General features: G+C 48.9%; 95 protein-coding genes and 3 pseudogenes (2 of these 98 cut by a window edge). 31 read left to right on the plus strand and 67 right to left on the minus strand.

Going from position 1 to position 115,343, the window contains the following annotated elements:
• Positions 1-542, minus strand: partial view of a histidine phosphatase family protein gene (locus ACJJI7_RS00645; RefSeq protein WP_371840131.1) — the 5' portion only. Its footprint begins 136 nt before the window's first position; the window shows 542 of its 678 coding nt (coding positions 1-542); it begins with the start codon at positions 540-542; its stop codon lies beyond the left edge, outside the window.
• Positions 543-650: 108 nt separating this feature from the next.
• Here ACJJI7_RS00645 and ACJJI7_RS00650 point away from each other — a divergent pair, with 108 nt between their 5' ends.
• Both ACJJI7_RS00650 and ACJJI7_RS00655 read left to right on the plus strand, forming a co-directional pair.
• A complete protein-coding gene (locus ACJJI7_RS00650; protein ID WP_444901152.1) occupies positions 651-1,544 on the plus strand; it encodes a LysR family transcriptional regulator in 894 nt (297 codons plus the stop codon).
• Positions 1,545-1,756: 212 nt separating this feature from the next.
• Positions 1,757-3,793: an oxidoreductase gene (locus ACJJI7_RS00655; protein ID WP_444901151.1), complete on the plus strand. Its 2,037-nt coding sequence runs from the start codon at positions 1,757-1,759 to the stop codon at positions 3,791-3,793.
• Positions 3,794-3,946: 153 nt separating this feature from the next.
• Here ACJJI7_RS00655 and ACJJI7_RS00660 read toward each other — a convergent pair whose 3' ends face one another.
• Together ACJJI7_RS00660 and ACJJI7_RS00665 are read right to left on the minus strand one after the other, a co-directional pair.
• Complete coding sequence (locus ACJJI7_RS00660) at positions 3,947-5,218, minus strand: MDR family MFS transporter (RefSeq protein ID WP_444901150.1); 1,272 nt, start codon at positions 5,216-5,218, stop codon at positions 3,947-3,949.
• A gap of 440 nt (positions 5,219-5,658) precedes the next feature.
• On the minus strand, positions 5,659-5,796 hold the full coding sequence (locus tag ACJJI7_RS00665; RefSeq protein WP_157533297.1) for a hypothetical protein: 138 nt from the start codon (positions 5,794-5,796) through the stop codon (positions 5,659-5,661).
• Here ACJJI7_RS00665 and ACJJI7_RS00670 point away from each other — a divergent pair.
• Positions 5,795-10,582: a CapA family protein gene (locus ACJJI7_RS00670; protein WP_444901149.1), complete on the plus strand. Its 4,788-nt coding sequence runs from the start codon at positions 5,795-5,797 to the stop codon at positions 10,580-10,582. The two genes, ACJJI7_RS00665 and ACJJI7_RS00670, sit on opposite strands and share 2 nt — an antisense overlap.
• Before the next feature lie 8 nt (positions 10,583-10,590).
• Here ACJJI7_RS00670 and ACJJI7_RS00675 read toward each other — a convergent pair whose 3' ends face one another.
• From ACJJI7_RS00675 to ACJJI7_RS00700, 6 genes are all read right to left on the minus strand, one after another.
• Positions 10,591-11,280 carry a TIGR02466 family protein gene (locus ACJJI7_RS00675; protein WP_020411378.1) on the minus strand — a complete coding sequence of 230 codons (690 nt, stop codon included), beginning with the start codon at positions 11,278-11,280 and terminating at the stop codon, positions 10,591-10,593.
• A 59-nt stretch (positions 11,281-11,339) separates the two neighbouring features.
• The gene (locus tag ACJJI7_RS00680; RefSeq protein WP_444901148.1) at positions 11,340-12,257 is read right to left on the minus strand and encodes a transglutaminase-like domain-containing protein; all 918 of its coding nucleotides are present in this window, start codon (positions 12,255-12,257) and stop codon (positions 11,340-11,342) included.
• 11 nt (positions 12,258-12,268) lie between these two features.
• Positions 12,269-13,489 (minus strand): beta-barrel domain-containing protein, encoded by a 1,221-nt coding sequence (locus ACJJI7_RS00685; RefSeq protein ID WP_444901147.1) that lies wholly within the window; start codon positions 13,487-13,489, stop codon positions 12,269-12,271.
• 52 nt (positions 13,490-13,541) lie between these two features.
• Complete coding sequence (locus tag ACJJI7_RS00690; RefSeq protein ID WP_444901146.1) at positions 13,542-15,743, minus strand: type I secretion system permease/ATPase; 2,202 nt, start codon at positions 15,741-15,743, stop codon at positions 13,542-13,544.
• The gene (locus tag ACJJI7_RS00695; protein WP_444901145.1) at positions 15,740-17,167 is read right to left on the minus strand and encodes a TolC family outer membrane protein; all 1,428 of its coding nucleotides are present in this window, start codon (positions 17,165-17,167) and stop codon (positions 15,740-15,742) included. Before ACJJI7_RS00695 ends, ACJJI7_RS00690 begins: the two co-directional genes overlap by 4 nt.
• Before the next feature lie 152 nt (positions 17,168-17,319).
• A complete protein-coding gene (locus ACJJI7_RS00700) occupies positions 17,320-20,013 on the minus strand; it encodes a BapA/Bap/LapF family prefix-like domain-containing protein (protein ID WP_444901144.1) in 2,694 nt (897 codons plus the stop codon).
• A 272-nt stretch (positions 20,014-20,285) separates the two neighbouring features.
• Between ACJJI7_RS00700 and ACJJI7_RS00705 the strand changes: the two genes are divergently transcribed.
• Together ACJJI7_RS00705 and ACJJI7_RS00710 are read left to right on the plus strand one after the other, a co-directional pair.
• Complete coding sequence (locus tag ACJJI7_RS00705) at positions 20,286-21,857, plus strand: carboxylesterase/lipase family protein (protein ID WP_020411080.1); 1,572 nt, start codon at positions 20,286-20,288, stop codon at positions 21,855-21,857.
• 11 nt (positions 21,858-21,868) lie between these two features.
• Entirely contained in the window at positions 21,869-22,417 is a 549-nt protein-coding gene (locus tag ACJJI7_RS00710) for a histidine phosphatase family protein (RefSeq protein ID WP_020411081.1), read from the plus strand.
• 337 nt (positions 22,418-22,754) lie between these two features.
• Here ACJJI7_RS00710 and ACJJI7_RS00715 read toward each other — a convergent pair whose 3' ends face one another.
• The 10 genes and pseudogenes from ACJJI7_RS00715 to ACJJI7_RS00760 all read right to left on the minus strand — a co-directional run bounded on the left by ACJJI7_RS00715 (position 22,755) and on the right by ACJJI7_RS00760 (position 29,879).
• Complete coding sequence (locus tag ACJJI7_RS00715; protein ID WP_282952743.1) at positions 22,755-23,687, minus strand: hypothetical protein; 933 nt, start codon at positions 23,685-23,687, stop codon at positions 22,755-22,757.
• 523 nt (positions 23,688-24,210) lie between these two features.
• Entirely contained in the window at positions 24,211-24,567 is a 357-nt protein-coding gene (locus ACJJI7_RS00720) for a hypothetical protein (RefSeq protein ID WP_020411084.1), read from the minus strand.
• Positions 24,568-24,765: 198 nt separating this feature from the next.
• Complete coding sequence (locus ACJJI7_RS00725; RefSeq protein ID WP_282952742.1) at positions 24,766-25,548, minus strand: glutathione S-transferase family protein; 783 nt, start codon at positions 25,546-25,548, stop codon at positions 24,766-24,768.
• A gap of 167 nt (positions 25,549-25,715) precedes the next feature.
• A pseudogene (locus ACJJI7_RS00730) lies at positions 25,716-26,901 on the minus strand (IS3 family transposase).
• A 95-nt stretch (positions 26,902-26,996) separates the two neighbouring features.
• Entirely contained in the window at positions 26,997-27,839 is an 843-nt protein-coding gene (locus ACJJI7_RS00735; protein ID WP_475717127.1) for an IS3 family transposase, read from the minus strand.
• Between the two features lie 41 nt (positions 27,840-27,880).
• On the minus strand, positions 27,881-28,189 hold the full coding sequence (locus tag ACJJI7_RS00740; protein ID WP_282952741.1) for a transposase: 309 nt from the start codon (positions 28,187-28,189) through the stop codon (positions 27,881-27,883).
• Positions 28,190-28,286: 97 nt separating this feature from the next.
• A complete protein-coding gene (locus ACJJI7_RS00745) occupies positions 28,287-28,703 on the minus strand; it encodes a DUF6896 domain-containing protein (protein ID WP_282952740.1) in 417 nt (138 codons plus the stop codon).
• Positions 28,704-28,807: 104 nt separating this feature from the next.
• Positions 28,808-29,098: a hypothetical protein gene (locus ACJJI7_RS00750; protein WP_282952739.1), complete on the minus strand. Its 291-nt coding sequence runs from the start codon at positions 29,096-29,098 to the stop codon at positions 28,808-28,810.
• A gap of 95 nt (positions 29,099-29,193) precedes the next feature.
• On the minus strand, positions 29,194-29,547 hold the full coding sequence (locus ACJJI7_RS00755) for a hypothetical protein (RefSeq protein ID WP_282952738.1): 354 nt from the start codon (positions 29,545-29,547) through the stop codon (positions 29,194-29,196).
• A 77-nt stretch (positions 29,548-29,624) separates the two neighbouring features.
• Positions 29,625-29,879, minus strand: coding sequence for a hypothetical protein (locus ACJJI7_RS00760; protein ID WP_282952737.1), 255 nt, complete (start codon positions 29,877-29,879; stop codon positions 29,625-29,627).
• Positions 29,880-30,193: 314 nt separating this feature from the next.
• On the opposite strand from ACJJI7_RS00760, the pseudogene ACJJI7_RS00765 reads away from it, so the two are divergent.
• Positions 30,194-31,136: pseudogene (locus ACJJI7_RS00765) on the plus strand (IS110 family RNA-guided transposase).
• Between the two features lie 28 nt (positions 31,137-31,164).
• Here ACJJI7_RS00765 and ACJJI7_RS00770 read toward each other — a convergent pair.
• From ACJJI7_RS00770 to ACJJI7_RS00785, 4 genes are all read right to left on the minus strand, one after another.
• Positions 31,165-31,473 carry an immunity 53 family protein gene (locus tag ACJJI7_RS00770; RefSeq protein ID WP_282952736.1) on the minus strand — a complete coding sequence of 103 codons (309 nt, stop codon included), beginning with the start codon at positions 31,471-31,473 and terminating at the stop codon, positions 31,165-31,167.
• 70 nt (positions 31,474-31,543) lie between these two features.
• Positions 31,544-31,936, minus strand: coding sequence for a hypothetical protein (locus ACJJI7_RS00775; RefSeq protein WP_282952735.1), 393 nt, complete (start codon positions 31,934-31,936; stop codon positions 31,544-31,546).
• A 58-nt stretch (positions 31,937-31,994) separates the two neighbouring features.
• Positions 31,995-32,384 (minus strand): DUF6678 family protein, encoded by a 390-nt coding sequence (locus ACJJI7_RS00780; RefSeq protein WP_282952734.1) that lies wholly within the window; start codon positions 32,382-32,384, stop codon positions 31,995-31,997.
• Between the two features lie 113 nt (positions 32,385-32,497).
• Entirely contained in the window at positions 32,498-32,800 is a 303-nt protein-coding gene (locus ACJJI7_RS00785) for a hypothetical protein (protein ID WP_282952733.1), read from the minus strand.
• 696 nt (positions 32,801-33,496) lie between these two features.
• On the opposite strand from ACJJI7_RS00785, the pseudogene ACJJI7_RS00790 reads away from it, so the two are divergent.
• Positions 33,497-34,438 (plus strand): annotated as a pseudogene (locus ACJJI7_RS00790) (IS110 family RNA-guided transposase).
• A gap of 370 nt (positions 34,439-34,808) precedes the next feature.
• On the opposite strand, the gene ACJJI7_RS00795 reads toward ACJJI7_RS00790, so the two are convergent.
• The 3 genes from ACJJI7_RS00795 to ACJJI7_RS00805 all read right to left on the minus strand — a co-directional run bounded on the left by ACJJI7_RS00795 (position 34,809) and on the right by ACJJI7_RS00805 (position 36,503).
• Complete coding sequence (locus tag ACJJI7_RS00795) at positions 34,809-35,231, minus strand: Rap1a/Tai family immunity protein (RefSeq protein WP_282952731.1); 423 nt, start codon at positions 35,229-35,231, stop codon at positions 34,809-34,811.
• A gap of 349 nt (positions 35,232-35,580) precedes the next feature.
• The gene (locus ACJJI7_RS00800; protein ID WP_282952730.1) at positions 35,581-36,012 is read right to left on the minus strand and encodes a hypothetical protein; all 432 of its coding nucleotides are present in this window, start codon (positions 36,010-36,012) and stop codon (positions 35,581-35,583) included.
• A gap of 200 nt (positions 36,013-36,212) precedes the next feature.
• Entirely contained in the window at positions 36,213-36,503 is a 291-nt protein-coding gene (locus ACJJI7_RS00805) for a hypothetical protein (protein ID WP_444901143.1), read from the minus strand.
• A gap of 321 nt (positions 36,504-36,824) precedes the next feature.
• Between ACJJI7_RS00805 and ACJJI7_RS00810 the strand changes: the two genes are divergently transcribed.
• Complete coding sequence (locus ACJJI7_RS00810; protein ID WP_444901142.1) at positions 36,825-37,598, plus strand: integron integrase; 774 nt, start codon at positions 36,825-36,827, stop codon at positions 37,596-37,598.
• Positions 37,599-37,610: 12 nt separating this feature from the next.
• Positions 37,611-37,868 (plus strand): tyrosine-type recombinase/integrase, encoded by a 258-nt coding sequence (locus ACJJI7_RS00815; RefSeq protein WP_282952727.1) that lies wholly within the window; start codon positions 37,611-37,613, stop codon positions 37,866-37,868.
• Between the two features lie 99 nt (positions 37,869-37,967).
• Here ACJJI7_RS00815 and aroC read toward each other — a convergent pair whose 3' ends face one another.
• Both aroC and prmB read right to left on the minus strand, forming a co-directional pair.
• Positions 37,968-39,044 (minus strand): chorismate synthase, encoded by a 1,077-nt coding sequence (gene aroC, locus ACJJI7_RS00820; protein WP_020412736.1) that lies wholly within the window; start codon positions 39,042-39,044, stop codon positions 37,968-37,970.
• A gap of 175 nt (positions 39,045-39,219) precedes the next feature.
• Positions 39,220-40,143, minus strand: coding sequence for a 50S ribosomal protein L3 N(5)-glutamine methyltransferase (gene prmB, locus ACJJI7_RS00825; RefSeq protein ID WP_282952725.1), 924 nt, complete (start codon positions 40,141-40,143; stop codon positions 39,220-39,222).
• Positions 40,144-40,453: 310 nt separating this feature from the next.
• On the opposite strand from prmB, the gene folE reads away from it, so the two are divergent.
• Positions 40,454-40,996, plus strand: a complete 543-nt coding sequence (gene folE / locus ACJJI7_RS00830) for a GTP cyclohydrolase I FolE (protein ID WP_020412734.1) — start codon at positions 40,454-40,456, stop codon at positions 40,994-40,996.
• Between the two features lie 65 nt (positions 40,997-41,061).
• Complete coding sequence (locus ACJJI7_RS00835; RefSeq protein ID WP_020412733.1) at positions 41,062-41,406, plus strand: 5-carboxymethyl-2-hydroxymuconate Delta-isomerase; 345 nt, start codon at positions 41,062-41,064, stop codon at positions 41,404-41,406.
• Positions 41,407-41,410: 4 nt separating this feature from the next.
• Here the strand turns inward: ACJJI7_RS00835 and ACJJI7_RS00840 are convergent, their stop codons facing one another.
• From ACJJI7_RS00840 to ACJJI7_RS00870, 7 genes are all read right to left on the minus strand, one after another.
• Positions 41,411-42,280: an alpha/beta fold hydrolase gene (locus tag ACJJI7_RS00840; RefSeq protein ID WP_353376081.1), complete on the minus strand. Its 870-nt coding sequence runs from the start codon at positions 42,278-42,280 to the stop codon at positions 41,411-41,413.
• 133 nt (positions 42,281-42,413) lie between these two features.
• Positions 42,414-42,866 (minus strand): phosphohistidine phosphatase SixA, encoded by a 453-nt coding sequence (sixA, locus tag ACJJI7_RS00845; protein ID WP_020412731.1) that lies wholly within the window; start codon positions 42,864-42,866, stop codon positions 42,414-42,416.
• Positions 42,867-42,898: 32 nt separating this feature from the next.
• Positions 42,899-43,429 carry a DUF4389 domain-containing protein gene (locus tag ACJJI7_RS00850; RefSeq protein WP_282952721.1) on the minus strand — a complete coding sequence of 177 codons (531 nt, stop codon included), beginning with the start codon at positions 43,427-43,429 and terminating at the stop codon, positions 42,899-42,901.
• 12 nt (positions 43,430-43,441) lie between these two features.
• On the minus strand, positions 43,442-44,473 hold the full coding sequence (locus ACJJI7_RS00855; RefSeq protein WP_444901141.1) for an NAD(P)H-dependent glycerol-3-phosphate dehydrogenase: 1,032 nt from the start codon (positions 44,471-44,473) through the stop codon (positions 43,442-43,444).
• Positions 44,474-44,730: 257 nt separating this feature from the next.
• Entirely contained in the window at positions 44,731-46,650 is a 1,920-nt protein-coding gene (htpG, locus tag ACJJI7_RS00860) for a molecular chaperone HtpG (RefSeq protein WP_020412728.1), read from the minus strand.
• A 99-nt stretch (positions 46,651-46,749) separates the two neighbouring features.
• Positions 46,750-47,952, minus strand: coding sequence for a serine hydrolase domain-containing protein (locus tag ACJJI7_RS00865; protein WP_020412727.1), 1,203 nt, complete (start codon positions 47,950-47,952; stop codon positions 46,750-46,752).
• A gap of 240 nt (positions 47,953-48,192) precedes the next feature.
• Positions 48,193-48,795, minus strand: a complete 603-nt coding sequence (locus ACJJI7_RS00870) for a peroxiredoxin (protein WP_020412726.1) — start codon at positions 48,793-48,795, stop codon at positions 48,193-48,195.
• Between the two features lie 332 nt (positions 48,796-49,127).
• Between ACJJI7_RS00870 and ACJJI7_RS00875 the strand changes: the two genes are divergently transcribed.
• Complete coding sequence (locus tag ACJJI7_RS00875) at positions 49,128-49,340, plus strand: bacterioferritin-associated ferredoxin (RefSeq protein WP_020412725.1); 213 nt, start codon at positions 49,128-49,130, stop codon at positions 49,338-49,340.
• A gap of 68 nt (positions 49,341-49,408) precedes the next feature.
• Here ACJJI7_RS00875 and ACJJI7_RS00880 read toward each other — a convergent pair whose 3' ends face one another.
• From ACJJI7_RS00880 to ACJJI7_RS00895, 4 genes are all read right to left on the minus strand, one after another.
• Positions 49,409-50,935, minus strand: coding sequence for a sensor histidine kinase (locus tag ACJJI7_RS00880; protein WP_282952719.1), 1,527 nt, complete (start codon positions 50,933-50,935; stop codon positions 49,409-49,411).
• Positions 50,916-51,623, minus strand: coding sequence for a response regulator transcription factor (locus ACJJI7_RS00885; RefSeq protein WP_282952718.1), 708 nt, complete (start codon positions 51,621-51,623; stop codon positions 50,916-50,918). The genes ACJJI7_RS00880 and ACJJI7_RS00885 overlap by 20 nt, the downstream gene beginning before the upstream one ends.
• A 99-nt stretch (positions 51,624-51,722) precedes the next feature.
• Positions 51,723-52,457 carry a spondin domain-containing protein gene (locus ACJJI7_RS00890; RefSeq protein ID WP_282952717.1) on the minus strand — a complete coding sequence of 245 codons (735 nt, stop codon included), beginning with the start codon at positions 52,455-52,457 and terminating at the stop codon, positions 51,723-51,725.
• A 23-nt stretch (positions 52,458-52,480) separates the two neighbouring features.
• Entirely contained in the window at positions 52,481-53,176 is a 696-nt protein-coding gene (locus ACJJI7_RS00895; RefSeq protein ID WP_020412721.1) for a spondin domain-containing protein, read from the minus strand.
• 1,143 nt (positions 53,177-54,319) lie between these two features.
• Here ACJJI7_RS00895 and bfr point away from each other — a divergent pair.
• Positions 54,320-54,811, plus strand: coding sequence for a bacterioferritin (gene bfr, locus ACJJI7_RS00900; RefSeq protein WP_020412720.1), 492 nt, complete (start codon positions 54,320-54,322; stop codon positions 54,809-54,811).
• Positions 54,812-54,919: 108 nt separating this feature from the next.
• Here bfr and grxD read toward each other — a convergent pair whose 3' ends face one another.
• Positions 54,920-55,252, minus strand: a complete 333-nt coding sequence (gene grxD / locus ACJJI7_RS00905; RefSeq protein ID WP_026305012.1) for a Grx4 family monothiol glutaredoxin — start codon at positions 55,250-55,252, stop codon at positions 54,920-54,922.
• Positions 55,253-55,568: 316 nt separating this feature from the next.
• Between grxD and ACJJI7_RS00910 the strand changes: the two genes are divergently transcribed.
• The 4 genes from ACJJI7_RS00910 to ACJJI7_RS00925 all read left to right on the plus strand — a co-directional run bounded on the left by ACJJI7_RS00910 (position 55,569) and on the right by ACJJI7_RS00925 (position 63,213).
• The gene (locus ACJJI7_RS00910) at positions 55,569-56,753 is read left to right on the plus strand and encodes an aspartate aminotransferase family protein (protein WP_020412718.1); all 1,185 of its coding nucleotides are present in this window, start codon (positions 55,569-55,571) and stop codon (positions 56,751-56,753) included.
• Positions 56,754-56,777: 24 nt separating this feature from the next.
• Positions 56,778-57,692 (plus strand): ornithine carbamoyltransferase, encoded by a 915-nt coding sequence (gene argF / locus ACJJI7_RS00915; RefSeq protein WP_020412717.1) that lies wholly within the window; start codon positions 56,778-56,780, stop codon positions 57,690-57,692.
• A gap of 853 nt (positions 57,693-58,545) precedes the next feature.
• Positions 58,546-61,482, plus strand: coding sequence for a ribonucleoside-diphosphate reductase subunit alpha (locus ACJJI7_RS00920; RefSeq protein WP_020412716.1), 2,937 nt, complete (start codon positions 58,546-58,548; stop codon positions 61,480-61,482).
• 465 nt (positions 61,483-61,947) lie between these two features.
• The gene (locus ACJJI7_RS00925) at positions 61,948-63,213 is read left to right on the plus strand and encodes a ribonucleotide-diphosphate reductase subunit beta (RefSeq protein WP_020412714.1); all 1,266 of its coding nucleotides are present in this window, start codon (positions 61,948-61,950) and stop codon (positions 63,211-63,213) included.
• Positions 63,214-63,369: 156 nt separating this feature from the next.
• On the opposite strand, the gene ACJJI7_RS00930 is transcribed toward ACJJI7_RS00925, so the two are convergent.
• The 3 genes from ACJJI7_RS00930 to ACJJI7_RS00940 are packed head-to-tail and all read right to left on the minus strand — an operon-like array spanning position 63,370 to position 65,880.
• Positions 63,370-64,116 carry a LytR/AlgR family response regulator transcription factor gene (locus tag ACJJI7_RS00930; RefSeq protein WP_282952715.1) on the minus strand — a complete coding sequence of 249 codons (747 nt, stop codon included), beginning with the start codon at positions 64,114-64,116 and terminating at the stop codon, positions 63,370-63,372.
• Between the two features lie 12 nt (positions 64,117-64,128).
• A complete protein-coding gene (locus ACJJI7_RS00935) occupies positions 64,129-65,142 on the minus strand; it encodes a sensor histidine kinase (protein WP_444901140.1) in 1,014 nt (337 codons plus the stop codon).
• Between the two features lie 21 nt (positions 65,143-65,163).
• Complete coding sequence (locus tag ACJJI7_RS00940; RefSeq protein ID WP_020412711.1) at positions 65,164-65,880, minus strand: hypothetical protein; 717 nt, start codon at positions 65,878-65,880, stop codon at positions 65,164-65,166.
• Between the two features lie 437 nt (positions 65,881-66,317).
• Here ACJJI7_RS00940 and ACJJI7_RS00945 point away from each other — a divergent pair, with 437 nt between their 5' ends.
• Positions 66,318-66,704 (plus strand): DUF2750 domain-containing protein, encoded by a 387-nt coding sequence (locus ACJJI7_RS00945; RefSeq protein WP_020412710.1) that lies wholly within the window; start codon positions 66,318-66,320, stop codon positions 66,702-66,704.
• Between the two features lie 684 nt (positions 66,705-67,388).
• On the opposite strand, the gene ACJJI7_RS00950 is transcribed toward ACJJI7_RS00945, so the two are convergent.
• Entirely contained in the window at positions 67,389-67,919 is a 531-nt protein-coding gene (locus ACJJI7_RS00950) for a redoxin domain-containing protein (RefSeq protein ID WP_020412708.1), read from the minus strand.
• A gap of 72 nt (positions 67,920-67,991) precedes the next feature.
• Here ACJJI7_RS00950 and ACJJI7_RS00955 point away from each other — a divergent pair, with 72 nt between their 5' ends.
• Positions 67,992-68,906 carry an alpha/beta hydrolase gene (locus ACJJI7_RS00955; RefSeq protein WP_444901139.1) on the plus strand — a complete coding sequence of 305 codons (915 nt, stop codon included), beginning with the start codon at positions 67,992-67,994 and terminating at the stop codon, positions 68,904-68,906.
• A gap of 85 nt (positions 68,907-68,991) precedes the next feature.
• On the opposite strand, the gene ACJJI7_RS00960 is transcribed toward ACJJI7_RS00955, so the two are convergent.
• Both ACJJI7_RS00960 and ACJJI7_RS00965 read right to left on the minus strand, forming a co-directional pair.
• Positions 68,992-70,209 carry a hypothetical protein gene (locus ACJJI7_RS00960; RefSeq protein ID WP_444901138.1) on the minus strand — a complete coding sequence of 406 codons (1,218 nt, stop codon included), beginning with the start codon at positions 70,207-70,209 and terminating at the stop codon, positions 68,992-68,994.
• A gap of 421 nt (positions 70,210-70,630) precedes the next feature.
• Positions 70,631-72,820 carry a hypothetical protein gene (locus ACJJI7_RS00965; protein ID WP_444901137.1) on the minus strand — a complete coding sequence of 730 codons (2,190 nt, stop codon included), beginning with the start codon at positions 72,818-72,820 and terminating at the stop codon, positions 70,631-70,633.
• A 494-nt stretch (positions 72,821-73,314) separates the two neighbouring features.
• Between ACJJI7_RS00965 and ACJJI7_RS00970 the strand changes: the two genes are divergently transcribed.
• On the plus strand, positions 73,315-74,082 hold the full coding sequence (locus ACJJI7_RS00970; RefSeq protein WP_020412704.1) for an SIMPL domain-containing protein: 768 nt from the start codon (positions 73,315-73,317) through the stop codon (positions 74,080-74,082).
• Positions 74,083-74,167: 85 nt separating this feature from the next.
• Here the strand turns inward: ACJJI7_RS00970 and ACJJI7_RS00975 are convergent, their stop codons facing one another.
• Positions 74,168-74,836 carry a DNA-3-methyladenine glycosylase I gene (locus ACJJI7_RS00975; RefSeq protein WP_444901136.1) on the minus strand — a complete coding sequence of 223 codons (669 nt, stop codon included), beginning with the start codon at positions 74,834-74,836 and terminating at the stop codon, positions 74,168-74,170.
• Between the two features lie 226 nt (positions 74,837-75,062).
• On the opposite strand from ACJJI7_RS00975, the gene ACJJI7_RS00980 reads away from it, so the two are divergent.
• The gene (locus tag ACJJI7_RS00980) at positions 75,063-76,520 is read left to right on the plus strand and encodes an amidohydrolase (RefSeq protein ID WP_444901135.1); all 1,458 of its coding nucleotides are present in this window, start codon (positions 75,063-75,065) and stop codon (positions 76,518-76,520) included.
• Between the two features lie 134 nt (positions 76,521-76,654).
• On the opposite strand, the gene ACJJI7_RS00985 is transcribed toward ACJJI7_RS00980, so the two are convergent.
• The gene (locus ACJJI7_RS00985) at positions 76,655-78,838 is read right to left on the minus strand and encodes a S9 family peptidase (RefSeq protein ID WP_353376072.1); all 2,184 of its coding nucleotides are present in this window, start codon (positions 78,836-78,838) and stop codon (positions 76,655-76,657) included.
• 79 nt (positions 78,839-78,917) lie between these two features.
• Positions 78,918-80,294 carry an SLC13 family permease gene (locus ACJJI7_RS00990; protein ID WP_444901134.1) on the minus strand — a complete coding sequence of 459 codons (1,377 nt, stop codon included), beginning with the start codon at positions 80,292-80,294 and terminating at the stop codon, positions 78,918-78,920.
• Between the two features lie 452 nt (positions 80,295-80,746).
• On the opposite strand from ACJJI7_RS00990, the gene ACJJI7_RS00995 reads away from it, so the two are divergent.
• From ACJJI7_RS00995 to ACJJI7_RS01005, 3 genes are all read left to right on the plus strand, one after another.
• Positions 80,747-81,421, plus strand: a complete 675-nt coding sequence (locus ACJJI7_RS00995) for an outer membrane beta-barrel protein (protein WP_444901133.1) — start codon at positions 80,747-80,749, stop codon at positions 81,419-81,421.
• Between the two features lie 186 nt (positions 81,422-81,607).
• Positions 81,608-82,207: an SLATT domain-containing protein gene (locus ACJJI7_RS01000; protein ID WP_020412698.1), complete on the plus strand. Its 600-nt coding sequence runs from the start codon at positions 81,608-81,610 to the stop codon at positions 82,205-82,207.
• Positions 82,208-82,248: 41 nt separating this feature from the next.
• Positions 82,249-82,767, plus strand: a complete 519-nt coding sequence (locus ACJJI7_RS01005; RefSeq protein ID WP_353376070.1) for a TrmH family RNA methyltransferase — start codon at positions 82,249-82,251, stop codon at positions 82,765-82,767.
• Positions 82,768-82,848: 81 nt separating this feature from the next.
• On the opposite strand, the gene ACJJI7_RS01010 is transcribed toward ACJJI7_RS01005, so the two are convergent.
• From ACJJI7_RS01010 to purL, 3 genes are all read right to left on the minus strand, one after another.
• Positions 82,849-83,730: an aldo/keto reductase gene (locus ACJJI7_RS01010; protein WP_020412696.1), complete on the minus strand. Its 882-nt coding sequence runs from the start codon at positions 83,728-83,730 to the stop codon at positions 82,849-82,851.
• Between the two features lie 205 nt (positions 83,731-83,935).
• A complete protein-coding gene (locus ACJJI7_RS01015; RefSeq protein ID WP_020412695.1) occupies positions 83,936-84,259 on the minus strand; it encodes a TfoX/Sxy family protein in 324 nt (107 codons plus the stop codon).
• Between the two features lie 394 nt (positions 84,260-84,653).
• A complete protein-coding gene (gene purL / locus ACJJI7_RS01020; protein ID WP_444901132.1) occupies positions 84,654-88,520 on the minus strand; it encodes a phosphoribosylformylglycinamidine synthase in 3,867 nt (1,288 codons plus the stop codon).
• A 413-nt stretch (positions 88,521-88,933) separates the two neighbouring features.
• On the opposite strand from purL, the gene mltF reads away from it, so the two are divergent.
• Positions 88,934-90,412 (plus strand): membrane-bound lytic murein transglycosylase MltF, encoded by a 1,479-nt coding sequence (gene mltF / locus ACJJI7_RS01025; RefSeq protein ID WP_020412693.1) that lies wholly within the window; start codon positions 88,934-88,936, stop codon positions 90,410-90,412.
• On the opposite strand, the gene ACJJI7_RS01030 is transcribed toward mltF, so the two are convergent.
• From ACJJI7_RS01030 to mtnP, 6 genes are read right to left on the minus strand one after another with little or no spacing between them, the layout of a single operon-like run.
• Positions 90,409-91,053 (minus strand): TIGR04282 family arsenosugar biosynthesis glycosyltransferase, encoded by a 645-nt coding sequence (locus ACJJI7_RS01030; protein ID WP_444901131.1) that lies wholly within the window; start codon positions 91,051-91,053, stop codon positions 90,409-90,411. The two genes, mltF and ACJJI7_RS01030, sit on opposite strands and share 4 nt — an antisense overlap.
• On the minus strand, positions 91,046-91,720 hold the full coding sequence (locus ACJJI7_RS01035) for a TIGR04283 family arsenosugar biosynthesis glycosyltransferase (RefSeq protein WP_020412691.1): 675 nt from the start codon (positions 91,718-91,720) through the stop codon (positions 91,046-91,048). Before ACJJI7_RS01035 ends, ACJJI7_RS01030 begins: the two co-directional genes overlap by 8 nt.
• Positions 91,720-93,195: a dihydrolipoyl dehydrogenase family protein gene (locus ACJJI7_RS01040; protein WP_444901130.1), complete on the minus strand. Its 1,476-nt coding sequence runs from the start codon at positions 93,193-93,195 to the stop codon at positions 91,720-91,722. Before ACJJI7_RS01040 ends, ACJJI7_RS01035 begins: the two co-directional genes overlap by 1 nt.
• 9 nt (positions 93,196-93,204) lie before the next feature.
• Positions 93,205-93,888 (minus strand): TVP38/TMEM64 family protein, encoded by a 684-nt coding sequence (locus tag ACJJI7_RS01045; protein ID WP_020412689.1) that lies wholly within the window; start codon positions 93,886-93,888, stop codon positions 93,205-93,207.
• Between the two features lie 36 nt (positions 93,889-93,924).
• Complete coding sequence (gene arsS, locus ACJJI7_RS01050; protein WP_444901129.1) at positions 93,925-94,872, minus strand: arsenosugar biosynthesis radical SAM (seleno)protein ArsS; 948 nt, start codon at positions 94,870-94,872, stop codon at positions 93,925-93,927.
• Between the two features lie 5 nt (positions 94,873-94,877).
• Positions 94,878-95,777: an S-methyl-5'-thioadenosine phosphorylase gene (mtnP, locus tag ACJJI7_RS01055; RefSeq protein WP_444901128.1), complete on the minus strand. Its 900-nt coding sequence runs from the start codon at positions 95,775-95,777 to the stop codon at positions 94,878-94,880.
• 244 nt (positions 95,778-96,021) lie between these two features.
• Here mtnP and ACJJI7_RS01060 point away from each other — a divergent pair, with 244 nt between their 5' ends.
• Positions 96,022-96,588, plus strand: coding sequence for a DUF2239 family protein (locus ACJJI7_RS01060; RefSeq protein ID WP_282952695.1), 567 nt, complete (start codon positions 96,022-96,024; stop codon positions 96,586-96,588).
• 96 nt (positions 96,589-96,684) lie between these two features.
• On the plus strand, positions 96,685-97,989 hold the full coding sequence (locus tag ACJJI7_RS01065; protein WP_475717106.1) for an MATE family efflux transporter: 1,305 nt from the start codon (positions 96,685-96,687) through the stop codon (positions 97,987-97,989).
• 109 nt (positions 97,990-98,098) lie between these two features.
• Here the strand turns inward: ACJJI7_RS01065 and sucD are convergent, their stop codons facing one another.
• The 9 genes from sucD to sdhC all read right to left on the minus strand — a co-directional run bounded on the left by sucD (position 98,099) and on the right by sdhC (position 109,331).
• Positions 98,099-98,971, minus strand: coding sequence for a succinate--CoA ligase subunit alpha (gene sucD / locus ACJJI7_RS01070; RefSeq protein ID WP_226645469.1), 873 nt, complete (start codon positions 98,969-98,971; stop codon positions 98,099-98,101).
• 2 nt (positions 98,972-98,973) lie between these two features.
• Positions 98,974-100,140: an ADP-forming succinate--CoA ligase subunit beta gene (gene sucC / locus ACJJI7_RS01075; RefSeq protein WP_282952692.1), complete on the minus strand. Its 1,167-nt coding sequence runs from the start codon at positions 100,138-100,140 to the stop codon at positions 98,974-98,976.
• 163 nt (positions 100,141-100,303) lie between these two features.
• A complete protein-coding gene (lpdA, locus tag ACJJI7_RS01080) occupies positions 100,304-101,746 on the minus strand; it encodes a dihydrolipoyl dehydrogenase (RefSeq protein WP_353376065.1) in 1,443 nt (480 codons plus the stop codon).
• Between the two features lie 65 nt (positions 101,747-101,811).
• Positions 101,812-103,005: a 2-oxoglutarate dehydrogenase complex dihydrolipoyllysine-residue succinyltransferase gene (gene odhB, locus ACJJI7_RS01085; protein ID WP_282952690.1), complete on the minus strand. Its 1,194-nt coding sequence runs from the start codon at positions 103,003-103,005 to the stop codon at positions 101,812-101,814.
• 46 nt (positions 103,006-103,051) lie between these two features.
• A complete protein-coding gene (locus ACJJI7_RS01090; RefSeq protein ID WP_020412680.1) occupies positions 103,052-105,886 on the minus strand; it encodes a 2-oxoglutarate dehydrogenase E1 component in 2,835 nt (944 codons plus the stop codon).
• A gap of 208 nt (positions 105,887-106,094) precedes the next feature.
• The gene (locus ACJJI7_RS01095; RefSeq protein ID WP_020412679.1) at positions 106,095-106,799 is read right to left on the minus strand and encodes a succinate dehydrogenase iron-sulfur subunit; all 705 of its coding nucleotides are present in this window, start codon (positions 106,797-106,799) and stop codon (positions 106,095-106,097) included.
• A 19-nt stretch (positions 106,800-106,818) separates the two neighbouring features.
• On the minus strand, positions 106,819-108,591 hold the full coding sequence (gene sdhA, locus ACJJI7_RS01100; protein ID WP_282952689.1) for a succinate dehydrogenase flavoprotein subunit: 1,773 nt from the start codon (positions 108,589-108,591) through the stop codon (positions 106,819-106,821).
• Positions 108,592-108,594: 3 nt separating this feature from the next.
• The gene (gene sdhD / locus ACJJI7_RS01105; RefSeq protein ID WP_026305008.1) at positions 108,595-108,963 is read right to left on the minus strand and encodes a succinate dehydrogenase, hydrophobic membrane anchor protein; all 369 of its coding nucleotides are present in this window, start codon (positions 108,961-108,963) and stop codon (positions 108,595-108,597) included.
• Positions 108,957-109,331, minus strand: coding sequence for a succinate dehydrogenase, cytochrome b556 subunit (gene sdhC / locus ACJJI7_RS01110; protein ID WP_020412676.1), 375 nt, complete (start codon positions 109,329-109,331; stop codon positions 108,957-108,959). The genes sdhD and sdhC overlap by 7 nt, the downstream gene beginning before the upstream one ends.
• A gap of 437 nt (positions 109,332-109,768) precedes the next feature.
• Here sdhC and gltA point away from each other — a divergent pair, with 437 nt between their 5' ends.
• From gltA to ACJJI7_RS01130, 4 genes are all read left to right on the plus strand, one after another.
• Entirely contained in the window at positions 109,769-111,058 is a 1,290-nt protein-coding gene (gltA, locus tag ACJJI7_RS01115) for a citrate synthase (RefSeq protein ID WP_020412675.1), read from the plus strand.
• 308 nt (positions 111,059-111,366) lie between these two features.
• Positions 111,367-111,903 carry a hemerythrin domain-containing protein gene (locus tag ACJJI7_RS01120; RefSeq protein ID WP_282952687.1) on the plus strand — a complete coding sequence of 179 codons (537 nt, stop codon included), beginning with the start codon at positions 111,367-111,369 and terminating at the stop codon, positions 111,901-111,903.
• Positions 111,904-112,441: 538 nt separating this feature from the next.
• Positions 112,442-114,472, plus strand: coding sequence for an FAD-dependent oxidoreductase (locus tag ACJJI7_RS01125; protein ID WP_444901126.1), 2,031 nt, complete (start codon positions 112,442-112,444; stop codon positions 114,470-114,472).
• A protein-coding gene (locus tag ACJJI7_RS01130; RefSeq protein ID WP_282952684.1) for a cytochrome c3 family protein crosses the window boundary here: on the plus strand, positions 114,473-115,343 show its 5' portion. It continues 482 nt past the right edge of the window; 871 of the gene's 1,353 nt are visible here — the first part of the coding sequence; its start codon is at positions 114,473-114,475; the stop codon falls past the right edge of the window.

Here is a 115,343-nt window from a genome sequence, read left to right on the forward strand (position 1 = left end):
TTGATCACCGACTCGGGAGGACCTCCCAATACCTGCCGCACCATCATGGCAATAGCCCCACCGGAACTGACTACCAGGGTTTTACTGCCTTTGGGGGTATCGCTGATGAAATTCAAAACTTCACGAATGCGATTTTCGAATGCCTGCCAACTCTCTGCAGGAGCAATTTCCCCTGCGGACCAGGCGAGCATGCCCTGCATCAAAAAACGGTAAAAATCGGCACGGGGTGCGTTGGGGCCGGGGGTAGCTGCGGAATTTTTTTCACTGTAAAGACGCGCCACCTCATGGAAATTAAATTCATCCAACTGGGAAACTACCGTCAAGTGGCTGTCTAAATCGATGCCAAGACCTTCGCAAATGCCCACGGTGGTCTGCCGGTGGCGGCGCAGGCTGCCACATAAAATCCGGTCAAATTTCTGGCCAGTCTTCCGCCAGTATTCTCCCAGCCAGCGGGATTGCTGCCAGCCAACATCGGAGAGATTGTCGTAATCATCGGCGCCGAAGGACGCCTGTCCATGGCGCACCACAATTGATTCGGCCACAGCGAGTTCCTCTTTTTATGGAGCTCCAACCCTAGCCCTCTCGTTTGAATCATCAAAGTTTATTATGCGAATATGTGATCATTCACAATGGTTATGAATGGGGCACTTATGCAGCTGCAAAAAATGGATATGAACCTGTTCCTGGTTCTGGAGGCCATTTATAGCGCGGGCAACCTCACCCGTGCGGCTGAACAGTTGCATATCACCCAACCTGCGGTGAGTAATGCTTTGGCACGACTGCGCCGTACCCTGGACGACCCACTATTTATTCGCGGCCCATCCGGCATGACTCCCACCCCCCTTACGGAATCCATTATGCCCAGGGTGCAGCAGGCCCTTTCCCTGCTTGGTACCAGCCTGAATGAACACCGCCAGTTCAACCCCGCCCTGGCACGCAAAACATTGCGACTATCTATGAACGATATGGCAGAAACCCTGTTGCTACCGCCCCTCTTGGAACGCCTGGAAAAAGAGGCGCCGGGTGTAACAGTAGAGTCATTCCACGTGCCCAGGGATCAGCTGGCAAAAGAACTGGCCGCCAATACGTTGGATTTCGCCCTGGATATTCCTCTGGCAACAGCACCCCAGCTGCAGCAACAGCGCCTGCACCAAGACCGCTATCTCTGTATGTTGCGCAATGGGCACCCCTTGGCCGTGGAGTCAAGCCTGACACTGGATCAATATCTACAGCTGGAACATATCCATGTCTCCAGTAGGCGCACGGGTCCTGGGTTGGCAGATATAGCTCTGAACAAACTGGGGCGGCGACGCAATATCAAACTTCGAGTACAGCACTACCGAGTGGCGCCTTTGGTAGTGTTACGTACCGACTTGGCTCTAACAGTACCGGCGAGTCTGGCCAGTCAATATTCTGCCCGTCTATTCGAGCTGCCATTCCAAATACCCCTGATGGACTGGCACCTGTTGTGGCATAAAAATCTACACGAAGATCCCGCCAATCGCTGGCTGCGAGAGCAGCTTCTCGCAGTTTTGGCTGTGTAAATAAACAGATGAAAATCCCCTTAAAAACAGACATTTCCGCCAAATGAGAATGGGACGCAAATAGTTTAATAAAACGTCAGGAATTGATCACTGAATTCGACCGGAAAGGTCACTGTTTCACGTTAAAGGCTCTTGTTATCCTGCTGGGCAACGATATGCACTTTTTTGCATATATACATGAACCCCAAAGGTTACAAGAAGAGAATTTTGCCATGTCCCAAGCCTACCCTAATATGCTTGCCCCCCTGGACCTGGGCTTCACCACCCTAAAAAACCGGGTGCTGATGGGCTCCATGCACACCAACCTGGAAGAACACCCCGGTGGCTTTACCCGTTTGGCGGCATTCTACGCTGAGCGCGCCCGCGGTGGCGTTGGCCTTATTGTAACGGGGGGTATCGCGCCCAACGAAGAGAGTGGCGTATTTAAGGGTGCCTCTAAAATGAACACCCCGGAAGAGGCGCAACAGCACCGGGAAGTGACCGAGGCCGTTCACGCCGAAGACGGCAAAATCTGTATGCAGATCCTGCATACAGGCCGCTACGCTTACAACGAAAACCTGATTGCTCCCTCCCCCATCCAGGCTCCGATCAACCCTTTCACTCCGCGCGAGCTGACCAGTGAGGAAATTGAAGGCCAGATCGACGATTACGTACGCTGCGCCACCCTGGCCCGCGAAGCCGGCTACGACGGCGTGGAGATCATGGGCTCCGAGGGTTACTTCATTAACCAGTTCATCGTAAAGCGCACCAACAAGCGTACCGATGAGTGGGGCGGCAGCTTCGAGAACCGTATCCGCCTGCCGATCGAAGTGGTTCGCCGTGTGCGCGAGGCTGTTGGCGAAGACTTTATTATTATCTACCGCCTGTCCATGCTGGACCTGGTGGAAGACGGCAGTGACTTCGACGAAGTAGTGGCCCTGGGCCAGGCTATCGAAAAAGCCGGCGCCACGATTATCAATACCGGTATCGGCTGGCACGAAGCGCGTGTTCCCACTATCGCCACCAATGTACCCCGCGCCGCATTTACCGATATTACTGCCAAGGTGAAACAGCACCTATCTATCCCGGTAGTTGCCAGTAACCGTATCAATGTACCGGAAGTGGCCGAAGAAGTTCTGGCCTCCGGACAGGCCGATATGATCTCCATGGCGCGCCCATTCCTGGCAGATTCCGATTTCGTCAACAAGGCTGCAGAGGGCCGCGCCGATGAAATCAACACCTGCATTGGCTGTAACCAGGCCTGCCTGGATCACACCTTCCAGCTGAAGCTCACCTCCTGCCTGGTCAACCCACGCGCTTGTCATGAGACTGAGCTGAACTACCTGCCTGCCGAAAACGTGAAAAAAGTTGCTGTTATCGGTGCCGGCCCCGCCGGTTTGGCTGCCTCCACTGTTGCCGCCGAGCGCGGACACCAGGTAACCCTGTTTGAAGGCAGCGACAAAGTCGGTGGCCAGTTTAATATCGCCAAGCAGATTCCCGGCAAGGCAGAATTCCAGGAGACCCTGCGCTACTTCAAACGCCGCTTGGAAGTGACTGGCGTTGAGGTCAAGCTCAACACTATCGCTACCGAAGAAGACCTGCAGTCTTTTGATGAAGTGATTATCGCCACCGGCATCGAACCACGCACTCCACCGATCCCAGGTATTGAGAGCGACAAGGTGCTGGGATATTTGGATGTACTGAAGCACAAAAAACCAGTCGGCGAAAAAGTGGCCATTATTGGCGCGGGTGGTATCGGTTTCGACGTGGCGGAATACCTGACTCACGACGGGCCCCACTCCACTGAAGAGGAAGTAGTTGCCAGCGATAAAGAAGAGTTCTTTAGTGAATGGGGTGTGGATATTGAGCTGGAACAGCGCTCTGGCCTGAAACCCCGCGAAGCAGTAAGCACTCCGCGCCAGGTTTACCTGCTGCAACGCAAAACTACCAAAGTGGGTGCGGGCCTGGGTAAAACCACTGGCTGGATTCACCGTGGAAGCCTGCAACACCGCAAGGTAGAGATGATTGCCGGTGCTCTTTACGACAAAATTGACGATAAAGGACTGCATGTTCGCATAGGTGAAGAAGAGCGACTGCTGGAAGTGGATAACATTATTATCTGCGCCGGCCAGGAACCCGCTCGCAAACTCTATGAAGCGTTACAGGAGCGCGGTGTGAAGACCCACCTGATCGGTGGGGCCGACGAAGCCGCAGAACTCGATGCCAAACGCGCTATTGACCAGGGCTCACGCCTCGCAGCAGAGATCTAAAAAATTCCCCGGCAATATTCTTGTCGGGGAATTTCTCTATCAAATCAGAACGGGAAACTCCATCTGCTTATTATTGGATTTCCCGTTTTTTATGCCTCACAGATACCTTTCTATTTATATATCCGAAAAACGTTTTATTTAGGGTGCCTTTTACTATCCAGTGGCTTTGGCACTTTCACCTGAAGAGATTGTCAGCTCTTCCCGTTCCGGCCAGTGTGGGCGGGAGAGGTAGGCTGTTGTGCGATAAAGCACGAATACTACACCGCAAAGCGCGAGCAACATCCAATAAAGCGTCGGTCCACCCCACCACTCTAAAACCACCCCTCCAGCCAGTGGGGCCAAGGCCCAACCGAGAGCGTAAAAGGAAGAGGCCCCAAAATAGGTACCGCGTAAATGCTCAGGCGCCAACCGGTCTATCTGTACACTCATGGTTGGAAAGAGAATCGCTTCAGCCAAACTGAGGACAAAGGTCGCCCCCATCCAGCCCCAAAACCAGTGCACCGGATTGAGGGCAAACCACATTTGTGCCGCGGCTAATATCACCAGCCCGATCATAATTCGCCCATTAATATCCAGCTTGCGCATCAACTGCATAAGTGGAAACTGCAATAATACGATGGTCATTGCGTTCACAAAAATCATGCTGGATATCAGCTCAACCAATCGCGGAGCCTCTGCCCGTGTCAGATATTGCACCAGACTGGAATCCATATGGGCATAGATAAACATCGTGAGGATATTGGCAACAATCACAACCATAAACACCTGATCCCTGCGCAATATCGACAGGGTACTGCCTAAATCGACAGAGCCATCACCATTGCTCTTTGCGAGCTGTCCCGTCTCTGTTTTTGCAAATCCCCAAATAAACGCCAGTGCCAGGAGCAAATAACTGAGAGAAGTTAAGCCAAAGGTGGACTGCTGCGCACTGAGCCCCGCCCATACACCAACAATAGGCCCTAATGCGGCTCCCGCATTAATAAGGAAATAACGCAGCTGCAGGGCCAACTCACGACTTGCCTGGTTATCCATTAAGTCACCAATCAAGGCGCTTGCTGGCGGCTCCCAAACAGCACGACCGATTGAACAAAGGGTCATTGCCAGAATAAATCCCGGTAATGTCTGGGTTACTGCCAACAGGGCAAAAGAACATAAGTTAATTGCAGAACCCAGTAACAGAATATTTCTACGCCCATAACGGTCAGATAGTGCACCCACATAAAAGCCCAGCAAAGCCGCACCAACTGCTGAAGCACTGAGAATTAAACCTATTTCCGCTGCCCCCAACTCAAACTTATTAAAGAGAAGAATGGCCAGAAAAGGCCAAACCATAAAGTAAGTGCCACGGCTAAAAAAACTGCCTATTAATATTATCCAGACCAGAGGAGGAAAACTCCTGAGGTTCTGCCACCAATTCCAACGCATTACCTAATACTCCACATCAATTTCTTCCTTGTTCTCAAATAGCCCTTTCAGGCTCTTTGAACTCCGCGCCAAACAGCAAGACCTAAGCAAAAATCAGGGAAAACAGCCTTTCTCACAGGCCTAATGCCCATGTATCGCCTTTAAAGTCGACAGGGTAATCAACCGCGAGGGCCAATATCTTATTAGTCGGTTAATAATTTTCTGACAAAAAACCCGAAAGGATCGCCTTTCGGGTTTTAGGGATTGGCAAGCGTATAACCTGCAAAATCATTCAACCTGGATATTAACCCTCCTAAATAGCCTGAGGGTTAATTATGAGAACCTTCGGCACTTTGCGTGCCTTCCATTCTTCAGCGCGGTATCCCCAATACTATCCAAGTTAATTAGTTTTGAAAACCCAATTTTCTTTGTTCATAAAAAATTTATCTGGGAACAACTTATCATTCGATATTTCTCCCATTACCGGCAGGATCTGTACGTAAGTCTATACTCCAGCAGGAAAGTCCTCCCGTAGTTATCACAGAAATAAAAACCGTAATTTCTGCCAACTCGGAATCCAGAGAGAACAATAGCGACATGTCCCTATCCAGCATGCTGATGCAGGCGCGCCCCTTGGTAGAGCGGGCACTGCGTGAGGTCAGTCCACCCTATACGCTTTTTTTTTCAATTAGTGATGCCAAGCATCGTGCTGAAGTACGACATTCTCATGCAAAAGATTTTCCAAGTGCTTGGCAGGAGCTCGCTCAAAATACCCGTAGGGCTGCACAACAGTCAAAAATGGAGCCCTGCTGGCTGCGAATAGATTGGGTGACCCGCAGGAGTACGATGACTCTGGCCGGTTTGCATGAACTTCTACAGGACACCAAGCGCTCCTACTTCCGCTACGGTCTCGCACTGGATGTCAATTGCAAAATTGCTTTCCTCGAACAGGAACTCAATGGAAACGCCATGCTCTATGGCGGCAACAAAATCGACCACGCATTCCTCAACGAAAAGAATTTCCTCTCCTACTATAAAAAACGTTTTCCTCAGCAGGGCGACCTGAATCTATCTGAAGAGCGCAGTGTCGTGCTTCTCTCTACTGAAGGGCTGTTCTGCGAAAAAGATCAGGAACCTGTGTACTTATACGAAGCGGGATTAAATGCCGGGCGACGGATTATCGACAAACTGGGCGACGAGCAGGTAACAAAGCTTATTAGAAGCGGCAGTCATTACCTGGCCGACCAGGTAAAACCCAATGGGCTTTTCCATTATGGATGGCATGCCTGCTTCGACAGGGAGATCAACACCTACAATAACCTGCGCCACGCGAGCAGTACTTATGCAATGATCGAGGCTTGGGAGGTCACCAAAGAGCCATCCCTGATAGCAGCCATTCAACGTTCACTCAAATTACTCACCGATAAATTAATTAAACCAATAGCGCTCAGTGACGGGCAGGTGGGTGCATTCCTGGTTGAGCCGAATAACGAAATCAAGCTTGGTGGCAATGCAGTAAGCCTACTGTCCCTCGTAAAATACTCAGAGGTGGTACAAACCCAAGAATATGCTGAGCTCATGGAACAACTCGCGGTGGGTATTGCATTTATGCAAAACCCCGAAAATGGCCAATTTTGTCATGTTCTTGAATATCCCAGTCTCAAAATAAAGGACCAGCATCGGGTTATCTACTACGACGGGGAAGCCGCGTTTGGTTTAATGCGCCTATATGACTGGAGCAAGGACGAGCGCTGGCTGGCTGTAGTGGAAAAAGCATTTGACTACTTTATCGTATCCGGCCATTGGAGAGCCCATGATCACTGGCTGAGCTACTGTGTCAATGAACTTACCATTTATAGGCCAAAAGAGAAGTACTACCAGTTTGGCATCCGTAACTTTACCAACTACCTGGATTTTGTCGAAAACCGGATTACGACCTTTCCAACCCTTCTTGAGTTAATGATGGCCGCCGAAAAAATGATTGTGCGGCTGGGGCAACAGAGTGAATTCCAGTACTTACTGGACCAGGTTGACCTGGAGCACTTTTACCGAGCGTTACATAAACGAGCGGCTTACTTACTCAACGGTCATTTCTGGCCTGAATTTGCCATGTTCTTCAAGAACCCAGAAAAAATCCTGGGTAGCTTCTTCATCCGACATCACGCTTTCAGGATAAGAATTGATGATGTTGAACACTATTTATCTGGATTCGTTGCATACCGCAAATTCCTTATCGCCCAAAATGCTTCTGAGCAGCCTATCAATCAACCGGCTGAAACAGTAGACAATGTCAATGAAGAAAAAACAACACAATTAGAAATAGAGAACCTACCAGTACTCGCCTGGGGCGGAGATGTAAATCTAGGCCGACGCCAACACTATCGCACTGCACAATTGGGAGTCGATGAGGTTCTCGGGAAAATTCCCGCACTTAAGAACGCTGATATCAGTGCAGTAAATCTGGAGTGCGTTGTCTCCACCCAAGGAGAACAGGGAATCTCCAAGGGTGAGAGTTCTTCCTACTACTATCGCGCAAGGCCGGAAATGTTGTCAGTGCTTATTGCTGCTGGAGTTGATATCGTAACCACTGCTAATAATCACAGTGGAGATTATGGTCCCGAGGCTCTTTTGGAACAGGAACACTGGCTGGACATCACCGGCATAGGCCATACAGGTTCCGGCGAAAACCTGGATGAAGCTCTACAGCCGGTATTTAGGCCTGCCGGCGCCCTTAATGTGGCCCTATTTTCGATAGATGCGACTCAGCCCCGTTTTGCCGCTGGGCCAACCTCTGCCGGTTGCGCATACTTGCCATTATCCTTGCCCGAGCTCTGGAGAGAGACTTTAGGCCCCCGGATTTCAGCCGCTCGCACACAAGCCCACGTAGTAATTGTGGCTGTACATTGGGGAGCAAATCGCGAAACCTATCCCAGTAAAGAACAAATTGATGTGGGCCATGCCATTATTGATGCCGGGGCAGACGCCATACTCGGAACCAGTGCTCATAATTTGCAGGGTATCGAGGTTTATCGCAACCGCCCTATTATCCACGACGCGGGAGACTTACTATTTGATGCCGTTCGTAACAGCCTCGCGGATAGCGGCATCTTTCGTCTGCAACTCAGTACACATGGAGTCGAGCAGATTACCTTTGTCCCGGTAGGAGTTGGCTTTGGTTTTAGTACGCAATTGTCGAGGGAAGAAGCGGTGAATCTTAGCCGACAGTTTTCCAACCAGTGCTTACCGCTTGGTACCAAACTGAGCTTATGCGAGGAAGGCACCGCAATCCTAAGACTCACGCCCCCCAGGCGCGATCATGTTAATCTTCCGAGCTTCCCAAAGACTCTCTACCAAATCACTGCGCTCCAGCAGCAACTATCTCTCAATCCGCGCTGGCAGGTAAAAGCTGTTCCCGTGGATGCACAAACCACTTCAATTAAAATAGGCCCGTTGGAATTGTTAGGAGTGCGTTTCTACCCAAGAGAGGTCAAATCCCGGCAGATACTGTGGGTGGAATCCTTCTGGAGAACAGACAATGAAATCCAGGAGGACTTTCGCCTGGATTGTCGTGCAGTTCCAGTAGTGAAAACCACAATGCCCTACTGGGGCAAATCCATGGACCATGATCCATGTGACTGGCAATTGCCTACAAGTCGCTGGAAGCCCGGTACTATCTACCGTGATCTATACGGCTTAAGGCCACCAGCCAGTAGAGACATCACTGATGTGGATCTTCAACTTCATATCGGTCTTGTTTCCAATAGCACTAAGATCAAACCAGTACCTATTGCTGGTATGATCACAAAAATAAATTTTTCCAGGAACGGGGAAAACCGCAAACGGAAAATCCCACAGTATCGATCAGAATTCCCATCCATAATCTACGATCACCCACCAGGACAGACTTGGAATGCGAAGCAAATTACTGCAATTACCGGTGGTACATGGCTCGTGCCCCCACCCGAGGGATGGTTTGTACGTAGTGTTATTTCCGGTAGTGCGTTTATCGAAGATTCCCTGGATCCAATCTTATTTGTTGCCCATACCAATCTCGATCGTATGTATCACGAGCAAAGCTCAAAAACGTCCGCAAAATTTTGGGATTTCCATCAAAAGTTACCTAGTTTTGCTCACCGTATTGCAGGAGCCATAGTCGCACGACCAGTCGAAGGATTACCAAAGGAGCTCCCGATTCTAAAAGTGGATGACCCGATCAAAGCTATTATTGAGCTGGGTCTCGCAGCAAGAGATCGATTTGACGGAGAGGTAATTGCACTTACAGGCACCGCCGGAAAATCCACCACGTTAAAAATGATTGGACAAATGCTGGGACCAAGGGACCAAGTATTGACCAGTCTGGGAAACTATAATTCCCGCGTAGGGGCACCTTCTATGCTGGCTAGCCTGAGTAAGGATCACGAGGCAGCGGTTATAGAAGTTGCACAAAGTGCACTGTGGATGAAACGGGGCCCTATCACTCATCGTATTAAACCCACCATATCACTGATCACTGAAATCGGTATTTCCCAAACGGATCGGAAAGTAAAAAATGTGGAGGACACTGCTAGGTGGAAGTCAAGGATATATGATGGTTTGGTGGGATCCGCAATCGCCATCGTCGGTGAACACCTTCAGTGTTTTGACTATGTACTAAACAAAGCCAAGAAACATGCACGAAGAGTAATTATTTTTGGCGAAAGCGCTAATGCCGAAATCCGGATAATAAATACTCGAGCGGACGAATTAGGTAGTTGGGTAAGATTACAATTACCAAGCAGGGAACTTGAATTGCGAGTGCCCATACCCAGCATTGGAATGTTACATAATGCCTTAGCCGCAATCAGTGTCGCTTATGCCCTTGGCAGAGATCTCGATGAAGCCGCTATGCGATTACAAGAGCTTCACCTTGATGAAAGTCATTTACAGCGATTAAGCTTGAATATACGGGGCCAGTCTATCACGTTAATTGATGACAGCTGGAACGCCACTGTAAGCTCTATGTTAAATGCCTTCTCTGTATTTTCGCAAAGTATGGTAAAACAAGGGGGTAGGAAGGTTGCCGTTCTGGGAAGAATCGTACACCTCGGTGAAAAATCCAAGGAAATACATGCCAGCCTGGCTAAGCCATTACTACAAAGTAAAGTAGATTGGGTTATTACCCACGGGGAAGACATGCTATATCTACGAGAATGTCTACCACCAGATATTTTGGGCCCGCACTTTTCCGACGCTCCTGCATTAGTGGATCATATTACAGGATTCTGTCAAAACTTTGACCTTATCCTGGTTAAGGGCTCAAGAAGAGACTCGGACTTCGGTAAAATTCCTGCCCTCTTACAAAAAACATCATTAAAAATATCAGATGAAGCCTCTATGGCGAAATAGGCACGAATTTATCCCTGATCCATCACCTGATCTTCAGAGAACATTACATCTCCTAGGGAAAGCATACTTGCACTACGCCGCTTTAATGTACTGGTTTCCAGTTTTACATTAAAGGCAATGCAAATTCTTAGTGAGTTATCTTCTACAGGGTTTACATAATGTAATAACCAATTAGGGAACAATACCATTCTCCCAGCTCTCGGCATTACCCTGACTCTACCGCCAAAATTGCTATTAGGTAGCTCAGTAGTTATACATAGCATTCTCGGATCAAGAAATTCTATAATGCCGCTACTTTTACTTTTCTCCTGAGATAACACAGAGCGCACATAATAAACACCCGACCATGTGCAAGATTCATGATTATGTATTTTTCGATAGCTATCTGCACGTGAAACATTTGCCCAGGCATGAGCGTACATATCCTGGGCAGCAGGGCTGTATTTCCCCCGAGTGACCTTCATTGTCATCTCCCGGGTAACTGAAACTATACGCTGCTTTACAATAGTTACTTCTTTGTATGGCCATTCGAGTAAGTCTTTTTTAGAGTCCCAACTTCCAATATTAGAACGTTTGGCAGCAGGAATAGATGATTCCTTACCGAGGATAATATCCGTTAACTGCTCATTAACCCTCTCCGAGTCAGGCCAATCTTTGACCAAAATTGGAGTTCCGAAAGCCGACTTGATCTTATACATGGCACTGCACCTCCAGTTTGGCTATGCCTGATAGTAATCTTTTCTCCCCCATTCAATTCTCAAGACCCTCGAATGATTTCAACTTTCCAATTGATTGTTACTTTCGGTCTCTCCTCATGTGGCTGAAACCTTTCAGGCCATACATTAGACCAGACCCAAGTAAAGTCCCTGGTTAAAGTAATCTTACTAACTCTTCCACTTCCAAATCCATATCCTAATTTGCTATCTATTGCTAAATTTGGATCTACCGGTAACCACCTACCATTGAAATAGACCTCTGCAGCATGGTGATTAGGTTGGGAAAACTCATCTCTACTGGCAAATAGAAATTCAGAGGTAACTCTAGCCGGATAACCCATTGACCTCGCCAAAGCCGTAAAAAGAGCAGCGTATTCTGTACAATCACCGGTCTTGTGAATCACTGCATAGTATGCACCTTTGGTTGACTGTACCCGATATTCAATTATATCTTGGGGCGCTTGAAATGCAGCCAATAAGCGTTCTTCATCACTTTTCGAACTGGACTGGATTTTCTGGGAAAGTAACTTAACTGGTGGGGACTCTGTCTCTATATATTTCTGTGGCCTGATATAGCGCCCTTTCGGGTAGGGGATTGTACCTTTTGGCAAATCTTTATAATTGTACTCTTTTAGCTCCATTTCAAAAATAACTGATCTCGTTACTGATGATTGCGCAGGTACATCAAATTTAAATTCAACATATCTTGTATCGCCCCTTTTATGCCTTTTATATTTCAGCACTTCTGGGTGCTTGTAGCGAACAGAGAGCAGCCTCTGCTGAACACCATCCTCCACCGGAACAGAAATACGATGAATATATCCCGAAATATCGCGATCCAATTTATTATTTACAGTTACAGATGCTGTAAGCGCTACAACCTTGGATTCATCGGCATAAGCACAAAGTGTGTACTGTATACAGAAAACAAAAATAAACTGTATTGTTAACTTCTTCATCAACATACCTGCTACCGCTCTCGCATTGCCTCCTTGGCACGACTTATTGGTTTCATCAGATAATCAAAAATCGTTTTTGACCCAGTCTTAATATCTACAGAAGCGATCATTCCTGGCACTATTGAGAACTTCTTACCCACACCATTCTCCAGCGAATCAGAAGTTGTTAAAATAAAAACCTTATAATAAAATTCATTTGGTGCCACCTCATCCTGTATAGTATCGGGTGATATCATCGTAACCTCGCCAGATAAGCCACCATAAATCGCATAGTCATAAGCGGTAATTTTTACTTTGGCAAGCTGTCCAGGATGAATAAACGCTATATCCCTTGGAGATATTTTTGCTTCAATAAGTAACTGGTCATCCAGAGGTACTATTTCCATCAGTTTTCCATTAGGTGGAATAACTCCTCCAATGGTTGTAATTTCAATAGCTTTTACGATACCTCGAACTGGAGATCGATGAGTAAGCCTGACTAACGTATCTGAGCGCCCCTCCAGTACAGAAGCCAAAACTTCCACTTCAGCACTTACTTTCGCAAGTTCCTCCCGAGCTCTCACCATATATTGGGAGTTAAGCTCACGAATTTTCGTTTCCAACTCCGCTTTTTGCCTTCGCAATTTAAGAACATCGACACTACTAGCAGCACCTGAATCTACTAGGCTGCTGGTCATGGCCAGTTCCCTCCTAACCAGCTCCAAAGACTCTTTTGATCCTCGCACTGACTCCAGCAACCCCTGCTTCCGAATATCAAATAATTTTCTTTCCTTAGCTTGCAATTCTTCATGCTCCACCAACTCCTCAGGAAAGCGTAGAGGCGTCTGGTTCACTTCAGCACTTAATCTAGCCACCTTCGCCAAGGCAGCTCGATACCTTGCTGAACTTTCATCCATATTAGAGCGGACTTTTGTCGGGTCTAGCTGGGCCAAAACTTGTCCTTTCTCTACAATATCCCCTTCAGAAACTTTTAGCTGTGCCAGTATGCCACCATCTAGGGATTGAATAATTTGTGCTCGTGAAGTCGGCACAACCTTCCCGCTGCCAGAAGATACCTCATCTACACGCGCCAAGTATGACCATATAAATAAGGCAATGATCAACAAAAAGAACACCCAAACCACGGTCCCCGATCGAATCAAGGAGGATTCATCTACATCATCACCGTATTGTTGCTCATGAATCTGGTGATCAATATCCAGCAACGCAACTCGCCGCTTATCAATAGCCAAAATTATTCCTACTGCAGTTAACTATTACCTATATCATTCATTTCTTACATAATTAGGAAATTTTCTCTCCTTCAGTTGATGTCTTTCTTTGCGACCGGGTTAATACTTCCAATGCCTTCTCTTTTGGCTCGTCAAGGACGACATAACCATTATTAAGAACAATAATTCGCTGAGCAAAGGTCAGGATATTGGTTCTATGTGTCGCGACAACAACAGTCCTTTCAGCGGCCCAGTCTTGTAAATTCCGAATGAATTTTCTCTCTGTTGACTCATCAAGTGCAGCTGTAGGCTCATCTAGCAAGAGAACATTGGGATGTCGCAACAGCATCCTTGATAAAAGTAGTGATTGCTTCTGCCCCCCGGATAAACCAAAACCACCTTCTTGTATTAAATAACCTACACCTTTGGGAAGTTTATTAACAAAGTTGCTCGCGCCGCTCATATTAAGCGCCCAGAGAATTTCCTCATCATTTGCATTGGGAGCTCCCAACGTAAGGTTTTCATGGATGGTCCCATGAAATAAAGTGGCTTCCTGCCTAAGAAGACCAATATCCCTACGGACATCCGCAGGATCAATATGCTTAATACTGACATTATCCAGTTGCAACTGTCCTCGTTGAGTTACAATTGCACCCGCCATTGCATGAAGAAATGTAGATTTCCCTGAACCATTTTTCCCAAGAATTGCAACTCGTTCTCCTGCATATATTTTTAAGTCGGGTATGATAAGAGCAGGGTCCTGCCCCTCCTCGCCATATTGAAAAACTGCATTTTTGAAGTGAAAATTCCCAGTTATCGATGTTTTCTTCACTCTTTTTTCTAATTGAGGATTATCCACCGGCAATTGCATTAGATTGTCAATTCCTTGCATTGCAAATTTTGCCTGCTGCCAACGGCTCAAAACTTTTGTGATATTTGCCATGGGAGCCATCATTCTTGAACCCAGGATTGATGCTGCAACCAATGCTCCTGTAGTCATAGTGCCGCTCATAACCATCGGTGCACCAAACAGTACAATGACCGCAAATACTGATGATTGAACATTATGAGTCCAGGCAAGTAGCATCCCCACAAGAGACCTCAGCTTTAGGCTCGCATCTGCGGTTATCGTGTTAAAGTGGTTCCACTGCCCCTGAAAATACTGCTCCGCCTGTAGTGATTTGATATCCTCTACCCCCTGAATCGTCTCTATCAATATGGCGTTACGTAGTGAGGATTCCTTTATCGACTCCTGTGAAAGCTTGGCTAATTTTGGCTGAAGTAATAGACCCGGAATAAGCAAAAGAAAAACAGCCAGTAGAGGTACCAAAGCTAAGACCCCTGCAATCCACCACATTACAATTAAAAACAACAGAAAAAATGGTAAATCAGCAATTGCCAAAATTGTAGTGGATGTGAATATTTCTCTCACTTTTTCTAATTCACGAATTTGTGAAATAAAAGTACCAGTAGATTTTGGACGGGCCTGCGCTTGAATTCTTACAGCATGCCCAAAAACCAAATCAGACATTCGGATGTCCGCACGCTTTCCAAGAAGATCTGTAATCTTCACTCTCATTGAACGCATTACAAAATCAAATATAATAGCAACCAAAACGCCACTAAATAGAACATAAAGAGTGGGAATAGATTCCGCTGGAATTACTCTGTCGTACACCTGTTTGGAAAAAATAATGCCCGATAAAGCCAGAGTGTTGGCGACCGTGGTAGCCAACATGATATGTCCATAGGGTTTTATATCCCTAAGTATTATTTTACGAAGCCAATGTTGATTATCTGTTTTAATATAATCATCTATCCTGGTATCTCTTGTTGTTTGCCTCGGCCTAAGGATTATCAGACTAACAATATCTTTGCTGATCTTCTCTAGAGGTAAAGTACTTTTAAGCCCCTGGTCACCACACAGCATAAATCCAACGTTCAAGTCACTGGAAATGGTTTCAATTACCGCTATCTGACCACCACGCAATTGAGCTACGAGTGGTAGGCGCCATGGGTTAATATCAGTATCTTTTAGGGTACAAAACTTTATCGTCAAACCAGCTTGACGTGCCATTCTTCTTAGTGTGTGGTCCACTGGAGAGTTCTGATCCCATTGTCCGGAAATTCGGATACTTTCGGGTGAACACTCCACTCGATAGTGGCGAGCCACATAGGTTACTGCTTCACACCATGGCTCAAAATCCATAGTGTCAGTCTTTATTCCTTCACTTTCATCGAGAGATCTTAAAACATTACTACTGTTTTCACTCAAGGAAGGACCTCCACACCCTGTATTTGCCGCCCATCAAGACTGAATGCACTACGTAATCCACCGCGACTATACAGACAATCAATCTTAAGGAGGTGAAGATCAAAAATAGTATTGTTCTTTTCTATGCGTGCCAGGTGTAATTCCTGCTCTGCATTGAGCAGGTCAAGTAAAGTACGGGTACCGAGTACTTCATATTGCTGTTTATACAAATCCCGAGTTTCAGCAATCGCACTTTCTCTGGAATTCAAAGCTTTGAGGCTTTGCATCAGCCCGGCAGCCTCTTCCTGGGATTCCTGATACTTTTGTATAGTCAATAACCGTATTGAATCTTTCGCTGCATCTGCCGATAAGAGTGCAAAACCAGCGCCTTCTTTGCCGGCCGAAATTTTACCTCCTTGATAAATCGGCATAGACACATTGAAGAAAACTGCACTTTCATTCGTGTCAAAAGCATTCGCATCAACGTAATCCTGATCAAGGTACTGGTTAATGTTGGCGTCTAATGAGAAGGTTGGCCATGCATTTGCTTTAGATTCATCCAGGCGCGCCATTGCTTCTGCCCTGTAAGATTCAGCAATAAGCACCTCAGGTACCGCAGATAGGTCAAAAGAATCCAAGTCACAAGCCTGAGTCACATCATCTGGTACTGACATGGAGACACTAAACTTTTCATCTAACCCCGTTAAATTCTGCAGTGTACTTCTCCACCTACGTAAAAGAGCTTGAACTTGTTGCCTGGACGCTTGCGCTGCGTCAATTCGCGACTGGGCCTGGAGAACATCAGATCTGGAGCTAGCACCTTTTTCTTTTCGAATCTTTACAAGATTTGCGATAGCAGACACTCCATCAACCTGCTCATCAGAGCTCTGCAATAGAGCCTGATATCGTTGTACCTCTATAGTTGCTTTAGCAGTTTGTCTAGCTACTTCTTCTATCGATTTTAAAATTTGAGCTTGAGATCGTCGCACGCCCGCTCTAGCCTGTCTTACATTGCTGGAAACTTTCCCAAAGTCAAACAGCATTTGGGTGACGTTTAACTGAATTGCATGTCCGTCACCTTCTCGCTTGTACTCGGTATCTTCACCAGCAACTATCCCAGCACTCAATTGTGGGAAGTAAGCGGATCTCGCTGCTTTAACTCCCTGTCTTTGCTGGTAGAGATAGCCGATCGATTCTGCAATTGATGGATGCCAACCAACCGCTCGGTGAACAGTATCAAATATACTGAGCTCACTTTGTGCTACCTCATCCTTATAAACTCGATAAGTAACATTTTCTGCTCTCTTATCTTGCCCTTCCCCGTGCCCGACAATTGTTTTTTCCGCTGATACAGAGTTGACAAATACTTCCTCTCCGACTACTTCGGATAGAAATAAAGAAGGGATAGAGAGTGCAAAAAATGACAGTTTTTTTAATACATCCATGTTTTCACACTTGTCATTGACAGTTTTGAGATCCCACAACCTGGAATTAAGAAGCCATATAAGCAAGACTTTTCCCAAGCCTCATAAAAGTTTAGCTCAAAAAAAACCGGGCCTTTTAGCCCGGTTTTTTTGCTTTACTTGAACTTCTCACCTCACATATCACTAAATCCATTTTGCTGCCATATATCTCCCATCGGATCTTCAATGACTGCGTAATTTTCAGGACTGGTTAGAGAACCAATATCTGTTACAGTCGTCTGATGCTCTGATTGTCCAGATACATCATAAGAAAGATTGAGCTCTATCAGCTGAATATCCCGATCACCAGAATCTAGTAACTCATCCAGTAAGGACTCTTCTACTGAGTCAAACCGCTGATAGTCATTGGCAAACTCTGCCAACCCGTCTGCAGTCATTACCTGTTGATAGTGGTTATCAACACCACTATCAACAAAGTCCAGCTCAAGCTCAGCCAGTTGCATCATATCCAACCCGGCAGAACCTTCCTGCTCGCTTCCATCACTGACGGACTCCTCAACCTTTGAAGCAGAAGCATATCCAACGGTATCGAGATACTCCTCAAACACACTGGGGATCGCAATAGCTTCCAGGGAAATGATTTCATCAATGTCAAAATCTATTTCCAAATCCGGGAATCCCGGCGGTAGCTCACCACCCTCATAGTCGTAATCGGCATCCGCATCACAATCGGCATCCGCATCGGCATCGGCATCGGCATCGGCATCGGCATCGGCATCGGCATCGGCATCGGCATCGGCATCCGCATCGGCATCGGCATCCGCATCGGCATCCGCATCGGCATCCGCATCGGCATCGGCATCCGCATCGGCATCCGCATCGGCATCCGCATCGGCATCCGCATCGGCATCCGCATCCGCATCCGCATCCGCATCCGCATCCGCATCGGCGTCAGCATCACAATCCGCATCGGCATCCGCATCGGCATCCGCATCTGCATCTGCGTCGGCATCCGCATCTGCATCTGCATCGGCATCTGCGTCGGCATCCGCGTCGGCATCCGCGTCGGCATCCGCGTCGGCATCGGCATCCGCATCCGCGTCGGCATCTGCATCCGCGTCTGCATCGGCATCGGCATCCGCGTCGGCATCTGCGTCGGCATCGGCATCCGCGTCGGCATCGGCATCCGCGTCGGCATCGGCATCCGCATCGGCATCCGCATCGGCATCCGCATCGGCATCCGCATCGGCGTCAGCATCCGCATCTGCATCGGCGTCAGCATCCGCATCGGCATCGGCATCCGCGTCGGCATCCGCGTCGGCATCGGCATCCGCGTCGGCATCCGCATCGGCATCCGCATCCGCATCGGCATCGGCATCGGCATCGGCATCGGCATCGGCATCGGCATCGGCATCGGCATCGGCGTCAGCATCCGCATCTGCATCGGCATCGGCATCTGCGTCGGCATCTGCATCTGCGTCGGCATCCGCATCCGCATCCGCGTCGGCATCGGCATCGGCATCGGCATCGGCATCGGCATCCGCGTCAGCATCCGCATCTGCATCGGCGTCGGCATCGGCATCGGCATCGGCATCGGCATCCGCATCTGCGTCGGCATCGGCATCGGCATCTGCGTCGGCATCGGCATCTGCGTCGGCATCCGCGTCGGCATCGGCATCGGCATCGGCATCGGCATCCGCGTCGGCATCCGCGTCGGCATCGGCATCCGCGTCTGCATCGGCATCGGCATCGGCATCGGCATCGGCATCGGCATCCGCGTCGGCATCTGCGTCGGCATCGGCATCTGCGTCGGCATCGGCATCCGCGTCGGCATCGGCATCGGCATCGGCATCCGCATCCGCATCCGCATCGGCATCGGCATCTGCATCGGCATCGGCATCGGCATCGGCATCGGCATCGGCATCGGCGTCAGCATCCGCATCTGCATCGGCATCGGCATCCGCGTCGGCATCTGCATCTGCGTCGGCATCCGCATCGGCATCCGCATCGGCATCGGCATCGGCATCGGCATCGGCATCGGCATCGGCATCGGCATCGGCATCGGCATCGGCATCGGCATCCGCATCTGCATCGGCATCGGCATCGGCATCGGCATCTGCGTCGGCATCCGCGTCGGCATCTGCGTCGGCATCCGCATCGGCATCCGCATCCGCGTCGGCATCGGCATCGGCATCGGCATCGGCATCGGCGTCAGCATCCGCATCTGCATCGGCATCCGCATCGGCATCCGCATCCGCATCCGCATCCGCATCCGCATCGGCATCGGCATCGGCATCGGCATCGGCATCGGCATCGGCATCGGCATCGGCATCGGCATCGGCATCGGCATCGGCATCGGCATCTGCGTCAGCATCGGCATCGGCATCGGCATCGGCATCGGCATCCGAATCTGCGTCCGCATCTGAATCCGGAGGCACAAAGCCGCCCCCACGGTTACTATCGTCATTTGATGCTACAGCGATGACAACAACACCGAGAGCAATCAAAGCAGGGACAAACCACGGAACGGCAGGGGGAGGAGGGGGAGGAGGCTCACCAGCTGGGCCGCCGGCAACGGTAAAAGCTGGTATCAACCCTCCCGAAGCCGCAAGGAATAAGGGCTCTGAACCCCCAGTTACAGTCAACTCACTATGATCTCCATCACTGTCTTCATGATAGAAACCAAATAAAGTGAAGATTTGACCCGTCTTTAAAACTATTACTAGGTCATTTCCTTCCTGAGATAACGAGGCTATCTCGTCTGGATCTACCGGCAATTCAACCAAGCCTGTCGCGGTTAACTTCAAGCTATCCAGTGGCTTCTCAGCAATCAAGCCCGTAGACTTGTCAAAGATTTTTACGATCATGCTCTCACCAACTTCAAACGGTGCAACTTCCTAAATACACTGTTCATGGCCTGAGCTAAAAGACGGAAAATTCCCCACCTTGAGCCCATCCGTGACTAGATTCGTCAATGCATCTCCTTGCCAGGATCCCTCCGGAAAATAACTGTGCCAAATTTTTTCCACACACTCTTTTTGTATGGACGTAAATTAAAATGATTTCAAGGAAAGTCTGAAGAATAACGCCGACTAAATAAGTGCAACGTTAGAGAGAAATACAGTAGGAAAAACTACTCATGACAACGGACCCAAGTATTAGAAAGCTCACAAATAAGAGGTCAACACCTGTCATTGATACACCCGCTGGACCGATTATTGGCAAAGTAGACGAAGCTACAAGAACCTATAAATTTCTAGGTATACCCTATGCTCGTCCCCCAATTAACGAGCTCCGCTGGAAAGCACCCGAACCAATGCCAAATTGGAGTGTGCCATTTGATGCAGCGCAATTTGGAACGCCAGCTGCACAAAATCCCTCAAACCTGATGCAGGTCCGGGGAAAAAATGGAGAGATTCCTGATAGAGAAGAATGTCTTTATCTAAATATTTTCTCGCCACCTATAAACCAAGGAAGAAAGCTACCTGTAATGCTCTGGATTCATGGTGGAGCTTTCTATATGGGGTCAAGCTGCCAAGATATATATAATGGGTGCCATCTTGCCTCAAGCGGTAGAGCAATAATTGTGACATTCAATTATCGTCTTGGCGCTCTAGGCTTTCTACGTTTAAAGGACATCTCTGAAATCCCATCTACTGGCAACGAAGGTCTATTGGATCAAATAGCAGCGCTCAAATGGGTGAGAGATAACATTGCAGCCTTTGGCGGAGATCCTAACAATATCACTCTTTTTGGTGAATCTGCCGGCGCAATGAGCATCATCTCTCTATTAGAGGTAACTGAATATCATAATTTATACTCTCGAGCGATTGTACAAAGTGGCCACCCAAGGGCTGCTCATTCGATTTCCAGAGCCAATAACATGGCAGCAGCATTCATCGAGCATCTTAATAACATAAGTGGTGGAATACCAATACACAAATGCTCTACAAAGTTACTTCTTCAGGCACAAAGCGAAATTCTTAAAGATCCACGCATGACACAAAACTGGGGGCAACTTCCATTTAAGCCGGTGCTAGACGAAAGCTTATTAAGAAAAAGACGACCGTCTTTAGTAAATATTAAAACTAATACAGCCCATCCAATTCTTCTTGGCAGTAATCTAGAAGAGTGGAATCTATTTAGTGTTACAAACCCTGAAACTTTCACACTGAATTATCACTCAATCTGCAAAAAGTTAGAATGGCTGCTACCTGAGAGCACACTAAAACCTATTATTGATTACTATTACCAGCAGGCTTTATCTATTAAAAACAATCCCTGGCCAGAATGGAGTAAAACCTGGAATTTGATGTTGACCGATATGGTTTTTACCCTACCAGGGCTTAGGTATCTAACCCAACATAAAGGACAAAGTTTCCATTATCATTTCGCCCAACCATTAGCGGCACAGCCCTTTTTGGGTGCGTGTCATGCTGCAGAACTAGCCTATCTATTTGGTACTCATGGTGAAGCGTCTTTACAGGAATTATATCGCGATGAGCCAGCCCCGCACACCTTAAGTAAAAGTATGCAAGAAGCCTGGCTGAACTTCGCTGAATGTGGCAACCCGGGAAACAACTGGCCAATATTTACAGGAAAGCAAAGCCAGCGTATCGGTAATCATCCACATTTCACGAATTTCAATACAGCAGAACTGCTATCATTATGGCAAAATATACCAGATGAAGTATTAAACCAGTATCTATAATCCCAAATAACATGCCCAGAATTTTACTTGCACGACATGGTGAGGCAGCTAAAGGAGATAATATCCTTGATCCACCCCTCACCAAGTTAGGATTTATACAAGCTGAAGAGTTAGCTCAAAAACTTGCTATTCAAGGAAGATTAAAAATCACGAGCAGCCCTAAGCTGCGAGCCAAGCAGACAGCAGAACCCCTAGCAAGAATATGGGGCGCTTCAATAGAAGTGGTCAACTTAGTTACTGAGATACCAACACCCGAAGGTATTCTATCAAGTCAACGCCTACCATGGATACGCTCTCTTCTGAATAAAGAATGGACTATAAATGATAAACAGCAAAAAGAGTGGCGCAATGGAATTCAGAGATATTTATTTAGCATTACTGAAGATACTATAGTTTTTTGTCATTTTATGGTAATAAATTCAATCGTTGCCTATATTAATAAAAGCCAAAAAATTCAACAGTTTCGACCAGAGTATACGTCAATAACTGAACTAACTATTAAAAATAATCAGTTATATTTAGTAAGCTTGGGAAAAGAGAAAGACAGCCAAATTCTTTAGCATACGCTATTTAGGTCAGGATGCTAAACTCTCTGATAATAAGTTAAATTCTATTGAATCAAGTAGAACAGGATAGTTTTACAGTCTGTGCCTATGAACAATCACCATCAGCAACCAAGAACACAATAAATATTCAATTCAAATTATAAAAAATGATCTATCCATCTTATTAATTTTCTGCGACAAAAACCAAATAAAGTATAATAAGCAGTTGGCAGCTCACAGCAACTATAGAGGATAGTGTTTGATATTTGCACCGCCACATCCCCTTCAGCGAAGGGAGCAAACTTATAAATGGAAATATAAATCTGTACCTTATTGGGAGTGTTGATACCCCCTAAAGACCTTCACTCATAGTTTCATTACATAGCTCAACATATTTATCAGCTTTACGCTGAACGAAATCATCATTACTTTCTCTAATAAGAGCACTGAGATCAAGAGGTTTATATTTAAACCCGACTGATCGTCCCAAACTTTCTATTAATTCATTACAGAGCACTGCAACACAAGAAAGCCTAACCCAGAGGATTGGAGTTCCTCTAAGACATAGCCCAGACATAACATTAACAAGGGGAGAAATTTTCTCAACAAAATTATATCCTTTTAGGGCATCTGTAAACTCTGAAAAAGACATACACCTCGCTACTGACTCGCCTTCATTAATGGTAAGCGCATTTCCTATACTTGATAAGGTATCAAAGAAAATATGCTCCTTTTGTACTTTCCAATTAGCATTTGGGTGATGACTAGTTATTTTTGAACCGGACAACATCAGAAATAGCGATTTTTTGAACTCAAGCAACTTAACAGAAGACTCATCTACAGCAAAATCAGCATAAGCAACTTTACTCTCTATCAGCTCTGACAAACAGAGCAGTCTTGCTAGCCTGTAAATGGTGCTTTTTCCATAATGGCCATTCAAATCAATTTTATAGGGTTTTTTCGGAATATTCGTAACTCTGGCTTTAAAATCACGGGCAGCCAGAAGAAGCTGGAACTTAAGGGGACCAATAGCTTGATACAACCTGGCCCTCGCCTCAAAATTGTATCTTATATCAGCTTCATTCTCCTTCAGGTATACTTCTACATCCTTTCTAATTAGGCCATCTTGCACACTCTTAAAATCACTTAAAGATCTATCTAGCTCATTTTTATATTTCTGAAGATCCTTTTCCAATCTATGAGCAACTAGTGACTTAGTCAACCATATAGCAGTGAGTGAAGAAACGCCTAAAGAAGAAATGAATGTGGGGATATCTAAATCCATGAACTAATACCTCCTTGCTTAGTCTTCACACTGATAATCAGCCAACTTTATCCGAAATCAGTCAAACAATCTAACCATAAATTTTCCATCTACTCCATACTAAATATAAGCAGCAATCGAATACTTGCAGAATCTTCCAAAGTGAAAGTCGTTGTCCATCCTTATTGAATAAAATTCTGATATGGATTTCTATACATTCACACATCTTCACTTCCCAACAGCGTTGGAAGATTTTACTTCAGCTAATCCATGATAAAAATCTTTTAAACCAGAAAATTTCCTAACTCATAAATTGCAAATTGAATATGTACGGTTCGGTTTGCTTCCAGTATGTCGGCCATACAACATCATCCCAAACTAAAGCCGATGTATAAGCGATTAGTCGACACTGGTAAATCTAAGAAGATCGCCCTGATTGCCTACATGAGAAAGCAGATTACGATCCTGAATACGATGGTGAAAATTAACACTTACTGGGATGCAAGTATGGCTTAAAAACTTGACGAGCAACCATAGTCGCTTGTTAAGTATTTGCCAACACCCCAGCCAACCAAAAAATGGTGCTGTACGTTAAAGCTGTAAAGCTGATTAAAAATATAACTTGTAAAATAGATAGTTTAGAATGTATACCAAAATCAATAAGTTCATAGAGTTTTTTGGGAAAGTACTTTTTTATACTTAGTATAACCATAATTACTGCCATACCTACATAAAGTAACACGACACCCCAAAACCGTTCTGGTTCAACATCAATACTGATTGTTTCTGAGAGACCAGCTCGTTTATAGACAGATACCTTGCCACTCACAACAGCAAACACGCAATAGGCTAACGTGAAAATAGCAAACAGCAGATGAATGAATCCAACTTTCCGTGGCATTGCTACCCCATACTCTAGGTACTTAACGCTTTAAACAGCGGAATAAAAACTGGAGATTTTTGTGCCCGCCCGGATTAACTTGTTAATTTCCCAGTATCTAATTTGTAGGGACATCTCATATTTCTTTCGAGATAGAAGACTGGTAGTTACCCTCCATACAAACCCTTAGAGGGAGGGCAGATATTAAAAAGGTTGCAATCAGCTTCCTAGCTTCCTAGCTTGAATCTGGCTTGGAACCAAAGGCAATGAAGGGTCGAGTTCACCCTGCACACGTAGTGCCCATTCTCGTATGCGACTACGACGGAAAAGTCCGTCTCCTCCTGTAAGCCCAGCCTCATAACCAAAAGCAAGGAGCGCATAGACAGAGAGGTCTGCAACACTCACTTCACTACGATTACACATAAAAGGACCTCTCTCAAGCTCTTTACTCAAACGTGCACCGACATGACGTGCAGCAGCCATTATGCTGTTTCCTGGAGCATTTTCAGCTTCCCTGCGGACAAAAGGAGCCCACCGAAGGACTAGAGGCCATACAAAACGCCATGCGCCGATTGCGTTATCTGGTACCGTGCGATTCATGGCACAACCGAGGCGCCAAGCGTTGATCAGCTGCACAGGAAGTGCTAGCGATAAAGCCGGTCGCACAAACCTAAAATTTGCAGGAATCATGCAATGCTGGACCCAATCATCAAGTTCGTTAATGCACGGATCACCGTCTACAGGGTACAGGGGACGCTGAGGGAAGCGTTCATCTAGCCAATGAGCTATTTCTTGTGAATCATTTTTGCTTTCACCATCAATTGTCAAAACAGGCACGGTATGCCCCATCGGAAGTGTTTCCCTCATATTAAACGGAGATACATAGACAATTTCGTAAGCGATCTTTTTAAAAGCGAGAAAAGCTTGGACTTTAAGACCGTATGGACTGGTAGCGAAAGTGTAGAGCACGACTTTTGGGGTATTGAATTCCATGCTTTCCATAATTAGCTCCTTCTATACCAGTGGTTTAACAGCTCGTTTAAAAAAGAGTGAGCCAAGGTGTCAGTAGAATTAACGCCGGCCACAGTGGCCTGCGGACTTAGCACGTAATTCTACCAGCAATTTGAGTGAAAGGTGATCTTGCCCCGATAAAACGGACACACTACTTTTCATACTGCTATTCGCTCATATTCTATTGGTGATTGATAGCCTAAAGCTGAATGCAGCTGCTTACGGTTGTAAAAATCATTAATATATCGAGCCAGAGCATACTTTAAATGGCTCATTGTCTGGAAGCTAGTTTCTCTAATCAGTTCAGCTTTTAAGCTATGGAAGAACGACTCCATATGAGCATTATCCGTATATTTACCCGCTCTACTCAAGCTATGCTGGATTCCATATCTTCCCAACTCTTTTTGATACTCGGACCCTCTGTTCTCTACACCTCTGTCCGTGTGTAATATTAATCCTGGTTGTGATCCTCTTTTCCTTCCAGCATTCATCAGGGTTTTTCGGGTTAATTCTGTTGCTCTCTTCGTGTCTAAACTCCAACCGATTACTCGGCGAGAATACAAATCTATCACCACTGACAAGTACTGCCATTGACCCTTAACCTTAAGGTAAGTTATGTCAGCAACCCAAACTTGATTCTTGCTTTTAGGCACAGCTCCTTCCGGTCTAAGATTCTCCCCAGAGGCTAGGAAACGCATTATTCCTGGTGCCCTACGTGTCACTCTCGTAACTCTGGCTACGACTCCTAATTCCTGCATCAGCCGGGCTACGCGCTTACGGCTAACTTCATAGCCCTTAGTCAGCAGGGCTTTCCAAATTCTTGGACTACCATAGCGCCCTGCAGAGTCATCCGAAATCTTTTGAATCTCTGAACTTTTAGATCATCATCTTGGTGTTTTCGGTGCGATCGCGGCCTCTTCAGCCAATAATAATAGCCACTGCGCGATACTCCTAGCCACTAACAAGTTCTTTTGATACCTAATGCTGATCCGAACCTCTGGATAAATCGATATCTTGCTGATGTTCCTCTGCAAGAAACCGTTGCCACTTTTTTAGCAAATCAAGCTCCTACTTTAATTTACGATTCTCCGCCTCTAAACGCTTTACCCTAGAAAGTTCCTTTTCTGTTCTAGAGACTACATCAGTAAGCTTTCTTCGTTTATCTGCCACAATCTTCCCTTCCTGAAACTCTTTTCGCCATCGTGACAGCATGAAAGGGTGAATGTCGAGAGTTTCAGCCACTTCCTTAACTTGAATGCCCTCTATCAAGCTAAGCATTACCGCTTTCACTTTGAATTCGTTTGAATACTGCCAAGTCTTTCTAGGTTTGTTGTATTTTGGCATAAGACACCTCGTCTGTTTGACTTTGGTGTCCGTTAAAACGGGGCAAGATCATTGGAAGCCTCCCCCCTTAAAGTAGACGCCACCTTATATTCATCTTATGCGGCCATTCTTTCATATTCATCTGGGCTTTTGAACCCAAGTGAACCATGTCTTCTTTTAAAGTTATAGTACCTATCAAGATACCAAGCTAAGTTAGCTCTTAGCTCCTTAACGGACTCGAAATTAAATCCTTTAAAACTCTCAGTTTTCAGTGTTTGAAAAAATGATTCTACATACACATTATCATTCATACATCCTGGACGGTTCATGCTCAGCTCAATACCCAGTTCCTTGAGTCGGTTTTGGTATGCATAAGCACCGTACTCAGACCCTCGGTCGCTGTGAAATATTAGATCTGATTCAATATTTCTGAGACGGACAGCTTTATTTAGCGCTGACAGTATTAGTTCAACAGTTCGAGTATCCGACAATTCCCAACCCAACACTTTCCGAGAGTAAAGATCAATAATCACAGCTAAATATTGCCATTGCCCATTGATCTTCAGATAGGTTACATCACCAGCCCATTGAGAGTCTGGTTTACTCGGCATACCATGCTCTCTTTGTAAATTTTCAACCTTAATGCAAGGATTTCCAAGCAAAGGGCGTCGACGATAGATCCTTCCAGCTTTCCCCACGATTCCAGCCTCTCTCATAAGGCATTCAACGCGTTTGTGATTTATTCGTTCACCATTAGCTTTCAGCTCTGCGCTAATTCTTGGACTTCCATAATTACCATCATGCTGCGCATAGATAGCTTCGATACACCCTAGAATTCGCCTATTTTCTATGTCTCGAGTGCTCTCATCACGGTTGAGCCACTTATAAAACCCTTGGGGTGAAACATTCAAGTATCTACATAAGTACCTGACACCAAAGTCTGATCGATTAAGAGCTATGAACGAGAATCTTTCGACTTTGGATCTTTCAGGTACATTTCCTACTTTTTTAGGAAATCATTCTCCTTTTGCAATTTCTCAACCTGCTTTTTTAGACGTCTTATCTCTTTATCATCAGTTTGAGACTGAGTTTTCGTTGTCTTGGTCATACTTATTCTACGACTGGGCTTCTCGACCAGCTTGCCTTCTCTACTTTCCTGTCGCCATCTATACACCATTACTGGATGCAAACCAATAATGTTGGCGATTGTAGTCGTATCTACTTTCAGTTGATTAGTGAGAGCTACCACTCTAACTTTGAACTCTGTTGAATATTCAACAACCCGCTCTTCACTCAGTATTTTCGGCATTTTTTCCTACCCTATTCAAAAGGTAGGCGTCTACTCAATGGGGGAAGATTTCGGGAAGGTCCAACCACACGAAGTGTGCTGAACATGGTGGCACTTGTTATGAGTTGACATAAAATATACTGCCCATGCCTGTTGATTTGACGATTTCATCGTCTTTGACTGCCTTTTCTATAGCACTCTTGAAGTCGTCTTCTGACTTCAAGTCAGACTTGATTTTATTAGACCGGACAAACTCTGATAATTGCCAAGCATCAAATCCGTTAAATTCTCCATTCATTCCAAAATCAAAGCCTATCTTAGTTCCATCGATATTCACTTCCATACCGATACCGTGCGGTCTTATCTTGTAGCCGTCCTTCTCATAGTTAGCTTTTCGAATAGCGGTAACACATCGAAGAATAAAATCGTGGCTGGATTGCGGACGTTGGCACTCGAAATTCGACTCAAGTACGGCCACAGCCTTTTCTTGAGCAACATTAAATTTCTCTATAATTCTCTTTAGCTCGAAATCCATTATCTAAGACTCATAACGCCCACAGCGGGGGCGGCCGAAGCGTAGCGTAGACCGTCCCGCAGAGGCCGACGCAAACTGCCTGTGATTGTTAGAAGTTGGGTACACTACCACCCCTCCAAATATGTACCCAGCTCTTGGCCGCGTTCTTTATCTCCTTTTGAAAGAAAAGAATCTTTGAACGCCGAAACTCGCATTCTACGGCGATGAAATAGTATGCATGCGCCAAAGAACAATAACCAAGCTAATACTTGAAATCCGAGCAGGAAGACTGATTTTTCAAGTAGTGACATTTTACTCATAGCAAAGAGCGAGAGCACACCAATCACCACAACCGGCCACGCGATGCTTAAAAACGCAGCTTTTGCCGCTAATAGAATTACCTTTTTCGAATACATTTTTAGCTCTACGTGTTTAAGACTTCTAACGACCACTTAACCGGCGCGACGAAAGGAGCGTCCGGCGACAGAAGGGAGCGAAGTTGAAGTGATTGTTAGGGCTTTTCAGCATGGGCAGACTCCGCTATAAACTCATGGCATCCTGTCTCATCCAAAAATATTCTGAAATGATGAAGCTCTTTATATGCTTTTACAGTTGCAGTATCGCTAGCTAGGAAGCTGGATAGTTTTTCTGAATTTTTTAGCTCGCTTAGCTTGAAATAAGAGCTTTCTATCATTTCTGCACTGCAATTAGGTAGCACAGTAAATTGATGCCACCGGACCTTGTTGAAGCAGATTGAAAAGCTCGGCTTCTCAGCGATATTTACCTTCAATAAGGCTCCCCCATTAAGCATGTGTAATTCACATCCCTCATACAGCCCTGTGTCAAATTCGGGTAGTTCAATCATTGTTTACCTTGAGCCCTAACGCCAAGCGAAGGGGAGAAATGCGCAACACTTTGTCCCGCTTGCACGCCTTGTTAAATTTAGGGTAGGCACTCTAGCCAAACCCGTTCATTTGGATGGTGCTCTGCAATCGTGGCTAGTGCTTCATCTAACGCGCTATCATCGCTAGGATCTATTGCATAGTTGAAGTTAGTCAGGTCGATATCGCTTGATCGTAGCGAATCTATCTCCTGCTCATTCAGCACGCCATCGCCCACCCATACTGGATACAGCGCCGATCTAATTATTTGCTCTAATTCTGTGTAGCCACTTCTTGTAACTGCGAATATAACCATGATGAAATTTAACGCCCCGCACAGGGGCAGACAAAAAAGCGTAGCGTTTTGGCTGTCCCAGCGACCAACGGGACCGATTGCTACGGCTTGTATGGTTGTTCTTGCCCGGTTCTGATGTTGAAAAACCTTTTCCCTAACGGGTAAATTGAGACCCACCTTCGGCGGCCACCGAAGGCCTTGTTTGCCGCAGTTCGTTGCTGCGCTGGTTCATAAAGACCGCTAACAAGTAGGAACGTGACAGACACTCATTAGGCATAACTCGAATAGTCATGTGGGCCTCGAGCCCGAATAGCAAGGCGGAGATAGCTTATCTTATGGAACCTCAAGAGATCAATGTCGGTATCGATACTAGCAGCAAACAGCTCGATATTTTTGTGAGACCAACTGGCCAATTCTTTAGTGTTACCAATGATAAAGATGGTATTAAGGACGCCATTAAACGACTGCAACCCCTTAAACCCAAAAGAGTACTTATCGAGTCCACCGGAAGGCTTGAACTGGAGTTTGTCTGTTCTGCCCACAAAGCGGGGGTGCCGATAGTTGTTTACAATCCTTCGCAGGTAAGAAACTTTGCAAAGTCAGCGGAGCTGACTCGCCAAAACTGACAAGCTGGATGCTGTCGACATTGCTCACTTTGGAGAGGCAATGAAGCCAAGGTTATCGTCGTTAAAACCTGAAAAATTAAGGAATATCAGTGACTTACTCGTTGTAAGAAGCCAGTGCTTGGAGATGAGTACAATGCAAAAGAACCGTCTCAAGCGAATGCCTAAATCTGTACACAAACCTATTCAAGCCATATTGAAAACCATCAAAAAAGAGTTAGAAGGAATCGATAAGCAGCTGGATAAACTCGTCAGCAGTATTGCCGAATGGCGACAAAAACGTGACCTATTGTTAAGCGCTAAAGGGGTAGGAAATGTATTGGCCTACACCCTGATGAGCGAATTACCTGAATTGGGGAAACTGAACCGAAAAGAGATTGCTGTACTTGTTGGTATCGCCCCTATGAACCGAGATAGTGGGAACTTTCAAGGTAAACGCTATATTCGTGGTGGACGGCATCGTGTGCGCACGGTCCTGTTTGTTTCCATAATGTCGGCGATCCAGTGCCACCCTAAATTAAAGCCAATGTATAAACGCTTAATCGACGCTGGCAAACCTAAAAAAGTGGCCCTCATTGCCTGTATGAGAAAGCAACTTACCATTCTGAATACGATGGTAAAAAATAACACATATTGGGATGAGAATATGGCTTAAAAGCTTGACGAAGAACCATAGTCACTTGTTAAGCATTTTTTACCCACTTTAGAAAGAGCTTTATCAGCTCGCTTAGTTTGTGAGGGCCGCCATAGCCAACAAACTTACCGCCTTCTAGTTTTGTAATAATCCAGTCGTTCCCACTCGCTTCGGCATCATCACCTACACCGTAGGAAAAACCTTCATATTTCTTTTCTTCTATATCTGTATCGGTGATGTCTACTTTTAGAAACCAGCCTGGATTATCAAGAGTACCGATTTCAATGCCATAGGTATGTTCCCAGTCCTCATTGCACTGAGAAAAATACCATTCTTCAAGTTCTTTGAGAGCTTCCATGTTTTTGATGCTTAACGCTCAAAGCAGCCGCGCATTTTTGCGTCGGCCGCCTTTGCTTGTTATAACTTTTCTACAGTACAATTTGAATTTCACCATTGCTTTTTTGCCAGCTAAGCTTTTCACACACGATGCTAAGCATAGCTCCGCCTTCAACCTCTATATGAGCTACCGGATTGAGCAACTCTTGGCTGTAAGATTGCCATCCGTCTTCCTTATATAGCCTTGCTACACTGGCAATATCTTCTTTTATGGTAACGTTTACTTCACCTACGAATATTGCATCTTCGTCATCTGCTGACTTTCTATAGTTTAGTCTTGAATAATCAGCGCAATATAGCGTAATAACACCATCGAATGCTGCTGGATAAAACTCCAATTTTACTACGCCGCTCAAACCATCAACTGATAAAGTTAAATCAGCATTATTTAATAGCTTATCGCAGACTTCTTGTAAGGTGCTCATTTCTATCCTGAATTATAACGCCGACCTCAACTGCCGGAGGTCAGATTGCGGGCCCTTGTTATACGAACTCTGGATTAGAATCCGCATTAATGTAACCCCATACCCTATAGTATTTACCTTCAATAGAGTAAGGAATATTAAACTTATGGAGTACTTCAAGTATTCCACTACTTATATCAGCATCCTTGTCAGATACTAAACAACCTCTGAATTCATGTTCATATGGGTCGAAATCTATCCATTCTATCGCGACGGAATCATCAAAAAGTTCATCCCACCATACCTTGCTAAAACCAAGTATTTTATCTTCGTATATCAGCTTGTATCTCACTTCTGGAGATGCATCACCTTGGCCAGCGAACGATGAACACAACTCTCTCCACTTAGTCTTGTTCATTACAGAAACAAGCTGTCTTTGATGTATGACTCTAGAAGGGATTTCGTTCATTGAAAACTCGTATAACACCTTACTCAGCCGCCACCGGAATGGAGCCGCCTTTGTGATAGCGTAGCGTACAGCACAAAGGGAGCGTAGTGTAGGTGGTCGGATGCAGTAACTTGTTATGTGTTTTTCTCGTTACTATTTTCGTTATACAACTCAGACACTTTTACTGCTTTTGTATACGCTTCAAAATCATCGAAAAGCACATAGCTTATAACTTGCGCCCATTCAACTGCGCCAACATGACCAGCATCCCAACCTGACTCACTGCATCCAACTGGAATCTTACCAACAATAAATAGTTTTCCACCTTGATATTCAAAGCGTGGATTGTCCAAATCATGACTGCATTCCGAGTCGGCCAAACACATTGAAATACATTTACCAGAAAAGTCTGGAATATTTTCTTTGTCTATACTCATTAGTACTTCCCTACTTTACACATAACGTTGCCAGCAAGGTCAGCCGAAGCTTAGCGTAGGCCGTCCAGCCCAACCTCCGGCTGGGCGATCTTGCCTGGCTTGGTTATAGCTGGCGCGCTCTGAACCGCCTACATGCTCTCTGCCAGCCATCTTCGGCTGGCCACTGCCCGATAAATTTACTGGGAAAAATACCATACTTTACCCACCAATTAACTATCTGATTGGCACTCCACAATGGTGTAACTGACTTGTAATGCTAATTGACTTAAAACGAAGGCACTTGAACGAAACTGCGGTGACAGTTTGCAGGAAAACTCTCTGGGGAGAGTGTTCAGGTAGAGATTGGTACTTGCAGCAACTACAAACTATCTGAAAATTAACCGCCACAATAACGACTACAACAGGGGCGGCTAGAGCGCAGCGTAGGCCTTCCGCGAAGGGCCAAAGGCCCGTTGCAACCTGCTTGTGCTTGTATGGTTGTTCTTGCCCGGTTCTGATGTTGAAAATCCTTTTCCCTAACGGGTAAATTGAGACCCACCTTCGGCGGCCACCGAAGGCCTTGTTTGCCGCAGTTCGTTGCTGCGCTGGTTCATAAAGACCGCTAACAAGTAGGAACGTGACAGACACTCATTAGGCATAACTCGAATAGTCATGTGGGCCTCGAGCCCGAATAGCAAGGCGGAGATAGCTTATCTTATGGAACCTCAAGAGATCAATGTCGGTATCGATACTAGCAGCAAATAGCTCGATATTTTTGTGAGACCAACTGGCCAATTCTTTAGTGTTACCAATGATAAAGATGGTATTAAGGACGCCATTAAACGACTGCAACCCCTTAAACCCAAAAGAGTACTTATCGAGTCCACCGGAAGGCTTGAACTGGAGTTTGTCTGTTCTGCCCACAAAGCGGGGGTGTCGATAGTTGTTTGCAATCCTTCGCAGGTAAGAAACTTTGCAAAGTCAGCGGGGCGACTCGCCAAAACTGACAAGCTGGATGCTGTCGACATTGCTCACTTTGGAGAGGCAATGAAGCCAAGGTTATCGTCGTTAAAACCTGAAAAATTAAGGAATATCAATGACTTACTCGTTGTAAGAAGCCAGTGCTTGGAGATGAGTACAATGCAAAAGAACCGTCTCAAGCGAATGCCTAAATCTGTACACAAACCTATTCAAGCCATATTGAAAACCATCAAAAAAGAGTTAGAAGGAATCGATAAGCAGCTGGATAAACTCGTCAGCAGTATTGCCGAATGGCGACAAAAACGTGACCTATTGTTAAGCGCTAAAGGGGTAGGAAATGTATTGGCCTACACCCTGATGAGCGAATTACCTGAATTGGGGAAACTGAACCGAAAAGAGATTGCTGCACTTGTTGGTATCGCCCCTATGAACCGAGATAGTGGGAACTTTCAAGGTAAACGCTATATTCGTGGTGGACGGCATCGTGTGCGCACGGTCCTGTTTGTTTCCATAATGTCGGCGATCCAGTGCCACCCTAAATTAAAGCCAATGTATAAACGCTTAATCGACGCTGGCAAACCTAAAAAAGTGGCCCTCATTGCCTGTATGAGAAAGCAACTTACCATTCTGAATACGATGGTAAAAAACAACACATATTGGGATGAGAATATGGCTTAAAAGCTTGACGAAGAACCATAGTCACTTGTTAAGTGTTGCGGAAAGCACTTGCTAGCTCCCCCAGTACTTTATAATCTTTGACACCCCACAATTTTTGCACTTCCAAGTTTCTTCGTACCTTCTTGGCCCCACATAAAATGACAGAGTAATTTTTGGCTTTATATTATTGCCAGCTGGATCTCTAATCTTTACAAGACTCATTTTCCCACCACACTGTTCACATGGTTTGCTGGTCTTTTTGTGAGAATATATTACGACACATAAAAAACAAACTAGAGCAACCAGTAAAAATGCCATCTCTTGTTCTGACATGACTAACACTTAACGCTCGCAATAACCGGCCGGAGCTGCACAGCAGCGGAGGTCTGAGTTAATTGCCTTGTTCTGTGCTACTTGCACATGGGTACTTAGTGTAAAATGCTTTTCGGACTAAATCAGCAACACCTGCGACACCACTTTCACGATACCTAGTAACAGTTTCAGGGTTATTGTTGATGTATTCGACAACCACACTAACCATCTCTTTATTTGAAATATCTTTCTCAGGAAGACAGGTCAGAGGATTGTCAGAGTTACCATCAAAAAAATCTACTCCTTCCACGATGCCTGAGATAAAGCCGAAACAAAATCCTACACCAATCAAATCTGCCTCATTTGGAACCCTAGACTTCAATAAATAAATCGAGCTGTAAGCCTTACATCCGTTGACTAAAGTATCGAAGTTACCAGCAGCAATTAAGCTATGAGACATTAAAATAAGTACCGAAGCTAAAAATACATTCTTAAATCTCATATCAGAACTCTCAACCGAACAGAACGTTGCCAGCAAGGGCAGCCGGAGCAAAGCGTAGGCTGTCCAGCCCAGCCTCCGGCTGGGCGATCTTGCCTGGCCTGGTTATAGCTGGCGCGCACAGAACAACCTACTTGCTCTTTGCCAGCCAACATTGGCTGGCCACTGCTCGATAAATTTACTGGGAAAAATACCATACTTTCCCCACCGGTTAACTAACTGACTGGCATTCCACAATGCTGCAGCTAGCTTGCAGAACTTGTTGGCTTTAAACGAAGGCACTTGAACGGAGCTGCGGTGCCAACTTGCAGGAAAACTCTCTGGAGAAATGTGCTCAGGAAGAGATTGGTGCTTACAGCAACTTCAAACTACCTACAAAATGACCGCCACAATAACGCCCGCAACAGGGGCGACCAATGCTGTGCACATTTTGTGTGAAACTGGGAGCGCAGCGACCTGCACAAAATTTGCACTGCGTTGGGCGTCCCGCGGAGGCCCCAAGGGCCGGAGCAACCTGCTTGCGCTTGTTAGTGGCAATCACTGTAAGATGTATCCGTAAATCGCTAACCCTAACACTGCGAGCACCACGACTAAAAACTTTAGCTGGCCATTGTGTACTTCTGCGTTTGTAATTGGTTGAAGCTTTACCGTAAATAGTGTGAATAGAGAGAGTATAACGCTCGCGGAAAAACAGATAAGAAGCGGTAGTACACTTACCATAAACACTGAAATAAACGCAGATAGGCCAGTTATTGCCCACAAAGCCTTTTTTGCTTTTTGCCACTGTGTTGGCTCAACGCTGTGGTAACAGCAGCTTGAACATCGTGCAGGACCAAGTGAATGCGCCCCAATCTTTGAAAAAGCATTGACTCCAAAATTTTTGCAATGTGGGCACTGAAATCTCATTCTTGCTTACCACTAACGCCTCAAACAGGGGCGCACTGAAAGTGCGTCCCGGCCGAAGGCCCTTGCTGCTTTGACTTGTTAAATGTTTTCGAAGTCGGATATATCACTGCGCCAAAAAACCTCACTTTGCTGTTTAGCTAAATACCCAAACTCACTATCATGGATGACTATACCTTCGAACATTATGTCGTCAGGCTTCCCATGTTTGTCGAGATCATCCATATAAAACCTAAATTTCATACCCAGAGCTAATTCTAATGTCAAACCTACTCTCTCGAGGTCATTGACGCTGCCACGACGCTCCAGAGAGTAACCGTTCTCTGTCATTCTTGCATTGAGGTCACAGTAGATCTCTTTTAAATCGCTCATGGTGGACCTGACATTTAACAGTGTATTCAAAAGCAGCTGCATTATATTATCTGCCAATATATCCCAAAATAAGAAATTACCAAAGCCAGGAAAGATATTTATAAATCAAGGAGTTGGCCGTCAATGACATAGTAATACCTCAAGTGGATATATTGCAGCTGCATCATATTTTGTTGCTTTTGATCACAGATGTAAATCATTCAAAATCAATAAGTTAACGCTCATATTACTGTGGTTATGTGGAGCTGCTTTTGATCTTAGGTATTGACAATCCCGAAAAACACCAAACACTGTATAAAAAAACAGCTTAAAGAAATTGTCATGGATGATATTTGCCCTAAGCTACCCCCTAAACCAGAACGTTTTATGGATATTTTACGTCAGCATATTCGCAAGCAGGGACTATCGTACCGAACAGAGCAAACTTACACGCACTGGATAAAGCGGTTTATTCACTTTAATCGATTGAAGCATCCTGCCGGTATGGGGCCGGCTGAAGTTGAGACTTTCCTTACCCATCTCGCTGTTCATGATCTCCGCGCATCCAATACTCAAAGAGTGGCATTGAATGCTATTGCTTATCTCTACAAGCAGTTCTTAGGTAAGGACATCCCAGACTTGGATTTTACGATTGCCAAGAGGCAACGGCGGCTGCCTGTTGTTTACAGTCATGAAGAAGTGGCTACGGTTCTTAGTCATTTACAGGGGGTCTTCAGATTACAGATTGAGCTGATGTATGGCTCAGGGCTTCGTAGTGCCGAATTACTATCTCTCCGAATAAAAGATGTGGACTTTAGTAGCAATAATATTTTTGTCCGCGGTGGAAAAGGAAATAAGGATCGAACTACCCTTCTTCCACAGGGAATAATCCAAGATCTACAACGTCAAGTTAAATATGTATCTCTTCTTCATCAGCAGGATTTACTGACCGGCTACGGTTTAGTTTATCTGCCGGATGCACTCGATCGCAAATACCCCAGAGCCGCCAAACAACTTGCTTGGCAATACCTGTTTCCTGCTAACACTATCAGTAAATGTCCCCGTTCAGGCATATACCGAAGACACCATATACACTCATCCACATTGACGCGCTAAGTAAATAGTGCTGTGAGAAAGGCGGGAATCAACAAACCGGCACGCTGCCACGCATTCCGGCATAGCTTTGCCACACATTTACTCGAAGCTGGTTACGATTTACGCACTATCCAGGAATTATTGGGGCATTCTGACATTAACACTACTGAAATTTACACCCATGTAGTGAATCGTGGTAACAAAGGCGTATTAAGCCCCTCAGACCGCCTTCGTAGTATTAATAAAATTAAGGAGACTGGAGCTAACTATTTTAATGGGGCCTTGGGTTAAATTAGAGGCTCCTTAATTTCTTTACTGTATGTTAACGGCTAAGGCAATGGATACCGGCTCTTGCGGTATCCCTATAGCTAAAGATCAGGAGCGCTCGAACTACCCAGGTGTTACATCACCATTTTGTGCGCGATGGCGCAGGGCATGGTCGATAAGTGTAAGAGCCATCATGGCTTCCGCAATAGGTGTCGCACGTATTCCCACACAGGGATCGTGGCGGCCCTTGGTAACTACTTCAATAGGGTTGCCAGACCGGTCGACACTGCGCCCTGGAATACGCAGGCTAGAAGTTGGTTTTAGAGCGATATGGGCAATTATATCCTGACCACTGGAAATGCCCCCTAGCACGCCACCAGCATTATTCGATAGGAAGCCATCCTCTGGGGTGATTTCATCCCGGTGCTCGGTGCCTTTCTGCTCCACGCAGTCAAAGCCCGCTCCAATTTCCACGCCTTTTACCGCATTAATACTCATCAGGCCGTGGGCAAGGTCTGCATCCAGGCGGTCAAAAATAGGCTCACCCAAGCCAGCTGGTACACCGCTGGCGTGCACTGAGATGCGCGCACCAATGGAATTTCCCTCTTTGATCAGGTCTTGCATATAGGCTTCCATTTCAGGAACTCGCTCTGCATCCGGGCAGAAAAAGGGATTAAGTTCCACTTGCTCCCAATCCAGTTTTTGTACCTTAATCGGGCCCAGTTGAGAGAGGTAGCCTCGCACTTCAATGCCGTATTTTTGCTTCAGCCATTTTTTGGCGATGGCCCCGGCGGCAACCCGCATAGCAGTTTCCCTGGCGGAAGAACGGCCACCCCCACGGTAATCACGAATGCCGTATTTCTGCCAGTAGGTGAAATCGGCATGGGCCGGTCTTACCTGCTCGGCGATATTACTGTAGTCCTTGGAGCGCTGATCGGTATTTTCAATTAATAGGCCAATGGGCGTGCCGGTGGTTTTCCCCTCGAAAACACCGGAGAGTATTTTTACCTGGTCAGGCTCGCGGCGCTGGGTGGTATAACGGGAAGTACCGGGCTTGCGGCGATCCAGCTCTAACTGAATCTCCTCTTCGCTAATCTCCAGGCCCGGAGGGCAGCCATCAACAATACAGCCCAGGGCGGGCCCATGGCTTTCGCCAAAGGTGGTGACACAAAACAACTTGCCAAAGGTATTGCCCGACATAGACGACTTTTCCAGCTAGTAGGTGGTTAAACAGGAGTTGGCCTCAAGTGAAGCCGCACATTATAAAGGAACCCCGGGGCCCAGCACGCAGCCAAGAACAAAAAGCACAATTGCTCCGCGCATCTGCCTCCAATAACAAACCCGGCAATGTAGATTGCCGGGTTGGCAAAAGAAATTACTCTTTTTCGAAGTAAGGTTGGTAAGCGAGCAGTTCTTCGCGGCTGATGACAAAGACACCGTGGCCTCCATCCTCAAACTCAGGCCACATAAAGGGTACCTCGGGGAAAGCTTGTTCCAATGCCTCCCAGCTATTGCCCACTTCACAAACCAGCAAACCCTCTGGCTGCAGATGATTGGCAGCCTCTCGCAACAGGCGACGGGTAAAATCCAAACCGTCCTCTCCTGAACCCAGGGCGATTTCTGGCTCTGCGCGGAATTCTTCTGGCATTTCTGCCAGGTCACGAGCATCTACATAGGGCGGGTTACAGACAATCAGCTCGTAGCTGAACCCCTTCAGGCCGGCGAAAAGGTCCGACTGTACAGCGCGCACGCGCTCATTCAAGTTGTGGCGATTAATGTTAATTTGCGCAACTTCTATGGCACCCTCAGAGATATCGCTCAGGTCGACCCGCGCTTCAGGGAAAGCTTCTGCGCAGGCAATACCGATACAGCCACTTCCACAACAAAGATCCAAAATCGCCAAGGGCTCTACCTTGAGCCAGGGCTGGAAGTTGTGCCGTATCATCTCCCCAATAGGCGATCGAGGTACCAGCACCCGATCATCCACATAGAAAGTCATATCGCAGAAGTGCGCTTCATGGGTCAAATAGGCAGCTGGTACCCGCTCGGTAAAGCGTCGCTCCAGGATAGTGAGCACATCGCGACGCTCCTCCATCGTCAGGCGTGCCTGCAATATCTCCGGCTTACTATAAGGTGGCAGGTGCAGCGCGTGGGTGACAAGCAATACCGCCTCATCCCAGGCGTTATCGGTGCCATGACCATACCAAAGACCAACCTCATGGAATCTGCTGGTGCCCCAGCGAATGTAGTCCAAAACCGTGGTCAGCTCGTGCAGGCTGGATTCACGCCTTTCTATCATCGAATCTATCCTTAAGTACTGTGTATCTCATCAGGGCCTATTGTCACTCATTGGATGGCCTCTGTTGTGGCAATTCTATAGCTGTACCCAATGGACCTAGGCTATTTGTCCACCCAACTACTTTATCAGTCGTTTAAATAGAGTAACTAGGCCTCACTCCATCTGCCTTCCCGAACAAAAAATGGCCCCTGGCACTGGCTATCAAATTGCTGTCAACAGGCCTCTGGGTCCGCGCGGATCTTTACTCTCGGGTTACAAACGCTTAGGGTAGCGCACCCGCCCTTCGGGCTGAGATGTTGGAAAGAGCAGCATGAACGAACACTACGCGCGAATTATTGAAGCAATCGGCGAAGATCCGCAACGCCCAGGACTCAAGGACACCCCTGAGCGCGCCGCCAAGGCCATGGAATACCTGACCCGCGGCTACAGACAGACCGTCGAAGACGTGGTCAACGATGCACTCTTCCCCTCCGACTGCAGTGAGATGGTGCTCGTTAAGGATATCGAACTCTATTCCCTGTGTGAGCACCACCTGTTGCCATTTATCGGCCGCGCCCACGTAGCCTATATTCCCAATGGCAAGGTTGTTGGCCTGTCCAAGGTAGCACGTATTGTCGACATGTTTGCGCGCCGCCTGCAGATCCAGGAGCAGCTTACTGTAGAGATCGCCGAGACCCTGCTAAACGTCACTGGTGCTGCCGGTGTCGGTGTTATCATCGAAGCCAAACACATGTGCATGATGATGCGCGGGGTGGAAAAACAGAACTCTGTGATGAAGACTTCGGCAATGCTCGGTACTTTCCGCAGTAACCAGGCTACGCGCAACGAGTTCCTCTCCCTGCTCCGCCAGTAACAGGGTCGACTCACCAGCACATCGCGGCTCAAAAAGAGCCGCCAATGTTCACGGAGTGAATTGCTATGCCCCACCTGATCATAGAGTATGCGAAGAATCTGGAAGACAGGATTTCCGTGGCTGCCCTGGTCAGCTCCGCACAAGAGGCGATGAACCGCTCCGGGCTATTTGCGTCGCACAACATCAAGACCCGTGCCAAGGCTTACGAGCAATTTATCGCCGGCGATAATGGCAGCAGCTTTATCCATGCCGAAATCCGGCTATTGGAAGGCCGCAGCTCCAGGGAGCGAGAAGCACTGAGCTCGGCAGTGTTCAATTGCCTGTGCCAATTCGCCGATGGCGTGCCTGCGGTCTCGGTAGAAGTGCGGGAAATGGACCCCAGCTGCTATTCAAAGCGCGTGCCCTTCTAGCTCATTAGTCGGCCTCGCCGCGCAAGAAAGGCCCAAACCACTCCGCAATGCCCTCGGCTCCGTCCTCCATATGCAAATGGTGACTGCCAGGCAGCTCCCGCACTTCAATATTTTCATAATCAGCCAGAATTGGGCGCAGCTTCTTAATCATATTTGTAATCCCCCCCTCCGCCAGAACCAGGCGTACCGGCATACTGAGCCGTGAAAGAAAGGCCCGAATCTGCACTTCATTGAGCTTCGCGGTGGAAGCCGCCATCAGCTGGGGATCATTACTCCAGGTAAAACCACCGTCCAAGGGGCGAGTTCCACGCTCAGCCAAAACCCGTGCAGCCCATTCAGAAAGTGGGAAGAGGCCATTCATACGAGCTTCCACGGCTCCCTCAAAGGTCGGGTATACCTTTGCCTTGCGGTGCCTGTAACGAGCGCGCTGGGCGATGGCCCTGGCAAGGATATCCGGCGACTCCTCATCCTTTGTGGCCGGGGGCACCAAGCCATCAATCAATGCGAGGCGCTTTACCCTGTTGGGAAAAGCCCCGGCAGTAATCACGCTCGCAATGGCTCCTCGTGAGTGAGCGAGCAGGGAAAAGTTTCGCCAACCTAGAGCCTCCGAAGCACCGATAATATCCTCAGCCTCCTCCCAGATGTTGTAATTGGCATGAGGAGAACGATGGTAGCTGCGGCCATGCCCAGCCATGTCCATGGCAACCAGGTTAATTCCTTCAAGCAGGGGGGCAAGTCGATTAAAACTGGCACAGTTATCCAGCCAGCCATGCAAGGCCAAAACTGGTTCACCAGAGGGGTCACCCCACTGCCGTGCAGCAATAGTTTTACTCTCAAACTCGAGGGTGATTTCGCTGGCGACGCTTTGCTTCATAAGTGGTAATTCCACTGGGTAACTGGTTTTGATAAGGCAAGATGGTGCTACTGCTCTGTCATAACTGCAATGACACTTGGCACCAGCGAGCTAGTGATTTAGGTGCAAGCATGGGAGGAAGATTAAATGGCGCCTACTCTGCGTGTTGCAGCCAATCAAGCTCAGCACAGCCATTGGCCCAAACTTCAGCACTCACACAGGCAAGGCTTGAAGTACCCATGGGATGCTCATTACCGCTACCGCAAAGGCCATTGAGCAGACTGCCAACCAACGGCTGGTGGCTAACCAATAGAATGGGGAAGTTATCCTGCTCCTGCAAAAGGTCAAGCAACTGTTGGGGATTGCTATCCCCGATTAGTAGTGGCTCGGTAACAACGGGCAGGCCCAAATGAGCGGAGACAATATCAGCTGTTTGCTGGGTTCGAACAAAAGGACTGGCCCAAATAGCGTGCACAGCCGATAACTCTTTTGAGCGTTTTTTGCATACCTGCGCCACTTGCTTGCGCCCACGTTCCGTCAGGGAGCGAGCGGCATCATTGCCAAGCATCGGCTCGGCCTTGCCATGGCGCAGGATAAACAATTGCATTGACATAGCCTCAATTAGAGCTGAGCAGGTAGCTAGTTTTTCTCGCCGCGCTCGTCAGATTCGCCTTTCTTTTCAGCAAAAGAAGCCGGCGGCTCATCAGCACCCTCTTCTACCAGCTCAGGCTTTTTATCATCGGCAGGTTCATCACTACCGAGAATAATGGCATCCTCAGCCTCTTCCTCTTTTTTTGATTCCGCTTTCTTGACCGGTTCAGCTTTTTCCTCTGTAGCGACCACCTCCGCAGAGACTTCTTCAGCTCCTTCATAACCGGAGAGATCTTCTACATCGGATTCCGGCCACTCCGCAAAGGGGAAGGGCTTCTCGTCTGAGTTGTAAATCAAAAACTGTACAGCCTGGTAGATATACGAGGCGAGCTGATCGCCAAAACGACGCAAGTTATCGTTAGACTTACCGCCGATAATCGAAAACAGGAACTGCAGCACCACCACAGCCAACAGTACCCAGCCGGCAATCTGCAAACAGATGCCAAACAGCACCATATAGATCAGTCGCACCCATTGATTACCGGAGGTCAGGTTGCGCTTCAATTCATCATTTTTCATAAGAGGCTTCCATCAAGGCTTGGCCGAGTAGGCCACATCAAACGTTTGTGCGCCCGACATTAAATTACGAATTACCTCTGGGATCGGTCGCTCTTCAAATAATATGGCGTGAATCGCGGAAACCAAGGGCATGTAGACGCCCATTTCATCAGCTTTCTTTTTTATCAGCCGAACAGTGTTTACGCCCTCGGCCACCTGACCGATTTCTGCGACAGCACGATCCAGGGGTTTGCCCTTACCTACCAAATAACCCACGCGATAATTGCGGCTGAGATCGGAAGAGCAAGTCAAAATTAAGTCGCCAACACCGGCTAGACCGATAAATGTCATGGGATCTGCACCCATCGCCTCGGCAAAGCGCATCATTTCGGCAAGGGAGCGGGTTATTAAAAGGCTAATGGTGTTTTGCCCGCGGTCCAGTGCTGCGGCCATGCCGGTTACTATCGCGTAAATATTTTTCAGGGCACCGGCCAGCTCTACTCCGAACACATCATTACTGGAATAAACCCGAAAGGTTTCCGAATGCAGGGCTGATTGGATATCTTTGCACAGGGCCTCATCTTCACTGGCAACTACTGTAGCTGTGTAGTGGCCCGCGACAATTTCCTTTGCGAAATTAGGCCCGCTCAGCACACCTACACGCATGCCAGTCGTTTCCTCGCGCAGGATATCGCTCATTAATTGGAAGTGATCGTGCTCAATACCCTTGGTAGTGGAGATCAGCATGGTGCCCGGCTTCAGTAGCGGCGCTACGCGGCGTACCACCTCGCGGAAAGATTTACTGGGAATTGCTACAAACACAATGTCACAGCCTTGCACAGCTTCGTGCAAGTCGCTGCTAATACAAAGCTCCGGGTGTAAAGCTACACCAGGTAGGTACTTACTGTTCTCCCGAGTTTCCCGGCAAGTTTCCGCGCTCTCCGAATCCCGCATCCACTGGCGGGTGTCGTGACCGTTCCCCGCTACGATATTGGCAATTGCGGTCCCGAAACTGCCGCCGCCCAATACGGCTATGGAGAGGGGGTTGGAAGTTTCCTTTTGCATAGTGATACCGATAAAGCTTCTCTCGTGGCCTGGGATTATAGAGGTATGACCCTCCAAGCCCAAAGGGTTCAATTTACGGGAATTTGTTCGTAAATTTGCAAAACAACACGGAAAAAACAGAAAACGGCCCTCTGCTTAACCACCCATCCAATAAACTGGTGGGCTGGTTACGCAGGGGCCGTACATCAAAAGCGCGCTGGCGCGTTGCAGATTTTAGCGCGCGGGATTTACAGGGCGAGCCCGTAAGCCATGGTTACTTAGCCGTGCATTTCCAGCAGAAGCGTATTCAGGCGGCGCACATAATCTGCCGGATCCGCCAACTGGTTACCTGCCGCCAGGTTAGCCTGGTCCATCAGGATATTGGTGAGATCCGCAAAGCGATCTTCATCCGCTTCCTGATCCAGACGCTGCACCAGCGGGTGGGACGGATTGATTTCAAAGATCGGCTTGGCATCTGGCAGGGCCTGGCCGGCTTGTTCCAGGATACGACGCATCTGCGGGCCCATATCCTGATCGCTCACTACCAGGCACGCCGGAGAATCCACCAGACGTGTAGTAGCGCGTACGGACTCAACGCGGCCTTCCAGAACGTCCTGTACCCGCTCAACCAGAGCACCGGACTCTTTCTCGACTTTTTCGCGTTCGGCCTTGTCTTCATCGCTCTCAGCTTCACCCAGATCCAGCGCACCTTTGGCGACATCTTGGAACTGCTTGCCGTCGAATTCGTTCATATGGCCCACGAACCACTCATCCACCTGGTCAGTGAGCAGCAGTACCTCGATACCCTTCTTGCGGAATACTTCCAGGTAGGGGCTGGATTTGGCTGTAGCGAAATTGTCGGCACACACATAGTAGATCGCCTTCTGGCCATCCTTCATGCGACCTACATATTCTTCCAGGGATTGATCCTGCTTCTCGGTATCGGTGTGGGTGCTGGCGAAGCGCAACAGCTTGGCGATTTTCTCTTTGTTGGAGAAATCTTCAGCTGGGCCTTCTTTCAGTACATTGCCGAACAGCTCCCAGAATTTCTGATACTCATCGCCATCTTTCTTCGCCAGCTTGTCCAGCATATCCAGTACACGCTTGGTTAGCGCGCTCTTGATCGCATCGGTATTGCGATCTTTCTGCAGGATTTCACGGGATACATTCAGCGGCAGGTCGTTGGAATCCAGAACACCTTTCACAAAGCGCAGGTACAGCGGCAGGAACTGCTCGGCATCGTCCATGATAAAGGTGCGCTGTACATACAGCTTGAGGCCACGAGCGGCATCGCGCTGGTACAGATCGAACGGTGCGCGTGCAGGAATGTAAAGCAGGCTGGTGTAATCCAGTTTGCCCTCTACGCGGTTGTGGCTCCAGGTTAAAGGGTCATCAAAGTCGTGAGAGATATGCTTGTAGAACTCCTTGTACTCCTCGGACTTCACTTCGGAGCGCGGGCGGGTCCACAGGGCCTGGGCAGCGTTTACCGCTTCAAACTCTGGCGCTTTCTCTTCTTTCGGCTCTTCACCTTCCTCCGCAGCCGGCATTTCCTCTTTCAGCATTTCCACCGGAATGGCGATGTGATCGGAGTACTTTTTAATGATGGAGCGCAGGCGCCAGTTATCGGCAAACTCCTTCGCTTCCTCTTTCAGGTGCAGAACCACTCGGGTGCCACGCTGGGGCCATTCAACGGTTTCCACGGAGTATTCCGCTTCACCGTGGCACTCCCAATGCACGCCCTGGTCAGCATTCAAACCGGCGCGACGGGTGAATACGTCGACTTTGTCAGCGACGATAAATGCTGAGTAGAAGCCCACACCGAACTGGCCGATCAGGTGCGCATCTTTTTTCTGGTCTCCGGTCAGCTGCTGCATAAATGCAGAGGTGCCAGAGCGGGCGATGGTGCCGAGGTTTTCGATTACTTCATCGCGGCTCATACCAATACCGTTATCGGTAATGGTGAGCGTGCCCTCTTCCTTGTCAAACTCAATACGAATGCGCAGGTCTGCATCTTCGCCCAGTAAATCGGGCTTGGACAGCGATTCAAAACGCAACTTGTCAGCGGCGTCAGAAGCATTGGATACCAGCTCGCGCAGGAAAATCTCCTTGTTGGAGTAGAGCGAGTGGATCATCAGGTGCAGTAGCTGCTTGGCTTCCGTCTGGAATCCATGGCTCTCTTTTTGGGCCTCAACGGTCATCTAGTAAGTCTCCCCATACACGTCAATCGGAACAGGGAGCAGATATGAGGCCCTTCTGGCAGGTTTCAAGGGGAGGGATAAGAGGTCCTCCAGCGGAGATTAACGATCTCCGCTGGTTTTTACTGTGGCAGAGTTGCCTTTGCCGGTAATATCGATCACGAAATTGGCGGTGAGATCGGAGATTACACGAGACTCCGCATTCATCAGGATAGCGATACCAATCTTCAACTTCTCTGAATAGGCCACCGCAGCGCGGAAACCGGCTACCCAACCCCCGTGATAAATAATACGGTCATCACCGATGGTATACAGACGCCAGCCCAGGCCGTAGCCGGCATGAGACAGGTAGTCCCGCCAGATACGATGGCGCATATGGCGCTGAGTAGCAACCCGCTCGGTGGTCATATCCTCAATCATCTCCGGGGACAGCACTTTTGGGTAATATCCCATTTGGGCCTTCAGCCATTGGGCCATATCGGAGATGCTGGCGTTAACGCCAGCTGCCGGAGCGGCAAAGTAATACTCTTTCTCTACCTTAACCGGGCGCCAGCCACTGCCGGTTTGTACATGGGGCGCAGCGCGGTTATCAGAGGCCATAAAGCTCTCCCAGCCCACCGAGGCATTCTGCATTTTCAGCGGCACAAAGATGCGCTGTTTAAGCTGGCTGGCAAAAGACACACCCGTTGCTTCAAAAATCACATCTTCAATCAGGCTGAATAGCACATTCTGGTAGCCGTAACATTTTCCCGGGGTACAGCGCGGATCAATATTGGCAAATTTCGGCAATATCTTACTGAGCGGCTTGTTGTCCTCAAGATAATTGTCGTACGCATTGGGAGTCAGGCCGGAAGAGTGGCTGAGCAAATGCTCTACCTGTAACTGCCGCGATAGGGTTGACGTTTTGAAGCTCAGATCCGGCACATAGTTGACTACCTTGTCACTCCAATTGAAGCGTTTTTCGTGCTCCAAAATGGTGGCCATGCTCGCCGCAAAGGTTTTTGAGACAGAAGCCAGGCGGAACACAGTGTCATTATCCACTTTGCCAGCCTTACCCCTGATCCGCACGCCATAGGTATCCATGGCGACCACGCGGTTTCCATCGACAATAACGTAAGCGCCCCCAGGAATTGACTTACCCGCCATCATCTGGCGAAAGTAGCGGTCAAATGCCTTGGCCCTGGCGTCAATATCCACTGCCCGCGCAGGCAGGGACAGCCCGCACAGAAGTAGTGCCGAGAGAAAAATACGCGCCTTCCCGGCACGTAGGTGGTAGACGATATTTGAAAGAATTGCAGGTCTCATACGCAAATCGAGCCGCCAAAGCAATCCGGTACTTGCAGATAAGACTAGCAGCCAGCGGGCAAAAACTCTATTTAGGCGCCACGCAGGACTGACTGCAGAATTCTAGTCGCTAATCTCAGACTCCGCGCGGACACCTATGCCAGTTCCATAAAGCAATACAATGGCACTTATATAAACGAAAAAACCGCCTCTCGGCGGTTTTTTCGTTGTGGGGATACCCCCACAGCGAGGGCCCTGAGCTTAAAGCTTTTCGGCGTTCTCGCTCAGGTAAGCCGCTACACCTTCCGGAGAAGCGTTCATACCCTTGTCGCCTTCCTGCCAACCAGCGGGGCAAACTTCGCCGTGCTCCTGGTGGAACGCCAGAGCGTCAACCATGCGCAGCATCTCGTCAACATTACGACCCAGCGGCAGGTCATTGACTACCTGGTGACGAACCATACCTTCCTCGTCAATCAGGAAAGAACCACGGAAAGCAACGCCAGCATCTGCTTCTACGTCGTACGCCTGGCAGATTTCGTGCTTAACATCAGCAACCAGGGTGTACTTAACCGGGCCAATACCACCGTCATTTACCGAGGTGTTACGCCATGCGTTATGAGAGAACTGGGAGTCGATGGAAACACCAATTACTTCAACGCCGCGCTTCTCGAACTCAGCAAAACGGTGGTCGAAAGCGATCAACTCAGAAGGACATACGAAGGTGAAGTCCAGCGGGTAGAAGAAAACTACTGCTTTCTTACCTTCAATTGCTTCTTTCAGGTTAAAAGTATCGACGATCTCGCCGTTACCCAATACCGCTGCAGCGGTGAAATCCGGAGCCGGCTTACCTACCAAAACTGCCATGAAAACCTCCTCAATCCAATGATGGGTTGTTGATAAAGAGTGAAGTGTTCAATTTATACGCAACAGCTATAAATCGAATAGGGATTAATAGTGGAGCGCTATGATACACACCCACCTATTACAGGCCCATAAATTTTTTAAATCAGCCTGATAGCAGAATGGCTATGCGTGAACTGAACCACAAAAGGGAAGGAATACCCATCATCAGGAGTAAAAAAAGATCAAAGTGACTAAATTACACTCTTTCTGAAATCTTATTGACACTCATTCTCAATTGCAATAGGATTTACATAAGTCTAATATTGAACAGAAATCGACCAGAGCCCACAACGATGTATGTATGTATCTGTAAAGGTATAACCGACCGCCAAATCAAAGAGGCAGTCTATGATGGCTCCACTTCTGTTAAGGCGTTGAGGCGCCAACTGGGTGTCTCCTCTCAGTGTGGCCGCTGTGCAGAACAGACCAAAGAGATCATCGACGAGACCATGAGCGGAGGAATGATTAACTCTGCCAACAACGGATTGTTTTACTCCGCCAACTGATTTCTTCTTTCGACCTGCGATCGCCCCCTTGGCGATCGCCACTCCACTTCTTCTCTCTCAATCTGCGCTCAATAGTCCGACTCTTCCATATGACCGCATGGCGCGCCCCAACGGCGGTGCAGCTGAAATTCAAAAGCGGTGCCAAAGTTTTCCCTGCTACGCACGTAAATATCGGCTCGATGCAAAGCCAACAGTCTTTTGGTGATTGCAAGCCCAAGTCCTCCCAGCCCACGGCTGCTTTTCTTGCTATTAGCAGCCCGATAGTGTGCGTCGAAGATATTAGGCAGGTCATCAACGGGAATCCCCATGCCACTATCCTTCACACTCACTGAGACCTGGTCACCGTGTGGCCGCAGCTGCACGATAATCTCATCACCCGAGCCACAGTGACGCAGGGCATTTTCTACCAGGTTGGAGAAAACCCGTTCCAGCTTTTCAATATCACCATAGACGACGATACTTGAATCCTGTGGTATTACCGCTGCGTGCACACCCTGCTCGAGCGCTTTTATAGTAAATTTTTGCAGTACGTCCTGAATTAATTCAGCCAGTACAACCCGCTCTATCTTCATCGGCACATCAGCACTTTCCAGGCATGCCAATTCAAACAGTTGCTCCACTAGCCGATTCACTTTCTTACTACTGCGATAAGCCGTTTCCACATAATGCCGGCTGTCATCCGGGTTTAGCTCTTCGCGCCGGATCAGCCAGGTTTCCAGGTACCCTTGTAACGATGAGAGCGGTGTACGCAGGTCATGAGAAATATGGGTCAGTAATTCACGACGCATTTCATCGATGGTCTTTATACTCTGATACTGCTGCTTTAACGATGTAGACAATTCATTGAAAGCACTTCCAAGGCGTTGAACCAAGTCATTCTCTTCAGTATTCCAGGAGGTTGATGGCAAATCCCCTTGCAGACCGGCAGCGCGAAAATGCTGCATATCTCTAGTGAGCTTTCGCAGAGGACGGGTAAGCAGTGCAAACACCCATAGGGAGGCAATCAAGCTGAGTATCAGGCATCCTAAAAAAACCGCTGCCACCCAGCGCAGCAGATGATTTTGCCAAACTCCCTGAACCACATCGTCAAATAGCTCACTGCCAATAATGACATACATGTAACCTAGCAGTTGGCCATCCCGCTCTACTGGAGCTGCGGAAAATACTTTTAGGCGCTCACTATCACGAGGGTCTGGGCCGTAAATTGTTCGCTGAATACCCGTCGATCTATCTAGAAATACCCGAATAGGGTCAAGGTCAATAAATTGACGCTTTATCTTTGCCGGCTCGGCGGAATAAGCAAGGACTTCGCCTTCAGGGCTCAACAGGTAGAATTCAAAGTTTGGCCCCAATACCATGAGGTCGTGAAATAGGTGATAAAGACCTTCTTTATCTGGCTGACCATCGACAAAAAGTGCATTTTGCTCTGCCAGATGTCGAGCTAAATCCCGGTGTAGGTTTTGCGCTACTTCACTCTGGTAGGCTGCAACTACACAGCCCATAAGCAACAAGAAAAACACCCCCACAACTATGAAACTACAAAGCAGCAACAGGATCAGGCGGCGATAAAAAGCATCACGCAATAATGGCATCATTGAATTTGTAGCCCACTCCCCAGACTGTCAGTACATATTCCGGTTGTGAAGGATTTTGCTCTAACTTGTTGCGCAGGCGATTGATATGGGAATTCACGGTATGCTCATAACCACTGTGTTGATAGCCCCAAACTGCATCCAGAATTTGCGTTCGCCGAAACACTCGACCAGGGTGACTTGCGAGATAATAGAGAAGGTCAAATTCCCGCGCAGTTAATTCCAGTGGCTGTAAGTCCAGCTTTACGAGCCGCCTGCTACAGTCGATATGCAAGCGACCACAGGTGATCATTTGGTTGTTTCTGCTACTTACTTGGGCATTGAATTCAGAGCGACGCAATAAGGCTTTTACCCGTGCCTGCATCTCACGCATACCGAACGGTTTAGATAGGTAGTCATCGGCACCCATCTCTAACCCTAATACCCGATCCAGTTCAGAGTTACGTGCGGTGAGCATCAGAATTGGAAGGGCGCTACCGACATCACGCAGGCGACGGCAAATCTCCACCCCATCCAGGCCCGGCAACGTCAGGTCCAACAGCAACAAATTGAATTTCTGGTTTAAGGCTCTCATCAGCCCCTGCTCACCGTTATCACAGGCGGTTACCGAATAACCTAAGCTCTCCAGATGCATGCACAACAATTGGAGTATGTCGTGATCATCCTCGATTATCAGAATACGCTTGTTCATGCGTGCCCCACCATTTCTGGCCTTCTTCCCCTGACAACTCCCCCAGAGGAGGAGTTGTACTCGGGTCTCAGGCTATTTGTCGCACCAGCAGCGTAATTGTTACTCTATTCGGGTAATACTCAGAAGCATGGCTGTTTGATCAAAGCGATGAGACTGATCCAAAGTCGATTCAGCATAACCATCTGCCCGACTGACAACCCCAGGGTGACGTGAAACAAAATTCACATCCTCCCGCTCTACGTTAAAACCCTCACCACCATCGGCGGGGCCTGGGATAGTACCCACCAGCTCGCTATTGAATTCAGTACCCGCATCATATATCGGAGCCAGGCGCTGTAAAGAATCACCCACCGCCAGGGATGACACATCAATTCGAGTAATACCGCTAAACGCATCATTGGTATTGACCAGCATGGTGGCAATCGTCAGCAGCACCTCTTCTTGTTCAGCAAATTCCAGGCTGAGGCTTTCACTGGCACCGGGACCAAGCGGTGCTTCCGCACTCATTGAAGCGAAACCGCCGGAATCCTCCAGTTCCATCCTGAATTCGCTATTGTCACCACCTTCAGCGAGCAACTCGAGACCAGCACTGGAGGGCTCACCAACGACCCAGCCATGCAAGGCACTATCGTGGGCCACTATTGCCACCGGCGACAGCGGCTGATTGTGGGTTAAATTGGTTACTGTTATCTCAAACCCCATAGTAACGGGGTCAGGGGCCGGTGCAGGATTATCTGTCGCGTTGGAGCGGCTGTTATTATCATTGCTACAGCCGGCCAGCAAGGCCGTGATGGCCAGAGGCAACAGTAAGGAGCCCAACTTGGTTTTATTCATAATGATTTCTCCCGTTGGCTTACTTACTGAACCGTTACAACAACCTTGGCTACTGGGTTAAGCCAGCGGTGAATGCGCGCATCCAGATCGCTGTTACCAGCATCCGGGTCGGTATCACCAACGTTGCCACGGTGAATATGAATCAGTTGGTTAACTTCTTCTGAGGTGACACCAGTACCTCCGACACCACCATTACCATCAGGGCTGGCTGGAATACCTGCAACAAAGGGTGCACCGCTGCCCTCAACAACTAACTCATTGTTAGCCTCGGTGCCGGCATCATAGGCATTGAGATATAGGGTATAGCTACCGGGTTCAGTAGGAATTTCCCAGGCATCGAGCCCAACAAAACCATCATTAGTTGGCAGCAACATGGCGGTGATAGACAAAAACCCATTACTGCCGGTGTCAAACGCCTCAATATCTACGCTGCTGCCAGGAGCCAGTAATCCCATTGTTTCCATATTGACTGCCCCCATTGCGCTGGCAGCGGCAGCAAGGCCGCTGATATCTCCGCCTTCGGCCATCATCTGCAGTTCTGGGCTCGCACCGGAGCCAACTTCAAACAGATGAAACTCATCAACATGGGCTGAAACCAGCAGCGGTGTGAAATAGATGCCGTGGGTAAGATTCGTAACGACTACTGAAGTGGTTTGTGCCTGAACTCCCGTCGCCATAGCGGCCAATGCCAAGGTGCCGAGAATGGATTTTATTTTCATAGCTATCCCCAAAATCTGAGCTTTTATAAGTAAAGGGCCAAACAGCCTCCTTTAAGCTAAGGGGGAAATATCCAATATTGATCACCGAATCATCACATTTTTATCACAGGTGCTCGGCACGCTTTGCATTTAGGCTCGACGCATAGATTATCTCCTGTGGGAGAGGAAAACTGCTTAGTATTGCCATTAATTCTATAGGTACTTAAAACCGGTTGATTTCACCCTCCATGATCAAAACGATAACAACCTGAAATTAGCGACTGGCGACAGCATTAGCGGTATGGGCTCTACGGCATAAGAGAAAAATTCTGGCACCTTCGCAGCAGGATACAAGCACAATCTCAGGCAGTTAGTGCTACTGGGTACCTATAGGGTGGCAATTACACTGATATAGCCCTGCAGTAAAAAGTTAATCAATCTATATATACGTATTTTACTTATTGCCCTACTCACCCCCACCGGTCAGTGATCTCATCCTAGTGAATAATGTCACTTCACGATAAGTTGGTAGGAACTTCTCTCAACTTTACACTCCTGCCTGTGAAAGCAGCCCTGACATTCGAATATTTGAATTCCATATTCTACTGCGCTCTATTACACCAAGCCCGCGCACTGGCCATGCCGCCTTAAGCCCTTCTTCTAGCATACGGATTAATTCGGGATCAATTAACATTAAGGCAAAAGTTAATACCAGGTCCGAGCGCCTCTACCTAGTTTGCCCCCTTATAAATTACGCTGCATATTTTACTATTTATCGAATTACACTTTCCTGAAAATCGCATTTCTTTTCTAATTGGCCTATCGCCTTAATCAACTTTTATTTATATCTGCAACTAAGTATCTCCCACATATGCAACCTAAACAGGAATCATTTTCGTTGCGATTTTCGGCTAAATTAATGTTTAAACCCTTGTTTTTCCTGCATTCTGCAACAAATATTTTTCCTTGACTTGCCGCAAATCGCAACGCAAACTCGGCCCGGATTGCAGTTGCCACCCTAAAATAATATGTGGGAAAACGGTCAGCCGCAGACTTTAGTGACTAAACCTATTTAGTAACTTTTTATTTCTACTTATCAGCGACTAACAATTAGGAATTCTCTGCTGGCCATATTGAGCTCGCAGGGCCACAGGAGCAAAAGCTATGAAGGGCGATCCCAAGGTTATCGAACATTTAAACAAAGTGCTCGGCAATGAGCTTGTGGCAATCAACCAGTACTTTCTGCATGCTCGCATGTACGACAACTGGGGGTTAAAAGAGCTTGGCAAGCAGGAATACCACGAATCCATCGATGAAATGAAACACGCCGATTGGCTGATCGAGCGTATTCTTTTCCTGGAGGGTATTCCGAATCTACAGCACCTGGGTAAATTACTAATCGGTGAAAACACCGAGGAAATGCTCAAGTGTGATTTAAAAATCGAATCCAAAGCCATTCCCGATTTACGTGAAGCTATCGCTTACTGCGAATCAGTACGCGATTATGGCAGCCGCGAGCTACTGGAAAAAATCCTTGAGTCTGAGGAAGAGCACGTAGATTGGTTGGAAACCCAACTGGAGTTGATCGACAAAGTTGGCATTCAAAACTACCTGCAAACTCAAATGGAAACTGCAGCCGGCCACTCAGGCAAGTAATTAAAGTCTTCTCACAGGCATAAAAAAACCGCAGTTTCCGCTGCGGTTTTTTTTCTCACAATGCACTGTCGCTTTCGCCAGACAGAAACATTGGAACAAAAGCGAAAGTTAACCTTCGCCTTCGCCCTCCGCTGACGCCTCATCAATCAAGGTTTTCAGCTCGCCGTTCTCGTACATCTCCATAATGATGTCACAGCCACCAATCAACTCTCCTTTTACCCACAGCTGAGGGAAAGTCGGCCAGTTGGCATATTTCGGCAATTCGGCACGAATATCCGGGTTAGATAGGATATCCACATAAGCAAAGCGCTTACCGCAGGCCATCATCGCCTGGGAAGCACGCATGGAAAAGCCGCACTGGGGGGCGTTAGGGCTACCTTTCATGTAAAGCAGGATGGCGTTGTCAGCAATCTGCTGTTTGATGTTCTCCAGTGTATCCATAAGCTTGAGAAACCTCAGGTGGTAGAAGCAAAAAATGATCGTGTGTTCCGCATCGGCACCCAGCCATTGCGCACGGGCCGGTATTGTACCCCAGCGCAGGGAGGAATAAGTACCCACAGCCCAGCTCGAAGCAAAAAAACGCCATGTCTTACCTGAAATATCGCCCGCTTGGCTATCTCAAATGGATAGCACACGCGACACAAAGCTTGTGGTAGTATTGTCAAATCCGTAATAGATGCGGAATGAACACACCAATACAAAATTTTCTGCGGCAAAGATTTTGAAGCCGATGACCTGGAATTAAGGAGAACCCGCAGTGAGCACCCCCACACTGATGGACAACTATGGCGAGAGAACCCTGACACTGGTCAGGGGGGAAGGCAACTATGTGTGGGATAATGAGGGTCGACGATACCTGGACGCTATTTCCGGCATCGCCGTATGCGGCTTGGGACACTGCCATCCTAAGGTAACCGAGGCCATTCAGGACCAGGCCAATACCCTGTTGCACGTCTCCAACCTATATAACATTCCGGCACAGCAGCAGCTGGCCGATCGACTGGTATATATGTCGGGCATGGACAACGTATTCTTTTCCAACTCCGGGGCGGAGGCCAACGAGGCCGCAATCAAGTTAGCGCGTAAACTTGGCAACGAACGCGGACTATCAACACCGCGCATTATTGTGATGGAGGGGGCTTTCCACGGCCGTACCCTCGCGACCCTCACAGCAACAGGCAATGAAAAAGTCCAACAGGGTTTTGCCCCCCTGCCAGAGGGTTTTTTAAGGGTCCCGTTTAATAATATTGACGCAGTTACACACCTGGCCGAACAGTATGACGATATCGTCGCCGTGCTGGTGGAGCCGATTCAGGGCGAGGGCGGAATCCGTGTACCCGCTGCAGATTACCTGCCAAAACTACGCATGCTATGTGACCAACATGACTGGCTGCTAATGCTGGATGAAATACAGACTGGCAACGGCCGTAGCGGCAGGATGTTTGCCTACCAGCACGCGGGTATAGTCCCGGACGTACTGACCACAGCCAAAGGACTGGGAAACGGGGTACCTATCGGCGCTTGCCTGGCCCGAGGGAAAGCTGCAAGCCTGTTTACCGCCGGCAGTCACGGCTCCACCTTTGGCGGTAACCCTTTAGCTTGTCGCGCCAGCCTCGCAGTATTGGAAGCACTGGAAAGTGAGTGGTTACTTGAACGTGCCGAAAAGCTTGGCACACAGCTAATGCAGTCTCTGCAACTGCAACTACAAGACTGCCCTGCAGTGTTGGAAATTCGCGGTCTCGGCCTGATGATCGGTATAGAGCTGGAACATCCTTGCTCAGAACTGGTTGAGCAGGCCCGAGCATATGGAATCCTGATTAACGTGACAGCAGGCAATGTACTCCGACTATTACCACCTCTCACCCTCACCGACGCCGAGTGCCAGCAGTTGGCAGGTGATATCAGCACCTTGATTCAACAATTTGCGCTGCAAGCAGTCTGAAGCACCAATTAAGGAGAGCAGCTTATGGCAACCAGACATTTCCTCACCCTAATGGATCTGTCCTCAGAGGAACTAAAACAAATTATTGAGCGCGCAATCGAGCTAAAAACACTGCGCAGCCAGGGCATAACCACTGACCTTTTCCGGGGTAAGGTACTGGGAATGATTTTTGAAAAATCTTCCACCCGTACACGGGTCTCCTTCGAGGCCGGTATGGCGCAAATGGGCGGCAGCGCCCTATTCCTGTCACCGCGGGATACCCAACTTGGACGCGGAGAACCCATTGAGGACAGTGCGCGGGTGATTTCACGCATGGTAGATATGGTGATGATCCGCACATTTGGCCATAAGACTCTGGAGCTCTTTGCCGCCCATTCACGGGTACCAGTCATTAATGCCCTGTCTGACAGTTATCACCCCTGCCAGCTTCTCGCCGATATCCAGACTTTTGTCGAGCATCGAGGCAGCCCCTCGGGCAAGGTGGTAGCCTGGGTAGGCGATGGCAATAACATGTGCCACTCCTACATCAATGCCGCTCGCCTGTGCGACTTTGAGCTGCGGATCGCCTGCCCCCAAGGCTATGAACCGGATGCCGAAATAGTCGCCGCCGCTGGCGACCGGGTAAAAGTTGTGCACAACCCTGTAGAGGCGGTGCGTACAGCCGATTGGGTTAGCACTGATGTCTGGGCCTCGATGGGACAGGAAACGGAACAGCAGGTACGCACCAAGGCTTTTGACAACTTCCAGGTAAACCATGAACTGATGAGCTACGCCAAAAGCAACGCAGTTTTTATGCACTGCCTGCCTGCCCATCGCGGCGAGGAAGTAAGTGCCGAGCTGCTGGAAGATGAAAGCATCTCCGTTGTCTGGGACGAAGCAGAGAATCGCTTACATGCACAGAAAGCATTGATGGAGTTTCTTCAGGAGTACAGCGCCTGAGTATTTTTTGCGCCGGCCGGTTGCGCATCATTTCGCAATACCGGCCACCTTGAACAACCATCCACTGCCACCAATCGACCGGAAATGCCCAGCCACTTTATCTCGGTCCCTGTCACGTAACGCATAATTCATCTAGCTGCTCACACTTGTGACACTAAATTCATTATTTAGATAAATATTCACCAATGCATACCTAATAAACAAGCCCGCGCCAACATTAAATTCACGCCACAAAGTTGATCATCTTAGTACCAATTTGCTCAAATTACGGTCATATAAAAATGGTTATTGCCGTTGTTAATTTAGAACGCCTTCGCTATTAAAAAAAATTGTAAGAGCTTGTATTTAACCCACTCCCGAAGTGCCTAATCCCATGCAGCCCAGCTATGGCGGGCTCTGCCGCGGAAGTGGCTACTGACTCAACCAGCCTACCCACAATTTATCCACAAACAACTACAAAGTTATTCGCCTTGAACTGACCCGCCTACCGCATTATCTTGTAGCGCACTCGAGGCCGTACCCCTATATATTGGGGTAGAGGGCTAAGGGCATCCCCAATTCAAGGGGCAAATTCCGGCGCCTTGCCACACTTTTTGGCGGTGGGCGTCAGACGCTGCTTTTTTCAAAGCAGAATCAGAGGTAAGCGGGCGGAAAGGAATTATCCGCCGCAGGCAGCAGCCGGCAGACCTTAACTGTGCGCCGGTCATCAAGCCGCCTGTTTCCAGTATCCCCCACAGAGTGGGAGAAATTACTGAATGCGATGGACCCGCTCCGCACATGCCACGTAGTCCAGTGGCCGCTGTTCTAGTGAACACACGCGGACAGACAACAAAACAACCTTTCGGAGATTTACATGCACACAGAGACAGGGCGCTCTCAAACCGTGCCTGCGGAAAAGTCGGGCACCTCAAGCGACCAGGCTACTGGCGGCACCACTCTGGCCGCTACTGCACCGGGACAAATCCGCGTAATTAAGCGCAATGGTACCGTTGTCCCCTACGACGACAGTAAAATTTCCGTCGCCGTTACCAAGGCCTTTCTCGCTGTTGAAGGCGGCACCGCCGCTGCGTCCAGCCGTGTCCACGAACAAGTTGAAGAACTGGTTGGCCAGATCAGCTCTACCTTCAAACGCCGCATGCCTTCTGGCGGCACGATTCATATCGAGGAAATTCAGGACCAGGTAGAACTGGCCCTGATGCGCGCCGGCGAGCACAAGGTTGCGCGCGACTATGTACTTTACCGCGAAGAGCACGCCCGTCTGCGCGCTGAGAAAGTGAAAACCGCTCAGCAAACTGAGCAAGCTATCGATGCCCACCCCAGTATTCGTGTAAAACTCGACGATGGCAGCCTTGTCCCCCTGGATATGGAGCGCCTGCGCACTGTTGTCAGTGAAGCCTGTGAGGGCCTCAAGGATGTAAACGCCGACGCCATCCTCAGTGAAGCGCTGAAAAACCTGTACGACGGTGTTTCCGAAAACGATATCAATACCGCATTGGTGATTACTGCGCGTACCCTGGTTGAGCAGGAGCCCAATTACACCTTTGCCACTGCCAGCCTGCTGCTGGACAAGCTGCGCTCAGAAGCCCTGCGCTTCCTTGGTGTTGCAGAGCGCGCCACCCAGCACGAGATGGAAAAGCTCTACGCCTCCACCCTGCCCACCTACGTGGAAAAGGGTATCGAACTGGACCTGCTGGACCCGGCGCTGGCCACCTTCGACTTGGAAAAACTCGGCGAAGCTTTAAAAGGCGAACGCGACCACCAGTTTACCTACCTGGGCCTGCAGACCCTGTACGACCGCTACTTCCTGCACAGCGATGACATTCGTTTTGAGTTGCCGCAGATCTTCTTTATGCGTGTCGCCATGGGCCTCAGCATTAATGAAGAAAATAAGAACGAGCGCGCGGTAGAGTTCTACAACCTGTTGAGCTCCTTCGACTACATGAGCTCCACCCCAACCCTGTTTAACGCCGGCACCCTGCGCCCGCAGCTGTCCTCCTGCTACCTGACAACGGTACCGGACGACCTGCACGGTATTTACGGTGCTATCCGCGATAACGCCATGCTGTCCAAGTGGGCCGGCGGTCTCGGCAATGACTGGACGCCAGTGCGCTCCCTGGGTTCCTATATCAAAGGCACCAACGGCAAGTCCCAGGGTGTTGTGCCCTTCCTGAAAGTGGCCAATGACACCGCAGTAGCAGTCAACCAGGGCGGCAAGCGCAAGGGCGCTGTGTGTGCTTACCTGGAAACCTGGCACCTGGATATCGAGGAATTCCTCGAGCTGCGCAAGAACACTGGTGACGACCGCCGCCGCACCCACGATATGAACACCGCCAACTGGGTCCCCGACCTGTTTATGAAGCGCGTGTTCGAAGACAAAGAATGGACCCTCTTCTCCCCGGCGGATTGCCCGGACCTGCACGACCTGTTCGGCACCGCATTCGAAGAGCGCTACAACCACTACGAACAACTGGCTGCCGAAGGCAAGCTGCGCCTGTTCAAGAAAATCCGCGCACTCGACCTGTGGCGCAAGATGCTGGGCATGCTGTTCGAAACCGGCCATCCCTGGATTACCTTTAAAGACAGCTGCAACCTGCGCAGCCCGCAACAGCACGCCGGTGTGGTACACAGCTCCAACCTGTGCACCGAGATCACTCTCAACACCAAGGCCGACGACGAAATCGCCGTGTGTAACCTGGGCTCCGTCAACCTGGCTCAACACATTGGTGAGAACGGTGAACTCGACCGCACCAAGCTGGCCAATACCGTAAAAACCGCGGTACGTATGCTCGATAACGTTATCGACATCAACTACTACGCGGTTGAAAGTGCACGACAGTCCAACATGCGTCACCGCCCGGTAGGCATGGGCCTGATGGGCTTCCAGGATGCGCTGTACAAAGCCGGCATCGCCTACGCCAGCGACGAAGCCGTCGCCTTCGCCGACAACACCATGGAAGCGATCAGTTTCGAAGCCATCTCCGCTTCCAGCGATCTGGCTGCCGAGCGCGGCAAGTACCAGACCTACGAAGGCTCCTTGTGGAGCAAGGGTGTTCTACCACTGGACTCTATCCAGATCCTGGCTGAGCAGCGCGGCCAGCAGTTTATCGAACAGGACACCAGTTCCACTCTGGACTGGGACGGCCTGCGCGAAAAAGTAAAATCTCAGGGTATGCGAAATTCCAACGTGATGGCGATCGCCCCTACCGCGACCATTGCCAATATCACCGGGGTTTCCCAGTCGATCGAACCGACTTATCAAAACCTGTATGTGAAATCGAATCTGTCCGGCGAATTCACCGTAGTGAACCCCTACCTGGTACACGATCTGAAAGATCGCGGCCTTTGGGATCAGGTCATGGTTAACGACCTGAAATACTACGAGGGTTCCGTACAGAAAATCGATCGCGTACCGGAAGACCTGAAAGCGAAATACCGCACCGCGTTTGAAGTGGAACCGCGTTGGATTGTGGACGCCGCCAGCCGTCGCCAAAAGTGGATCGACCAGGCCCAGTCCCTGAACCTTTATATTGCCGGTGCCGATGGCAAGAAGCTGGATCTGACCTATCGCATGGCGTGGTTCCGCGGCCTGAAAACCACTTACTACCTGCGCGCCCTGGCTGCCACGACCACAGAGAAATCCACCGTAAACAGCGGCACCTTAAATGCGGTAAGCGCACACGGAAGTAACGGCATGGCCGCTGCAGAGCCTGCTGAACAGGCGGCACCGGTTCCAGCTGCGGTACCTCAGGCCTGCTCCCTGGACGACCCGGATTGCGAAGCCTGTCAGTAAAATTATTGCCCCTTTTTTAAGGGGCTGCACTAACTCTCGGGGGAGAGCGTCGTAACCGCACGTGCGGGCATGACCATGCGCAGCGACCCCGGCCCGCCCGGTACCAAAAAGCCGGAAGAAGTTACGGGCCGGGGATCGTCTGCGACCTGCAAGCAACAGGAATTTTCCCAAAGTGCAAAATACAAAATTGCTGTAATACACCGACTTTAAGCATCGGAACTCCTTTGCCCAAGCAGCCTTCCCAGGCTCTAAAACCCGGAAAAATACGGGTAAAAAGCAAAGCAGTAATTGATCTGGCACAGTAATTTTGTGCCCGGGCAGGTAGAAAATACCTACTCCAAAGAATTATTGCCGGAAAAAAACCGGTACATCACCCCTGGCCCCTCCCTGCGAGTATCGCGCCAGGAAGATTGAAGAAAATTAATATCGAACTTTCGATACCGAGACCAATCAAAAGGGCCAACTATGCTGAGCTGGGACGACTTCGAAACAAAGCCCCAACAACCTGAGAAAGCAACCGAACCGCGACCGGCGCCGGAGACCCAGGCGAAAGCTGTGCAAGAACCCAGTGCTTCTTACACAGCGGAAGCAACAGCTCCCACAGCCACTCCGGCGTCGCCTGCGGCCCAAAGTGGCTCCACAGCTGTTGAAGCTGCACGGGCAACAGTTGCCAATATGGACCCAGCTCCCGGCCTGGAAGAACTGGAAATGGGCGCAGCCCGTATCCAGGTGGATGAAAAGCGTATTATCAATTGCCGCGCTGACCTCAACCAGTTAGTGCCCTTTAAATACGACTGGGCCTGGCAAAAGTACCTGGATGGCTGTGCCAATCACTGGATGCCCCAGGAAATCAACATGAACAAAGACGTGTCCATGTGGAAAGACCCTAACGGTCTCACCGAGGATGAGCGTCGCATCGTGGAGTATTCCCTCGGTTATTTTTCCACCGCAGACTCCCTGGTTGCCAACAATCTGGTGCTGGCGATCTACCGCCATATCACCAACCCGGAGTGCCGCCAGTACCTGCTGCGCCAGTCTTTTGAAGAAGCTATCCACACTCACGCCTACCAGTACTGTGTTGAGTCCCTGGGCATGGATGAAGGTGAAGTCTTCAATATGTACCGCGAAGTGCCTGCAGTTGCCAAGAAAGCAGCCTGGAGCCTTTCCCATACCCAGGCAATCGGTGATCCCAACTTCAAAACCGGCACTGTTGAATCCGACCAGGAGCTGCTGCGCAACCTGATCGCCTTCTACGCCGTCACCGAAGGCATCTTCTTCTACTGCGGTTTCAGCCAAATACTGTCTATGGGTCGCCGTAACAAAATGACGGGGGTTGCCGAACAGTTCCAGTACATTCTGCGTGATGAGTCTATGCATCTTAACTTCGGCATCGACGTGATCAACCAGATCAAGCTGGAAAACCCACACCTGTGGACTGCAGAATTCCAACAGGAAGTAACCCAAATGATTCTCGAAGGTATGGAACTCGAGGTCGCCTACGCCCGCGATACCATGCCCCGCGGTGTGCTCGGTATGAATGCGAACATGATGGAGGAATACCTCCAGTTTATCGCCAACCGCCGCCTCAGCCAGCTGGGCTTGAAAGAGCAGTTCCCAGGTGCCCAGAATCCATTCCCGTGGATGTCTGAAATCATGGACCTGCGCAAAGAGAAAAACTTCTTCGAAACCCGGGTTATTGAATATCAAACCGGTGGCGCACTACAGTGGTAAGCGCCTCCTGGTAAGCGAATTACTAAAAAAGGAGAAAGTAGTCGCTCACAGGAAGAGAAGTATTGAAAACGGGCTTGATGCCCGTTTTTTTTATCCTAATAATAGCCTGCTGAAGGTTCTCCCTAGTATTCACCCCACAAATACTTCTGCCTAAGTTTAACTATCAAGCCAGCGCCGAAAAGCAGAACTTCTTGTCTTGCTAGTTATGAGAGGTTCGTTCAAACCTGAGAGATGAACGGCGAGAGTGTCTTTACCGTAAGCCTCAAAGCGCTGCACATACTGGATATTGACAATATCGCTACGATTGATTCGAATAAATTTTTGAGGGTTCAGCTGGGACTCAAGATCAGTCACCGACTGTTGCACTAACGGGTGAATCATCCCTTTTTTATCGTGCGCAACAATAATTCCTTGCTCAGCCCTTAGGCAAATAATATCTTCTACCCATAAAACCTCTACACCTCTGCCCTTTCTCAATAGAAATCTATATCTAAATCCAGCGCCGCCAGCCGGCTCTTCCTTGGCATAATTTTTATCTGAAAAACTACTCTTTAACTGCTCGAAAGACAGCATAGCACCGGTAAAACGCTTGTAAGAATATGGCTTAAGTAAATATTCAATTCCCATATTTTGAAAAGCATTCATCCAATAGGAATCATGGGCGGTGGTATATATAACCGGGCAGGGTAAATCAATCTCACTCAACACGTGAAACACCGGCCCATCGAGCAGCTCTATATCTGAGAATATAAGATCTAACTCGATTTCCTCCAGGAAAAATCTCCGAACCTTTTCAACCTTATCCAACGGACCCAAGATTTTGGCTTGAGAGTTATACTTCAGTATATAGTTCTTTAGTTTCTCGGCCGTTAACGGCTCATCCTCAATCAATAGAATATTCATCGAATGATTACATTAGTTACAGGCTAGTGGAAGGCGCAACATGAATTCACCATCCTTTTGCATGACTTCTATTGACCTACCTAGGATCATCTCCGATCTTTTCCTCAGGTTTATTAGTCCTAACTTTCCCGAAGGAACCGTTGTAACTTTTGGCCTTATTTTATTTCTCACCTCAAGCCAGTGATCAGTCACTATTACTTTAACCCATAAAGGATTCTCCCTATCCCCCTGGTTATGTTTGATTACATTTTCCAGCGCCAACTGAAGAGAGCAAGGTAAAGTTACATGTTGATATAAAGTATTTCTTCTACATTCAACATCTAATTTGTACGCATGAGAAAACCTTTGCTCCACCAATGACATATAATCCATTGCAAAAGTAATTTCACGATCAAGACTTATCGTTTTGAAATCTTGACACTCTAAGACATAGCGATAGATATTTGTAAATTTATCTAGAAACTCATCAGCTACCTCAGGATTGGAACCTATAAGTGCCGACAGAACATTAAGATTATTAAATAAGAAATGAGGATCCAGCTTCTGCTGCATGGCTTCAAGCTGCTTCTCCAAAAGTAACTTTTGCACTCTCTCCAAATCTAGACGTTGCTCATTAACCCCTTTAATTAGCTTAAAGGAAATAACTGTACCACAATTTAAAACATGTAAAAAAATCAAACTCAACGCAAGTAAGGACACATGTCTTTTATCTATCTCCTGGATACCAAAGAACAGCTCCAAAGACAAAGTAAGAAATATTGCCAGGAAAAGGTAGATAAAGCCGCTAATTACAAAAACTGCAAGGAAGAATTGGATGGATATATTATCCTCTTTTTTACTTGGTATTAACGTGCCATATACTTTCAACGATAACCATTGAGAGAGAAAGCACTGCAATACAATCCAAATTGGTGCATCATAATGTATAACGATGGCATTTCCCGGAGTAGCTTTTATTGTAGCAGAGTACAAGACAACCAAAATTGAGAAACACGTCGTCAAAAAAATAATGGCTGCCTTGCTCATCTTTATACTTTACTTATTTATTTACTGCGGAAGACGCATAATAACCTGACCATTGACATCGAGAAACTCTAATTTTGCCTCACCATCTTTGGTAACCATTAGCTGAATACGTTTGTTTCCATCAATATCATTTAGCTGAAGCTTCGAATCACCATTTAGGGTACCGTAAAAAGCCCTTCTAGTCCCGCCAAGCTTTTCTTCTTTATACCGCTTTGTTAACCATGCTATTCGCTCTTTATCGCCAAGCCTTTTAGCCTCACTAAACTCCTTAGACAGATCAAAATCCATATCCTGATCAGGACGGTCCATTACTGTAAGGCCCGTGACCATATAATCAGAACTTTCAATGTGTTGCACCATTAGAGTTTGATCTTGATTATATCTATCAAAAGATAGATGTAACCCATGGTTAGTTATACCACCGTCCTGACTTCCTCGAAATATAAATCCCCCATTTTCAGTCCCCTCATCATTGTAAAAAATCATCCCAGGCCTAGAGGACTTTGATCGAAATACCTCTCGCCCATACCTTTCGACCCCTGGCGCCTTATCTGAGTTTGCTAGAACCATACGATTTAATCCGTTCTTTTCTACAATATTGATTCGCTCGACAAAAATCTCTTCAAACTCAACTGTATCCCTCTTAAGCCCCATTAAGCCGCCCAAAAAAAGTACGCTTAATGCTAGTAGTACATTAATTTTGCTTTGATGACTTGATACTTGTCTTTGATTTTCCATGTTAACTACCTTACCTAAATAAAACCTCAAAGTTAGGGGGTAGAAGGAAAGTGTTCTAGAAGAAAGCTGTGAACGGGGGGAGAACCTAAATAAACAGGGGGAAAAGCCAAATAAGATGTGCTCAAGAGGCCTTTGTGAAACATCGAGAGGATTGTTTTTGAGATATGTACAGTCAGATAACAATAGCAATCACCATGTATAGATAGTGACTTTGGGAATACAGCATATAGTGAGTCCCTATTCTTACTACCTCCCTCAAACTAGATTTATGTTCCACTAAAGCCCTTATAGATCACCATTGACGCCTATCAATAGGTTAAACAGTTTGGACAAGATTCAAAATTGGCGCATAATAACTCATACTAGCTGCACTCAACCCCCAAGAAGACGCTGTCTGTCGTAGCCGCCCGTCTTAAATTTATGATTGTGAATTCTCTATGAACACCCCTGATTTGAACGATATTGCTACCTTGAGCTGTGAAGATCGCTATGAGTATTTCCTGAGCATAGCCGGAGAAGAGCGGGAGATCTGGATACTGATCGATAGCCAAAATTGCTTTCTTAAAATACACACCGATGAAGACGGTGGCTTTGAATATCTACCAGTATGGCCAAGCGCTGAATTTGCCCAAGCCTATGCTGAGAATGAAGCAGGCCTCACCCCTAAAAGTATTCCCTTACCACAGTTTTTAAAGAAGTGGCTTTCCGGCTTAAAAGGTGACGGCATTGAAATAGGTGTGTTTCCTGCGTCGGATAAAAGCGTATGGATTACTAACTCAGAGGAGCTAGAGGTCGATCTGCGGGAAGAACTGAACAACTTCTAAATGAGCCATTCATATTGAAGCTATCGTTTCAATAATCTGACAAAGAAGCTTAATTCCATTGAATAAAAGTAAGATAACAGGCTAAACACCTGTTTTCTTGCTTAGGAAATAGACATTTACAGATTCGCCGCCTGATATTTATATATACGATTCACTTGAGACGCTGCAATGAAAATCAGGAATGAAATAAGTTTCGACACCACCAAAAGCCAAAAGGCGTAGAAAGATATAAAAATCGGCTTTGCTCACTCATAGCAGCGCAGTCGCCAGCGCAAAGAATTCGGCAAAGCAAATAGTATTCGGCTAGATAACTTTTACGTCATCCAAACCTCCCCACAAGTCGACATCCGAATTCAAAGTAAAATCCACAACTCCCCCTATAGAGAGCAGATAGATATTAACTCCCTGATCCAGAGACCGCCAATCATGTAGGGTAACAAACACTTTATCGAGAAATTGATACTGAGTAATAATCTCTCTACCATAAACAGATATAGTTTTTTGTTAAGGCCATCAATAAATATAAATTTTCTACTAGCAATTAGAGTAAGCTTGGAATCATTAACTTTAGATAGCAAAGCGTTCATCACTACCCTCCCCCCTTAAATTCAAGACCCCTAACTTTACTATGAACTTTTAATCCAAAAAGCAGTCTCCCCAAATTAGCTGTGTATTTAAAAACTCCTAATATGTTCCCCTAATTGGGTAATGATTATCAGGATTTCGAATAAACTCGATACCCACCAATAGCGTTTGCAAGTCAGGCCTTGCAAAAGGTGCATTGGAAATATCGACTATTTGCAGCCTTCCTGATTCGTTGATGACAAAAACACCCGGTTCAGCAAAGGGCCTGTCTGTTTCTTCTGGGGAGCGGGGTTTTGAAATATAGAGCCCAAGCTGCTGCATTTGGGGTATTGATAAACCGTAACCGATAGTAAATCCCGGCTGAATTGTTTCCATATGCAGAGAAGCTTTTTCCTCGGTATCGGCAGAGACAGCAACCACGTCAATACCCTCCGCATGATAGCGGGGTAGTAGCACACTCAATACACGCAAATACTTGGTACAAAGAGGGCAGTGCTTACCTCGGTAAGCGACTACCATCTGCCAATGAAAACTACCGTCGGGCTTCCCCAGCACCAACTCACCTCCGCCAAGTCGCTGTACCTTTATGGAAGGGAAATCTCTACCAGAAGCAAGCTTTATATTGCTCATTAGCACCCCACTTGAGAATATAAGTAGAGACCTAGTCAACCAATGAATCCCACCGTTAGTATAGGAGACTCAATGAAAAAGCCCCTTATTCGTTTTCTATCAACGCTACTAGCAACCGGACTGCTAAGTGGCTGCCCTGCTAACCACCAAAGTAACTCTTCTCCTGAAAGTCATTCCCAACCACTCGAGTTTTTGCCTGCCCTGAAAGGGGACTACTTTAAGTTGGATTCAACGATTATTGGGCGTCCCTACCATATCTATACTCGCCTGCCTGAGGGCTATAATTCAAACGAGGATACAACTTACCCGGTAATTTATCTCCTCGATGGGGATTCCCTGTTCCCAATTTTGGCTACTAATCACCTATTTATGCATTACGACGATTACGCCCCCGAGGCGATTATCGTAGGTATTGCATACGGCTCATTTAAACCCGAGATCAATCATCGCAGTTTTGACTTTTCGCTACCCAGTAACAGTGACACACTTAAGTACGGCGGTGCAGCACAGTTTCTCAACTTTCTAGAGCAGGAGCTCTTGCCAGCAGTTGAAAGCCGCTACGCGGTAGACCCTCAGCAACGGGTTCTCTTCGGTCAAAGCCGCGGGGGGCATTTTGTACTGTACACGGCCTTTACTAAGCCCGACTTATTTCAAGGCTTGATAGCTAGTAACGCCACCTTTCTTCCACAGCAGGAGTTTTTCCATAGGGAACCTGTACAAGCGACAAGAGAGGATCTGACTCTGGTAGTAACCAGTGGCTCTAAAGACATGCCAAACCTACGCAATGATGCACTCTCCTGGCATAAGCACTGGAAAGAACGAGAGAACACTCCCTGGCGCATTGCATTTACAACGATTCCGGGCGGTACCCATGCGGCAAACAGTACTGACAGTTACCGTTTCGGCATCCATGAGATTTTTGCGGAAGAGATCGAAGTATCTCGTATGAAAGCAGAGAACAATTTACAAGTGGCAGAGGATCACTAGAGCTAAAAATTAATAGCAGTAAATATGTGATTCCCGCAAACTAAAAAGCCCGCTTAAAAGCGGGCTTTTTAAAACGATGAGCTAATTACTCTGTACAGGCAGCAATACGACCAGCCGTATTTTTACCGGCACCACAGTTCAGGCCACCGGGGATACCAGTGTAGTCTGGGGCCATAATACCGCCGTTACGCTGAGCATCATGGTCAGTATAGAGGCTCGCCAGGTTATAAGAGCGTGCAGTACCTTTGTGATCATTATCACAGGAGAAGATCGCGCTACCGTATGCGATACCCAGGAAGGTTTTGTATTCTTTCAGGTTTGAGTAGAGGTTGCGCTTCCCTGAGCCAGAACAGTTCATCTGAGACGCCAGGTTAATATAACCGTCGTCTTCACCGCCCAACAACAGGGAACTTGCAGTTGCAATGCCAGGGAAGCCCGCATAACCGCCAATGGTATAAACCGGTGCAGCCAAATTTGTACCTACATAGTTACGCACCGCATAAATATCATTTGTCTGCAGATAGCGCACCGCTGAGCACTCTCGACCTATAAACAGATCATTGACCACGCTTTCTATCCAACTACCGTTACACAGCCGATCGACAAATTCTGTGCCGGTAATAGCACCACCAGTAGTGAAAATTGCAGCAATACCACTAATCGCTTTATTAAAGTCAACCTCAACCGCATAACGGTCATCTAAACCAGCTACGTTATAGGTCTTGGTTTCGGTTTTACATCTCTTCCAGAACCATCTGCCAGTACAAACCTTTGAGCTTTCAGTAACAGTATTTGTGTCAAACTGGTTATAAGCGCGATTGTAGTAAGGAGATCCGGGTACAGCATTGCCGGTGAGGTACATCATTTGCGCCGCACCCTGGCTATGAGCAATCACCCAAAAGGTATCATCGGCTTCACACTGATTATCATGCTGGTATCCATCTCCCTTACCACTGCGAATATCAATGATCTGCCGGGCAATCTCACCTGCTGTGCCATCATGCCAATAGGGCATTTCACCCTCATCGGTGGAGTTATATCCAACTACTCCGTAGTTGCCACCGTTCATGCGCAACTGCTGGATAAAATTACTACCATTGTATTTATCAAAGAAAGCCTCGCTCCAATAATCCAGGGCTGGCTGTTCCAGCTTACCTTGAGAATCAGTGCGCTGTTTAATATGCCCTTCGGTACCATGACCATGGACGAGAATATAGCAGTTGTCAGCTGCTGCAAAAGCTGACGCCATAAGCCCAGCAAGTGCAAGAGAGAGACTTACACCCAATCGTTTGTAGAATGTCATTGTTGTGTCCTTATATTTTTTCCCAGCCCCACTTCACACTTCCAAAAAATTATTTTTATTGGCCGGAATACTATTTTTGGACTGGCAAACTTATCTGGAGAAGATATTGCGATAATAGGACTTCAAGCGCCAAACGAGAACCCGGAGCGACATGCTTGCAGACCAGTTAGTCAGAAGGCAAGAATTCAGGCAGTTAACCAAATATATTTTAAAAAACTTATAAATCTTGACCAAAGCCCTGGTAAATCAAACAGACCGCACAGGAAGAACCCCACATCTGGATAGATTTTTTGTCCAAATTTTAACCAGGTCGAAAAATAGCAAATGTGAAAAAGGGGGCTTTCCCCCCCCTTTTTTAGTCAACAAACCCTCTATAAAAAGCGCGCAGAAAATTAAAACTGCTGATCAAATTACAATCGAATTAGTTAACGCTTTTTGAGTGATAAATCATCGCCTGCCACGTATTCTGCTGACCACCACCATAGTTTTCAAAAGTTGGGTTCTTGATGTAACTCCAAGCTACCTTGCCACCCCCCATATACATAGGTTCATCCAATCCACCCCAACCATGATTAGGCAACTGAATCGGCCCTTCAAGAACATTCAAGTCCGCATCAATTTCCATCACATAGTAGGCTTTGGGAACCAAGAGACGTAATGACTTTGGGCTATAAATTCGATCAAAGGGTAAGTTATCCGAGATACACTGGAACTTGGCATATCCGAATAAATAACGACCATTTTTTAAGTCAACTAGCTGAGGATCACTAATCTGGCAATCATTATCCTCTACCAGCCACTTAAAGCCTTGCCCACTAATGCTTCCACTACCATTGACCTTAGCAATACCAATGCGTGTCAGAGAGGAAGGATCCAGAGCATCTCCTGAATAAAGTCCTTGACGCTCAATTGAAGGAAACTGGGCTTTCTCTGGGTACCAATAATTGTAAGACATATAAGAGAGGAAGCAGTTATTTTCATCATAATCTGAACACTCCTCGTCAAATGGCCCCTCTTTGCTAGGGTCTACACCCACTTCATCTTGTAGAAACCGATCCATATCGGCATCAGCAATAAATTTTGGAGAGACAATTAATGACAAATTAGTATCTGCATCCAGGGGCACAACAGTATGCCCTCCACCATTGGAGACCATTGCCGCGGTTGAAGGTACAAAATGGTTAAAATAGCCTTCAGAGCTCGAACTTGAGGTTTCCATTTTAATCGCGATAGTTCCAAGCTGACCGTGAGTGCTGCCAATCCAGTCATTCCAGTCGCTAGTGCATAGAGCCCCATATTTCTCATTATCGGGATTATAGAATGCCCGGATATTGACAACATGGCCATCGCCACAAGCCCAATACCAACCGCGATTATCCGAACCACTCATATTCAGCGACCAATCATTTCGATTGATAACCGTTAAGCCCGCAGAATAATGTGAGTCCCCTTCATTATCGAATACACGGGCTGAGGCCGAGAAAGCATAGCTAGACCTCCCCTGGCTATCTGTATCCACGTAAACCAATTCTTCTGTTCCCACATGAGATCCGCCATGCATTTTATTTACTACATAAGCATCGGGCGTTTCACTCAGAGCTTCGCTCTCCCACTCCAGCAGCCATATCTGATCATTATATTTGTAACCATTGTCACGAATATGTTGTAGAAGAGCATCGTGATCGGCAGAGGATAAATTATCTATGATATATTCCATTTCCTCCTGCATTTCAGCACCTTTAATGGTAGTAAAGGAAGGTGATTCACCGAAATCAGTATCAGGGAACGTGCTTTTCAAACCGGGGAGAAAATCATCAAATTTTAATGTCGGGTGCTCAGTGAAGAAATCAATGAATTTTCCATGATTAGTGGCCACCATTAAGCCAATTTCATTACTAATTCGTGCTTCAATTTTGTCAATATTATCTTCCATTGTCATCCAACCGCTACCATACTGCTCCACAAGGTCCCCTTGAACCTCGTAGCGTTCATGCGCCTGGTAATCTGTATTACAAAGTACTGCCACTCGGGAGCAATCTTTGCTCGCGGCAATACCATGGGATTCATGACATTGTTTTAAAATTGTCGCATTGCCTGTCTGGTCGAAGCTGGAGGTTTCGGGGTTATATTTTAGTTCATACACGGAACCATAGGTGGTATCGTCAGCGCTGGTCCCCTCAGATAAAGTTGTTGAGACAAACATTCGGGGAGTCTCGGTGTCCGTCGCACAGGTAGCTACATAGTTACGAATAGGGATATCAATGTCATTTTCATTCTGCTCACCATCTGTCCGAGCAATATAATGAGCCATTTGATAGACTTCTTTGGCGTTATTCATTGCATCAGGCAAGGTCACATCCACAGCTGTCAAAGTGGCAAATCCAAGCTCAGTGACTTCTACATCACCGACCATCACTGAAGTACCGACATTATCTGATATTGGCGTATCACCTGCGCCTCCTTGCCCATTTCCGGAACCCTGTCCACTACCACCATCTCCTGCAGGTTGGTCAGTATCAGAAGATGAGTCTCCCCCGCCACCCCCACCACAGGCGGTCAGAAGTGTTACTAAGGTAACTGCAAGTAATTTCTTGTTAAATAATGTTCCCATGAGTTCTGCTCTTCCAGAAAGTCGCTACAAATATAGTTATTGGCTGGGCCTAGCCAGGTTGTCCCACCTAGAAACAACGGCCGACCTTAAAGGCTATGCAATCGATTTTCTGCGAAGTAGCTAAAGCAAAAAGTGTCTACTGGTTCAAAGTAAGCCTGAGGAATAAATATGCATAGGATAAAAACCTGGAAAAAGTATAGATAAAAGCTTTTATCTAGATGAAATTAGCCATAAAAATTCCCTAAAAAGACTTTCCTTAGCCCCCGGGTGACCCAAAGTCATCTAGAAAAGTTATTTGATAAAAATCAGAATTTATTTCCCCAGAACGCCTAACACTCAACTTGTCACACTTTGGCAATTTAAATCAGTTTTTAGTGATTTTGGTCACGTATGACTAATTAATGACCTCGGAGGGGTTTGCAAATATAATTACAACTTCAGCTAATTTTTAATATAAGCCCACCAACAACGACTTTTCAAAGTGAGAAATCAAAATGAACAGGATGCTACTGTTATTTACCTTTCTTCTATCCAATATCTGCGTAGCCGAACCAGAGATAAAGGGTTCTCCTCAAGAATTACGCGGAATCCTATATCCTGCAGACAATATTGTCACAATCCGTGGTAGCGCTGAAGAAACCGCTTATTCTGACCGTGCCATCATCAGCTTAGTCGTTACTACCGAAGAAGAACAATTATCAGATGCCATCACAGCAAATCACTCTCTTCGTACAAAGCTCCGACAGAGCCTCATTACAACAGGCATTGATCAAGATAAAATCAAGAACTCCAGATTTTCTTCTTCTCCACAATTTGGCTGGCTAGGCAAAAGGCCTAACAGCTACAAAGTAATGAATCGAGTAGCAATTACAATAGAGGGAGAAGATCAGCTACAAGCTGTCGCCCGGCTCGCAGATCAAAATAAAGAGGTTATGATTGTAAACACTGCATTTGAGCATTCAAAAGAGAGGCAGACCAACAAAGAGGTACAGTCTCAAGCCCTACAAAATATTTTACAACAGAAAACCGACTATGAGATGGCTTTGGGTGTAAAACTAATACCCGTCGGCATTCGGAAAAATAACACGTACTTTCGAGCCACCGGTGGTGCCATGGCTATTGAGGAAGTCGTAGTCACTGGCTCCAGAGTACAACAGGATGACCTTTACTCTTTCGAGCAGGAACCTTCCTTTGATGAGATTCTATATGAAGCAGATCTTGCAGTAGATTTTAGAATTCAGTCTGAGTCCAGAACCCAATAAATCAGCCTTTGAATAAGGGCTTGACTTCGGTATCTGAATGAAGCGCTGGATAGCTATCACCACCCCCTATCCAGCACCCCTAAACTCACCCTACAGATAGTGACAATATCTGGCTAATTTCATTCAAACTGCGATTGGATTGCATTTGCCAGGTTTCAATTGCTTCTTGCAATGCTGCCCAGTCCTTTTTTGAAGAGGGAGATTTATCCACTACTCCCTCCCTGACAAGCGCCCTTATGGTATCGCTAGCAAAAACCAGAGTATCTACCCCCATTCGGCGTAAGAATACTTGAGTAGTTTTACCTCCCAACCTATCTCCGCCCCTGCGCAGATACTTTAGATTCTCTATATAATTAGCTGTATTCCAGCTGGAAAAATAGCTTCCCAGACTGCCGTGCTTATTAGACAGCTGCCAAAAAAAATCTGCATTCCTTGGTATCGATCGTGTTTTCGTCCAATGCTTTATCATTCCCTCCTGGTGCATCAGGTCATCAAGTACCTCTTCCGGCAAGTACCGGCAAAAAGATAGGTCAAACCCATGAAAGATATTCTCAATTCCTGGCCATTTTTTCTCCACCACCTTCCAGCTAAATCCCGCCTGAAAAACAGCCCTTGAGGCGGCAGATAGCCACTGACTATTGGGAATAGACTGGATCTGCTCCGCCGCCTTGGGTTTTGTCAATCTTGCTTCAAGGCCTGCCTCTCCTCCAAATCTATCAATTACCGGAGCCTCAATATCTAAAAAATTACGCATGTAAAAATACTCCGTAAAAATTCATACCGACTTATATCAGCCTAAAGCAAGGACGACTAGTAAAATGACAAGAGACTTTTAAATAGGGACTCACTCCCAGCCTGATTTCTGGTGAGTAAATTAGGACTCACCTGAGTAATGAAAACAGAGAAAAACTCTCCCCAAACTGATACTTTGTATACACCTACTTTCTTGAATATCTATTTTATAACAGCAGGAGTTCCATATGGTCCGACGTACACTCCCCGCCCTTATTTTTGCTATCTCAGTTGCTACAGCAGATGCTTCAGGACCTGAATCACTACCAGAGGATGCTAGTTGGGTTAGCAGCCAATCTGAACAGATGAAATCCCAGGCTATTGAACTCGCTGATCACCTGTGGAGTTTGGCCGAGGTAGGTTATCAGGAAACCCTCAGCAGTGCGGCCATCCAAGCTCAGTTGAAAGCTGCGGGTTTCAGGATCGAAGAGGGTATCGCAGACATACCCACTGCTTTCATCGCCACCTTTAAACAGGGACGAGGAGGACCAACCATTGGACTACTGGCAGAAATGGATGCGCTACCCGGAGTCTCCCAAAAAGCGGTGCCCTACCATAGCCCGATTGAGAAGCAGAACGCTGGGCACGCCTGTGGACATCACTTGTTTGGCGCTGGATCAACAACAGCAGCGGTTATGCTCAGTCGTTGGTTACAGGAAACTGACACGGACGGTGAGATTCGCCTGTATGGTACGCCAGCTGAGGAGGGAGGCTCTGGCAAGGTCTATATGGTAAGAGCTGGCGCTTTTGAAGATACCGACATAGTTCTACAGTGGCACCCGGGTGACCAAAATGAAGCTCACCCACAATCCAGCCTGGCAAACAAGTCTGCAAAATTTCGTTTCAAGGGTATTGCCAGCCATGCAGCCGCTGCACCTGAACATGGCCGCTCCGCTTTGGACGGCGTCGAAGCTATGAACTTCATGGTAAACATGTTGCGTGAACATGTACCAGACAGCACCCGCATTCATTATGTAATTACAAATGGTGGAATGGCACCCAATGTCGTTCCAGCCAATGCAGAGGTCTTTTACTATGTACGTGATCGCAGTGCTGCAGACCTAGAGCCAGTATGGTCACGTGTGGAAGAGATAGCGCGCTCTGCCGCCCAAGGCACAGGTACTGAAGTGGAGTGGGAGGTAATTCATGGTAACCATAGTCTTCTACCAAACCAAACGCTGAATCGCCTTATCGATTCCAGTATGCGGCAATTTGGCGGTATCCAGTACTCAACCGATGAATTGGAATTTGCCAAGAACCTGGAGGGACTTACTCACCGCCCCGGTCGTCAAATCGGTGACCAAGAAAACATTGTCGACTATAACCCTAGCGAGGCCCCCTTCCCCGGCTCCACCGATGTGGGGGACGTAAGTTGGAGTGTGCCTACAGGCGGTTTTACCACCGCAACCTGGGTTCCGGGCACATCAGCCCATACCTGGCAGGCCGTAGCGGCAGGAGGGACAAGTATTGGTCACAAAGGGATGCTTTTAGCTGCAGAAACCCTGGCACTCACTGGAATTCAATTACTGAAGTACCCTGAACTGGTGGAACAGGCTAAGCAAGAGTTCAGCCAAAAGCGTGGAGAGAGCTTTGAGTACATCCCCCTTCTCGGCAATCGCAAGCCACCGCTTGACTACCGCAAATAAGTAAATTTCACTCTCTCTTGAATTAGAAAAGGGAAGCAAGCCTACCAAAAGCTTTGCCTCCCTTATTTCCAAGCTGCAACTTTCGCTACATCCTCAAAGTGGAGAAGTGCACGTTTCTTAAAGTGAGACTCCAGTTACTCTACAGGTACAGCAACTGCCTCCTGCCCGATGAGATCCAGATAAAAGGCATACTGCAAAGCAGTTTCATGGTAACGGCGAAAGCGACCGGAAGAGCCGCCATGTCCGGCCTCCATATTTACATTGAACAGCAGCCGGTTTTTATCAGTTTTAAACTCACGTAACTTAGCCACCCACTTCATAGGCTCAAAATACTGTACCTGGGAGTCATGCAGGCCAGTAGTTACAAGCAGATTGGGATAGTCTTGTGCCTTCACCTGATCGTAGGGTGAATATGACAGCATATATTCATAGCTATCTTTATTATTCGGGTTTCCCCATTCATCATATTCGTTGACTGTCAGAGGAATAGACTCATCCAGCATAGTGGTCACAACATCGACAAATGGTACTGCCGCAGTCACTCCCCGATATAACTCCGGAGACATATTCACGACGGCCCCCATTAACAGACCACCGGCACTACCGCCTGAAGCGAATATCTTATCTGGAGCGCCATACTTCATCTTAGTAAGGCCTTTGGTTACATCGATAAAGTCCGTAAAAGTGTTCTTCTTATTGAACATCTTTCCATCTTCATACCAAGCCCGCCCCAATTTTTGGCCGCCGCGAATATGAGCAATCGCAAATACAAAGCCGCGATCAAGCAGTGAAATCACAGAAGAGCGGAACCAGGGGTCCACCGTACTACCATAGGAGCCATAAGCGTACTGCAGCAAAGGGTTAGAACCATCCTGCCGGAATTTATCTTTCCGATACACAAGAGATACCGGCACTTTTACCCCATCGCGGGCAGTAATCAGAATGCCTTCACTTTGATAGTGCTCTGGATCAAAGCCACCAGGAACTATATCTTGCTTAAGCAGCTCCAGATTACCGGTATCTAGCTCGGCCTCATAAACACTATTTGGTGTCGTCAAACTCGAATAAGATACCCGTACGCTATTAGAATCCAGGTTGGGGTTCGCGCTCAGGCCCAATCTATATACTGGATCATTAAAACCTACCTGAATATCTTTATTGTTCTCGAGATTGATAATCCTAAGACCCGTTTGACCAGCTTTTCGCTCTATCACAGCAAGGTGATGGTTAAATAAGGTGAAATCTTCCAATAAAACATCGTTGTTGTGTGGTATCACCTCCTGCCACTTAGACTTATCTGCAGCATCTGCCAGTGCAGCTTTCATCAAGCGGAAGTTTTCAGCTTGCCAATTGGTCAGGATATAAAATTCATCTCCCAGCTTTAGAGCTGAATATTCATGATCCTCTTCGCGGGGATGCAAAGGTGAAAAGTCAGTGAGCGGGGCGTTAGCATCCAGGATTGACTGGCCACTGCTGGTTGTGGAACTGTGGTGAATCCTCACCAGCTCCCCATCTCTTGATTTGGAAATCCAGGTATAAAATGCTTTGTCACGCTCTTCATAAACAACGACATCTTCACTTTGCGGCGTCCCTAACTTATGGCGCATTACCTGATAACCAAGCAAGGTCTGGCGGTCTTTATTAATGTAGAAAACTGTCTGGTTATCGTTAGCCCAAACAGCTACCGGGGAGGCATTCTCCAACTTATCAGGCAGCAATTCCCCAGTTTTCAGATCTTTGAAACGAATAGTGTAAACACGACGCCCTACATTATCCTCCGGATATGCCAACAACCTATTGCTGGGAGACACCCCTAGGCGCCCAACACTGAAATAACCTGAATCTTTCGCCAGTTGGTTGACATCCAGCATCACCTCCTCAGCAGCTTCCAGGCTACCTTTACGGCGTGCATGAATAGCATATTCTTTTTCCGGCAGGTAACGGGTGTAATACCAGTATCCATTGTGGTACACAGGTACAGTTGATTTATCCTTCTCCAGTCGCCCCGTCATTTCCTCAAAGAGTAGTTCCTGCAACTCTTTAGTGTGGCGCATAACAGTATCAGTATAAGTATTTTCCGCCTCAAGATGCGCGATGACTTCTGGAGCCTTGCGTTCGTCATCGCGCATCCAATAGTAGTTATCTATACGCTCATGACCGTGCACAATCATCTTATGAGGCACTTTTTTAGCAACTGGAGCCGATGGCTGCTCAGAAGGTGTTATTGCATCTAAATTAGCGTTAGCTGTCTCATCACTGGACTTGCCACAAGCGGCAAGGCCCAGGGCGAATACTAACGTCGCGGTGGTGGTTTTCATTGATTCTTATTCCTCTACAGTTCCATTTTCTTATTCAAAATACATGACCAGACGATCAAAAAAGCAACTGCCAGCCGCTCTATGCCAATATCAATCCACACATCCCCGCAATAATGAGTGAAGCGGTCACGCTCAGCACTGCACCCTCCCGCACCATATCCTGCATACGCACCTTTCCTGTTCCATAGGCAATGGCATTAGGCGCCGTGGCAACTGGCAGCATAAAAGCACAACTTGCGCTCATAGCGGCGGGAATCATCAACACCATGGGATCGAAACCTGCGGAGGTGGCCGCTACAGCGAGGATCGGCATTAGTAAAGTCGCCGTAGCTGTATTACTGGTAATCTCTGTCAGGAAAGTAACCCCAAGACACAAAATAACCAACATCAACCACAGCGGCATTGCAGTCAGGAATGAGAGCCCATTCCCAAGCATGTCGCTCAACCCTGAGGCAGTAAAGCCCTTGGCAAGGGCAATACCACCAGCAAAAAGCAGTAGCATTCCCCACGGGATTGTCTCAGCAGTCTGCCAATCCAGCAGACGCCCCCCTTTGCCATTCGGTACCATAAACATGGCTACCACTGCCGCGAGGGCGACCGTACTATCCCCGGCAGCCCTAATTCCCAGCCAATCACTCCAGCCACCAAATGGTGCGTTGCGCGTAACCCAAAAAAAGATTGCCACTCCAAAAACTATCAGTGTGCGCTTTTCTTCAGCCCGCCACTCTCCAATCACCGGCGGTTCAATTTTATTTTTCAGATGCACATTACGGGTTAGCCAAAGAGCCATTATTGGTAAAGTTACCAGGGCAACCGGCACTCCCACCTTCATCCAACCCAAGAAACTGAATTCCCTGCCAGTCACCTCTTCATAGATTCCCATAAAAATCACATTAGGGGGGGTCCCAAGGGGCGTGCCCACCCCCCCGAGGCTGGCTGCGTAAGCGATACCAAGGATTAATGCGATAGTAAGACGTTCATTTTTTATGCGGGAGAGGATTGCCAAAGCAATGGGTAACATCATTAGGGTTGTGGCAGTGTTGGAAATCCACATGCTGAGGAACCCGGCAGCCAGCATAAAACCCAAAACCAAGCGCCGGCCACTGGAGACCCCAAAGAGACGCAGCATATAGAGGGCAAGGCGCTCATGGGCACCACTCTTTTCCAGGGCCTTCGATAAAATAAATGCGCCCATCAGCAGTAATATCACATGACTGCCCAAAGAGGCTGCTACCATTTTGTGGTCTGCAACTCCAAATAAGGGCAAAAGCACAAAAGGTACCAAAGACGTGGCGGGAATAGGCAGGGCCTCAGTAATCCACCAGATTACCGTCAGCAACGTAATTGCTGCGGTAACTGCAGGCAGATACTGCATCCCTACCATGGATAAAAAGAAGTAGAAAGCCACTGCCAACAATGGCCCCAAAACTATGAAGCGCTGCCGCGCAATCGACATACCTGCCCCCAAAATGCGTAAGGGTAAATTTGTTATTGGTTTATCTATCCTTTCGGGTAATCAGATTCGGTGTCCTCAGCCCTCCAGGTGGGCACACAAAATACAAGAAAGCAGACACTAAGCGCAGTAGTTTGAGATAAGAAAATCCAAAAGTATCCGCAGTACACAAAACCCTATCAGTCGCTGTTTAAATTTCACTCAATCGATAACAACAATGCCATCAAAAGAGCAAATATTCACTTACCAGGAAAGCCCGACAGGCCTACAAATTGGAAATGAGGCACTTTTAGTAAATCAGGCGCAAATGTACAATAGTGACAATTTATTATTTTGTTATTTTCTTTCCAAGCAAAAGCTAAAGACCTCCACATAAGCGAGGGACCTCAACGAACCCTATTATTTTGTAGGAGGCACTGATTAAAGGCTTGAGCATCTGCTTCTAGAGGTACCCTTTGAAATACACCACTCTTGTTACCCTTATTGCGCTGACCAGCACCGGCGTTTACGCTGAAGAAAAACCTTTCTACTTGAAAGCTTCACTCGGCCATACAGAGTTCGATTCAGAAAGCTCCTACGCACTTAGAGAGAACCTTAGTTCTACAGGTTATGCCTTTATTTTTGGCTACCGGGTAAATCGCTATATTGCTGTTGAGGGGGGTATGACTGATCTGGGAAGTATCCGCAGAGACTATGAATCTAATGTTCACGGCCTCGAATGGTACATTGACGATGATGATTTCATAGTGGAAAACTATGATTACAAAAGTAAACAGGAAGCTGAATATAACTCCTATAGCGTAGGATTAGCTCTCACAGCACCAATTCAGCAAAACCTAAATGCTGGTATTCGCCTTGGTGTTCACCAGTGGTGTGAAAACAATAGCGGCCAAAGTGAGACCTCCGGTACTCTCAACTGGTATAACGGTGATCGTGAGCTGCTGGAGGTAGAACCCTACTATAGGTCTTACAGCTGGGACAATGAAAAGGATAGCGGCAGCAACCCTTACTATGGTGTGGAAGTGAATTGGACCACTGGTGACTGGAGTATTAGCCTGGAGCACACTGTCTACGAGATTCAAGATGATAAAGCCAACTTCTCTGCAGTGGGCGTAACCTATAGTTTCTGATCCCACGCCAAGAGACTGGGGCTTTGTTCGGCAGGTACTCACTTACTGTTTACACGGGGCCCCACACAAAACTTGCCTATAAAACATACACGCCCATAATTCCTCCCCTCCCTTTTCCTGTACATATCATGATTATCCGGCAAACTATCACCCTCAAAGTGAGTGCAAAACAGGCGGAAGGGATTCATGAGTTCGATACCCAATACAGTTGAAGTACTGGATAAATTGCGTTGGAACGCACACCTGTGTAAGCACAGCCACTTCCGGGCCTCTATGAAAGGCCGAAACCTGCACGTGCTCTGCGGTGTACCAATCGTAGTAGTTAACTTGTTCTTAGGCTCCCTGTTCTTTTCCCTGATCAATGCTGAACTGCCTGACTGGACCAAATGGACTGGCGCTGCACTGGCATTAATAGCGGCGCTGCTGGGGGGAATTCAGACTTTTTTCAATTTCAAAAAGAACTACGAAGGTCATCGTCAAGTAGGCAATGAATACCTGGCGATTGCCAGGGAGTGTGAGCGCCTGATTGCACTCTACTTCGACCGCATCCTCGACCTCGAGCACCTTTCCAACAAGGTCTCCGAGCTAAACACCCGCTATAGTGAAATCAATCAAAGAGCCGAAGAGTTTATTGTATCGGACAAAGTCTACCGCCAGGCCATGCAGATCCAAAACCAGAAAGCCAGTCGCGAACCCTCCCTGGTGGAGAGAATGCGTAAGCTGCAGAGTAGATCTCACGTAGAAGCCAAAATAGGCTCACAGACATCAACAATAGAACACCCCTGAAACATTTTAGGGACCTGGCAAAGAACTTCAGCAGTAGTAACATGCAAAAAGAGCACAACGATCATTCACCTGGCAGACATAAGTTTTCTCTCTGCTACCTCGCCACTGACATCCGTACCCCCAGCAACGTGGGGGGGCTCTTTCGCATTGCCGATGCTTTGGGCGTGGAGAAAATTTACCTGGCAGGAAAGAGCCTAGTACCGCCAAACTCCAAGATCCGCAAAGTTTCCCGTTCAACAGAACAGCAGATCCCCTATCAATACGAGAATGATGCCCTAAAAACTGCCCAACGATTGAAAACAGAGGGGTATCAAATTATCTGCCTGGAAATTACATCACATAGTGTTGAATTAAGTCATGCCCCAGTTACCGGGGGTGATAAGATCTGTTTGGTTCTAGGTTCGGAGAAAGATGGAATTGGTGAGGAATTATTGAAGATAGCCGATGCAACTGTACATATAGTTATGCAGGGTGTTAACTCCTCAATGAATGTGACATCAGCCTGCGCTATTGCAAGTTATGAAATTCTGCGCAAGATAACTTCTAAACATCAAGATTGAAATGGAGAAATCCAGAAAATTTAATTTAACAAAGAACCTGACATCAAAATCAGTAGAGTTGTAAATTTCTTAAGTTCTCTCTTAATCCGGCACTTTTAAAGTCATATTAATTTTATGTACATAATCCGGGTCACCACCAAAACGTTTATTACAATTCAAGCTGTTTATTACCTGAATATCTGCATTACTCAGATTAAAATCACTCAACAAAAAATTGGTCCTAATATTCTCTAAGGACTCCGATTTGGGCACTACAATACGGTGCTGTTGGATATTCCACTTCAAAATTACCTGTGCAGGCGTAGCTGAATACTTATCGGCGATTTCGGCTATCACCGGATCCACAATTGGCTTTTCAGCAAGAGGCACACCGCTCCAACTTCCCGATCCTAGAGGAGAGCAACAGCCAATAGCAATTTTGTGAAACTGGCAGTAATCGACCAAAGGCTGTTGAGTAAAGTATGGATGCAACTCTATTTGATTAATAACCGGTCGCACTTCAGCAAAGGTCGCAATCTGCTCGATATCCGATTTGCGAAAATTTGATAAGCCCAGCGCCCTTACCTTTTTCTGCTGGTATAATGCCTCCATAGCCTCCCAGGTTTCACGCGTATAAGCGGGAACAGGCCATTGAATCAAATACAAGTCCAGGTATTCCAGCTGCAATCGCTCTAGGCTCCGAGCAAAGGCATCATGGGTTTTTGTCCCACCCTGCTCCGTATCCCAAACTTTACTGGTAATAAAAAGTTCTTCCCTGGGTAGGCCAGACTCCTTTATTGCACGGCCCAATGCCCGCTCATTTCCGCAAATCGAAGCGGTATCAAACAACCGGTAGCCAATAGCGATAGCTTTTAAAATAACATCAGTGACGTACTCATCATCCTGCTGCCAGCTGCCCAGCGCGGACATTCCCATTCCAATCTGGGGAATTTCCACACCATTATTTAATTCGATAAAATACATGATCGATACCCTTAGCGAATACCGCGACCGAGTGTCACAGCAATCTCCTACGGCTTCTATTAAAAGTGCTCGGCGCTGATTGTAGATGGCACAGTGTTTTTTAGCGAGAAGGCTTACTGAGGGGAAATAGCAGATAAAGCTTCAGAACCGGAGTGCAATTGTCGGCTCTTTTTCTCACCGTTATGCTGGCCTCGCTATGTTAAAATTACTTGGGAGGCAGAGAACCGGCAAACTCGGCACCGCGATTTACCCAGTTATCCAAATCTTCCGCAACGGCATCCTCTTCAACATACACCATACCTTTAAGGGGCCTGCCGGTAAAATCCATTGGCCTGGTATAGCGCTCCGCCAATGCATCCTGGTAATTGTCCGGCCCAACACGAACCATTAGCTCTTCCCCAACTACACCACAAGCCATATTGCCATTTAACATAAATGCCAGGCCACCAAACATCTGTTTCTCACTCAGACCTTGATTTCCCTGCAGTAGGTTGCGCACTTTTTCTGCCAATGTTTCATTGTACGCCATGACAATCTCCTTAATTACTTTTGCTAAATGGGGAAAAATGCTTTGGGTACTGCCGTGATCCGCTCTGGTTAGAAACTGGCGGACAAAAGATAAATTGAGAGGGAATGATGAGTGCCCTTCCACGCTGCAAGCACCCATAGCAAACAGAAAAGTATTCAATAATCGATACAGATAACTGCACCATAGCGAAAAAAGTTATTTCGAATAATCGTTTAAGTGTAGCAGGAAATATCAAGTCATCTTCTGGCATGGCGGATTAGGCGCCATGGACATTTAAAAACTGTGAAAGCCTAGGAGGAAAATCGTGGCGACAACGACAATGTCGCCACGACAAACATCGGGGCACCTTGGGATTTCCACCCATCCGAAAAGTACCACCGACAGAAGATCTGACTTAGTCGACAAACACCCGCGCATTGCGGAACAAGCGCATCCAGCCGGAATCTTCTTTCCACTCATCTGGATGCCAGCTGTTGCTGACAGCTCGGGCAACACGCTCGGGGTGCGGCATCATAATAGTCACGCGGCCATCTTCAGAACTCAGGGAGGTAATACCATTGACCGATCCGTTGGGATTGGCCGGGTAAGTTTGGGTGATTTCCCCTTTGTTATTCAGGTAGCGCATCGCGATAGTACCGGAAGCTTCACACTTCTCCAGCGCCTGCTGGTCGGCAAACTCCACGCGCCCCTCACCGTGAGCAACGGCAACCGGCATGTAAGTACCCGCCATACCTTTAAACAACACGGAAGGTGAGTCTTCAATGCCCACCAGTGCGAAGCGCGCTTCATACTGCTCAGAGAGGTTTCGCACAAAGCGCGGCCAGTGATCCGCACCTGGAATCAGCTCTTTGATCACTGAGAACATCTGGCAACCGTTACACACCCCCAAGCCGAAGGTATCGTTGCGATTGAAGAAGCCCTCAAACTGATCGCGGGCACGATCGTTAAACAGGATGGTTTTAGCCCACCCCTCACCAGCACCTAGTACGTCGCCGTAAGAGAAGCCACCACAGCCCACCAAACCCTTGAACTCATCCAAAGCGACACGACCAGACAGGATGTCACTCATATGTACGTCGACAGCGTTAAAGCCAGCGCGGTGGAAAGAGTGCGCCATTTCCACCTGGCTATTCACGCCCTGCTCTCGCAGTACAGCAACTTTCGGGCGAACACCTCTAGCGATATAGGGTGCGCTGATATCGTCGTTGATATCGAAAGTGAGGTTTACTGTCAGGCCCGGGTCTTCTTTGGCGATTACAGCAAATTCCTGCTCGGCACACTCGGCGTTATCGCGCAGGGATTGGATGCGGAAGCTGGTTTCCGACCAGATCTGCTGCAATTCAGCACGGGAGCGCTTGAAGATTTCAACACCGTTATTGGTGATGCACAGGTGTTCGTTATTGTTCAGGTAACCGATCTTGTGGGTGGGTACACCCACAGCGGCAAAGCGCTGTACCAGCATATCCGCTTCACAGGCGGGAACCTGCAATACCGCACCCAGCTCTTCACTGAACAGCGCCGCAATCGGGTCTTCACCCAATTCGTAGATTTCCACATCCATACCCACGCGGCCGGCAAAGCCCATTTCCGCCAGGGTTGTAAACAGACCGCCGTCGGCGCGGTCGTGGTAGGCCATGATCAGGTCTTCATTCAGAGCCTGCTGTACCACCTCGAAGAAACCTTTCAGCTTCTTGGCATCATCCAGGTCTGCGGGCTTGTCACCCAGCTCGTTGTAGACCTGCGCCAGACAGGAACCGCCCAGGCGGTTTTTACCGGCACCCAGGTCAACCAATAGCAACTCGCTCTCACCCTTATTGGTGCGCAGTTGCGGGGTCACTGTTTTGCGCACATCGGTAACCGGGGTAAAGGCAGAAACTACCAGTGAGAGTGGAGCGGTAACCGCCTTCTGCTCACCCTCTTCCTCCCAGGCAGTGCGCATAGACATGGAGTCCTTGCCCACCGGGATGGTAATGCCCAACTCGGGACACAGCTCCATACCCACCGCCTCCACGGTGCGATAGAGTTTTTCCTCTTCACCCGGGTGGCCCGCAGCGCACATCCAGTTGGCAGAGAGTTTGATATCGGACAACTGTTTCACCGGAGTACAGGCGATATTGGTAATTGCCTCACCCACGGCCAGGCGGCCCGAGGCCGGCGCATCCAGCAATGCCACCGGAGTGCGCTCACCCATAGACATGGCTTCACCGGCGTAGCTGTCATAGGCAACGGTAGTTACCGCGCAATCGGCCACCGGCACCTGCCAGGGTCCGACCATCTGATCGCGGGAAACCTGGCCGGTTACAGTGCGGTCACCGATAGTGATCAGGAAGCTCTTGCTAGCCACTGTAGGCAGGCGCAGCACCCGCTCAGCCGCTTCATTCAGATCGATATCGGCAGTGGAAAACGCCTTGGTTTCCACCTGGCGAGTTTCTGCCTCGCGGTGCATGCGCGGCGGCTTGCCGAACAGTACCGACATCGGCAGATCCACCGGCTTGGAATCGAACTGCTTGTCATTTAAGAGCAGGTGTTTGTCTTCGGTGGCCTCACCAACAACGGCGTAAGGCGCGCGCTCGCGCTCACAGATTTGCTCAAAGCGCTCCAGGTCTTCCGGCATAACCGCCAGTACATAGCGCTCCTGGGATTCGTTACACCAGATTTCCAGCGGGCTCATACCCGGCTCATCGCAGGGCACATTGCGCAATTCAAAATTGCCGCCGGTACCGCCATCTTTCACCAGTTCGGGGAAAGCGTTGGACAAACCACCCGCCCCCACATCGTGGATAAAAGCAATGGGATTACTCTCACCCAGCTGCCAGCACTGGTCGATAACCTCCTGGCAGCGACGCTCGATTTCCGGGTTCTGGCGCTGTACCGAAGCGAAATCCAGATCTTCAGAGCTGGAGCCGCTGGCCATACTGGAAGCGGCACCTCCACCAAGGCCAATCAGCATGGCCGGGCCACCCAGCACTACCAGTTTGGCCCCAGGGGAAAATTCGGGCTTCTCTACATGCTCTTCGCGGATATTGCCATAGCCACCAGCCAACATAATCGGCTTGTGATAGCCGCGGCGCTCGCCGTCAAAATTCTCTTCGAAAGTACGGAAGTAACCACAGATATTTGGGCGACCAAATTCGTTGTTAAATGCCGCACCGCCGATGGGACCCTCAATCATAATATCCAGGGCGGTCACGATACGCTCGGGTTTGCCGTAATTGGACTCCCAAGGCTGCTCCCAGCCGGGAATCTGTAGGTTGGAAACAGTAAAGCCGGTCAGACCGACTTTCGGCTTGGATCCGCGACCCACCGCACCCTCATCACGAATTTCACCACCGGCACCGGTACCGGCACCGGGGAAAGGTGCGATCGCTGTAGGGTGGTTATGGGTCTCCACCTTCATCAGCATATGGATAGCTTCATTACTGAAGCTATATTCCTTGCTTTCCGGATCGGGGTAGAAACGACCGGCTACATTGCCCGCCACAACTGCGGCATTATCGGCATAGGCAGACAATACATTGTCACCTCCTTTACGATAGGTATTCTTGATCATGCCAAACAGGGAATGCGGCATCTCTTCGCCGTCGATAGTCCAGGAGGCATTAAAGATCTTGTGGCGGCAATGCTCGGAATTCGCCTGGGCGAACATCATCAATTCTACATCAGTCGGATTACGCTCCAGTTCTTGGAAACTGGTGAGCAGATAATCAATTTCATCTTCGGCAAGAGCCAGGCCCAAGGTAACGTTGGCATCCTCAAGCGCCTCGCGGCCGCCCTCGAGGATATCCACTCCGCGCAATGGGCGCGGTTCTTCTTCGACGAACAGCTGCTCCGCTTGCTCAAAGCCGGAAAACACCACCTCAACCATGCGATCGTGCAGCTGTGAAGCCAGAGCCTGGCGTTCAGCGTCAGTTAATTCCACGCCAGTAAGGTAGTAGGCAATTCCCCGCTCCAGGCGATGGATTTTTGTCAGTCCAGTATTGTGGGCAATATCCGTGGCCTTGGAAGACCAGGGGGAAATAGTACCCGGACGAGGCGCCACCAGGATCAGCTCTCCTTTGGGCTCATGCTGTTCCTCAGTCGGACCATATTGGAGCAGCCGCTCAAGCAGCGCCATCTCCTTGTTATCCAGTGAGTCGCTATCTGCAAAGTGCACGAACTCAGCGTAGAGGTCGTCTATGGTCGGTTGCAGCGCGCGCAGTTGATTGAGCAGTTTTTTATGGCGGAATTTCGACAGTGCGGGAGCACCACGCAGAACTAGCATTGCGGGAGGTTGCCTCTTGTCTGAATGAGAAAAAATGTGCAAAAGAAGGATCGCACAAGGCCCCGAAAATTTGAGAGGCGCAATTGTACCTGAAGCATCGCCAGTCCAACACACCCGCCGACCACTTGCATATACATGAACTAATTAGCAATCAATATGTTCAAAAGGCGAGCAAACTTATTGCTTAAAACCTCCTAAAAAAGAGGCGAAAGAAAACTCCTACAAAAGTCCGGCAGGGTTTTCAAGCGCATAGATCACAGTGTCCAAATGCCAAATTGGGCAGATTGACGCCGGATAATGTAAAATTGGCGGACTGTGCCAGCTTTGGCCATAAAAGCCCTGGCGAACCGAACTTCACCGGGCCTTAGGCATAACAGCAATAAAACTAACGGACGAGCTAGAGGGGACAGCCTATGATGATGAAAAGCCGCGTGCTGCGCTATGTCCGCCGCCTGTTAAAAGGGCTGGCCATGTCATGCTGCGCCTCCCTGTTAGTTGCCAGCAAAGCACCGAGTACTCTTGAGCGGATCAAGGCCTCTGGTGAGCTGGTTGTGCTGTCACAAAATGGCCCCACTACATATTACGAAGATGCATCCGGTAATCCCACTGGCTTTGAATATGGAATGCTGCGGGCCTTTGCCGAAGAGCTCGGCGTCAAGCTGGTAATTCGCGACGTTCACGATCTAGACGAAATGTTTGAGCGCCTGCGTGACCCGGAAGAGGGTGCACACTTCGCTGCCGCTGGCCTTACCGTCACTCCGGAGCGCCGTGAGCAGGTACGCTTTACCCCCTCCTACTTCGAAATCCGCCAGCAGGTTATTTATCGTGTTGGTGAGCAGCGCCCACGAAAGACCAGCGACCTGGAGGGCAAGACTGTCGCCGTAATCGCCGGCAGTGCCCACGCGGAGGAACTGAAAAAACTCTCCCAGCGCTACCCACTGTTAGATTGGGAAGAAGTGTCTGATGTGGATGCAATGGAGCTGGTAGAGATGGTACAACAGGGCAAGTACAGCTACGCAGTAGTGGACTCCAATGCTTATGCGGTACACCGCGGCCTTTATCCAAACACCGCTGTTGCTTTCAATCTCACTCAGTTCCAACCGGTCTCCTGGGCTTTCCCTAAAAGCGACGATGACAGCCTCTACCAGAGTGCCCGCCTGTTTATGTTGCGCGCCAACACCAATGGCATGATTGCGCAGCTGCGCGAAGAGTTTTTTGGCCATGTCAGCGACCTGAATGTCGGTGGCGCCCAGGCATTTGCCAAGCGCAGCCGAGAGCGTTTACCAAAGTGGCGTGGAGCGATGCAGAAAGTGGCAGACCAGTATGATCTGGACTGGCACTTGTTGGCGGCGCTCAGTTACCAGGAGTCCTACTGGAACCCACGCGCGCGCTCCCGTACCGGAGTCCGTGGCCTGATGATGCTTACTCTGAATACCGCCAAAGACCTCGGTGTTAACCGGCTCAATCCCGAGGAGAGCATTGAGGGAGGTGCGCGCTATATAGTACAAATTCGCAATAAACTGCCTGAGCGCATTCGTGAGCCCGACAGAACCTGGATGGCACTAGCAGCCTATAACGTGGGCTACGGCCACCTTGAGGACGCCCGCGTCCTCACCGAACGTATGGGCGGCAACCCGGATCTGTGGCCCGATGTGCGCGACCATTTGCCTCTGCTGGCCAAGCGTCAGTATTACAAGACCACCAAACATGGCTACGCACGTGGCTGGGAGCCGGTAACCTATGTGCAGAATATCCGCCATTACCAGGCCCTGCTGAGTTGGAGCAGTCGTATTGAGGAGCAACGCCTGGCTGCAGCCAATGATGCAAATCGCGAAATTCTTGCTGACGGCAGCGCAATAGAAGCCGAAGCTAGCGCAGCTCCGGCACTCTAGCCCAGCCGTATTAAGTCCCGCCAACCTTCTGGCAAAAAAGATAAATCGCCCGGCTCATCAATATCTGCCAGCGCCTCCAGGCGCTGGCAATTCATTCCACACTCCCAAAGTCTATCCAGAGTCTGCCGGGCAACAACCTCAGTACTCCAGTGAATATCCTCAAACAGCCGCACCTGTATTTCCTTGAGCCCTAATAACGCATAGCCACCATCTTTTGCCGGATACATTACCGCATCAGACACCTGTAGCCCTTCTGCAGCGGCTCGCAAACGCTGCGCGGTAAGGGACGGACAGTCGGTACCAAGCAACAGAAGCCCCTGCCCCAATGCTCGTGCGTTTCCCGTAGCATGCCAAAGGCGCTGACCAAGGCTGCCTTGGGACTGCCCATAAACAGTGACTCCCGCAGGCAATGGGAAACCCCGCCAAAAAGCGTGGGACGGATCAGGTGTCACATGCAGCTCCACGGGTCCCAGCTCAGCTCTCACACACTCTTCAAGGGTATGGCGCAACAACTTCTCCGCAAGCGACGCGGCTCCCTGCTCCCCCAGTGCCGGAATAAGACGGGTCTTGGCATAACCAGCCAGTGGAGCCTTAGCCATCACCACAAGGCGCAGGAACTTCCTCGAAAGACGACTACTCATAGCGCCTAGCCAGGGTATCTGCAGGCACGCCGCGCCAATAAGCAAAACGCAAGCGCCACATCAGCAATACCGTGCGCAACACCCCAAATTTTTCCCAGCGTCGCCCAGAGGTTGAGACTCTTTGATGGAGACAATAGGGACGGCTTATTTTTAACAACTGCCGACTTAGCTCAACATCCTCCATCAATGGCTGCCTGGCATAACCGCCAATTTTTTCAAAAAGAGTACGCCGGACAAAAATCGCTTGGTCACCAGTGGCGATACCACTTAGACGTGAACGCCAATTAATCAGGTTGGAAATTAGGGGAAACCACAAACTCCGCCCTTCAATACGAATATTAAAGCGGCCCCACTCTGCTCCCTGAGCCACTGCCGATGCAACCGCACTCAATGCACCCTGGGGCAGGCGTGTATCAGCGTGTAAAAACAGCAGCCAGTTCCCACAGGCAATGGCTGCACCTGCATTCATTTGCGAGGCTCGGCCGCGCGGGGAAGTAATTACCTGGAACCCCTCAGCAGTAGCAATTTCCACACTGCCATCAATGCTACCACCATCCACCAGGATAATTTCACAGCTGGTAAAAGCCTTAAGTTCTTTTAACTGCACAATTAAATCGGGCAGTTGCTCCCGCTCATTCAACAGCGGAACTACAACAGAATACTGCACTAACCCCGTCTCCAACGATGAAACACTTCGAGCCAACGCAACAACCCCTTGGGCGCATGGGCTCGTTTCCAGTTTCCTGCAACAAATTTATTGCCTTCAGTCATAGTCGGATAGATATGAATGGTAGATAGGATTTTATTCAGTCCAAAACCCTGCTTCATAGCAAACACAAACTCGGCTATAAGCTCCGCAGCATTCTCACCAACAATTGAAACACCCAGTATTTTATCTTTACCCGGTACTGTAAGCACTTTAATAAAACCCCGTGCCGCGCCATCCACGATAGCGCGATCCAGGTCATCAAGGTTGTAGCGAGTTACCTCATAGGCAATAGCACGCTGCTCCGCCTCATGCTCACTAAGCCCGACGCTGGCCACCTCTGGATCAATAAAGATTGCCCGAGGTACCAGTGAATAATCCACAGCAAATTTCTTGATATCGCCGAAAAGGCCATTCACTGCTGCATACCAGGCCTGGTGCGAAGCCATATGGGTAAACTGAAATGGGCCCGCGAGATCCCCAGCTGCAAGAATATGGGGGTAACGAGTGCGCAGGAAGGCATCCGTTGTCAATTTACCATCTTGCAGTAAGTCCAGTTTTTCCAATCCAAACCCTTTAGTCCTGGCACGCCTGCCAAGTGCCAGGATAACTTCATCAAATGTCACCTGTGTTTCACCCACGGCATTACGCAAGTTTAATACCCCCTCTCGGCGATCTTCACTTCCAGTAAAAGAGACCGCCTCATGCCCAGTGAGAAGACACACTCCTTCAGATTCCAATGCCAGGGAAACAGCTTGCGACACTTCGTGGTCCTCCTGGGGGAGCAAACGTTCATCTCGCTCTATCAAGGTAACTCTTGACCCCAAGCGGGTGAATGCCTGAGCCAACTCACAACCGATGGCACCACCTCCCAGTAATACCAATCTATGCGGTGCCTTATTCAACTGAGCAAACCTATCCCAGAGTGTTTCGCTAGTCAGATAATTAACCGTGTCGAGGCCGGGGAATGGTGGCACTGTAGGTTCAGCACCGGTGGCCAGAATAATGGCTCGTCCCCGTAGGGACTTTTCACCACCACTATGCAACGTGATATCGACTGTCCAGGGATCTACTAATCGTGCGTACCCTTTTATTACTTCCACACCGAGATCTGAGTAGCGCTCCACACTATCGTGAGGCTCAATCTGCTGGATAGATTCACGCACATGGCGCATCACCCCGGGAAAATCAATCTCCGGTTCCGGCAGGCGCACACCAAAATTACTCGCAGTGCGCGCAGAGTGTGCCACACGAGCACACTTGATCAACGCCTTACTGGGTACACAGCCGGTATTCAGGCAGTCCCCACCCATATTTCCCGACTCGATCAAAGTCACCTTGGCTTTTACCGCCGCAGAAATATAGGCACTCACCAAGCCCGCAGCGCCTGCACCAATAACAATTATATTGCGATCAAACTTTTTGGGTTTTCTCATTGGAGTCACTCACTTGGCCTCACGGCGACGTTTAAGCCAGTTGAGGAAGTATTTTGCCAATAGCGGGAATATACCCAATAGGGCAAAAGACAATAACAATTGCGGAGAAGCGATATCCTTCAGATTGTCTATACGAGCGAGTTGCGTACCGGCATTAACGTAAACAATCGTAGCCGCCAGCATGCCTAATTGGCTCACCCAATAAAATGTCCAGACTCGAAGGTGGGTTAATCCCATCAGAATATTGATCAGAAAAAATGGGAAGATTGGTACGAGACGCAAAGCAAAAAGATAAAAGGCGCCCTCCCTCTCAATACCGTTATTTACAACCTGTAAGCGTACAGCAAACTTCTCTTGAACATAGTCACGAAATAAATAGCGGGCCATTAGAAACGCCAGGGTGGCTCCAATACTGGAAGCGAAGGATACAATGACAGTGCCCCACAACAAGCCAAAAATAGCACCCGCGGCAATAGTGAGAATCGCAGCACCGGGTAAGGATAAACCGGTTACCAAAATGTAAAAAACTAGAAACAGGAAGCTCACCAGAAATGGCGATGAGGCTTTCCATTGCTGAAACTGCTCACCGCCTTCCTGCAGCTTTTCCAGGCTCAACCAGTGGTGTAAATCAAATGCGTAAAAAGCAATCACCAATATCACGATAATCGCCAGCAGCAGTATTTTTTTTCTCATGGCATTCCCGCCCTCCGGCTATTAAACCCTATCCCCTTACAGTGCCCCACCGCAACTGCTGCCCTGCCCCGCAGTACAGCCATAGCAATGATCAGCCACACAAACTGCCGAATCTTTAAGATCAGCTTCGAGTAAATCACGCAGATGCAATCGGCCTGGCACTGGTATATTCAACTGCTGGTTAAAGTCGCAGTCATATAAATTCCCCTGCCAGTCAACACTCACCAGACTGCGACACATCACGCCCTCAAGATTAGATGCAGAGTAGCTCTCCCGAAGCAGCGTCATATAGTCTTTAAACTGCCCTTTGGAAATCAGCATGGAGCCAAAGCGTTTGATGGGCATATTGGCGAGAGCAAAGAGGTGATTAAATTCAATTCCAAAATGCGCGGCCAACTCTCGTCGATAGTCTGCCTCCAGGGCCCCCTGCTCCGGGGGTAAAAAAGCACCCTGGGGGTTATAGACCAGGTTAAGCTGAAGGCCAGTTTCCGACTTGCCATAGCCCAAGGCATTTAGCTTCTGCAATCCGGCAATACTTTTATCAAAAACCCCTTTGCCTCGCTGCTTATCTACATTTTCCATGGAGTAGCAGGGTAGAGAGGCAACCACTTCCACATGGTTCTGCGCGAGAAACTCTGCTGTATTCTGCTGTCCTGGCTCAAATAATATCGTGAGATTGCAGCGATCTATTACATGCACACCCAGCGCCCGTGCAGCTTTCACCAAAGACCGAAACCCGTTGTGGAGCTCTGGTGCACCCCCAGTGATATCCAGGGTTCGCACCCCCCTTGCCTTGATAACGCCCAGTAGTAACTCCAGATTGTCGTCCGACATCATCTCGGTACGATTGGGACCTGCATTCACATGGCAGTGCACACAACTCTGGTTGCAGCGATAACCGATATTTATTTGCAGGGTTTCAATAGCCTCACGGCGAATCGCCGGGAAGTCCGATATTTCCAGTAACGGTAATGTTTCGTGCATTCCCCTCAGTGCTCCATTTCTTCAGGCACTGCTTCTGTCGGCGTAAGTAGCGGCTTTATTACAGCTTGTTTTTCCTCTGGCATCGCATCGACAGGTGTCACCAACCCGCTCGCCAATGCAGTATGGGCGGCGGATTCAGGTTGCTCAGTACCGAGCAAGCGGATTGCCTCTGCGGCAATCTTTTGAGCACGGGCGGCATTTTGCTGCAAATTGGCGATAGCCACGTCCGCTGTCACCGCCTCTTCCCGAGGGTGCCAACAGTCATAATCTGTTGCCATGGCGAGAGTTGCATAAGCCATCTGCGCTTCGCGGGCGAGTTTTGCCTCCGGCATATTGGTCATTCCGATCACCGAAGCATTCATACTGCGATACCAGTGCGACTCAGCTCGGCTAGAGAACTGGGGTCCTTCAATACAGATATAACTGCCACCTCGATGCAACCTGATCGGCTCTTCTCCCTGGGTACTGGCAAAGGCCCGCGCCAGGCTATCCGCCACAGCAGGGCATACCGGATCAGCCATGGAAACATGGGCTACAGCACCATCGCCAAAGAAAGTACTCTCCCGTTTGCGGGTCATATCGATAAACTGATCCGGGATCAGCATATCCAGTGGACGCACCTCTTCCTGGAGGGAGCCCACGGCAGAAAGGGAAAGAACATAGCGTACGCCCAACTGGCGCAATGCGTGGATATTGGCTTGATAGGGCACCTGGGAAGGAATCAGCCGATGACCGCGTCCATGGCGGGCAAGGAAAGCAACAGGAATACCATGAAGCTTGCCGCAGGCAATTGCATCCGAGGTGCCACCAAAGGGGGTCCCCATCTGGACTTCCTCCACCTCGGTTAACCCTTGCATCTCATAAAGACCGCTACCGCCGATAACACCGATTAAAGCCCTGGCCATGTCCACTCCTAAACAGTTGGTTTTTCCGCAGTATAGGAGTGCTCCTAGACCGTGTATATCACTGACATGTAAACAAAAATTAAGCGCGAGCAAAGCGGTCAACCTCAGCTTGGGAGGCCCTTCTCCATTGGGTCACATCAAAGGCAGAGGGCATGCAGAGAAACATTCCTTGTACATATGGTGATCAATGCACTATATTTACCCGGGCACAAACATTTAACCCGGGTAAATATAGAGAAATACTTTGGCTACTGACTATATCGCTATCGACCAGCAACAGATTGTTGCGCGGGGGACATTGGAAGTAATTGTGCGCCGGGTGAAGAGTATGGGCACAACCCATGAGCCCATGGTCTTTGAAGCCGATAGCTGTAAACGGATAGAGGTGGATTGGCACGGAGATACCGAGGAAGTACTGGCAGCCTTATCGGTGGATGTACCGGCCCCGAAAACTAAACGTGGACGCCCCAAGTTAGGCGTTATTCCCAAGGAGGTTACCCTGCTTCCCCGTCACTGGGAATGGCTGGGTCAGCAGCCTGGCGGTGCTTCTGCCACTCTTCGTAAGCTGGTGGAGCAGGCACAAAAGCACGTTTCGCTTGAGGAGAGAATCACCGCAAAACAGCATCAACTCGATAGATTCATGCTGTTAGTTGCAGGAGATACTCCAGGCTTCGAAGAGGCCAGTCGTGCACTGTACAGAAACAGCAAGGTCGGCTTTGCAAAAGCCATCCAATATTGGCCTGAGGACCTCAAACAACTTTTATTGAGTAAATTTAATGAGGTCGCGGAGATGCACAGCGGCAATTTGTAAAGTGAACTTACTATGACTCATCAACACGACAATATTTTTGTTAACGGCGCCTTACTGCCGGTTTTCTTTAAGACTGCTGCGCCTATTATTCTGATAATGCTGGTAAACGGCTCGTTTACCCTATTAGATGCCTATTTCCTGGGGAAATATGTAGGAGCTGAAGCATTAGCCGCAGTAACCTTAACATTCCCAATGTTTATGTTACTGGTAGCACTTTCTTCATTAATCTCCAGCGGATATTCGAGTGTATTGGCCAGATTACTCGGCGCGGGAGAAAAAGATAAAGCGAAGCAGGCATTTTCCCAAGCTATTACACTGGCTCTGGTGGTTTGCACTGTGTTGATGTTGTTATTTGTGGCTTGGGGTAAACAATTAACACTATTAGTTGCCAATGGCTCAGCAGATCTAGCAGGGATGGGGTACACCTATTTAACGATATTAATCTTCCTTTCCCCAACTCTGTTTATCAGTTCTGTGAATTCCGATACTTTGCGATGCGAAGGGCAACTGTCGCTAATGGCGATGGTTTCCCTTGCGTCGGTAATGCTCAATATTATTTTCAATTATATTTTTATTGCGCACTTGGAGATGGGGGTGGCCGGCTCTGCTTATGGCACTGCCCTTGCACAGGCAATCGCCCTTTTGATAGTGGCGTGCTATCGCCATTATGGCCGCACGGTGATTGATACACAGATTATCCGGATCTCAAGTAGGCGTGATTTTTGGCCTGGATACCTATCTTTGGGCTTACCATCCAGCTTAAGTTACATCGGTGTATCACTCACATCTATTGCTGTAATTTTTAGTATCCAGGCCTGGGGGGTTAGTAACTACGATGCGACAGTAGGAGCCTACGGGATCACTACCCGTATTATGACCTTTATCTTCCTGCCACTTCTCGGGCTGAGCCAGGCATTTCAGACTCTGATCGGCAATAATGTTGGCGCTAAAAGCTGGTCTCGGTCCGACAGCAGTATCAATATCGCTTTAACAGTAGCGTTCGGTTACTGCCTCGCTTTACAGCTTGGCGTGTTAATACTGAAAGACTCTTTGGGAGCCTTATTTGTCAGCGATAAACAGATTATTACAGAGGTTGCACGTATCCTGCCCATGATGACGCTGGTCTATTTTTTGGCCGGACCACTCATGATGATCAGCACATTTTTCCAGGCTATAGGCGATGCCAAACGTGCCGCCATTCTCGGAATTGCAAAAACTTACGTTTTCGTTTTGCCACTCATTTTGATTTTACCCCCACTCATGGGCGAAGTGGGAATATGGTATGCGGGTCCAGTCGCGGAACTCATGCTGCTTATATTAACGGCTTTTATCCTTTATCAGCGGGGACGCAATCACGGTCAAAAATATGGTTTATATGGTACTCAGCAAACATCCGGCTGATTATTTCCAATCCAAATAGAAAAACATTCCTGAAATATTTTTGAGATCAAATAAAAAAGGCCGCTTCGAAAGAAGCGGCCTTTTCACAGACAAGGTACTTACCCAGCTCTTACCAGCCAGTAACTTCCTTCAGAGCGTCGCCAATCTGAGCCAGGGAGCGCACAGTTTTAACACCCGCGTCTTCCAGAGCAGCGAACTTCTCGTCAGCGGTGCCTTTACCACCGGAGATAATCGCGCCCGCGTGACCCATGCGCTTGCCGGGAGGAGCCGTTACACCGGCGATATAGGAAACGACCGGCTTGGTAACATTTTCCTTGATGTAAGCCGCCGCTTCTTCTTCAGCAGTACCACCGATCTCACCGATCATAACAATCGCTTCGGTCTGCGGGTCATTCTGGAACATTTCCAGGATATCGATGAAGTTGGAGCCCGGGATGGGGTCGCCACCGATGCCCACACAGGTGGACTGACCGAAGCCGTAGTCGGTAGTTTGCTTAACCGCTTCATAGGTCAGAGTACCGGAACGGGAAACGATGCCCACTTTACCCGGCTTGTGGATATGACCCGGCATAATACCGATCTTGCACTCACCGGGAGTGATCACACCCGGGCAGTTCGGGCCAATCAGGCGCACGCCCAGCTCGTCACACTTCACTTTAGCGTCGAGCATGTCCAGGGTCGGGATACCTTCGGTGATACAAACGATCAGTTTGATACCAGCGTTGGCCGCTTCCAGGATGGAATCCTTACAGAAAGGCGCAGGTACGTAGATTACGGAAGCTTCTGCACCGGTCTCTTCTACCGCTTCTTTCACGGTGTTGAATACCGGCAGGCCCAGGTGAGTCTGGCCGCCTTTACCCGGAGTTACACCACCAACCATCTTGGTGCCGTAAGCAATCGCTTGCTCGGAGTGGAAAGTACCCTGGGAGCCGGTGAAGCCCTGACAGATTACTTTGGTGTCTTTGTTAATCAGTACTGACATGATTATTTACCCTCCGCAGCTTTAACCACTTGCTGAGCCGCATCGGTCAGGCTCGTAGCCGCGATAATGTTCAGGCCACTGTCGCTCAGAACCTTGGCGCCCAGGTCTGCGTTGTTACCTTCCAGACGCACAACAACCGGTACTTTAACGCCTACTTCTTTTACTGCGCCCACAACGCCTTCGGCGATCATGTCACAGCGAACGATACCACCGAAGATGTTGATCAATACGGCTTTGACATTCTCGTCGGACAGGATGATCTTGAACGCTTCAACAACACGCTCTTTGGTGGCGCCGCCGCCAACGTCCAGGAAGTTAGCCGGCTTGCCGCCGTGCAGGTTGACGATGTCCATGGTACCCATGGCCAGACCAGCGCCGTTTACCATGCAGCCGATATTGCCATCCAGCGCTACGTAGTTCAGATCGAACTTGGCAGCGTGCGCTTCACGCGCGTCATCCTGAGAAGGATCGTGCATTTCGCGCAGGTCCGCGTGGCGGTACAACGCGTTGCTGTCGATAACCACTTTGGCATCCAGGCAGTGCAGGTTGCCTTCGGTGGTGATTACCAGCGGGTTGATTTCCAGCAGGGCCAGATCTTTTTCCTGGAACATTTTTGCCAGGCCGAGGAAGATCTTGGTGAACTGCTTAACCTGAGTCGGGTTCAGGCCCAGTTTGAAAGCCAGCTCGCGTGCCTGGTAAGGCTGAGCACCCACCAGCGGGTCGATAGTGGCTTTGAGGATTTTTTCCGGGGTCTCTTCCGCTACTTTCTCGATCTCAACGCCGCCTTCGGTGGAAGCCATGAAAACGATACGACGGGTAGAGCGGTCAACAACGGCGCCGAGGTACAGCTCTTGATCAATGTCGGTGCAGCTCTCAACCAGGATACGGGAAACCGGCTGGCCATTTTCATCTGTTTGATAAGTTACCAGACGCTCGCCCAGCCACTTCCTGGCAAATTCTTCAATTTCTGCCTTGGAATCTACCAGCTTTACACCGCCAGCCTTACCGCGGCCACCAGCGTGCACCTGGGCCTTTACTACCCACTTATCACCGCCAATTTCGTCAGCCGCTGCTACTGCCGCTGCCGGGGTTTCCGCTGCAATGCCTTTGGAAACCGGCAATCCGTATGCCGCAAACAGTTGTTTGCCCTGATACTCATGCAAGTTCATAGTCAATACCAATTCACATATAAAATGTGTTTACTAATTGCAGATCTCTCTGCACCTGAAAGACAAAACTCAAAATTTCCGTCGTTGCAAATTTTGAACTTCGCAAATGAAACCGGGGCAGCTAATTAATGAATAATTAGTGCCCCGACATCGAAAAAACTTCTTACTTACGCTTCTTGCGATTTACGGTATGAATCGCATGGCCGTTTACGCCCAATGCCGCTTCCTTCACGGTCTCGGACAGAGTCGGGTGTGCGAATACGGTCATACCGATGTCTTCGGCGCTGGAGCCGAATTCCATCGCGATCGCCACTTGCTGAACCAGATCGGCAGCAGATGGGCCAACGATGTGGGCACCCAGTACACGGTCAGTTTCCGCATGCGCAATGATTTTCACAAAGCCCTGGGTATCGTTGGCGGCCATGGCACGACCGTTGATCGCAAACGGGAAGCTGCCTACGTTGTAGGGCTCGCCATCAGCCTTCACCTGCTCTTCGGTACGACCGACCGCAGCGATTTCCGGGTGAGTGTAAATAACATTGGGGATCACGTCGTAGTTCATCATTGGCTTCTGACCGGCGATGCGCTCAGCGACTACAACACCTTCTTCAGAAGCCTTGTGCGCCAGCATCGGACCGCGTACCACGTCACCGATCGCCCATACGCCCGGTGCAGAAGTCATGCACAGGTCGTTGACATAGATGAATCCACGCTCATCCATCTTCACGCCGGCATCTTCAGACAACAGGCCTTCGGTGTAAGGACGACGGCCAACGCAAACAATCAGCTTGTCGAAAGTTTCCTGGTGCTCTTTACCATCTTTATCCTGGTAAGTAACAACCACTTCCTCGCCCTTCACTTCGGAGCCGGTTACGCGGCAAGCGAGGCGGATATCCAGGCCCTGCTTTTTGAAGATCTTCTGGGATTCTTTGGCAACCTGTTGGTCCATGATCGCCAGGAACTTATCCATCGCTTCCAGAACAACCACTTCAGAGCCCAGGCGGTTCCATACTGAACCGAGCTCCAGACCGATAACGCCGGCACCGATAACGCCCAAACGCTTGGGCGTTTCAGAGAATTCCAGAGCGCCGGTGGAGTCGACAATAATTTTATTGTCTACCGGAGCAGGCGGAATATTTACCGGTACAGAACCGGAAGCCAGAATGACATTTTCGGCTTCGTAGATAGTGCTGTTGCCTTCGTCGTCGGTAACTTCCACTTTCTTGTTCGCCAGCAATTTGCCGGTACCGAAAATGGAGGTCACTTTATTGGCGGTGAACAGGCCCGCTACGCCGCCAGTCAGCTTCTTAACGATCTCGCCCTTGCGCTCGATCATCTTGCTCACATCCATCTTGACCTTGCCGACTTCAATGCCGTGCACGTCGAGAGCGTCTTTGGCCTCGTGGTACTTCCAGGAGCTGTCCAGCAGTGCCTTGGAGGGAATACAACCTACGTTCAGGCAGGTACCGCCGTTTACGTATTTGCCTTCCTTGTTTTTCCACTTTTCAATACAAGCAGTCTTCAGGCCCAGCTGAGCGGCACGGATGGCAGCGACATAACCACCAGGACCAGAGCCGATTACGATTACGTCAAATTTTTCCGACATGATCAGTTCCAGATATTTCTAATGCAGTGTGATCGAGGGGCCCCATAGGCCCCAGAACTTATTTTTTAAACTTCGAGCAAGATACGCGCTGGATCTTCGATCATTTCCTTGATCGCTACCAGGAAGCCAACCGCTTCTTTACCATCGATCAGACGGTGGTCATAGGACAGCGCCAGGTACATCATCGGCAGGATTTCCACCTTGCCATCTACCGCCATTGGGCGCTCCTGGATCTTGTGCATACCCAGGATTGCAGTTTGCGGCGGGTTCAGGATCGGAGTAGACAGCAGGGAACCGAATACACCACCGTTGGTGATGGTGAAGGTGCCGCCGGTCATCTCTTCAATAGACAGCTTGCCATCGCGAGCGCGCACGCCCAGATCGCGGATATTGTTTTCCATATCCGCCAGGCCCATATTTTCGGCGTTACGCAGAATTGGCACAACCAGGCCTTTCGGCGAGGAAACCGCTACACCGATATCCTGGTAACCGTGGTAAACGATATCGTTGCCATCGATAGACGCGTTCACCGCCGGGTAGCGCTTCAGAGCCTCCACCGCAGCTTTTACGAAGAAGCCCATAAAGCCCAGGCGAGTACCGTTGTGGGTCTTCTCGAACAGGTCTTTGTAGTTCTTACGCAGGTCCATGACCGGCTTCATATTCACCTCGTTAAAGGTGGTGAGCATGGCGGTGGACTGGGATGCATCCAGCAGGCGCTCGGCAATACGCTTGCGCATGCGGGTCATAGGAACACGCTTCTCTACGCGCTCACCCGGGGTCACAGCCACTTCGGCAGCGGCGACGGGGGCAGCAGCTGCAGGTGCAGTACCCGCTTTCATGACATCTTCTTTGAGAACACGGCCACCTTTACCAGTACCTTCCACACCAGCCAGATCAACGCCTTTTTCGGCCGCCATTTTCTTGGCGGACGGCATGGCGATTTTCTCACCGGCAGCGGGTGCTGCAGATTCAGCAGCAGGTGCTTCGGCCTTTGCTTCCGCCGGAGCGGCAGCGGCGCCGGCACCCGGCTCAAACTTGGCGATCACTTCATTGGAGAGAACCGTATCGCCCTCGTCCTTAATGATCTCGGAGAGAGCGCCGTCTGCCGGCGCAACCACTTCCAGTACCACTTTGTCGGTCTCAATATCCACGATCAGTTCATCGCGGGACACGGCTTCACCGGGTTTTTTATGCCAGGTGGCGACAGTACCGTCCTGAACGGATTCCGGGAAAGTTGGCGCTTTAATCTCGATCGTCATTTTTCCTGTTTCCTGAGATTGTCTCTGCTTAAAATACTGCCGCCCGTTACTTGACGGTCAGCGCCTCGTTGATGAACTTATTCTGTTCTTCTAAATGGGTGGACATATAGCCCGCCGCAGGTGCCGCCGACGGGGCGCGGCCCACGTATTCCAGGTCCAGCTTCGGATGCGTTTCCGCCAGCAGGCGACGCAAGTGATGCTGACTGTGGTACCAGGCGCCCTGGTTCATGGGCTCTTCCTGACACCAGGCAACACTCTTAATGTTCTTAAATGCGGATACCGCATCCACGAACTCCTCGTCCGGGAAGGGGTACAGCTGCTCGATACGTACGAACGCCACATCTTCCTGTTCGCGCTCCATGCGCGCTTCCAGCAGGTGGTAGTACACCTTGCCGGAACACAGGATCAGACGTTTAACCTTTGCCGGGTCCACCCCCTGGTCTTGAATCACATTTTGGAAACGACCTTCAGCCAGTTCTTCCAAGCTGGAAGTAGCGAGCTTGTGACGCAGAATCCATTTAGGGCTCATAATCACCAGCGGGCGGCGCATCGGGCGCACCGCCTGGCGACGCAGCAAGTGGAAGATTTGTGCCGGGGTAGTGGCGTTACACACCTGGATATTGTGCTCGGCACACAGCTGCATAAAGCGCTCGAGACGCGCGGAGGAGTGCTCCGGACCCTGGCCTTCATACCCGTGTGGCAACATCAATACCAGGCCGCACATACGACCCCATTTGTGCTCACCGGAAGTAATGAACTGGTCGATCACGACCTGGGCGCCGTTGGCGAAGTCACCGAACTGAGCCTCCCACACCACCAGGGATTTTGGCGTGGTAGTGGCATAGCCGTATTCGAATGCCAGTACCGCTTCCTCAGACAGCAGGGAATCGTACATGTAGAAAGGCGGCTGGTCCTCGAACATATGCTGCAAAGGCACATAGCTCTGGCCGTCTTTCTGGCTGTGAATTACCGCATGGCGGTGAGAGAAGGTTCCGCGGCCCACGTCCTCACCGGTAAAGCGGACCATAAAACCCTCTTCCAGAAGGGTGCCGTAGGCCAGGGTTTCCGCCATACCCCAATTAAGCGGCAGGGCGCCACCGGCCATCTTGCGGCGATCATCATAAATCTTGGAAACCTGACGCTGCATCACAATGCCATCGGGCACCGTGGTCATACGATTGGCGACGTCCTGAAGTTTCGGCATTGCGAAACCGGTGTCTGCAGGCACCTGCCAGTCGTGGCCCAGGTAGGGACTCCAGTCTACAAACATGGACGAGTCCGGCTGCTTAACCAGACCAGTGGCCACATCTTCACCCGCATCCAGCTTATCGCGGTAGTCGTTCGCCAGCTTGTCCGCTGCAACCTTGTCCAGGATGCCCTCTTCCACCAACTTCTCGGAGTAGAGAGTGCGAGTGGTTTTGTGCTTGCGGATGGTCTGGTACATCAGCGGCTGGGTGCCGGATGGGTCATCGGTCTCGTTGTGACCGCGACGGCGATAGCAGACCAGATCGATGACGATGTCTTTCTTGAATTCGTAACGGTAATCGACAGCCAGCAGAGCCGCCAATACGACCATTTCCGGATCGTCGCCATTCACGTGCAGCACCGGTGCATCGATCATTTTGGCGGGATCGGTGGAGTACTCAGTGGAGCGGGCATCTTCGCGCTTGCTGGTGGTAAAGCCCACCTGGTTGTTCAGTACGATGTGCACAGTACCACCGGTGTAGTAACCGCGGGTCTGGGACATCTGCAGGGTTTCCTGCACAACACCCTGGCCGGCAAAAGCCGCGTCGCCATGGATATTGATCGGCATTACCTTCTCACCAGCAGCATCTTTGCGGCGGTCCTGACGGGCGCGCACAGAGCCAACCACTACAGGCGCACTGATTTCCAGATGCGATGGGTTAAAGGCAAGGGCCAGGTGAACTTCACCACCGGGGGTCATTACGTTGGAGGAGAAACCCTGGTGATATTTCACATCACCAGAGGTATCGAGGGTTTTCTTACCTTCGAACTCCTGGAACAGATCCGCAGGGTTCTTGCCGAGGATATTCACCAGGGTATTCAGGCGGCCGCGGTGGGCCATGCCGATCACAATTTCCTTCACCCCGTAAGTGCCGGAGCGGCGGATCAGCGCATCCATCATCGGGATCAGGCTCTCACCTCCCTCCACACCAAAGCGTTTGGTGCCTGGGTATTTGGAATCCAGGTGACGCTCCAGGCCTTCTGCGGCAGAGAGACGCTGTAGAATTTCAATTTGGATATCGGTGCCAAAGTTAGCCTTGGACTGGCTGCGCTCCAGGCGCTGCTGGAACCACTGCTGCTCTTCCAGATTGGAGAGATGCATGATCTCCGCACCCAGATTGCCACAATAAGTCCGCTCCAAGCCCTCTACGATTTCACGCAGGGTCGCCTCTTCTTTGCCAAGGAACAGGCTACCGGTATTGAAGGTCGTATCGAAATCACCTTCAGTCAGGCCGTGGTAGCTCAACTGCAGGTCGGGCACCTGTTCGCGGGCCATCAGGCCGAGCGGGTCCAGGGTAGCTTTCTTATGGCCGCGATGGCGGTAGGAATCGATCAGCTGCAGAACCTTGATCTGCTTGCGCTCGTGCTCAAGATTAATAGAGCCGGAACCGGAGCCTGGTGCCGCCACAGGGCGGGCGCGATGCTTGCTGAGCAGTTCGAAGTGCTGGCGCACTGCGGCGTGGGAAACGTCGCTGCTACCGCCAACGCGGGGGAGGCTGTCGAAGTAATTGCGCCACTCCTCCGGTACACCGTTGGGGTCGTGCAGATAGGTCTCGTAAAGCTCCTCCACGTAGGCGGCATTGCCCCCGGAGATATGGGAGCTACGCCACAGCTGCTCCATGGTACTTTCGTGCATTTTGATGCCTACCTCGATTGCAGTGGGCTCTTATTTGCCTAAGCCACTGCGCTTTCCTTTCACTCACAAAAGGGGAGGCGCATAAAGCCACCTCCCCTTTTCAATTAGTTGCCGGTTCTCACCGGCTTTATCATTAGATAAGCGCCTTACCTGGCACCGGACCCACTACAAGTGGCCCCTAACGGGTCGATTAATGACCCGGATTCCCCTATACCGCACGCGTCAGCAGCATATTGCGAATATGGCCAATGGCGCGCGTTGGGTTCAATCCCTTTGGACACACATTCACACAGTTCTGGATACCGTGGCAGCGGAATACGCTGAAAGGATCGTCCAGGTTTGACAAGCGCTCGTCAGTGGCCAGATCGCGACTGTCCGCCAGGAAGCGGTAAGCCTGCAGTAAGCCGGCCGGGCCTATAAACTTATCCGGATTCCACCAGAAAGACGGGCAGGCAGTGGAACAGCAGGCACACAGGATACACTCGTACAGGCCATCGAGCTTTTCGCGATCTTCTGGAGATTGCAGGCGCTCAATCGCCGGAGCCGGAGTGTCATTTTGCAGGTACGGCTCGATCTTTTTGTACTGCTCGTAGAACTGCTCCATATCCACGACCAGGTCGCGGATTACCGGCAAGCCGGGCAGCGGACGCAGGACCAGCTTACCTTTAGGGGCAGCTTCAGACAGTGGCGTAGTGCACGCCAGGCCATTGCGGCCTGAAATATTCATACCGTCGGAGCCACACACACCCTCGCGACAGGAGCGGCGGAACGACAGGGTCGGATCCTCGGCCTTCAGCAGCTCCAGAACATCCAACACCATCAGGTCCTTGCCCTTGGTGTCCAGCTCATAGTCCTGCATATACGGCGCTTTATCGGCTTCCGGGTTGTAACGGTAAATGCTTACTTTCAACATACTCTATTCCGCTCCCGAATCAGTAGGTCCGAGCTTTCGGTTCAAAGGCTTCCATGGTGTTCGGTGCGAAGTTTACCGCACGCTTGCCGACACGTTTCTCAGCCGGGAAATACATGGAATGACACAGCCAGTTTTCATCGTCGCGCTCCTGGAAGTCTTCGCGGGCATGGGCACCGCGGCTCTCAGTGCGGGTCTCCGCGGCAATTGCAGTAGCCTCAGCAACTTCCAACAGGTTCTGCAGCTCCAGGGCTTCAACACGGGCAGTATTAAACGCGCGGCTTCTGTCGTCCAGGCGCACATTTTCAATACGCCCACGCAGATCAGCCAGCTTCTTCACACCTTCTGCCATGTAGTCGCCGCGACGGAATACGCCGAAGTGATTCTGCATCACACCCTGCAGCTCTTTGCGCAGGTCGGCAGCTTTCTCGCCGGTTTCGTTGGTTTCCAGACGGTTCAGACGAGCCATAGCGGCTTCGATATCGGACTCGGAAGCTTCGCGGTGCTCGATACCTTCGCGCAGGGCCTTCTCGATAAACAGGCCGGAAGCCCGTCCGAATACCACCAGGTCCAGCAGGGAGTTGCCACCCAGACGGTTAGCGCCGTGCACGGATACACAAGCAACCTCGCCACAGGCATAGAAGCCGTCAATGATCTGGTCGTTGCCGGCAGCGTCCTGGGTCAGGGCCTGACCGTGAACGTTGGTGGGAATACCGCCCATCATATAGTGACAGGTCGGCACTACCGGGATCGGCGCCTTAACCGGGTCGACATGTGCAAAGGTCTTAGATAGCTCACAGATACCGGGCAGACGGCTGTTGAGCAGCTCTTCACCCAGGTGATCAAGCTTCAGGAATACGTGATCGCCTTCCGGACCACAACCGCGACCGTCGAGGATCTCCAGCACCATGGAGCGGGCTACAACGTCGCGGGACGCGAGGTCTTTCGCATTGGGGGCGTAGCGCTCCATAAAACGCTCGCCGTCTTTGTTGATCAGGTAACCACCCTCACCGCGACAGCCTTCGGTCACCAGAACACCGGCACCATAAATGCCAGTTGGGTGGAACTGCCACATCTCGATGTCCTGAACCGGCATACCGGCACGCAGGGCCATACCGACACCGTCACCGGTATTGATGTGTGCATTGGTGGTGGAAGCGAAGATACGACCGGCACCACCGGTAGCGAATACGGTCGCCTTGGACTTGATAAATACCACTTCGCCATCTTCGATGCACATGGCGATAACACCAACAACGGCACCATCCTGGTTTTTCACCAGGTCAATGGCAAACCATTCATTCAGAAATTCGGTTTTATGTTTTACGTTGTTCTGGTACAGAGTGTGCAGCAACGCGTGGCCGGTGCGGTCAGCAGCGGCACAGGTACGGGCAGCCTGACCACCACGGCCGAAGTCTTTGGACTGGCCACCAAAAGGACGCTGGTAAATACGGCCTTCTTCAGTACGGGAGAACGGCAGGCCCATGTGCTCCAGTTCGAACACGGCTTCCGGACCTACGGAACACATATATTCGATCGCTTCCTGGTCACCGATATAGTCGGAACCCTTAACGGTATCGTACATGTGCCAGCGCCAATCGTCATTGGGGTCGGAGCTGGCGATCGCACAGGTAATACCGCCCTGGGCGGACACTGTGTGAGAACGGGTTGGGAATACTTTGGTAATTACCGCAGTCTTGTAACCTGACTGGGCCATCTGCAGGGCAGCGCGCATACCAGCACCACCACCGCCAATTACAATCCCATCAAAAGAAATAGTACGCATATTCGCCATTGTTTATACACCCCAAAGAATTTCAATGCCCCACACCGTGTACAACACGGCAACCGCAGCCAGAACCACTTCTACGAACAAGCGCAGAACAGTGGCTTTACCGCCCATCATCCGATTGGTGATGTAATCGGTAACCACGGACCAGAGGCCAATCCAGGCGTGAATAATGGTGGAAAGCAGAGCAACCAAGCTGAATACGCGCATCCAGCGCTGGGCGAACAGCTCAGACCAGGCTTGGTAGCCAAAGTCTTTAGTGAAAAAGATAAAGCCCACTATAAAGAGGACATACGCGAGCAGTATCACTGCGGTAACTCGCTGGTAGAGCCAGTCGAAAGTGCCGCTACGGCCGAAGCTAGTTACTGTTCTTACCACAACCATACTCCCACTAAAAGAATAAGGATTACACTCACCACCAGCACCGTAATAGCACTGCGACGGCCGCCCTCAAGGCTCTCACCCATACCCATATCCATAAACAGGTGACGCACACCCGCCACCAGATGGTATATAAGAGCTGCCAGAGAGGCCCATAGGATGAGCTTGGCTGGAATACTATTAAATGCTGCCGCGACATCGGCGAAGCCTTGCTCTGATTCCAGACTGGCATCGAGCATGCAGAGCAGAAGCGCTACAACGGCGAAGAGCACAACGCCAGAAATTCGATGCAAAATGGAAACCAAAGCGGCAGCGGGAAGCTTTATAGTGGAAATGTCTAAATTGACAGGTCTGTTTTTGTTCACAGGAAAAACACCTTGTTGCCCTGAACGACCGGGCGCCCGTTAGCTTTTCAATGGAGGGACGAGCTGCTTGCTGATCACTTTGCACTCGACCTGTTGAAGCCTTGTACAAAGTAGCCGTACCATGGCGCAAGCCGCGCGGATTATAGGCATTCAATAGTCAAAACACAACGAACGCCTGGGAAACTGCCGGCTTTGGCGGTCTTCATGACCTGTCATTTGGCGCCGCGGGATTTCCGCAGATTTTCACGCCTCACTCCAGGCAAAAGCTCTACAGGCCCGCCCTGTCGCCAGATATCCTGTTGCCCGCAGACTGACCGTCCACTCCTTTTGGTTTGACAATTTGAGGCCCGGCACTTAAGTTTGGCCCGCTCAAAAGGCTGCCAGCACCCGAAAATCCTAGGAAAAGGCCGCCATAAGAACAGTTTTAGGAGTCCGCAATGTCCGATAAAAAAGCGCAACTCACAGTCGATGGTATCGACGGCGCGATAGAGATGCCCGTACGATCTGGCACCCTCGGCCCAGATGTTGTCGATGTCGGCAACCTGACCGGCAAAGGCTTATTCACCTATGACCCGGGCTTCGTATCCACTGCCTCGTGTGAATCCAAGATTACCTTTATCGATGGCGGCAAGGGCCAACTGCTGCACCGCGGCTACCCCATCGAACAACTGGCAGAAAAATCCGACTACCTGGAAACCTGCTATCTGTTAATGAACGGCGAACTGCCAGATGCCGAGCAGAAAAAGAAGTACGTAGACACCATCATGTCTCACACTATGGTACATGAGTCCCTGGTTAGCTTCTTTAAAGGCTTCCGTTACGACGCCCACCCAATGGCCATGATGTGTGGCGTAGTAGGCGCCCTCGCCTCCTTCTATCACGACTCCCTGGATATCAACAATCCACAGCACCGTGAAATTTCCGCACACCGCCTGATCGCAAAAATGCCAACCCTGGCTGCCATGTGCTACAAGCATTCCCAAGGCATGCCCTTCATGTACCCGGATAACAGCCGCAGCTACTCCGAAAACTTCCTGCACATGATGTTTGGCAACCCTTGCGAAACCAGTAAGGTCGATCCGGTTGTCGCCAAGGCGATGGATATCATCTTCCTGCTGCACGCAGACCACGAGCAGAATGCCTCCACCTCTACTGTGCGCCTGGCCGGCTCCTCCGGCGCCAACCCGTTCGCATGCATCTCTTCCGGTATTGCCGCCCTGTGGGGACCTGCACACGGTGGAGCCAACGAAGCTGTACTGAACATGCTGCAGGAAATCGGTGATGAGAGCCGCATCGATGAGTTTGTTAAACGCGCCAAAGACAAGAACGACCCCTTCCGCCTGATGGGCTTTGGCCACCGCGTTTACAAGAATTTCGATCCGCGCTCCCGCGTAATGCAAGGCATCTGTGATGAAGTTCTGGGTGCTATGGGTGCAGAGAATGATCCGCTGCTGAAGATCGCCAAAAAGCTGGAGAAAATCGCCCTTGAGGACGATTACTTCGTGGAGAAAAAGCTCTACCCGAACGTAGACTTCTACTCTGGCATTATTATGAAAGCGATCGGTATTCCCACCGATATGTTCACCGTAATCTTTGCCACTGGCCGCACCGCAGGCTGGATCGCCCACTGGAATGAAATGATTTCCAACCCGTACAAGATTGGCCGCCCGCGCCAGCTCTACACTGGCTACACTCAGCGCGACTATGTCCCCCTGGAACAGCGCTAATTAGCTCCCCAAAAAAAGCCCGGTATCACCGGGCTTTTTTATGCGTCTTGAACAAATAAATATTCAACACAATTTTAATAGCGCAATAGTGGTTTCACGCAAAAAATGTGACGCGCACCTCATTTTTTAAATTTTGCTCAAATCCCCTTCCCTATTTGGCAGTAAATAAGCTGTCATCCAATGTAAAATCCGCCGCTCCCCGGCCATAGCGAAATAACACTGCGTTCCCACTCGGCAGTTACTTTCCATCCGCGGAACTCCTTACTCGTACAAACACAAAACCACAATACTAATTAAGGGCACAGCATATGCTTAGCTTTATCTCCGGTATGTTCCGAAGTAGCAAGTCGGAAGAGTCTGCCGACCTGGAAGAAAAATACACCCGCAGTACCTATGCCGGCTCCAAGGGCGCCCGCACAATCTCTTATGACCCAACATTAATTAAAGCCCTGGAAGACGATCACCGTCACCTGATCGGAATTTTTCAGCGTATGTGGTCTGAGGGTTTTGAAAAACAGAACTACCGCCAGCTATCGCAACTATTAACCCAGTTTAAGTCTGGCTTTCAAGCGCACCTGATCAAGGAAAACGTGCGTTTCTATGTCTATCTGGAACAAGCACTGGCCGGCGATGCCCACACGCTGCAGGTAGTTAAAGACTTTCGTACTGACATGAACGAAATTGCCAATGCTGTGGTGCAATTCTGTAAGCGCTACAACCACGAGGCATTTACTCCAGAGATGGTTCGCGATTTTAAGATGGACTACCAAAAGATTGGCGAAGCACTTACTCGCCGTACTGCATTGGAAGAAAAAGAACTCTACGTTCTTTACCAACCCTCCTGACAAAAGCTTCTCCAATCAGTGGAATATACTGTTACTTCAGCTCTACAGGAATTGGGCGCAAGCCGCTGAGTAAGCAACAACTTATTGAATAAAAATCCACGGGAATTTCACTGCGGCCCACAAGGACGGGGCGCAATTTCCCAACCCTCAGAAAATAAAGCACCACTGCATCTCCACTTAATCAAAGACTCACTAGAAAATAGTTTCTTACAGGCTCCCCCCACTAAAGCAATTTGTCAAAATTCATCGAACAAGCACCTGCTCTACTTATTTGCAATTTGGGCAAGCCCCAAAAAAGTGCGCAATTACAATAACTTAATAAAACTTTCCATCCAGACCTCCCTTAACTTCCTATTCTCTATCGTCATTCTTATTCAACACTAGACGTTTATTTAATTTTGTTTAAACATAGGGGAATTAGAATTTAAAAAAAATTTCCGCGATGGGATATTGGTCTAAGAAGTTCTGATAGCTTTGTGGCTTAAAAACAAGAATGACAAAAAGGCCAGTAGTAAAAGCCGGAGTACTTGGGGGAAATATGACTGAACTAGAAAGTTCAGCTGCTCGACAATATACGCCAGATAGCACCCACACCAGTGATAGCAGCTATCCGATTTATGTGATTGTGGGTACCGGGCCCGTCGGGGTCCGCTGCGCACAAAAACTCCTGGAATTCTGTGACGAAGCTCAAATTGTTATTTATGGAGCAGAAATAGAATCACCTTATAACCGAGTAAAGCTCTCACAATATCTCTCTCGCCATGTGGATCGGGAGGAGCTCGACAACCCAATCCTCGGAAAGACTGATCACAGGCTTGCCGAATATATCGATCGGAAAATTGTGGCGATTGATCGCGCAAACAAAACGGTCACCGATGCCGAGGGCAATATACAACCCTATACCAAGCTGATCCTTGCTACAGGCTCCAATCCGACCATTCCTCAAATCCCCGGAGCGAACCTACCCAGTGTTTATCCATTTCGCAGTCTGCGTAACACGAATGACCTGATTGCCCTACGTGAGCGCCACGCGGACATTTGCGTTATCGGCGCCGGTGCGCTCGGGCTTGAAGCTGCAACCGCACTAAAGACCCCAAAAAATTCCGTCACCCTACAATCACGCGGTAAATTACTCAGTGGCCTGCTTGGTGAAGAGGGAGAGGAGTTTCTGAAGTCCTCCTTGTCAGCACTCGGCGTTGAACTTAAAGTCGGCGATGCCCTTAAGGCGATTGAGCAGCACGAAGAAAACAACATTCTGCAGTTTTCTGATGGTGAGTACCTGAACGTAGATGCCATAGTTCTATGTACGGGTATCCAGCCTGAGGTCACACTCGCCCAACAAAGCGGTCTGGAAACCGAGCGGGGAATTGTTGTTAACGAGTGGATGCAAACCTCCGATCCCGACATTTACGCAATTGGAGAGTGTGCTGAGCATGACCGTAAGGTTTATCAGCTGGTGCGCCCCGGTTATGAACAAGCTGAGAGTTGCTGCTCACATATTCGCCGCAATCATGGCGGTGAGGTGCTAGAGCGCCCCTACTCCGGAAGTTACACCGATATCCAGCTTAAAATTGCCCATATTCCCTGTGCAATTATTGGGGATGTCGCCTCGGACAATCTCAAGCAAGGGGATGATGTACAGAGCTACATCTACCGCAACCGCTTCAAGGGAATTTACCGGCGCCTGTTTGTCAGGGATGGGCTTATCCTCGGCGCCGTCTATATTGGTAGCTGGGATGAGGCCAGTAGTCTGCGCCAAGCCGTGGCCCAGGAAGAAAAAATTAGTCAACGCGCCTTCAGTGACTTCGAAAGTGAGGGGCGTCTATTTGGCAAGAAAAAAACCAATAGCATCAAGGATTTTCCTGATGGCTATCTGGTGTGCCAATGTAATTCAGTCAGTAAAGGGGAACTTTGCAAAGCCATTTCTGATGGCAAGCGCACTCTCAACGAGTTACAGCAGGCCACCACCGCGGGTTCTGTATGCGGCAGTTGTCGCCCTCTGATGGCAGAGTTATTGGATGCTCCTGTTCCCAACCTGGTGATGCGCCATGCCAAAGGTATACTAATTACCTCGCTCATATCATTACTCCTCATAGCGCTGGCATTTTTGATGCCCTCCCCCCCAGTCTCAGACACCGTACAATCGGGACAACTCTGGGACAAATTGTGGTATGACAATTTCTGGAAGCAGGTTACCGGTTACAGCATATTAGTGCTGTGTATATTTACTGCCGCTCTCAGTGTACGCAAGCGCTGGAAAAAAATAACTCTCGGGCATATGGACCATTGGCGTTACGCACACAGTTTGATTGGCGTTGTCGCCCTTGCAACACTTGCAGTGCATACAGGGTTTCGCCTTGGGAAAAATCTCAATCTGGTCCTGATGTTGGTGTTTTTGGGGGTAACTGCAACCGGCTCACTGGTCGGTGTCTTTATGGCTCGCAATCATCACTGGACGGATCTCAGGCTGCGCGAACACCGCAAGTGGTGGTCTCGCATTCACTACGCCCTGCTCTGGGCGCTGCCGGTACTCCTTGCTTATCATATTCTCGCTGTTTATTACTTCTAAATGAAATCTTATCAATTTAAATTCTGGCATTACGGCCTGTTGCTGACGCTCACTGTTGGTTCATTGGCTGCGTACAACCTAACCGTAGCCGATAAGTCATTATTCGTAACCGGTGAGCCTACCCATGGGCACCATCAAATAGAACTCGCATGTACTTCCTGTCACGCAGATGGTTTTGCTGGACAAGATGCAATCCAGAAGTCCTGCCTGAACTGCCATGCGGAAGAACTGGAGCTCGCCGACGACTCCCATCCGCGGAAGAAGTTTCTCGATCCCAGAAATGCTCAATTACTAGAGACTCTTGATGCGCGTCAGTGCATTAGTTGTCACACAGAACACAAGCAGGAAATTACTCGTGAAATGGGTGTAACCCTAGCCGGGGATTTTTGCTTCCACTGCCATAGCGATATTGCCGAGGAACGCAGTAGTCACCAGGGTATGGGCTTCGAAACCTGTGCCAGTGCCGGCTGCCATAATTATCATGACAATGGCACTCTCTATGAGGACTTCCTGATTGCCCATGTTGGGCAACCCGACCTTCTTGATGAGGCAAAACTGCCAGCACGCACCGCAATGGCTGCCTGGTTGCGGAAAAACCCGAACAAAGAACCGCTGCAATTGACTCATGCTGACCTGAAAGTTGAAAGTAGGAGTACAGAAATTGCAGCTGCTTGGGCGCAAAGCGCTCACGCTCAGGCAGACGTGAATTGCACCAGCTGCCACGCCGACGGGAAAATGCAATTTAACAGTGTGGAAATTCTTGAGCAGTGTGCCAGCTGTCACAGCGAGCAGAAAGAGTCTTTCACCCAAGGCAAACATGGCATGCGCCTCTCTTCCAAACTGCCCGAAAATTTTGCTGAACAGGTCGGCG

Source organism: Microbulbifer variabilis, assembly GCF_056232115.1.

Excerpts from the sequence above, each read along its gene's own strand:
- prmB (WP_282952725.1), bottom strand. The coding sequence starts at position 40,143 with ATGATAGAAAGGCGTGAATCCAGCCTGCACGAGCTGACCACGGTTTTG.
- ACJJI7_RS01045 (WP_020412689.1), bottom strand. The coding sequence starts at position 93,888 with ATGAGAAAAAAAATACTGCTGCTGGCGATTATCGTGATATTGGTGATT.
- ACJJI7_RS00975 (WP_444901136.1), bottom strand. The coding sequence starts at position 74,836 with ATGCGTAATTTTTTAGATATTGAGGCTCCGGTAATTGATAGATTTGGA.
- ACJJI7_RS01125 (WP_444901126.1), top strand. The coding sequence starts at position 112,442 with ATGACTGAACTAGAAAGTTCAGCTGCTCGACAATATACGCCAGATAGC.
- ACJJI7_RS01090 (WP_020412680.1), bottom strand. The coding sequence starts at position 105,886 with ATGCACGAAAGTACCATGGAGCAGCTGTGGCGTAGCTCCCATATCTCC.
- ACJJI7_RS00700 (WP_444901144.1), bottom strand. The coding sequence starts at position 20,013 with ATGATCGTAAAAATCTTTGACAAGTCTACGGGCTTGATTGCTGAGAAG.
- ACJJI7_RS00740 (WP_282952741.1), bottom strand. The coding sequence starts at position 28,189 with ATGCCGAAAATACTGAGTGAAGAGCGGGTTGTTGAATATTCAACAGAG.
- ACJJI7_RS00875 (WP_020412725.1), top strand. The coding sequence starts at position 49,128 with ATGTATGTATGTATCTGTAAAGGTATAACCGACCGCCAAATCAAAGAG.
- ACJJI7_RS00970 (WP_020412704.1), top strand. The coding sequence starts at position 73,315 with ATGAACAGGATGCTACTGTTATTTACCTTTCTTCTATCCAATATCTGC.
- ACJJI7_RS00750 (WP_282952739.1), bottom strand. The coding sequence starts at position 29,098 with ATGTATTCGAAAAAGGTAATTCTATTAGCGGCAAAAGCTGCGTTTTTA.
- ACJJI7_RS01015 (WP_020412695.1), bottom strand. The coding sequence starts at position 84,259 with ATGGCGTACAATGAAACATTGGCAGAAAAAGTGCGCAACCTACTGCAG.
- bfr (WP_020412720.1), top strand. The coding sequence starts at position 54,320 with ATGAAGGGCGATCCCAAGGTTATCGAACATTTAAACAAAGTGCTCGGC.
- ACJJI7_RS00945 (WP_020412710.1), top strand. The coding sequence starts at position 66,318 with ATGAACACCCCTGATTTGAACGATATTGCTACCTTGAGCTGTGAAGAT.
- ACJJI7_RS00835 (WP_020412733.1), top strand. The coding sequence starts at position 41,062 with ATGCCCCACCTGATCATAGAGTATGCGAAGAATCTGGAAGACAGGATT.
- ACJJI7_RS00670 (WP_444901149.1), top strand. The coding sequence starts at position 5,795 with ATGTCCCTATCCAGCATGCTGATGCAGGCGCGCCCCTTGGTAGAGCGG.
- lpdA (WP_353376065.1), bottom strand. The coding sequence starts at position 101,746 with ATGTCGGAAAAATTTGACGTAATCGTAATCGGCTCTGGTCCTGGTGGT.
- grxD (WP_026305012.1), bottom strand. The coding sequence starts at position 55,252 with ATGGATACACTGGAGAACATCAAACAGCAGATTGCTGACAACGCCATC.
- sucC (WP_282952692.1), bottom strand. The coding sequence starts at position 100,140 with ATGAACTTGCATGAGTATCAGGGCAAACAACTGTTTGCGGCATACGGA.
- ACJJI7_RS00780 (WP_282952734.1), bottom strand. The coding sequence starts at position 32,384 with ATGAACGAAATCCCTTCTAGAGTCATACATCAAAGACAGCTTGTTTCT.
- ACJJI7_RS01000 (WP_020412698.1), top strand. The coding sequence starts at position 81,608 with ATGAGTTCGATACCCAATACAGTTGAAGTACTGGATAAATTGCGTTGG.
- ACJJI7_RS00795 (WP_282952731.1), bottom strand. The coding sequence starts at position 35,231 with ATGAGATTTAAGAATGTATTTTTAGCTTCGGTACTTATTTTAATGTCT.
- ACJJI7_RS00810 (WP_444901142.1), top strand. The coding sequence starts at position 36,825 with ATGGATGATATTTGCCCTAAGCTACCCCCTAAACCAGAACGTTTTATG.
- ACJJI7_RS00925 (WP_020412714.1), top strand. The coding sequence starts at position 61,948 with ATGCTGAGCTGGGACGACTTCGAAACAAAGCCCCAACAACCTGAGAAA.
- ACJJI7_RS00870 (WP_020412726.1), bottom strand. The coding sequence starts at position 48,795 with ATGGCAGTTTTGGTAGGTAAGCCGGCTCCGGATTTCACCGCTGCAGCG.
- ACJJI7_RS00855 (WP_444901141.1), bottom strand. The coding sequence starts at position 44,473 with ATGCAAAAGGAAACTTCCAACCCCCTCTCCATAGCCGTATTGGGCGGC.
- sdhA (WP_282952689.1), bottom strand. The coding sequence starts at position 108,591 with ATGGCGAATATGCGTACTATTTCTTTTGATGGGATTGTAATTGGCGGT.
- ACJJI7_RS00850 (WP_282952721.1), bottom strand. The coding sequence starts at position 43,429 with ATGAAAAATGATGAATTGAAGCGCAACCTGACCTCCGGTAATCAATGG.
- odhB (WP_282952690.1), bottom strand. The coding sequence starts at position 103,005 with ATGACGATCGAGATTAAAGCGCCAACTTTCCCGGAATCCGTTCAGGAC.
- htpG (WP_020412728.1), bottom strand. The coding sequence starts at position 46,650 with ATGACCGTTGAGGCCCAAAAAGAGAGCCATGGATTCCAGACGGAAGCC.
- ACJJI7_RS00725 (WP_282952742.1), bottom strand. The coding sequence starts at position 25,548 with ATGGAAAGCATGGAATTCAATACCCCAAAAGTCGTGCTCTACACTTTC.
- ACJJI7_RS00785 (WP_282952733.1), bottom strand. The coding sequence starts at position 32,800 with ATGAGTATAGACAAAGAAAATATTCCAGACTTTTCTGGTAAATGTATT.
- ACJJI7_RS01120 (WP_282952687.1), top strand. The coding sequence starts at position 111,367 with ATGCTTAGCTTTATCTCCGGTATGTTCCGAAGTAGCAAGTCGGAAGAG.
- mltF (WP_020412693.1), top strand. The coding sequence starts at position 88,934 with ATGATGATGAAAAGCCGCGTGCTGCGCTATGTCCGCCGCCTGTTAAAA.
- ACJJI7_RS00960 (WP_444901138.1), bottom strand. The coding sequence starts at position 70,209 with ATGACATTCTACAAACGATTGGGTGTAAGTCTCTCTCTTGCACTTGCT.
- ACJJI7_RS00950 (WP_020412708.1), bottom strand. The coding sequence starts at position 67,919 with ATGAGCAATATAAAGCTTGCTTCTGGTAGAGATTTCCCTTCCATAAAG.
- ACJJI7_RS00890 (WP_282952717.1), bottom strand. The coding sequence starts at position 52,457 with ATGAATAAAACCAAGTTGGGCTCCTTACTGTTGCCTCTGGCCATCACG.
- purL (WP_444901132.1), bottom strand. The coding sequence starts at position 88,520 with ATGCTAGTTCTGCGTGGTGCTCCCGCACTGTCGAAATTCCGCCATAAA.
- ACJJI7_RS00935 (WP_444901140.1), bottom strand. The coding sequence starts at position 65,142 with ATGAGCAAGGCAGCCATTATTTTTTTGACGACGTGTTTCTCAATTTTG.
- ACJJI7_RS00755 (WP_282952738.1), bottom strand. The coding sequence starts at position 29,547 with ATGATTGAACTACCCGAATTTGACACAGGGCTGTATGAGGGATGTGAA.
- ACJJI7_RS00980 (WP_444901135.1), top strand. The coding sequence starts at position 75,063 with ATGGTCCGACGTACACTCCCCGCCCTTATTTTTGCTATCTCAGTTGCT.
- ACJJI7_RS00865 (WP_020412727.1), bottom strand. The coding sequence starts at position 47,952 with ATGAGACCTGCAATTCTTTCAAATATCGTCTACCACCTACGTGCCGGG.
- aroC (WP_020412736.1), bottom strand. The coding sequence starts at position 39,044 with ATGTCGGGCAATACCTTTGGCAAGTTGTTTTGTGTCACCACCTTTGGC.
- ACJJI7_RS00885 (WP_282952718.1), bottom strand. The coding sequence starts at position 51,623 with ATGAACAAGCGTATTCTGATAATCGAGGATGATCACGACATACTCCAA.
- ACJJI7_RS00930 (WP_282952715.1), bottom strand. The coding sequence starts at position 64,116 with ATGAATATTCTATTGATTGAGGATGAGCCGTTAACGGCCGAGAAACTA.
- sixA (WP_020412731.1), bottom strand. The coding sequence starts at position 42,866 with ATGCAATTGTTTATCCTGCGCCATGGCAAGGCCGAGCCGATGCTTGGC.
- gltA (WP_020412675.1), top strand. The coding sequence starts at position 109,769 with ATGTCCGATAAAAAAGCGCAACTCACAGTCGATGGTATCGACGGCGCG.
- ACJJI7_RS01040 (WP_444901130.1), bottom strand. The coding sequence starts at position 93,195 with ATGAGAAAACCCAAAAAGTTTGATCGCAATATAATTGTTATTGGTGCA.
- ACJJI7_RS00940 (WP_020412711.1), bottom strand. The coding sequence starts at position 65,880 with ATGGAAAATCAAAGACAAGTATCAAGTCATCAAAGCAAAATTAATGTA.
- ACJJI7_RS00920 (WP_020412716.1), top strand. The coding sequence starts at position 58,546 with ATGCACACAGAGACAGGGCGCTCTCAAACCGTGCCTGCGGAAAAGTCG.
- arsS (WP_444901129.1), bottom strand. The coding sequence starts at position 94,872 with ATGCACGAAACATTACCGTTACTGGAAATATCGGACTTCCCGGCGATT.
- ACJJI7_RS00680 (WP_444901148.1), bottom strand. The coding sequence starts at position 12,257 with ATGAAGAAGTTAACAATACAGTTTATTTTTGTTTTCTGTATACAGTAC.
- ACJJI7_RS00675 (WP_020411378.1), bottom strand. The coding sequence starts at position 11,280 with ATGTATAAGATCAAGTCGGCTTTCGGAACTCCAATTTTGGTCAAAGAT.
- ACJJI7_RS01005 (WP_353376070.1), top strand. The coding sequence starts at position 82,249 with ATGCAAAAAGAGCACAACGATCATTCACCTGGCAGACATAAGTTTTCT.
- ACJJI7_RS00880 (WP_282952719.1), bottom strand. The coding sequence starts at position 50,935 with ATGATGCCATTATTGCGTGATGCTTTTTATCGCCGCCTGATCCTGTTG.
- ACJJI7_RS00895 (WP_020412721.1), bottom strand. The coding sequence starts at position 53,176 with ATGAAAATAAAATCCATTCTCGGCACCTTGGCATTGGCCGCTATGGCG.
- ACJJI7_RS00770 (WP_282952736.1), bottom strand. The coding sequence starts at position 31,473 with ATGGAAGCTCTCAAAGAACTTGAAGAATGGTATTTTTCTCAGTGCAAT.
- ACJJI7_RS00985 (WP_353376072.1), bottom strand. The coding sequence starts at position 78,838 with ATGAAAACCACCACCGCGACGTTAGTATTCGCCCTGGGCCTTGCCGCT.
- ACJJI7_RS01095 (WP_020412679.1), bottom strand. The coding sequence starts at position 106,799 with ATGTTGAAAGTAAGCATTTACCGTTACAACCCGGAAGCCGATAAAGCG.
- ACJJI7_RS00705 (WP_020411080.1), top strand. The coding sequence starts at position 20,286 with ATGACAACGGACCCAAGTATTAGAAAGCTCACAAATAAGAGGTCAACA.
- ACJJI7_RS00990 (WP_444901134.1), bottom strand. The coding sequence starts at position 80,294 with ATGTCGATTGCGCGGCAGCGCTTCATAGTTTTGGGGCCATTGTTGGCA.
- ACJJI7_RS00840 (WP_353376081.1), bottom strand. The coding sequence starts at position 42,280 with ATGAAGCAAAGCGTCGCCAGCGAAATCACCCTCGAGTTTGAGAGTAAA.
- ACJJI7_RS00965 (WP_444901137.1), bottom strand. The coding sequence starts at position 72,820 with ATGGGAACATTATTTAACAAGAAATTACTTGCAGTTACCTTAGTAACA.
- ACJJI7_RS00775 (WP_282952735.1), bottom strand. The coding sequence starts at position 31,936 with ATGAGCACCTTACAAGAAGTCTGCGATAAGCTATTAAATAATGCTGAT.
- ACJJI7_RS01030 (WP_444901131.1), bottom strand. The coding sequence starts at position 91,053 with ATGAGTAGTCGTCTTTCGAGGAAGTTCCTGCGCCTTGTGGTGATGGCT.
- argF (WP_020412717.1), top strand. The coding sequence starts at position 56,778 with ATGGCAACCAGACATTTCCTCACCCTAATGGATCTGTCCTCAGAGGAA.
- ACJJI7_RS00660 (WP_444901150.1), bottom strand. The coding sequence starts at position 5,218 with ATGCGTTGGAATTGGTGGCAGAACCTCAGGAGTTTTCCTCCTCTGGTC.
- ACJJI7_RS01065 (WP_475717106.1), top strand. The coding sequence starts at position 96,685 with ATGCTGGTAAACGGCTCGTTTACCCTATTAGATGCCTATTTCCTGGGG.
- ACJJI7_RS00715 (WP_282952743.1), bottom strand. The coding sequence starts at position 23,687 with ATGGATTTAGATATCCCCACATTCATTTCTTCTTTAGGCGTTTCTTCA.
- ACJJI7_RS00760 (WP_282952737.1), bottom strand. The coding sequence starts at position 29,879 with ATGGTTATATTCGCAGTTACAAGAAGTGGCTACACAGAATTAGAGCAA.
- mtnP (WP_444901128.1), bottom strand. The coding sequence starts at position 95,777 with ATGGCCAGGGCTTTAATCGGTGTTATCGGCGGTAGCGGTCTTTATGAG.
- ACJJI7_RS01010 (WP_020412696.1), bottom strand. The coding sequence starts at position 83,730 with ATGTATTTTATCGAATTAAATAATGGTGTGGAAATTCCCCAGATTGGA.
- ACJJI7_RS00805 (WP_444901143.1), bottom strand. The coding sequence starts at position 36,503 with ATGAGCGATTTAAAAGAGATCTACTGTGACCTCAATGCAAGAATGACA.
- ACJJI7_RS00955 (WP_444901139.1), top strand. The coding sequence starts at position 67,992 with ATGAAAAAGCCCCTTATTCGTTTTCTATCAACGCTACTAGCAACCGGA.
- sucD (WP_226645469.1), bottom strand. The coding sequence starts at position 98,971 with ATGTCAGTACTGATTAACAAAGACACCAAAGTAATCTGTCAGGGCTTC.
- ACJJI7_RS00710 (WP_020411081.1), top strand. The coding sequence starts at position 21,869 with ATGCCCAGAATTTTACTTGCACGACATGGTGAGGCAGCTAAAGGAGAT.
- ACJJI7_RS00665 (WP_157533297.1), bottom strand. The coding sequence starts at position 5,796 with ATGTCGCTATTGTTCTCTCTGGATTCCGAGTTGGCAGAAATTACGGTT.
- folE (WP_020412734.1), top strand. The coding sequence starts at position 40,454 with ATGAACGAACACTACGCGCGAATTATTGAAGCAATCGGCGAAGATCCG.
- ACJJI7_RS00745 (WP_282952740.1), bottom strand. The coding sequence starts at position 28,703 with ATGGATTTCGAGCTAAAGAGAATTATAGAGAAATTTAATGTTGCTCAA.
- ACJJI7_RS00720 (WP_020411084.1), bottom strand. The coding sequence starts at position 24,567 with ATGCCACGGAAAGTTGGATTCATTCATCTGCTGTTTGCTATTTTCACG.
- ACJJI7_RS00655 (WP_444901151.1), top strand. The coding sequence starts at position 1,757 with ATGTCCCAAGCCTACCCTAATATGCTTGCCCCCCTGGACCTGGGCTTC.
- ACJJI7_RS00650 (WP_444901152.1), top strand. The coding sequence starts at position 651 with ATGCAGCTGCAAAAAATGGATATGAACCTGTTCCTGGTTCTGGAGGCC.
- ACJJI7_RS00695 (WP_444901145.1), bottom strand. The coding sequence starts at position 17,167 with ATGGATGTATTAAAAAAACTGTCATTTTTTGCACTCTCTATCCCTTCT.